The sequence below is a fragment of the Streptomyces sp. NPDC060035 genome, assembly GCF_042736635.1.
In the GTDB taxonomy this organism is placed as follows: Bacteria; Actinomycetota; Actinomycetes; order Streptomycetales; family Streptomycetaceae; genus Streptomyces.
In genome coordinates this window covers 1-87,272 of record NZ_JBHWVO010000028.1, presented here as the reverse complement: position 1 = coordinate 87,272, position 87,272 = coordinate 1, and the positions used below count along the sequence as shown (strand labels likewise).

Genomic DNA, 87,272 nt, shown 5'->3' with positions numbered 1-87,272 from the left:
TTCATCGTGTTCAACAGTGTGGAGAACACCGCCGAGGAGCCCTTCGCGGCTCCCGTCCGCCGACCCGACTTCATCGGGGCACGCGACTTCACGCCGGTGAAGTAGCCACGTACGACGGCCCGGTGGGGTGGGACGCATCACGTGTCCCGCCCCTTCCGGCTTTCTCCACTCACGGCGCTGCCTCGCCGGGTGCATCCGTTGCCGTGATCAGCCAGTCAGGAAAGGGCGCCCCATGACGACCGATCCCTCCCGCTGGATCAAGTCCTCCTGCAGCGACAACGGCGGCGCCTGCGTCGAGGTCTCCGCCGGACTCGCCGTCCCGCACGGCGTGATCCCCGTCCGCGACTCCAAGAACCCGGGCGGCGCCGTCCTGGGCTTCCCCGCCGCCTCCTTCGTGGTCGGCGTCGAGGCAGGGGCGTTCGATACGGCCTCAACGACAGGCTGCCAACGAGGTCATTGCCGGGCTCCAACTACCGATCACGGTCGTGATCGTGCGCGCGGTGGAGAGGTGGGGACCTTGCGCGAGCGATGCGCAGGACGACTGCGGTGACACTGATGTCGTCTGCCGGCCGGGCTCGCGCTCGTCGGGTGCGGGGGCGGTGACGACGGCCCCGCCCGGAAGTCGGCGGCGGGCCTGCTCGACGAGGCCAACGCCAGGATGGGCGAACCGAGTTCCCTCACCATCGAGATCACCAACACGGTCGGCGACGACCATGGCCGAACCCCCAACACGTAGGGTGCCATAACGAAGAGCACCTATTACGCGTGGAGGTTGCGTGGATACGGAGATCGTGCGGGCGTGGGTCGATGGCTGGGCCATCTCGCGCGGGGCAGCGCCTCCGGTGGAAGAACCCTGGGGATTCACCATCGACGTCGGCCTGCCCGAGCAGGTGACCCGACACGTCCTGCCCCGCGCCGACGAGGCGCTCGTCCGCAAGCTCGTGGAGAGTGCCACGGCCCCTGGCACCTGGCTCAAGGTGTTCACGGCTCCGGAGACCATTGCCCCCTGGCTCACACCCACATGGGCTTTTGGCACCCCCGGCTTCCTGATGTCGACAACCCTGCGTCCGTCCGCAACAGATCTCCCTGCCGGCTACCGACTACGCACATGGAGCCGAGGCGACGTCACCCGTGCCCTCATCGTGGGCGCGGACGGTGCTTTCGCCGCCCGTGGCCACGTAGCCGGCCGCTCCCGTGCCGGCTGCGTCGTGTTCGATCAGATAGAGACCGCACCCGCTCACCGTCGCCAGGGCTTGGGGCGCGCGGTCATGCACACCTTGGCGAACGCGGCGTTCGCGGCGGGTGCCCGGACCGGGGTGCTCGGTGCAACGATTGCGGGGCAGGGCCTCTACGCGTCACTTGGCTGGGCCGCACACGCACCACTCACCAGCGTGTTCCTCCCGTCGTCCGACCCCGGGGGGCAAGCGACAACCCGAGTGGCTACGACGGCCGGTCCTGCGACCGAGCGGCCTGGTCCGGTGGGAACGTCGCGGCGATGACGGGCTGGATCTCGGCGTGACGAGCCAGGTCCATGAGGAGGTCGAAGTGCGTGGGCGTGTGCATCGTGGAGCCGATCACCTGCGCGTTGTGCAGGTGGAGACGGCGCACATCAAAGGTCACGTCGTACCCGCCGAGTCCCCACCGGCCACCTTCGCGCAGCAGTGGCAGTCCCTCACTCACCGGATCCCCGACGACGACGTCGAGGGCGACGTCGATGCCCTCCGGGAAAGCACTGCCCTGGCACGAGCCGTATTTCGAGCCGCACCACCCCGCCTATAAGCGGACCGCCGGCCTGAGCGCTCGAGCCCGCCCGGCCGTTCAACTCGCTGGACCTCGGCCCGGGTCAGCGGAGACAGTGGCCTCCATGACTTCTCTCGTACAGCACATCACCATCGACTGCGCCGACCCCTACAAGCTGGCCGGTTTCTGGGCCGAGGTCCTCGGTTCCTCCCTGTCCGACGACGACGAGCCCGGCGACCCCGAGGCACTCGTCGAGACGCCCCGTGCCGCACTGCTCTTCATCTCGGTGCCCGAACCCAAGCGCACCAAGAACCGGATCCACCTGGACCTGCGTCCCGAGGACCGCACCCGTGACGAGGAGGTCGAGCGGCTGCTCGCTCTCGGCGCCACGCTGGTCGCCGACCACCGCAAGCCGAACGGGCGGGGCTGGGCGACCCTGGCCGATCCCGAGGGCAACGAGTTCTGTGTGGAGTGCAGCGCCGCGGAACGAGCGGCACTGCTCGGGGCCCGGCTGCCGGTCACCGCGGACGACGTGGCCCGAGCCGTACACCTCGCGGTCGACGTCCTCAAGGAGTCCCCGGCGGACGACTGGCACGTACCGGCCGGGTCGCTGGAGTGGGACTGCTGGGAGACCGTCGAGCATCTGAGCGACGATCTCTTCGCGTACGCGGTCCAGCTCGGCCCCCGGAAGCCGCCCGTCGACACCGAGGTGCCCTACCGGTGGGCCCGGGAGCGTGAGGGCGGCCCGGCGAACTCGGTCTTCGCCAGCCCGAAGGCCGGGGCCGCCGGGCTGCTGCAGACCCTGGAGGCGAGCGGCGCCCTGCTCACGGCGATGGTGCGGACGACTCCGCCGGACGTCCGCTCGCACCATGTTTTCGGGCTCTCCGACCCTGAGGGCTTCGCCGCGATGGGCATCGTGGAGACCCTCGTGCACACCCACGACGTCGCCGAGGGCCTGTCCCTCTCCTGGACGCCGCCCGCGGATCTGTGCGACCGGGTGCTGGCCCGGCTCTTCCCCGACGCGCCGGACGACGCGGACCGGTGGACCGTCCTGCTCTGGTCCACCGGCCGCGCCGATCTGCCGGGCCACGACCGCGTCACCTCGTGGAAGTGGCACGGCGCACCCCTGTAGCCGCTACCTGTGCGAGAACCAGCTCGCCGCCGGGAGCAGCTTCCCGTCGTAGTCGAACACCGCCTGGTTCTCCCACGCGTTGCCCGAGGCGGGGTCGGCCGGGTCCCAGCCGCTGCCGGTGACGGCGGTCCAGGCCGGCTCCCAGTAGACGGCGCCGAGCCCGCGGCCGTTCGGGACGGCCTCGACGACGTTCATGACGTCCCGGAGGTTGGCCGCCTGACCGGCCGGCGTCGCCGGGTAGCCGGTGACCAGCTGGTCGGCGGTGGCGATGTTGTTCTCCAGGCCGTCGTCGTCCGCGAGTGTGTGGGCGTACGCGGTCTCGGCGACCAGCACCGGCTTCCCGTACCGGGAGGCGGCGTCGTCGAGGTTGGTCTGCAGCTCGGCGAGCGAGCCGTGCCAGTAGCCGTAGTAGGAAAGGGCGATGACGTCGAAGGGGACACCCTGCGACACGGCGTTGTCGAACCACCAGCGGGTGCCCGCGTTGTCGCCGCCCTTGGCCAGGTGCAGCGCCACCTTCGTACCGGAGGAGACCGCCTTCGCGGCGTTGGCTCCGGAGGTCAGGAGGCCGGCCAGCTGGGACCAGTTGTCCGTGGACCCTTCGGGCCAGAGCATTCCGGCGTTGGTCTCGTTGCCGATCTGCACCATGTCGGCGGTGGTGCCCTGGGCCTTCAGCGCGTTCAGCACGTCGTACGTGTGGTTGTACACGTCGGTGCGGAGCTGGCTGTAGCTGTGCCCGGCCCAGGCGGCGGGCTTGATCTGCTTGCCGGGGTCGGCCCAGGCGTCGGAGTAGTGGAAGTCGATGAGCGTCTTCATCCCGAGGGCCTTGGCGCGCTTGGCCATGGCGAGCACGTGGGCCTTGTTGTTGTAGCCGTCGGCCGGGTTCACCCACACCTTGAGGCGGACGTAGTTCATCCCTGAGCTCTTGAGGATGCTCATCGCGTCGCCGGCCGTACCGCTCGCGTTGCGGTACGTCGCGCCGTGCGCCTCGTTCTTCGGGAGGGTGGAGAGGTCACCGCCCCTGACGCTCAGCCCGGTGGTTCCCTGGGTGAAGGTGATGTCGTCGAAGTTGGCCCACTCCCCCGCGTGCGCGTCGGAGTTGAGGCTGATCGTGCAGGCTCCGCCGGTCACCTCGACGGAGGTGACGAGCCGGATCCAGCCGCCGTCGGCGGTCGGCGGCAGGTCGGTGCGCTGCTCGGCGCCGCCGCAGTTGCGCAGGGCCATGTAGGCGGAGTTCTGGCCGCCACCGGAACGGACCCAGGCGCTGAGCGTGTACGTACCGTCGGTGAGGCCGGAGAGGTACTGGAAGGTCTCGACCTTGTACGCCGAGGCGGACCAGTGGCTGAGCCTGGTGCTGCCGGCGTGGCCGCCCGCCTCGGTGAAGGAGGCGGCGGACTGCCCGCCTGCCGAGTAGGTCGACCAGCCGGTGCTGCCCGATTCGAAACCGGGGTTGGTGGGGGTCGTGGCCGCGTGTGCGGCCTGGGCGGGGAGTGCGGCGAACAGGAGGCCGGAGAGTGCGGCCACCGTTCCTGCGGCTCTGCGGGTGTGCGTCGTTCCGTACATCGCCGATGTCCCTTCGACAGTTGTGCGGGGTAACGGGGGATGTGTGCCTTGACTGTTGTGCGGGGGTGACGGGAGTTGCGTCTCTTGGTGCGCCTCAGCCGTCGAGCCGTACGACGCGCACCGCACCCGCCGGGACGGCGAGGGAGTGCGCGGCGGGCTCGCCGGTGAGGAGTTCGGTGCCGGGGGCGTCCAGCGCCACCTCGGTGTCGGTGTCGGTGTGGTTGATCGCGAAGAGGTACGTGCCGCTGTCCCCGGTGCGGGTGACGGCCTCGACATCGCGGGCAAGGCCGGTGCGCGGCGCGATGGCGGCATCGGCGCAGGCACGGTCCAGGACGGCGTCCAGGTGGGGGCCGGAGAGCCGGGTGGAGACGTACCAGGCGGTGCCCTTGCCGAGCCGGTTGCGGGTGACGGCGGGGCGGCCGGCCGGGATGCCGTCGGCGTACGACCAGACGGTCTCGGCTCCGCGCGGGATGACCACGTCCGACCAGAGGTCCCCGGTCAGGACGGGTCCTTCGGGGGCGCCCTCGGGGGTGATCAGACGGACCGTTTCGCCCTCGCCGAGGGGGGAGAACTCCTCGATCGTCAGGCCCAGGACGTCCCGCAGCGCACCCGGGTAGGGACCGGGGTGCACGGCGTCGTGGGTGTCGACGATGCCGGAGAAGTACGAGACGACGAGGGTGCCGCCGTTCTCGACGTAGCGGCGCAGGTTGCGGCCGGTGTCCTCGGTGGCGAGGTAGAGGGCGGGGACGACGACCAGGGGGTAGGCGGAGAGGTCGGCGTCGGGGTGGGCGAAGTCGACGGTGAGGTGGCGGTCGTAGAGCGAGGCGTAGAACGTGTCGGCGCGCTCGCGGGCGTCGTGCTCCTCGCTGGGGCGCCACTCCAGGGCCTGCGCCCACCAGGACTGCCAGTCCCAGAGCATCGCGGCGTCGGCGACGGTACGGGTGCCCCGGATGCCCTCCAGCAGGCCGAGACCGGCGCCGAGCGCGGTCACCTCGCGCCACACGCGGGAGTCGGTGCCGGCGTGCGGGACCATCGCCGAGTGGAACTTCTCGGCGCCGCGCCGGGACTGGCGCCACTGGAAGAACATCGCGCCCTCGGAGCCGCGGGCGACGTGGGCGAGGCTGTTGCGGGCCATTTCACCGGGGCGCTTGGCGGGGTTGCGGGGCTGCCAGTTGACGCCGCTGGTGGAGTGCTCCAGGAGCAGCCAGGGGGCACCGCCGGCCACCGAGCGGGTGAGGTCGGCGGCCATCGCGAGGTTGACGTGGGTCCGTCGGCCGTCGGTGATCAGGTAGTGGTCGTTGGTGACGAGGTCGACCTCGCGGCCCCAGGCCCAGTAGTCGACGGAGTCGCACTGGCTGAGTGCGGTCATGAAGTTGGTGGTGACGGGGACGCCGGGGGCGAGCCGGTGCAGGATGTCGCGCTCGGCGGTGAAGTTCTCGCGCATGGTGGCATCGGCGAAGCGGGCGTAGTCCAGCTGCTGGGCGGGGTTGCCCACCGTGGGGGTGGTGCGGGGCGGGTCGATCTCGTCGAGGGTGCGGTAGTGCTGGCCCCAGAAGGCGGTGCCCCAGGCCTCGTTGACCGCGTCGACCGATCCGTGACGGCCGGTGAGCCAGCGGCGGAAGTGGGCGGCGCAGTTGTCGCAGTAACAGGCGCTGACGGGGACGCCGTACTCGTTGTGGACGTGCCACATCGCGAGGGCCGGGTGGCTCGCGTACCGGCGGGCGAGCTGTTCGGTGATGTTCGCCGCGGCCTCGCGGTACGGGGCCGAGCTGTGGCAGATCGCTCCGCGCGATCCGAAGGCGTAACGGACCCCGTCGCGGCTGACCGGCAGGGCCTCGGGATGGGCGCGGTAGAACCAGGCGGGCGGGGCGACGGTGGGGGTGCCGAGGTCGGCGCGGATGCCGTTGACGTGCAGCAGGTCCAGGAGGCGGTCGAGCCATCCGAAGTCGTGGCTGCCCGGTTCGGGTTCCAGCAGCGCCCAGGAGAAGATCCCGACGCTGACCATGGTGACGCCGGCTTCCCGCATCAGGCGTACGTCCTCGTGCCAGACCTCTTCCGGCCACTGCTCGGGGTTGTAGTCGCCGCCGAACGCAAGCTTCTGCAGACCGAGCGGGGCGGGAGCGGGCGCTGAGTGCGGCATGAACGTCTCCTGGCTCTTTGGAACAATTTCTGGGAACGTGCACACACACTCGTGGCGACGCAGGCCCAACATAACCGCACAGCAACAACCATTGACAAGTGTCGGTTTCGTTTCTCTACTGTGAACGCTCACAGCGTCCTTTCGGCCAGTCAGCCGATGCGCGCGCCCGTCTCGTCAGGGGAGAAACCATGAAATACCGCTCCGTCGCGGTGACCACCGCCGCCGCACTCGCCGCCACCGCCCTGCTCTCGGGCTGCGGCTCCTCGGACGACGGGGGCGACGAGCCGGCCGCCTCCGGACCCGCCTCGCTGACCTACTGGGCCTGGGCGCCCGGCCTGGACAAGGTCGCGGACATCTGGAACAAGGGCCCGGGCAAGGAGGCCGGCATCACGGTCACGGTGAAGAAGCAGGCGTCCGGCGACGACCTCATCACCAAGATCATCACGGCGGCCAAGGCGCACAAGGCCCCTGACCTGGTCCAGGCCGAGTACCAGGCACTCCCCACCCTGGTCTCCAACGACGTCCTCGCCGACATATCCAAGGAGGCGGGCGACGCGAAGGGCGCGTTCGCCGACGGGATCTGGCAGCAGACCACGCTGGGCTCCGACGCCCTGTACGCCCTGCCGCAGGACTCGGGCCCGCTGATGTTCTACTACCGCCAGGACCTCTTCAAGCAGTACGGCCTGACCGTGCCCACCACCTGGGACGAGTTCGCCGAGACCGCCCGCGCGCTGAAGAAGAAGGCGCCGGACAAGGACCTCACGACCTTCTCCTCCAACGACTCGGGCCTCTTCGCGGGCCTCGCCCAGCAGGCCGGGGCGCAGTGGTGGACGACCGGCGGCGACAAGTGGAAGGTCGCGATCGACGACCCCGCCACGCAGAAGGTCGCCGACTTCTGGGGCGGCCTGGTCAAGGAGGGCGCCATCGACAACCAGCCGATGTACACCCCGGCCTGGAACAAGGCGCTCAACACCGGCAAGCAGGTCGCCTGGGTCAGCGCCGTCTGGGCACCGGGCACCCTGACCACCGCGGCGCCGGAGACGAAGGGCAAGTGGGCGATGGCCCCGCTCCCCCAGTGGACGGCCGGCGAGAGCATCACCGGCAGCTGGGGCGGCTCCTCCACCGCGGTCACCAATGACTCCAAGAACAAGAAGGCCGCGGCCACCTTCGCGAAGTGGCTGAACACGGACCCGGCCGCGCTCGCCGCGCTCGTCAAGGAGAGCGGCATCTACCCCGCCGCCACGGCTGCCCAGACCGGTGGGGCACTCTCCCAGGCCCCGGACTACTTCTCCAACCAGCCCGACTTCTACACCGAGGCCGCCAAGATCGCCCAGGGCACCGCCCCGGCCGCCTGGGGCCCGAACGTCAACGTCGCGTACACCGCCTTCAAGGACGGCTTCGCGAAGGCCGCCAAGGACAAGTCGGACTTCGGTGCCGCACTGACCGCGATGCAGGACGCCACCGTCGCCGACCTCAAGAAGCAGGGCTTCGGGGTCTCCGAGTGACACGCGCACCCCGCAGGAGGACGTACGGGGTCAAGAGCGCCCCGTACGCCTTCCTGATCCCCGCAACCCTCCTCTTCCTGCTCTTCTTCGCCCTGCCCATCGGGTACGCGCTCTACCTCAGCTTCCGCAGGACGGAAGTCAAGGGGCTCGGCCTGGGCAAGGGCGCCCGGGACGAAATATGGGCGGGACCGGCCAACTACACCGACGCGCTCTCCGACTCGGAGCTGCTGCACGGAGCACTGCGCATCCTCGGGTACGGCGCGATCGTCGTCCCCGTGATGCTCGGGCTCGCCCTCCTGTTCGCCCTGCTGCTGGACACCGAGCGGGTCCGGCTGCGCGGCTTCACCCGGCTGGCGATCTTCCTGCCGTACGCGATCCCGGGTGTCATCGCCGCACTGATGTGGGGCTTCCTGTACCTGCCCGACGTCAGCCCCTTCCTCTACCTGCTCGACACGGCGGGTCTGCCGCAGCCCGATCTGCTGGACGGCGGCCCGCTGTACCTCTCCCTCGCCAACATCGCGGTGTGGGGAGGCACCGGCTTCAACATGATCGTGATCTACACGTCGCTGCGGGCGATCCCCGTCGAGATCTTCGAGGCCGCGCGTCTCGACGGCTGCTCGCAGCTGCAGATCGCGCTGCGGATCAAGATCCCGATGGTGGCGCCCTCGCTGATCCTGACCTTCTTCTTCTCGATCATCGCGACGCTCCAGGTGTTCAGCGAACCCACCACGCTGAAGCCGCTGACCAACTCGCTCTCCACCACCTGGAGTCCGCTGATGAAGGTCTACCAGGACGCCTTCGTCAACAACGACATCTACGCGGCGGCGGCGCAGGCGGTCATCATCGCCCTGGCCACGCTGGCCCTGTCCTTCGGCTTCCTCAGGGCGGCCAACTCCCGTACGAAGCAGGGAGACTCCCGATGAGTACACAGTCCCTTGCAGGCGGCCCCCGCCGTTTTCCCCTCGTCCCGACCGCCGCGCTGCTCTTCGGCGCGCTGTACTGCCTGCTGCCCGTCGTCTGGGTCCTGGTGGCCTCGACCAAGTCCGGCAGCGAGCTGTTCTCCACCTTCAGCTTCCTGCCCGGCTCCGGCTTCACCGACAACGTCGCCGACCTGACGGCGTACCGGGACGGCGTGTACTGGAAGTGGATGGCCAACTCGGCCTTCTACGCCGGGGTGGGCGCCCTGCTGTCCACGGCGGTGTCCGCGGTGTCGGGGTACGCGCTGGCCGTGTACCGCTTCCGCGGGAAGGAGACCGTCTTCAACATCCTGCTGGCCGGGGTGCTGATGCCGCCGGTGATCCTCGCGGTACCGCAGTACCTGCTGCTGGCCAAGGCCGACATGACCGACTCGTACCTCTCGGTGCTGCTGCCGGTGATCCTCTCCCCGTACGGCGTCTACCTGGCCCGGATCTACGCCTCGGCGGCCGTACCGGCCGATGTGATCGAGGCCGGGCGGATGGACGGCGGCGGCGAGTGGCGGATCTTCCGGACCATCGCGCTGCCGATGATGGTGCCGGGGCTCGTGACGGTGTTCCTGTTCCAGTTCGTGGCGGTCTGGAACAACTTCCTTCTCCCCTACATCATGCTCGGCGACGACGAGAAGTTCCCGGTGACCCTGGGGCTCTACACGCTGCTCCAGCAGGGCTCGAACACCCCGGCGCTCTACACCCTGGTCATCACCGGTGCGCTGCTGGCGATCATTCCGCTGATCGCCCTGTTCCTCGTGATCCAGCGGTTCTGGAGCCTCGACCTGCTCTCCGGCGCCGTAAAGTCCTGACAGCTCCTCAACAGGGCTTCCTTTGATGAAAGATCAAGCACCATGAGCCGCACAGAACAGAACGGCACAGGACGCCGCCGGCCGCCGACGATCCACGATGTCGCGCGGGAGGCCGGAGTCTCCCGGGGCACGGTCTCCCGTGTGCTCAACGGCGGCCACAACGTCAGCCCCGCCGCCCTCGACGCGGTCAACTCCGCCATCCACAAGACCGGTTACACCGTGAACCGGCACGCCCGGTCGCTGATCACCGGCCGTTCCGACTCGGTGGCGTTCCTGCTGACCGAGCCGCAGGAGCGGTTCTTCGAGGACCCGAACTTCAATGTGCTGCTGCGCGGCTGCACCACAGCGCTCGCCGCGCACGACATCCCGCTGCTGCTGATGATCGCGGGGACGGAGGCGGAGCGCCGCAGGAACATGCGGTACATCGCCGGGCATGTGGACGGGGTGCTGCTGGTCTCCAGCCACTCCGGCGACCCGGTCGCCGCCCAGCTGCACGAGGCCGGCGTTCCGCTGGTCGCCTGCGGGAAGCCGCTCGGGCAGGGTTCGAAGGTCAGCTACGTGGCGGCGGACGACCGGGACGGCGCACGGGACATGGTGCGCTACCTGTACGAGTCCGGGCGCCGCCGGATCGCCACGGTCACCGGCCCGCTGGACACCCCGGGCGGCGTGGAGCGGCTGGCGGGCTACCGCGAGACGCTCGCCGACTGCGGACTGCCCTTCGACGAGACGATGGTCGTACCGGGCGACTACAGCCGTGCGGGCGGTGAGGCCGCGGCCTCGCTCCTGCTGGAGCGCGCACCGGACATCGACGCGGTGTTCGTCGCGTCCGACCTGATGGCGCAGGGGGTACTGACCGCACTGGAGCGGGCGGGCCGACGCGTGCCGCAGGACATCGCGGTCGGCGGTTTCGACGACTCGCCCGCGGCGCTCGCGGCCCGTCCCGCGCTGACGACGGTCCGCCAGCCGTGGGACCGGATCAGCTCCGAGATGGTACGGGTGCTGCTGGCGCAGATCGGCGGGGAGGACCCGGCCGCGGTCATCCTGCCCACCGAACTGGTCCGCCGGGACTCGGCGTAACGCCGTCACCGGACGGGCCCGGGCCCCGGGCCCGTCCGGTGACGACAGGCGCTCGTGACGCCACATCGACCGGGTGCGCCGGAACGCCCGGAAGAAGGTCCGTTCCGACGGCGGCTCGGAGACCACGGTGACGGACGGGCCGTTCGCGGAGTCCAAGGAGATGCCGGCCGGGTTCAACGTCTTCGACGTCGAGTCGGAGGCCCGCGCCCTGGAGATCGCCGCCCTGATCTCGGCCGTGCCGGGCCCCGGCCGTGTACCGGCCCGGCAGCCGGTCGAGGGGCGGCAGATCATGACCGACGCCGAGCCCGGCCCGGGTGAGCTGTGACCGGTCGGACTTCGGTGGAGGACCTGCTGCGCACCCTTGATCCGCACCACCAGTACACCGGAGCAGCGCTGTCTGACGGCGAGGGCGGCGCGGTTGCATCAGAATGCGGCCCATACGGGGACGCATACGGAGTGACCGGTGCAGTGCGCGGCGAACACTTGAAACGATCCCAGTACGCGGGTCTGCCGGATCGGAGATCTTTGTTCTCATGAACGACAAGCCGAACGAGCCCGCATGGCCGAGGGGCATCAGTGCCATCACCCTGTTCACCGAAGACCTGGGCGCCACCCGGCGGTTCTACGAGGAGGTCTTCGGGCTGCCGGTGGTGTTCGAGGACGACAACTCGGCCGTGTTCGAGTTCGCGAACACCCTCATCAACCTGCTGAGGACCACGGCGGCGCCCGAGTTGATCGAGCCCGCTGCCGTCGCGGGTCCGGAGGCCGGAGCGCGCCTGCAGCTCACGCTCGGCGTCGACGACGTGGACGCGATGTGCAAGGAGCTGACCGCACGCGGTGTGACCCTGCTGAACGGGCCGATGGACCGTCCGTGGGGAATCCGGACCGCCAGTTTCCGTGACCCGGGTGGCCACATCTGGGAGATCGCGAAGTGACCCCGCAAGCGTCACCGGACAACGAGATCAGGGCGCTCCTCGCCGCCCTGCACGGGCAGCGACGCCATGTCCTGGGCATCCTCGACGGGTTGGACGACGAGGCGTTGCGGCGGGCCGCGCTGCCGTCGGGGTGGTCCTGCCTGGGACTCACCCAGCACCTCGCGCTGGATGTCGAACAGTTCTGGTTCCGTGCAGTCGTCGCCGGGGACAAGGACGTCATCCGCGGCCTGGACGACAGCGAGGACGCCTGGCAGGTGGGTCCGGAGGTGCCGGCCGACGAGGTTCTCGAACGGTATCGCCGGGAGGCGGACCTCGCCGACGCCGTCATCATGGCAACGCCCGCGGACACCGCCCTGGCGTGGTGGCCGCAGCACCTCTTCGGCGACCCGCACCTGCACAACCTCCGCGACGTCCTGCTGCACGTCATCACCGAGACCGCGTGCCATGCCGGGCACCTCGACGCGGCGCGAGAACTCATCGACGGCCGCCGCTGGATGGTCCTGACCTCGTAGGCGTCTGTCACGCGCCGCCCCCTGACGAGCCGTCGGCCGTCAGGCGGGGCGGAGTGCACGCGGTGTGGCAGCCGCTCCGCTACTGGGCCTGCAGCGCCGGGTAGTCGGTGTAACCCTTCGCTTCGCCGCCGAAGAAGGTCGACGGGTCCGGAGTGTTGAACGGCCCGCCGGCCTTCAGCCGGGCCGGCAGGTCCGGGTTGGCGAGGAACAGTGCGCCGTAGGAGATGAGGTCCGCGATCCCGTCGTCGATCACCGTGTGGTGCTCCGGACCGGTCGGCCCGTCGGTGAACACGTTGAGCACCACGGTTCCGGAGAACTGCTTGCGCAGCGCGAGCGTCAGCTCGCGGATCTCGACCTGCTCCAGGATGTGCAGATAGGCGAGCCCGAGCGGTTCGAGCTCCGTGACGAGCGCGGTGTAGACGGCGTCCGGGGCGGGCTCCTCGATGCCGTTGAACGGGTTGCCGGGCGAGATGCGCAGCGCGGTGCGCTCCGCGCCGATCTCGGCGACGACCGCCTTGGCGACCTCGACGGCGAACCGGATACGGCCCTGCTCGGAACCGCCCCACTCGTCGGTGCGCAGGTTGGTGTTGGGCGCGAGGAACTGGTGGATCAGGTAGCCGTTGGCGCCGTGCAGCTCGACGCCGTCGAATCCCGCGTCGACGGCGTTGCGGGCGGCCGTGACGAAGTCCCCGATGGTCGCCCGGACCTCGGCGTCGGTCAGCTCACGCGGCTCCACGAAGTCCTTCCGGCCCACCTGCGTGTAGATCTGGCCGGGCGCCGTGACCGGGGAGGGGGCGACCGGGGTGAGTCCGTCCGGCAGCAGTACGGGGTGGCCGATCCGGCCCGCGTGCATGATCTGGGCGAAGATGCGTCCGCCGGCCTCGTGGACGGAGTCGGTGACCCTGCGCCAGGAGGCGACCTGCTCGGCACTGTGCAGGCCGGGGGTGGCGGGGTAGCCCTGGCCCACCACCGACGGCTGGATGCCCTCGGTGATGATCAGTCCGGCCGAGGCACGCTGGGTGTAGTACTCGACGACGAGATCGGTGGCCGTACCGCCGTCACCGGCCCGGCTACGGGTCATCGGGGCCAGCGCTATGCGGTTGGCGAGCTGTGTACCGGAGAGGTCGATGGGGTCGAACACGGTGGTCATGGAGGCTCCCGGGGGATTTACATGGTCGGCCAAGTAATAAACTCTGCGCCACTGTAACCCATTAATTGGCCGACCAAGGTAAAGTTCATGGAGACGTCACGGACCAGGCGACGTCTCGGACCCGGCAACGGAAACTACCGGGCAGCACAACCGCCCCGAGGAGTCCCGATGAAGGCCGACAGCACGGCCCCCGCAGATCCCGTCTGTACCGAGGCGCTGCCCAGCGCCGCCCGCGGCGGACCCGTCAGCCATGCCGTTTCGCGCATCGCCAGGCTGCACCGGATCGCGGCGGGCAGGCTGCTCAAGGGGCTCGGCCTCTACCCCGGCCAGGAACTCCTGATGATGCACCTGTGGGACGGCGGGGCGGTCCGCCAGTCGGAGCTCATCAAGGCCGTGGACCTCGACCCGTCCACCGTCACCAAGATGCTCCAGCGGCTCGACCAGGCCGGGCACGTGCGCCGCTGCCCCGACCCGGACGACCGGCGGGCCGTCCTGGTCGAGGCCACCGACGACAGCTGCGGGCTCCACGTCTCGGTGCGCGACGCCTGGTCCAGCCTGGAGGAGCACACCCTTGCGGGGCTGGACCCGGCGGAGCGTACGGAGCTGGCTCGGCTGCTGGCCAAGGTCGAGGCGAACCTCTGCCAGGAGACCGAGGGGTGCCCAGGCACCGGGTGATCGGTTCAGCCGGAGAGGTGTGGCCCGGCCCCGAGTGGCCTGCTCAGCCGGAGAGCACGTCCAGTGCACGGTCCACGTCGGCCTCGGTGTTGTACAGATGGAAGGCCGCCCTCATATTCCCGGCCCGGTCCGAGACCATGACCCCCGCCCCGGCCAGCTCGGCCGTGCGGCTGCCGAGTCCGGGCACGGCGACGATCGCCGACTCCCCCGGTACCGCCTCGTGCCCGATCCCGGCCAGCCCACCGCGGAAGCGGGCTGCGAGCCCGGTGGCATGGGCGTACAGTGCATCGACTCCGACCTCCGCCAGCAGCTCCAGGGAGCGCTCGGCCCCGTGGTACGCGAGGAAGGCGGCCGGTTCGTCGAAGCGCCGTGCGGTGACGGCCAGTTGCTCGACCGGCCCGTACGTGCTGTTCCAGCGGTCCTCCGCCGAGACCCAGCCCGCGTACAGCACGGGCAGCGTCTCCTGCGCCTCCTCCGACACGGTCAGGAACGACGCGCCCCGGGGGCACAGAAGGAACTTGAAGCCTCCGGTGACCGTGTAGTCGTACGCCCCGGCGTCCAGCGGCAGCCAGCCCGCGGACTGACTGGCATCGAGCAGGGTCCGCGCGCCGTGCGCGTCGGCGGCCGCCCGCACCGCGTCCAGGTCGGCGACCCTGCCGTCGGCGGACTGGACGGCCGAGAAGGCGACGAGCGCGGTCTCCGGCCGTACGGATTCGGCGAGCTCGTCCAGCGGGACGTACCGCATCTTCAGATCACCGCGGACAGCGAACGGGCTGACGACCGAGCTGAACTCACCCTCCGGGGCCAGGACTTCGGCACCCGGCTCCAGCGAGGCCGCGACGAGCCCCACATGGGCGGCGACGGAGCCGCCGGTGGCGACCCGGTCGGGACCGACACCGGCGAGCCGGGCGAAGCCGGCCCGGGCGGCGTCCACCGACTCGAAGCTGCCCGCACCGGCCCGGCGGCCCGTGGCGTTGTCGTCGGCGAGCGACTTGACGGCCTCGACGGTCCGGCGGGGCAGCAGCCCGCAGCTGGACGTGTTGAGGTACGTGGTCTCCGGTGCGAACTCGGCGGCTGTGACCAGGTGAATCGTAGACGTCTCCATGCTCCCAGCCTGGCCGCCCCTCAACCCCTCGTCAATCACGAAGAGTTAAGGGGTACACCCAAGAAGTGCTTATGCGCGCCGGTCGGACGCACCCTGGGGAACCTCGCAGGCCCCGTCCGCGTCGCAGGCCTCGGCGTCGCCACCGAGTGTGGTGAGCGTGCTGACCGGGCGGTCCTTCCACGCCCGCTCCAGCGCCTGGACGAAGACCTCCGAGGGCTGGCCGCCGGAGATTCCGTAGCGCCGGTCGAACACGAAGAACGGCACCGCGTTCGCGCCCAGCTCGGCCGCCTCGCGCTCATCGGCCCGCACCTCGTCGGCGTACGCCGCGGGGTCGGCGAGCACCGCCAGCGACTCCTCCCGGTCGAGCCCCGCCTCCACGGCGAGGTCGGCCAGCACCGCGTCGTCGAAGACCGAGCGCTCCTCGGCGAAGTTCGCCCGGTAGGCAAGGCTCAACAGCTCGTCCTGGCGGCCGCGCGCCTTGGCCAGGTGCAGCAGGCGGTGGATGTCGAAGGTGCTTCCGTGGTCACGCCCCTCGGCGCGGTAGCCGAGCCCCTCGGACTGCGCGTTCGCCGCGACATTGGCCTCCATGCCCCGGGCCTCCTCGGGGGTGCGCCCGTACTTCTGCGCCAGCATGTCGATCACCTGCGCGGTGTCACCCTTGGCGCGCCCGGGGTCGAGCTCGAAGGAGCGGTGCACCACCTCGACCTCCTCGCGGTGGGCGAACTCGGCCAGGCCCTTCTCGAAGCGCGCCTTCCCGATGTAGCACCAGGGGCAGGCGATGTCGCTCCAGATCTCGACGCGCATGACTCTTCTTCTCTCCAGCTCTGCCGTACGGGTGCGGAGCCACCCTCCGCCGCCCGTTCAACGTTCAATCGGGGCGGCTGATTCCCCGTCGCGCATTAGGCCGCAACCTGACCTGATTCCTTCCTACCGTGTTCGCATGACACCTGAGACCGAGGGCATGCTGACCGCCCTGCGCGAGGCGCGGCGGCTCCTCCTCATCACCATCCTGGACGTCGCGGACGCACAGGTCGCGGAGCGTTCCACCGTGAGCGGGCTGACGCTCGGCGGCATCCTGAACCACCTCACCCAGGCCGAGCGGGTCTGGACGCACATCGTGACCGACACCACCGGCCGGACCCCTGACGGCATGTGGGACATGACCCAGTACCAGGCACCGGAGGGTGCGACGGCCGACCGTCTGCGCACCGCCTACGAGGAGGCCGCGCGCGCCACCGACGACGCGTTCGCCAAGGCGGACCCGGATGCGGACGTACGCCTGCCGGAGGCGCCCTGGGAACCGGGCGTCGTGCACCACTGGTCGGTTCGCCGGAGCTTGCTGCACCTTCTCCAGGAGACGGCCCAGCACGCCGGGCACGCGGACATCATCCGGGAGTCGCTCGACGGCGCGAGCACCACGGCGCGACGGCACTAGCTCATCCGCGGCCGGGCCAAGCCCGGCAGACCCGCCCTCCCTCGATCGCTCCCCTGCCCTCAATTGCGCCGTTCAAGATCCAGCGAAGTTTCCGTTGCCGAGGGCCCAGGCCTCGATGTCGCGGTAGTGGATCGGTCCGCGGCTGCGGCCGACGTTGCTGCCGACCAGGTGGAGACGTTCGGCAGGCCATCGGAGGCCGGTGAATCCGGCGAGCCCTGCGGCGATTTCCCCTGCCGAGGATCGATCGCCCCGGCGGGCACGGGCCAATGTCAGGTGGGGGCGCAGGGGCCGGTCCTCGAAGGCGACACCGCAGCCTTTGACTGCGGTACGCACGTCGGCCGCGAGCATGTACAGCTCATCGAGGTCTCCGTCGATTCCGGTCCACAGCACCCGGTCGTCGAAGTTTCCGCTGCCGCGCAGTGCCAGGCGAGGTGGCTGGTGGTCCGCTGCGAGGTCGGCGAGCGGCGAGCGCAGCAGCGGAACGGTCTCGGCCGGGAGCTCTCCGAGAAACGCCAGGGTGATGTGCCAGTCCTCGATGCGATTCCACCGCATATGGGGGTGTGTGTCATAGGCGGGGCGCAGCTCCCGGGCGAGTTCATCCTTCGCGTGGTCGGGCGGGGCGAGGGCGATGAACACGCGAACGGTCGCGGGCTGAGTCTGTTCGTTCACACCGGACTTCGTACCCTATCCGGATGGTTGAGGCGAAGACCCAGCCCTGCCGCCCGTGATCGCTCCGCACGGTCCCAGCTCCTGGACGGCCGAAGGCGCGCCGCCACCCCTCCCGGCGGCAGCCGAGATTGCGATCACTCGACCTGGGCGGCGATAGTCCGCGCACAGTCCAGGGACTCCGTATGCGTGGTGTCCACCTCCAGGTCGTAGACCACGCCCCGGTGAACCATCTCCGCCTGCAATGCGGCCATTCCCTGGACCCGGTCCCCTCGGGCGACCTCGCGCCCTGCGGCGACCTCACTCGCGCACCTGACGCCGACCCACAGCACATCCAGTCCGCCAAGGGCCTTCTGCCACCGTTCCTGGGACGTCGCTCCGCCGAGGAAGACGTCATCGACGACGACCCGGGCGCCTGCACGGGCCATCGCGGCGACCCCTTCCATCCACGCCGCTTCCAGCTCCCGGAACTGCGAGCCGACATTCACAGCGCCGTCCGAGGCGAATCCGATACCTGCGTCCGATGTCTGCATGGAAGCGGGCATCGCCTCGACCAGCGAGTCCACCGCGGCGGCAAGCCACGGATCCTGCAGTACCGCCTGCAGACACCGGACGATCCCGGACTTGCCCGAGCTGGACCCACCGTTCAGCACGATCACTTGAGTTGTCACCGGGGCACGGTAGCGGCAACCGCCACGGAACCCGAAGCGATTTCCCCGGACGAGGAGAGCGACGGCGCCCGCCTCAGGTGATCTCCAGGCAGTGCCGGCCGGGCTTCACTTCGATCTCGGCCCAGACCGTCTTCCCGGAGGGCGGGAACGGCCTCACGCCCCAGTCCGTGGTGAGCGCATGGACGATGACCAGCCCGCACCCCACGTCGGACCGGACAGGGGCGAGCTCACCACGCGGGTCCGTGACCTCGATGCGCAGCCCCGCATCCGGCAGGAGTACGAGCCCGAGCCGGAAGCCCCGCCCCTCCAGCCGTCCGTGCCGCACGGCGTTGGCCGCCAGTTCGGCGACGACGAGCGCGGCCGCATCGGTCGGTTCACTGTCTCGCGGCCACCCCCATGCGGCGAGCTGCTCCACGGCGAGCAGCCGTGCGAGGCGCGCACCCCGCCGGGTGGCGCTCAGCAGCTGCGTGAACTGTGGTGCGGGTGTTGCCGTTTGACGCATGCCTGTGTGTACGGATTCGCTCTTCACGCCACTCAGCGTGGCCGGGTGACCTTACGCTGACCAGGAGTGACTACGGTACGCAGCGTACGTGTACCGGTGCGCGTGGTGATCTGTACCGGTCGTCCGCCGCGCGGCACGCGGGACGGAACGGGGGCAGCGGTGGAGCTGACGGAGGCGATCGGCGAAAGCGACGACTCGGAGGGTGCGGCGGACCTGTTCCGGGTGATCGGCCGCCAGGTCCGGCTGCTCCGGGAACGGGCGGGGCTCACCCAGCGGGAACTCGGAGAGCAGCTCGGCTACCGGATCCAATGGCAGCGCACCGGGCTTTGGCCCGGTGGTGAGGCGATTCTGAGAAGTGCTCCAACCCGTAAGTCAGAGGGGACGGTTCTGCTGCTCGATGTACTGACGGACGATCGACAACGGAGCACCCCCGGCCGACCCTGCGAAGTAAGAACCGGACCACAGCCGCTGCGCCCGCCAGTAGTGCCGGACCAGTTCGGGGTATTCCTGGCGGAGCCTGCGGGAACTGACGCCCTCCAGGCTGTTGACCAGTCTGGACAGGGCGACCTTCGGGGGAAGTTCACGAGCAGGTGGACGTGGTTGTTCTCACCGTTGAACTCCGCCAGCTTGCACTCGAAGTCCTCGCACACGGCACGCATGATCTCCTCCATGCGTGTCAGGTGGGTGTCCTTGAAGACCTCGTGCCGGTACTTCGGCACGAAAGCCGAATGGGCGTGGAGGATGAAAGCGCAGTGTTTGCCAGCACAAATGTTCTGATACTCGGCCATGAACCAACACGGTACGGTGCTGATCATGCAGCTCAGGTACAGCTTCCGCTTGTACCCGAACCGTCCCCAGCGTTCCGCACTGGCAAGGGCATTCGGGTGCGCCCGGGTGGTCTACAACGATGCGCTTCGCGCTCGTGAGACCGCTCGTGTGGAGGGTGCACCGCTCCCGAAAACCGGGGACCTGTCGAAGCTGCTGATCACCGACGCGAAGAAGACCGACGAGCGTGCCTGGCTCGGCGAGGTGTCGGCCGTGGTGCTGCAACAGTCCCTGCGGGATCTGGATACCGCGTACCGGAACTTCTTCGATGGGCTCAAGGGTAAGCGTCCGCGCACGGGCGCACCCCGGTTCAAGTCCCGCAAGGACAACCGGCAGGCCGTACGGTTCACCTCGAATGCCCGATGGAAGATCACGACCGGCGGTGACCTGTTGCTGCCGAAGATCGGCGACGTGCGGGTGAAGTGGTCCCGTGTGCTGCCGTCCGTGCCGTCTACGGTGACGGTGGTCAAGGACGCTGCCGGCCGGTACTTCGCCTCGTTCGTCGTCGAGACCGAGCCGGACGAGACGCTGCCCGAGGCCGGCCCCGAGGTCGGTATCGATCTCGGGCTGACTCACTTCGCGATCCTCTCGGATGGCACGAAGATCGAATCCCCGCGCTTCCTGCGCCGGGCGGAGAAGAAGCTCAAGCGGGAACAGCGCCGCCTGTCCCGTAAGGCCAAGGGCTCAAACAACCGGACCAAGGCCCGGATCAAGGTCGCCCGCGCTCACGCACAGGTGGCCGACGCACGGCGCGAGTTCCACCACCAGCTCTCAACGAAGATCATCCGCGAGAACCAAGCGGTTGCCGTTGAGGACCTGGCGGTCAAGGGACTCGCCCGCACCCGTACGGCCAAGTCCATCCACGACGCCGGATGGTCCGCGTTCGTCTCGATGCTGGAGTACAAGGCCGCCCGGTACGGGCGCACCTTCGTGCGCATCGGACGCTTCGAGCCGACCTCACAGGTCTGCTGCGTGTGCGACGTCAAGGACGGCCCCAAGCCGCTGCACGTCCGCGTGTGGGAATGCGGGGCATGCGGAACCGTCCTGGACCGGGACATCAACGCGGCGGTCAACGTCGCCAAGGCCGCCGGACTGGCGGTATCAGCCTGCGGAGCGCGGGTAAGACCGGGAGTAATCCCGGCACAGCGCGGAGAAACAGGAACCCGCCGAGACGGCCAGACGACCGTGGTAGGAATCCCCGCCCTTTAGGACGGGGAGCGGAAGTCAAAGCGAGGCCCTGGTCCGCTCGCTGGAGTGCGGACGCCGGACACCACAGCCGGAGTTCCTGGACGCGGCGGACGACGCGCTGGGTGCGGGCGGGCTGCTGCGGGCCGCGACGGAGGACGTTGCCCGGGCGAAGGCCCGGTCGCGGGTGAAGCATCCGGCGTGGTTCCGGGACTATGCGCGGCTGGAGGCGGATGCGGTGGAAATCAACTTCTTCAGCACGCTGACGTTTCCGGGCCTCCTCCAGACGGAGGAGTATGCGCGAACAACCTTCCTGTCACGACAGCCCCTGCTGGACGCAGCAACCATCGAGCAGCGGGTCACCGCGCGGCTCGCACGTCAGGAGACGCTCACCAGGTGGCCATCTCCCATGGTGAGCGCGGTCATTGACGAGTCCGTGCTAGGCAGATCGGTAGGCGGGTACGACGTACGCAACGGCCAGCTCAAGCGCTTGCAGCACCTCGCACGGCTGCGCGGCCCGGCCGAGCACTGGACGTGGACCGGCCTTGGCCCGGGCCCTGGCTTCGATCGTTCATGAGTCCTCGTCGGTGTGCTGACGGGGACTCCCTTGTTTGCGAGGGGCGGCCTTTTCGGGGCTGGGGTTGACGGCCCGGTTGTCGCGTCGGGTGGGCGCCGGGTTCCACTCCCCGTGTGGTGGTGCGGATCGCTGGGTCAGCCGGGGCTCGGCAAGGCTTTTGCTCCGGTCGATTGCCCGGGTGATCTCGTCTTGGAGCCGGCGTTGCCGGGCCGCAGCAGCGCGGCCACCGGCTCTCCGGAACCGGCCTGGCCGTGGTCGACGAACGCGACGAGCGGATGATGGCCGAAGGTCTTCTTCCAGGAGGCGTCCTGCCTCTCGGAGTGCGCAAGGACCAGCGCACCGTCGATGTCCACGATCAGGTGACCGACGGCGGCCGAACCGTTCGCCCCGGCCAGCGCCCAGACCCGCGATCGCCCTCACTCAGATCGCGTGGGGGCGGTGCCGTCCGACGCCGGACAGGGTGTCCGAGAGCGCGGCGCCCGATCGCGATACCGGCGGCATCATGACGGGACAATAGAAGCGACGCACGCCCACCGGGCGGTCGGACGGAACTGTGCCGCGGGCCGTCCGACCAGGTCTTCAGACGAGGATCTTCAGCAGCCGCTCCGCCAGGACCGCCGCGGAGTTGGGATTTTGCCCAGTGACCAGGTTGCGGTCCTCGACCATGTACGGCTCCCAGATCGGTCCACGGCTGTACTGGACGCCGACCTTCTCCTTCAGGTCGGTCTCCAGCAGCCACGTTGCCCTGGAGGCCAGTCCGACGCCCTCTTCCTCCTCATTCGTGAAGCCCGTGACCTTGTAACCCTTGAAAGGCGACACGCCGTGGATCCTGGTAGCCAGCAGCGCGGCGGGAGCGTGGCACACGATGAAGAGCGGGTTGCCCGAAGCGAGCTGCGCTGTCAACAGACGGCCCGCGTCGGCGTCAAACGCGAGGTCCGACATCGGACCATGCCCGCCTGGCAGATAGACCGCGTCGTAGTCCTCGAGGCGAACGTCCGACAGCTTGAGCGGCCGCCGCATCACCTCCGCGTCACGGATGATGGCCTCTAGTTCGAGGGCTCCCTGCTCACCGCCCGCCATGGATGGGCGCAAGCTCATCATGTCGACGTTCGGGGTCGTGCCGCCCGGTGTCGCGACCACGACCTCGTGGCCGGCATCCGTGACCGCCTTGTATGGGTTGGCGAACTCCTCGGCCCAATAGCCGGTCGCGTACCTCGTGCCGTCCTTGAGCACCCAGTACGTCGCTCCGCTCACGATGAATAGGATCTTCGCCATCACGCATGCGCCTCCACTCGAACCTTTCTGGCCCAATTGGCTACTTTTAGCCTAGGTGGATGCTCGATCAGATGCATGTGTTCCGAGAGCCGGCGACGGTGGGACGAGAGCGGTGCCCGGCCGTGGCGGGCGACTGCCTTTACCGCCCGGCGTCCCATCCGCACCCTCCACACGCATCGAGGAGCGCATACACCCACCCCACCACCGGACTCAATCCCAGTCGGAACGACCGCGCTCGACCGGCCGGGCGGGCCCGATGACGTCGCCGACGTCGTCGCGCTCCTGGCCTCCGATGCTGCGTGCTGGATCACCGGTCAGGTCATCGACGCGAGTGGCGGCCTGTTCTTCGGTCCGCGCGCCTGATCGCGAACCGAGGGGTGCGCCGCCCGCGTCCGGACCGCGCACCCCTCACTCACCCGTCGTGGGTCAGATCTTGCCGGCTCCCGCGCCCGCGGTCACCGAGGCCGCGACGGACGAGGCGGGCTCGGCCGTGTAGGAGTACGGCGGCGTGGTGAACGAGCCCGTCCGGGAGATCTCGGTGGCCGCGCCGCCGAGGTCGTTGCCCCGCTGGACCACGTAGCCGTCCTCGTCGCTGCTGCGGCTGGTCGTGATGGCGATCTTCGTGTTGCGGAAGACGTTGTTCTCGACCAGCATCTGCGCGCCCATACGGGAGTGCACGGCGGTGTCCGCGCCCTCGACGTAGTTGTCGTAGAAGTGGCCGGTGCCGAAGCGGAGGCTCGGGATGCGGGAGAAGATGTTCTGGAAGTGGTTGTGGTGGTACGTCACGCGCAGATGGCCCTTGTCCTCACTCTCGTTGCTGTCGCTGTGCCCGACGAGGCTGCCCTTGTAGTGGTTCTTGAAGGTGTTCCAGGACACGGTGACGTTGTCCGAGGCGTGCGTGATGTCCAGCAGGCCGTCGTAGTAGTCCTTGTCGTGGTCACGGTCTGCGAAGAAGGAGTTGTGGTCGATCCAGACCTTGGTGGAGTTCTGGACGGTGATGCCGTCGGAGGGGGCGAGCGGCTTGCTGATGTTCAGGTTGCGGATGACGATGTTCGACTCGCTCTTGAGGCGCAGGCCGCCGCCGGTGAATCCGGAGGACGAACCGACACCGAGCACGGTGGTGTTGGAGCCGATGTCGACCTGACCGCTGAGCGAGATGAGCCCGCTCACCTTGACCGTCTTGGCGGTGTCGCCGGTGACGGCCGTCTTGAACGCGGCGAGGCTGCTGACGGTCGTCGCTGCAGCGCTGCCGCCGCCGGTGGTGCCCGCGCCGAAGCCCACCGGGCTGGACTCGGCGGCGCCTGCGGAGTTGGGGAGCACCGCGACGGCAAGGGCGGCGACGGTGGAGGCGGCGGCCAATGCTGTGATGCGGCTGCGGCGGCTGCGGAGATGGGTGCGCATGGGGGGTCCCTCTCTCGGTACGACGGAGTACGGAGTGCACTCCTGGGTCGCCACCGGTGGCCCGCAGGTTGCTGGGTCGGGACAAAACAATTCACGTACGTGGAGGAAGGCTTGGGTATGTGACCCGCGGCATGGTCCCCGGCGCCGGTCATCGGTCCGGGACGTGCATCCTGGAGCCCCCGGCCGGCTCCCGCGGGCCGTGTGCAGCTGCGTCAGAAGGAGGGCCCATTGTGGAACGGCACGGAAACGTTCTCGCGTTGCTGGACGCCGCAGGCACGTTCTTCGAGCCGGAACGGCTCGCCTTTCCCGGCGCGGCGAGCGTGACTGGGAACGCGCGGCCTCCCTCGATCCCGGCTCTCGGGGGCCGGACGGCACATGGCGGCTGAACTTCTGGTGCTTCGCGATCGAGCGGCCCGGCGGGCGCTGGGTCCTCGTCGACGCGGGCGTCGGGCCGGCCGAGGGGCCCGGCGCTCCGTGGTGCCCGGTACCCGGCCGGCTGCCGGAGGCACTCGCCGAGACCGGGATCGCACCGGTGGATGTGGTGGCTGTCGCCCTGACCCACCTGCACGAGGACCATGTGGGCTGGTCGACGACAGCTGCCGGGGACCCCATGTTCCCCGAGGCCCGTTACGTCGTCCAGCACGCGGAGACGGCTGCCCTGGATCGGTCGGACCCTGTGTGGCAGTGGGTCGTCGAACCGCTTGGCGCCACGGGACAGCTCGACGAGGTGCACGGGGAGCACCGGCTCGGACACGGGGTGACTCTGCTTCCCACGCCCGGGCACACACCGGGCCACCAGTCCGTCCTTGTCGAACAGTCCGGCGGCCGGGACATCGTCGTCACCGGCGACGCACTGGTGCACGCCGTCCAGTTGGCCGACCCTGCCGTCGCCTACGCCCACGAGCGCGACCCGGACACGGCCCGCGCCTCCCGCGAGGCACTGCTGGAGCGGGCTGCGGCACACCGGGCGCTGCTGGCCCCCGCCCATCTGACGCCGGCGTTCATCGAGCCGTAGGACGTCCCCGGGACGCGCTGCGTCGCTCCTGCGCCCGGCAGGCAAGAGCGTGGAAGGCCCTGTCCGTTGTGTTCCTGGCGACGCGACTGCTGTGCGTCCTGACGCCCGTCGGCCTGGTCGGATATTTCTGGCTCGTCCTGTGAAGGAGTGGACTGAGCTGCCCGTCGCAGCTCACCCTCCGGCCGGGGCCGGAGGGTGAGCACTGCTGATCGTCAGCTGCCGTCGCGCAGGTCGCCGAAGCCGGCCGGCCGGTACGCGATCCGGTCGAAGGCCACCGCGCAGCCCTCACCCGTGGGCGACTGGGCCAGGAAGCCGGCCAGTACCGGGGCCCGCTCCGTACCGAGGGCGAAGACGCGGACGAAGGTCCACCTCTCGCCGTCCACCGAGGCGTGGAAGGCGAACGCGTTGCCGGTACGGCTGAGCCGCAGCCAGACGGTGTCGCCGTCCACCACGAAGGAGTTGGCGTCGTCGGAGTGGCCGCGGGTCACGACCGTACAGATGGTGGGGCGGTCCGGGGAGAGTTCGAAGCAGAGCTTCGCCCACTCCCGCTCGCCCACGTGGAGGTAGAGCACTCCCGCGTCGAAGGCCGCCGCGAAGCCCACCTTCACCCGGGCGACCAGCTGGAAGTCGCCCTCCGGCACGGCGCCCAGCAGTCGCGGGGCGTCGGAGGCGGGTTCCAGGGCGTCGCCGCCCGGCGGGACGAAGCGGTCCTGCCGGGCGCCCGCCCTGCCGGTCAGCACACCCTCCTCGTACCCCCAGGAACCCTCCGGACCGAACGGCTCCAGCGGGAAGGGCAGTTCGGGGAGGCGCACGGTCATACGCGGCGCCCGTCGACCCGGCGGGGCAGACCCTGCGGGTTGTCCTCGCGCAGCTCCGGCGGGAGGAGTGCCTCGGGTGTCGACTGGTAACTGACCGGGCGCAGCCAGCGTTCGATCGCCGTTGCGCCGACCGAGGTGGAGGTGGAGGTGGTGGCCGGGTAGGGGCCGCCGTGGTGCTGGGCGGGGGCGACGGCGACACCGGTCGGCCAGCCGTTGACCAGGACGCGTCCGGCCAGCGGGGTGAGCGCCGCGAGCAGGCCTGCGGCGCTGCCGTCGGCCTCCTCGGTGGCGATCTGGAGGGTGGCGGTGAGGTTGCCGGGGAGGCGGGAGAGGACAGCGGTGATCTCGTCCTCGGAGTCGTAGCGTGCGACGACGGTGACCGGGCCGAAGCACTCCTCCAGCAGTGCGTCGTGCGGCCCTTCGGCGGCCAGCCGCCGGGCGGGGACGGTCAGGAAGCCCGCGGAGACGGTGTGCTCGCTTCCGGCGCCGGGGGTGACGGGTGCCTCCACATCGGCGAGTGCTGCCCTCTCGGCCACTCCCGCGACGAAGGCGTCCCGCATCCGGTGGTCGAGCATGACGCCCGCACCGGTGTCACTGACCGCCTCGGTGAGGGACTTCAGCATCCGGTCACCGGCCTCGCCGGACGGGGCGAAGACGAAGCCGGGCTTGGTGCAGAACTGTCCGGCGCCCATGGTCATGGAGCCGCCGAGCCCGGTGCCGATCTGCTCACCGCGTTCGGCGGCGGCCGCCGCCGTGATGACGACGGGGTTGAGGGAGCCGAGCTCGCCGTGGAAGGGGATCGGGGTGGGCCGGGCCGCAGCCGCGTCGAAGAGGGCCCGGCCACCGCGGATCGAGCCGGTGAACCCGGCGGCGGACACGAGGGGGTGCTTGACCAGCTCGACGCCCGCGTCGAAGCCGTGCACCACGCTCACCACGTCCTCGGGCAGCCCGTTCTGTGCGGCCGCCCTGCGCAGGAGCGAGGCGCAGAGTTCGGAGGTGGCGGGGTGGTCGGGGTGCGCCTTGACGACGACCGGGCAGCCGGCCGCGAGCGCGCTCGCGGTGTCGCCACCGGGGACGGAGAAGGCGAGCGGGAAGTTGCTGGCCGCGTAGACGGCGACGACGCCGAGCGGGATCTTGTAGCGGCGCAGGTCCGGCCAGGGCGGGGTCCTGCTGCCGTCCTCGTGGTCGATGTGGATGTCGAGGAAGGACCCCTCCTCGACGACCTCCGCGAAGGCCCGCAACTGGGCCGCTGTACGGGCGAGTTCGCCGGTGAGCCGGGCCGGGCCGAGTGCGGTCTCCGCGTCGGCGGCCTCGATGACGTGCTCCTTGGCCCCGGCGAGCAGATCCGCCGCGGTCCGCAGGAATGCGGCGCGCACCGTGCGGTCGGCCAGCGCGTCGCGTACGGCATGCGCGGCCCGGACCACGCGGTCGACCTCCTCCGCTGTAGCCTCCACCGCAACCTGCTCACGCGGGTTCCCGGTTCGGGGGTCGACACTCCAGACTGGTGCTGCTGCCACCGTGTTTCCTTCCGGTCCACTGCCACACATCAGGAGTTGTTCGGTATTCTGAACAGAGTTCCTGATCGTGAATATGCAGGGGACTCTATTTCCGGGCGTTCCGTGTTGGCAAGAAGTCGCAGCGTTGCGCAGGTTGTACAAGAAGGCTGGAAGGGGCATAGGGCGATGTCGGTTGCCGAGTCCGGTGGGACACAGGTCAAGTCTGCGGTACGGACGGTGGAGCTCCTCGAATACTTCGCGGGGCGCCCCGGTATGCACTCACTGGCCGCCGTGCAGGAGGCCGTCGGTTATCCCAAGTCCAGCCTCTACATGCTGCTGCGCACGCTCGTGGAGCTGGGCTGGGTCGAGACCGACGCGACGGGCACGCGGTACGGGATCGGGGTGCGCGCCCTGCTCGTCGGCACCTCGTACATCGACGGGGACGAGGTCGTCGCCGCCGCCCGTCCGACCCTGGACCGGCTCTCCGACGACACCACGGAGACCATCCACCTGGCCCGTCTGGACGGGACGAACGTGGTGTACCTCGCCACCCGACAGTCCCAGCACTACCTGCGTCCCTTCACCCGCGTCGGCCGCCGGCTGCCCGCCCACTCCACCTCGCTGGGCAAGGCGCTGCTGGCCACCCACAGCGACGAGCAGGTACGCAAGATGCTGCCCGAGACGCTGCCCGCGCTGACGGAGCACACCCTCACCGACCGCGAGAAGCTGATCGAGGAACTGCACCTCATCCGCGAGCAGGGGTACGCGGTGGACCGTGAGGAGAACACGCTGGGACTGCGCTGCTTCGGGGTCGCGATCCCGTACCGCACCCCGGCGCGCGACGCGATCAGCTGCTCGGTGCCGGTCGCCCGGCTCACGCCCGCGCACGAACAGATGGTCAAGGACGCCCTGTTCGACGCCCGCGACCGGCTGACCCTCGCGACCCGGAGGCTCTGACACCGTGCGACTCACACTGCGCGAGGTGCGGGACGGCGACCTTCCGCTGTTCTTCGCGTTCATGAGAGACCCGGAGGCGGTCCGGATGGCAGCCTTCACCAGCGCCGACCCCTCCGACCGCGCCATGTTCGACGCCCATTGGCAGCGCATCCGCGCCTCCGACACGGTGATCATGCGCACGGTGCTCGCGGACGACGTGGTGGTCGGCAGCGTGGGGGTGTACGGGCCGCCGGCCGAGCGTGAGGTGACGTACTGGCTGGACAGGGCTCACTGGGGCAGGGGGCTGGCGACCGCCGCGCTGCGGGCAATGCTCGACGCCGTACCGGAGCGTCCACTCCATGCGCGGGCCGCGGCCGACAACACCGGTTCGGTGCGGGTGCTGCAGAAGTGCGGGTTCACCGTGACCGGCGCGGACCGGGGCTATGCGCACGCCCGGGGCGAAGAGACCGACGAGGTGCTCCTGCGGCTGGACGCCTGACACACCGGCCGCCGCACGGAAGGGCGAGGGCCTCTCCCCCGTGCGGCGGAGGCGGATCGTCGCAGCGCAGGACGTGCGGACGAGCGCCGCACGGAAGCGTGGGTGTCATGACACAGACACCGCTCGCACCCCGCACCCGCAGCGCCCCACCACCCGTCCGTACCGGCCGGGCCCGCGTCCTGCTCCGCATCCTCGCAATCGTCTCCTGCCTGCCCTATCTGTCGCTCAAGGTCGCCTGGATCGCGGGCAGTCACCTCGGCATCCCGGACGGCAGCCCTCTGCTCGACCACCCCACCACGATGGCGGTGGCCAACGGCGGGACGGTGCTGATGGACGGCAGCGTGATCGTCCTCGCCCTGCTGCTCACCCAGACCTGGGGCCGGCGCGTCCGGGCCTGGCTGCTCGTCCTGCCGGTGTGGATCGCGAGCGGGCTGCTCCTGCCGATCATGGCCGGCTTCCCGTTGCAGCTGCTGGTCGGCGCCCTCAGCGGCAGGGGTCCGGGCACCGCCGACTCGCGTTCCTTCCTGGACGACTGGGTGTTCGCGGTCGTCTACCCCGGCTTCATCGTCCAGGGCCTCGCGCTCGGCACCCTGTTCGCCCTGTACGCGCGGGACCGCTGGGGCCACCTCTGGCAGGGCGCCCTGCGCGATCTGCCCCCGAGCCCCACCGGTCCCGCCCTGCGCGTCGGCGCTGTCGCCGCCTCGCTGCTCGCCGTCGTACCCGCCACGATGCATCTGGCCTGGGCCGCGGGTTCGACCGCGGGCCTCGACGGAACCCGGATCGCGGAACGTACCGACGACTTCTACGCGCTCCAGGCGCTCGACGCCCTCTTCGTCGCCGCCGCCGTCGCGGGGGTGCTGCTGCTCGCCTTCCGCCGCATCGGCGGACTCTCCCTCGAGGTGCCGCTCGCGCTTGCCTGGGCCGGCTCCGGGGCGGCGGCCTGCTCGGGCGGCTGGCTGAGCATCGCCTCACTGGCCGGCGTCGAGGAGATGGCCGACCGGCCCACGGCCGGGATGGGCCTGACCTACGCTGTGCAGATGTTGGTCGGGATGCTCGTCGTCACCTTGGGCGCGTACTTCTTCGCGGAGCGCGCGGCGACGGCGAAGACGGCCGGCCCCCGCGCGTGACCCTGCTCCTCGGGCGCCGGGCCCGGCTGCGCTGGCTGCATCTGATCATCGGTGGCGCGCTGCTGATGCCGTACTTCCTGGTCGGCACGGTGATCGTCGGCTCGTACAGTTCCGGAGCCGTCCTCTCCTCGCCCGCCGACCAGTTCACCGCGTTCGCGTTCGCGCTGCCGATGGCCGCGGTCACCAGCCTCTTCCCGCTCGTGCGCCCGCTGTCGGTGGCGGCGGCCCGCGCCCTGTGCGGGATCCCGGCACAGGGGCTCGCCGACGGTCCCGCCAAAACCTGGCAGGCGCGGGCCCGGACCTCGGGCTGGTTCACCCTGCATGTGGCGCTCGGCGGCGTCATCAGCGGGCTGACGCTCGCGCTGACCCCGTTCGCGGTGGGCGTGATGATGCTGCCGTTCTTCCCGAGTGTGCGGGATTCGCCGTCGCTGGGTCTGCCCGAGGTGCTGGACCGGCCCTGGATCCTCGCCCTGGCGCCGCTCGCCGGGCTCGCGATGCTGGTGGCGCAGGCCGGCTGTGCGGCCGCGGCCGGTGCGGTGCTGGCCGGCCGGGCTCCGGTGCTGCTGGGTCCGACGCCCGACGACCGACTGGCCGCCGCGGAGCGCCGGGCGGCCGATCTGGCGGTACGCAACCGGCTCGCCCGGGAGCTGCACGACTCGGTGGGGCATGCGCTGAGCGCGGTCACGCTCCAGGCCGGTGCGGCCCGCAGGGTGCTGGACAGCGATCCCGCGTTCGTACGGGAGGCGCTGACGGCGATCGAGGAGACGACGCGCCGCACGGTCGGCGAACTCGACACCGTACTGGGCCTGTTGCGGCACGGGGAGGACGAGGCGCAGGGCCCTGCGCTCGATGCGCTGGACGGGCTGTTGGCACACTGCGGGATCCCCGTGGCGTACACGGCCGGGGGCAACCCGGAACAGGTTCCGCACGCCGTGTCCAGGGAGGCGTACCGGATCGTGCAGGAGGGCCTGAGCAACGCGCTGCGGCACGGCGGCAGCGGTACGCGGGTCGAGCTCCGGATCGCGGTGGACGCACGCGAACTGGAGATCACCATGGACAATCCGCTGCCCGGCCGGGTGGCGGTGGTACGTCCCGGAGGCGGGCGCGGGCTGCGTGGCATCGCCGAACGGGCCGTGCTGCTGGGCGGCAGCACACGCTCGGGACCGGGCGCCGACGGCGTATGGAGGCTCACCGCCCGCCTCCCCCTGCACAGCCCCGGACGGGAGAACCCATGAGCGGCGGCACGGTCCGTATCGTCGTCGCCGACGACGAGTGCATGGTCCGTACGGCGCTGCGCGTGATCCTCGACGCGGAAGCCGGCCTGGAGGTCGTCGGCGAGGCGGCCACGGGCGCCGAGGCGGTTTCCGTGGTCCGTGAGCTGCGGCCCGATGTGGTGCTCATGGACGTGCGGATGCCGGAGATCGACGGCATCCGGGCAACCGAGCAGATCCTCGGCACGCTGGATGATCCGCCGCGGATCGTCGTCGTCACCACCTTCGAACACGACTCCTACGTGTACGAAGCCCTGCGCGCCGGGGCCGCCGGCTTCCTGCTGAAGCGGGCCGCGGCCGAGGATCTGGTCCAGGCGGTACGGCTGGTGGCCCGCAGCGACTCGCTGCTGTTCCCCGCCGCGGTGCGCGGCCTGGCCGCCGAGTACGGCAGGCGGCAGGCGGCCGCCGCGCCGCCCTGGGTGGCGCGGCTGACCGAGCGGGAGGCGGAGGTGCTGCGGCTGATGGCGGCGGGCCTGACCAACGCGGAGATCGCCGGGCGGCTGACGGTCGGGACGGCAACGGCGAAGACGCATGTGGCGGCGGTGCTCGCGAAGACCGGGGCCCGGGACCGTACGCAGGCGGTGATCGCGGCGTACGAGTCGGGGTTCATCACTCCTGGCCGACCGCTGCGGCCCCGAGGGAACGGCAGCCTGAGAAAAGGGTGAGAAGGGACACGAACGGGAACGTCCCGGGCGCCCCCGCTCGTCCCTCCAGCGGGATGAACAAGACAATCAGGCGCGCTTCGGTCTTCTGTCTGCTGATGGTTCTCGCCCTGCTGGTGCGGGCGACCTGGGTGCAGGCGTACGAGGCCCGGGCGCTCGCAGACGACGAGCACAACCGGCGGAACACGATCGCGCAGTACGCGCAGCCGCTCGGTGACATCATCGTGGCCGGCTCGCCGGTCACCGGTTCGAAGGAGACCAAGGGCGGCGATCTCCGCCACAAGCGGACCTACACCCAGGGTGAGCTGTACGCCGCGGTCACGGGCTACAGCTCGCAGGCCTACGGCGCCACCCAGCTCGAAGGCATCTACAGCGATGTGCTCGACGGCACCGACGACCGGCTGAAGGATCCCGCCGCGGTGCTCACCGGCGAGCAGACGGCCCCGGGCCAGGTGCTGACGACCATCGATCCGGACGTCCAGAAGGCGGCCTTCGAGGCGCTCGGGGACGACCGGGGCGCAGCCGTCGCCATGGATCCGGAGACCGGCCGGATCCTCGGAATGGTCTCCTCCCCGTCGTACGACCCGTCCGGCATCAGCGGGACGACCGACGGCGACACCTGGCAGAAGCTGCTCGACGACAAGGACAAACCCCTGGTCAACCGGGCGCTGCGGCAGCCGCTCCCGCCGGGCTCGACCTTCAAGCTGGTGGTGGCGTCGGCGGCGCTCGAGGACGGCCTGTACGACTCGGTCGACGAGCCCACCGACAGCCCCGACCCGTACACCCTGCCGGGCACGACGACGGTCCTGACGAACGAGAACCCCTCCGCCCCCTGCGAGAACGCCACGCTGCGCACCGCGCTCCAGTACTCCTGCAACAACGTCTTCGCGAAGGTGGCCGCCGACCTCGGCCAGGACGAACTGAAGGCGATGGCGGACGCGTTCGGCTTCGACACCGAGAAGCTGGACGTGCCGGTGCGGGCCGCCGAGAGCGTGTACCCGACGGGCATGGACAAGGCACAGACCGCGCTGACCGGTATCGGCCAGTTCGAGGTGACGGCGACACCGATGCAGATGGCCATGGTCTCGGCGGCCCTCTCCAACGGCGGTGAGCTGGCCGCGCCGCACATGGTCTCCAAGGTGACCGACGCCGGCGGTTCCGCGTTGCAGGAGTTCGAGGACGGCGACACCGAGCGGGTGGTCTCGGAATCGACGGCCGAGCAGCTGCGCAGTGCGATGGTCACCGTCGTGGAGAAGGGCACCGGCACCAACGCCCGGATCGGCGGTGCGGAGGTCGGCGGCAAGACGGGTACGGCGCAGAACGGTGTGGACAACAGCAACACCCCGTACGCCTGGTTCACCTCGTACGCGAAGGACGGGTCCACCGGGAAGCAGGTCGCGGTCGCGGTGGTCGTCGAGGACTCGGGGGCGGCCCGCTCGGAGGTCAGCGGCAACGGGCTGGCGGCGCCGATCGCACAGAAGATGATGAAGGCGGCCCTGGAGAGCTGACAGCCGGTGGGTTCCGGCGGCTGCCGGAACCCACCGGGCCGGTTGCTTCACCCCGAGCAGCTGCTCGATCGGGTCGATGGCGAAGTGCACCGCGAACAGCTCCGAGGTGCCCCGCAGCAGCCGGTGGATCTCCCGGGCCCTGCCGAGAACGGTCTTGATCACGACGCAGGCGAGGAAGCCCGCCCCGATGCCGTTGGTGATCGAGTACGTGAAGGGTGAAGAACCCGCGACGGGTGGCTGGATTGTTCACCTGTCGCAGGGGGTTCTGGTTTTCGCTGTGTTACGCCTTACTGGGTACGCACCCTCGTCGAAGCGCTTCCGGGGTGCGCGTTGGTACGCTCTCGTCCCCGCGGGCTGAAGTGAGAACGTACACAGCGCCTTCGAGCGTGCAGGGATCCGAGTGCAGAGAGAGGTACCCGTGGGCACAGTCGTCGACGATGCTGCTGCTGCCGAGTTCCATGCGTTCTTCGAGGCGCACTACGCCGAACTCGCCCGGCTCGCCCATCTGCTGACCGGTGAGGCCGACGCGGCGGACGACCTGGCGGCCGATGCGCTGATGGCGCTCTGGCACCGCTGGGACCGGGTCAGGGGCGCCGACCACCCCGTCGCGTACGCGCGCGGGGTCGTCGCCAACCTGGCCCGTACGCGCATCCGCAGCGCCGTGCGCGAGCGCCGCAGGATCGCGCTGTTCTGGGCGCCGCGCGGGTCCGGGGACGGATACGCCGTGGACGACCCCGATGTGTCGGCGGTGGTGGACGTGCAGGGGGCCCTGCGCAGGCTGCCGTTCCGCAAGCGGGCGTGCGTGGTGCTGCGGCACGCTTTCGATCTGTCCGAGCGGGACACCTCGCTGGTGCTCGGGATATCGGTCGGTACGGTGAAGAGCCAGACCTCGCGCGGTGTGGCGGAGCTGCAACGGCTGCTGGGACCCGAGGTCCCGGCCGCGCAGGTGCAGGTGGCCGTCGCGGGGCAGCGCAGCGGAGGAAGGCACTGATGGACGACGACCTGCGCGAGCGGCTGCATCACGCCGCCACTTCGCACCGCCCCGACCGGGAGCGGATGCTGGCCCGGATCGAGCGCGGCATGACCGAGGAGCCGCCGGCCGGCCGGTCCCTGCGCGCACCGCACGCCGCGAAACCGTGGCTTCGGGTCGTGGGCGCGACTGCGGCGGTGTGCGGGGTGCTGGCGGTCGGCGCGGTCACCGTCGTATCGGCGGGGCAGGGTGAGCCGGACAAGGGGCGGGCGGGGCAGCAGGTGGCCGCCGATCCCGTGTCACCCGCTCCTGCGTCGCAGGCCCCCTCGCGGGGCGGTGCGCTGCCCGCCGAGAACGGGCCGCTGTGGTCGGACGGTTCGGTCGACCCCCACAGCAACAGGTACTGGGCGCAGAGCAATGTGACGCTCAGGACCACGCGGCCGCTCTCCGCGCTCACCGTCGAGCTCCGGGTCGCACTGAACGGCGGGGTGAACACCACGGGCTCCTGGCGCTCCCTGCCGGAGGAGGACTTCGTGGCCTCCGCACAGGAGGAGGACGGCTTCCTCGTCTACCGGTGGACGCTGAAGCCGGGACGGAACGTGCGGGCAGGTACGTACACCTTCGCGGGGCAGTACAACCACGCGGAGGGCGTCCGCGACGCCGGGCGGGACGACTACACGGCGCGGGCCCGCGCCGCCGGTGAACCGGCCTCGGTGGGCGGCGACTTCTCCGAGTCCCGCTGAGCGCGGAGCCCGGGGGAAATTGATCCGGAGCAGCGGCAACCCTTTCGCGGGGCGGTGGCGACCAAGAGGCGGAACACTCCCCCACCCCCTAGGAACGGAACACCGACTATGAGGGAACGAGCCGCACGCCGGCCCACCCACCGGCGCCGCCCCGGCCGCCGCCGCATGGCCGCCGCGCTGACCGCGGCGCTGGGTCTCACCGGCGCCGCCCTGGCCACCAACGTGATGCTCCAGCCGGCCGGCGCGGCCGCCGCCGCGGTGCCCGCCTGGCCCACGGCCAAGGGCAGCCAGGCCGTCTCGTCGACCATCGAGGTCTCGGGGACGTACGACGGCGGCCTGAAGCGCTTCTACGGGAGCGGCGACCTCGGCGACGGAGGCCAGGACGAGGGCCAGGACCCGATCTTCAAGCTGAAGGACGGGGCGACGCTGAAGAACGTCATCCTGGGCTCGCCCGCCGCCGACGGCATTCACTGCTCCGGCAGTTGTACGCTCCAGAACGTCTGGTGGGAGGACGTCGGCGAGGACGCCGCGTCCTTCAAGGGAACCTCGTCGGGTGCCGTGTACACGGTGAACGGCGGCGGTGCCAGGAAGGCCTCCGACAAGGTCTTCCAGTTCAACGGCGCGGGCAGTTTGACCATCACGAAGTTCCAGGTCTCCGACTTCGGCAAGCTGGTCCGTTCCTGCGGCAACTGCTCCACGCAGTACAAGCGCACCATCACCGTCAACGACGTCGATGTGACCGCGCCGGGCAAGTCCCTGGTCGGCATCAACACCAACTACGGGGACACCGCCACCCTGCGCTCGGTACGCATCCACGGCGACAGCAGCAAGAAGATCAAGCCCTGTGTCCGCTACACGGGCAACAGCACCGGCGCCGAGCCGAAGGAGACCGGCAGCGGCCCGGACGGCACGTACTGCCGCTACTCCTCGTCGGACATCAGTTACGACTAGGGTCTCCGTCGGGATCAGGCACAGGGGCCACGGTCCGCGCGGGCAGCGCCGGACCGTGGCCCTTCGCAGCCTCAGGGGCGATTGCCGAACCAGAACGGTTGCACCACCTGTGAGCACCGCTCGGCGGGGCCGGTCGGCCTCGTCGTCCTCGCCGTCGCCGTCGCCGTCGCCGAAATGTCGGACCTCACGCTCCTCCACTACGCTGCCGACTTCGAAACGATCACGCGCCGCACGGATCTGCGGACCCGTTGGCCCGCCGAACCCGGCACCGCGCAACGGGCCGGGCGGCGACCGGCCCGGTGTCCGGCCAGGCGTACCCGTTCGATGATCCCGACGGTCACACGCCGGGCCGCCAGTCGCCGAGGTAGTGGGCGAGGGTGTGCGAGCGGGCCTCGGACGCGCCGAGCTGGGGGCGGTTGCCGGGGACGGTGATGCGTGCGCCGGGACCGGTGTTGCGGTATTCAGCGAAGCGCTGGTCCTGCCAGGGGAAGCCTGCGGACATGGTGGCGTAGGGCGTGGCGGCGTCGATGCCCGCGCCGAGGTGGCTGTCGCGGACGGTCAGCATCGGCCGTGCGGTGAGGTCGGACGAGGGCACCCAGGGGCGGGCCAGTTTGTAGTACGCGTCGGGGGCGGTGCTGGTGACGCGGGAGCCGAGGACCAGGTAGCCGTGCGGGTTGGCACCGGCGGTGCTGGGCGCGAAGACGAAGCCGTACGGGGCCGATGCGAGGTCGGTACGGGTCAGGGTGCGGAAGTGGCAGCGGTCGTAGACGGCGGTGGCGCGGCCGAACACGAAGTCGACGTCACCCTCCATGAAGCAGTCGCGGTAGTACTGGCGGGCGAACGCGGTCAGGGAGAGCGAGTCGGCGTACAGCGTGTCCTGGTGGCCGAGGAAGCGGCAGCGGTAGAACGCCGAACGGTCGCCCTGGACCTTGATGGCGACGGCCTGGGTGCCGGTGTACTCGGGGTTGTCGGAGCGCAGCCAGTCGTTGGCGAAGGTCAGGTCGCGGGCGGTGAAGTCGGCGGCCTGGACCGTGACCGTGGCCGACCCGCTGGTGCCGTAGGTGCCCGAGCCGTCGGGCTTGGGGGTCCCGGCCGCGTTGTTGTGCACGATGACGGTGTCCCGCGGGTCGCCGCTCGCACCGATGAGGGTGAGACCGGCCCGGTCTGCCGTGACGGTGAGCGTTCCGCGGTAGATGCCGGGGGCGAGCACCAGGGTGTGCCCCGTACCGGTGGCTGCGGCCACGGCCGACCGGACGTCGGTGTGGTCGCCCCGGCCCCGCGGGTCGACGTAGAGCGTGCGGGAGTCCAGGCGGCGGGCCGGTGAGCCGTAGCGGCCGAACGGGCGGTGCCGCGCGGGCCGGGCGTGTGCGGTGGGTACACCGACGACGAGGGCGGCGCCCGCGCCGGCGAGCAGTGACAGCGCGCTGCGTCTGCTGGGCATGGCGGTACTCCTGACGTGGGAGGCGGGGAGTGGGGGCCGGAGCGGCTCTCTCCGGGGTGGTGGAGAGAATGCGGTGCCGCTCCGGCCGGTTCAGGGGTGCGTCCTCAGCGGCCCGATGCCTTGCCCGCTCCGGCCTTGAGGGCGACGAGCACGGGGACGACGAGCGGGTGGTCGACCTTCGTGCGCAGCTCGGGTGTCCAGCCGGCGCCCTCGGTGAGTTGCTCGGCGGGCACGCCCGCGTTGTGCACGGCGATCAGGTCGGTCTTCCGCCCGTTGACGTAGTTGTCGTCCGCGGTGAGCGAGGACTCGGACCACTTCTTGAGGATGGTCGCCTTGTCGAAGTCGCGGGTGACGGAGAACGCGTTGTGCTCGGCGACGAGCTTGGATTCGGCTCCGATGCCGTACGAGTAGCCGTAGGCGGCGCCCTCGGTGGCGACGAAGTGGTTGTTGTACGAGTCGACCTGGCCGAAGCGGACCCGGGGCGCGCGCTCCTTCACGTCCTTGAAGAGGTTGTGGTGCAGCGTGACGCGGAGCTTGCCGCGGTCGCTCGCCCCGGCGCCGTCGCTGTTGCCGATGAGCATGGTCTTGTCGTGGTCCTTGAGGACGTTCCACGAGACGGTGACGAGGTCGGCGCCGCGGACGATGTCGAAGAGCCCGTCGTGCTGCTGGAACACCTGGCCGAAGTAGTGGGGCTGGTCGGCGTCGGGCCGGTCGCCGTCACTGAAGGTGTTGTGGTCGACCCAGACGTGGGTGGAGCCGTAGACGACGAGGTTGTCGTACTCGGAGTTCCAGGCGCCGTTCGCCCCGTCGGTGGGGTCCCACTGGGGGAAGCAGTCGTAGGTGTCCTCGAAGGCGATGTTGCGGATGATGACGTTGGAGACGCCCTTCACCTGCAGGCTGGCGCCGATGATCGTCGCGTCGTTGCCGACACCGACGAGCGTGGTGTTGGACGGGACGTTCACGTTGACCGCGGCCGCCTGCAGCTTCGCGGAGGCCACGCGGGCGTCCTCCAGCGGACCCGACGGGACCTCGGCCGTGCCCCAGACCGCGGGGTCGTAGGCCGCGAGGTAGTTCTCCAGGGTGTAGCCGTCCTGCTCGTACTCCTCGCAGCCGATCGGGGTGCCGTTGACGTCGGAGTTGCCGTGGATGGTGCCGGCGATTCTGATGATCTTGGGGGCGTCGCCCGCGTCCTCGAAGGCCGCGATGAGTTCGGCGCGGTTCGTGACGGTGTAGATGTGATCGGGAGTGGCAGTCGAGCCGCCCGTGGTGGAGCCCTCGGCCGCGGCCCAGCCGTCGCCTGCGGGAAGTACGGCGCGCTCGATCCCCTTGCCGTGGTGGTGCGCGGCCGCCTGGGCGGGGACGCTCACGGCGAGGGCCAGCGAGGCGCAGCCCAGCACCACGGCGGTGGCACGGGCATGAGACATGCGTGCGGGCATGGCGAATCCTTAACTGTCGTACGGGAGAAAGATGATGATGAAGCGGTTCAGGCCTGCGGCCAGGTGATCCACTCGACAGGGACCGGCTCGTCGAGACGGCGCAGGTCCCGCGCGGCGAGCACGCGCTCCTCGCCGAGGGCACGGGCGATCGCCCGGGCCACGTCGATCGCACCCGCAGGCCTGAAGTGGGTGTTGTCCTGCTTGCCGTCCGGGTAGTTCGGGGACTCCCCCGGCTCCAGCCGGTTGAAGAAGGGTTCGGTCCCGTCCGGGCCGAGCTCCTGCCAGCGGGCGAGGGAGAGCGCCTGGAGGTCGAGCAGCGGCACATGCTCCTCGGCCGCCAGGGCGCGCATGGCGGCGGGGTACTCGCCGTGGGTGGGCCGGGCGGTGCCGTCGGCGGCGAAACGGCGTCGCTCCACCGGGGTCAGCAGCACGGGCTCCGCCCGGCGGTCCCGTGCGCCCTTCACGTACTGGCGCAGGTACTCCTGGTACGTGGTGTACGGGTCGGTGCCGCGGGCCGGGTCCTCCGTCTTCTCGTCGTTGTGCCCGAACTGGACAAGGACGAGGTCGCCCGGCCGGACGCCGTCCAGGAGTGCGGTCAGGCGGCCTTCATCGATGAAGCTCTTGGAACTCCGGCCGTTCACCGCGTGGTTGGCGACGGTGAGCGCACGGCCGAGGAAGAAGGGGAGGGCCATGCCCCACCCGGTCTCGGGCGCGGCGTCGGCGTATTTCTGGGCGGCCGTGGAGTCCCCCGCGATATGGAGCGTCCGGGGCCGCGGCCTGCCCCCGCCGCCGTGTGCGAGCGCGGGGGTGGCGGTGAGTGCGAGCGGCAGCGCGAGGAGCGTGGCTGCCGCCTGCCTGCGAGTGAGTGACACAGCGTGACTGCCTCTCTCGTACGCCGCGCGCGTCCGACGTACTCGTACGACGTACCGGACGTGCTCGACGTACCTGACGTACCTGACGTACAAGGGGAGAGGGACCGGCGGCGGGGCGCGACCCGAACCGCCGCCGGTCCCCGGTCACCGGGGTGCCGACCGTGGCGAGACGGTCGGATCAGCCGTTGCCCAGTTCCTTCCACTCCTGCTGGGCGGTGTTCAGCTCGCCGGCCATCTTGTCCAGGAACTCCTTGGCCGTGACCTTGCCGAGCAGCAGCTTCTGGAACTCCGGCTCGTTGTCCGCCTTGCTGATGTTGTTCCAGTCGGGCAGGTAGTACGGCAGCTGAACGATCTTGGTGGAGCCGTCGGTGAGCGCCTTCGCGGCGAGCGCCGTCGGCTCGCTCTTGGTGATCCAGGGGTCCTTGGCCGCCTCGGTGTTGGCCGGGATGGCGCCCGCGGCCTCGTTCCACTTGCTGTTCGACTCGTGCGAGGCGGCGAACTCGATGAACTTCCAGGCCGCCGTCTTGTTGTCGCCCGCCCGGAACAGGCCGAGTCCGTCGACCGGGTTGGAGACCTGGACGCGGGTGTCACCCTCACCGATCGGCGCGGGGATGCCGGCGAACTTCTCCGCCCCCAGAGCCTTCAGGTGGTCCTGGTAGGAACCGAGGTTGTGGCTCAGCATGCCGATGGTGCCGGTGTCCCACTGGGCGACCATCTTGGTGAAGTCGTTGTTGACGTCGGCGGCGGGCGTCGTCTTCTTGAACAGGGCGGCGTACTTCTCCAGCGCGGCGACGTTCTTGGGGTCGTTGAGCGTCGTCTTGTCGCCGGCCCAGAAGTCCGTGATGCCGGACTGACCGTAGACCGCGTCCAGGGCCTGCGCGATGGAGCCGGCGCCGCCGCGGATGGTGTAGCCGAACTTGTTGTTCTTCGCGTCGGTGAGCTTGTCGGCGGCCGCGTAGAAGTTGTCCCACGTGGTGGGCGCCGGAAGGTTCGCCGCCTTGAACAGGTCGGTGCGGTACCAGAGCGCACCGTTGTTCGCGGAGGTCGGCACGCTGTACAGGTCGTCGCCCCGGCCGCCCGCGACCTTGACGCTGTCGACCATGCCCTCGACCAGCTTGCCGTTCAGCGACGACTCCTTGATCCGGTCGGTGACCGGCTCAAGGGCTTCCTGCGACACGATGTTGGCGAGGTATGCGGTTCCGACACCGCCCACGTCGGGCAGGCCTCCGCCCGCGATCGCCGTGTCGTACTTGGACTGGACGTCGGCGATCGGGATCGGGACGTACTTGACCTTGATGTCCGGGTACTTCTTCTCGAAGTCCTTGATGATCTCGGTCCAGATGGCGGTGCGCGGACCGCCGTTGTTGTCCCAGAAGGTGATCTCGCCCGAGCCACTGCCCTCCTTGCCGGAGCCGCTGCCGTCATCACCGCACGCGGTGGCCGTCAGGGCGAGCGCCGCCGTGAGGGACATCGCAGCCATGGCGCGCCCCCGCTGCGTCTTCGAGATAGTCATCGTCGGCTCTTCTCTCTCGGTACTGTCGGTGAAATCGCTGGTGTCGCAGGTGCTGTTCGTTACGTCCGTGGGGGGCGGTCTGTGGTGTGTACGGTCAGCCGCTGGTACGGAATGCGGTGAAGGCAGCCGTTCCGGCGGGGCCCGTCCCGGCCGGTGCGGTGGCGAAGAGGCCGAGCAGCGAGCCCACCCAGCGCCAGGGGGTGGCGGCGAAGACCTGGCCCGAGGGCCGGAATCCGTCGCCGGTGTCGGCGAAGAAGCGGCAGCGGGCCCCCGTGGTGACCTCGATGCTGAGCCGGACCCGCCCCTCGGGTGCCGCGCGGGCATGTGCGGCGTCCCGTTCGTGTTCGGCGACGGACTCGGCGTAGCGGTGCACGAGCCGGGCCGTTCCGTCATCCCCGGCCTCCAGCCCGATCCAGCTGAAGGCGTCGCCCAGCACCGCGAGTCCGGCCTTGGCACCGGGCTCCCGGCTGTTCAGCGTGAGGTCCACCTCGATGCCGAACTCCTCGGCCGGCAGCCGCTGGACCAGGACGTTGGGCAGGACCCGCAGATCGTGTGCGTACGCGGTCCTCACGCAGCTGAGCCGCAGCCCGTCACCGGCGTGCTCGACGGTCCAGCCGGGCCGGGGGGCCGCCGTCCACTGCCACTGTCTGCCGTATCGCCCGCCGGGGAAGTCGTCGCCGGAGGCCGGCGCCTCCACGGGTTGTTCGGGCGCCTCGGGCTTGGTGTGTACGGCGACGGGTTCTCCCCCGTCGCCGATGACCGGCCAGCCGTCGCCGTCGGCGGGCCAGCTCATGGGCTGGAGATGGACCACCCGCCCGTAGGCCCCCCTGGACTGGAAGTGCAGGAACCAGTGGGAGGACGGGGAGGAGGGGCCTTGTGCGGTCTCCACCCAGGCGCCCTGGTGCGGCCCGTTGACGTCGGTACCGCCCTGGGCCAGGACGACCTTCTCCTCGTACGGGCCGAAGAACTCCCGCGACCGGAAGGCACCCTGCCAGCCGGTCTCCACTCCGCCGGCCGGGGCGAAGATCCAGAAGTATCCGTCGTGGCGGTAGAGCTTGGGCCCTTCCAGGGTGAACCAGCCGGGGATCGTATCGGCGTCGACGAGGGTCTTGCCCTCGTCGAGCAGCTCGCGTCCGTCGGGGCTCATCCGGTGGCCGGTGAGCCGGTTCTTGATACCGGAGCGGGACTTGGCCCAGGCGTGCACGAGAAAGGCCTCGCCGGTCTCCTCGTCCCACAGGGGGCAGGCGTCGATGAGCCCCTTTCCCGCCTTCACGAGGTGCGGTGCGCTCCACGGGCCGCGGATGTCCTCGGCGTTGATCTGCTGGATGCCGTGGTCGGGGTCGCCCCAGAAGATCCAGAAGCGTCCGGCGTGGTGCCGCAGCGAGGGGGCCCACACCCCGCAGTCGTGGCGGGGCACGGCGAAGTCGGCGGCCGGTTCGAGGCGTGCGAGCGCATGGCCGATGAGACTCCAGTTGACCAGGTCGCGCGAGTGCAGCAGAGGCAGTCCGGGGACCCGGCCGAAGCTGGACGCGGTGAGGTAGTAGTCGTCACCCACCCGCACGACGTCCGGATCGGACCAGTCGGAGTTCAGGACGGGGTTGCGGTACGTGCCGTTGCCGAGGTCCGCGGTCCAGGGTCTGCTCACGCGGTCACCACCTTGCGGACGTAGCCGGCGGCGGTCTCCCTGTCGAGCGTGCCGTCGGCGATGACGGTGACCACCCGGCGTACGACGGTGGCACCGGCTGCGACGGGGAGCCGCCGGTCCGCAGCGAGGGAGGATCCGACGCCCGGGTACTCGGTGGTCCGTACGAACCATGGATCGCGCCGGGTCTCGTCGGTCGCCCCGGCGAAGACGAGGGTCCAGCCGTCACCGGTCAGGGCCAGCCAGTCGGCGGCCCTTCCGTGCACCGCCTCCTCGCCGTCGAGGGTGCCGCTGAACACGCCGGGCGGGGTGGGCTCCTTGGGGGCGCGCCAGAAGAAGCCGCCGTATCCGGCGCCGGGGCGGCCGTTGGTGGCGGGGCTGCCGATGGAGAGGTCCGTGCTGCCGCGGTTGGCCAGCGAGAAGGAGAAGTCCAGCGCCCAGGCGGTGTCGGAGAGTTCGCTGACGGCGACGGTCCGGTGCTCGCGCAGCAGCTCGGCGCCGTCGGCCTCCCAGCTGAGCTCCTCCACGAAGCCGTCCGGGTCGCGGAGCTTCCAGCCGAGGTGGCGCTGGACCCCGTGGTTGTCGAGCTCGGTGGGGCCCTGGTCGCGGACGAAGGTGCGCCCGCCCCAGAAGTTGTGTCCGGCCACGTCGGGGACGGCGACGGAGGCGCCCAGGTGGTGGATGTGGTCGGCGGGGCGTTCCTCGGTCACGGGGGTGCCCGCCAGGGTGGTGACGGGGTGGAGGTAGGGGCGGCCGTCCGTCCCGGGCCGGTAGCTGTAGCGGCCGACGGGGCGTCCGGCGCAGCTGAGGAGTGCGGTGGTCACGATGTGCTCACCTCGCTGGGTTGCGCCCAGGGGGCGCCGAGTTCGGAGAAGAGGGTGAGGGTGTCGGCCCCTGCGGCGACCATGGCGTCGATGCCGCGCACGATGCGCCGCACCCCGCCACCGGTCTCCGCGGGCCGGGTGTCCCAGGCGCCGGCGGGCAGCGCCGTGGGTTCCGGGGCGGTACGTACCGCTTCGACGACCCGCATGAACGCGCCGGTGCGGTGGGGCGGCACGATCAGATCCGTGCCCCGTACCAGGTGGTCGACGAGGTTCTCCAGGAGGTCGGTCCTCCCGTGCACGGCTTCCTCGGGACCGTGTCCCGCGCGCTGGACGAGGACCCGGTCCTGCTTGTACCAGAAGGTGATGCGCCCCCGGTCGCCGTGGACGATCACATAGGGCTCCCCGGCCTGCTCGGCGCAGAGGGTCACCGCGGCGGTGACCGGCAGCCCGTCGGTGGTGGTGACGCGGACACAGCTGGTGTCGTCCGCCTCGATGTCGTGGGCACGGAACAGCTCGGTCTCGATGGATGCCACGTCCTCGGCGGTGCCCCGGTCGGCGAGTTCGAGCGCCGTGGCGAGTGCGTGGGCCAGGGGGTTGGTCAGCACACCGTCGACCACATCCGTGCCGCCCAGCGTGCGGCGGCCGGCCCAGGGCGCCCGCCGGAAGTAGGCATCGTCGCGGACCCAGGCACCGGCGGCACCGATGCCACGTACGTTCCCGATGGCTCCGGAGCGTACGAGTTCCTTGATGGCGGGCACGGCGTGCGAGCCGAAGGACTGGAAGCCGACCTGGCAGGCGATGCCGGCCTCCCGTACACCGTCGGCCATGCGGGCGTAGTCGGCCCAGGTCGCGGCGGGCGGCTTCTCCAGGAGGAGGTGGACGCCGCGGGCCGCCGCGGTCAGGGCCAGAGCGGTGTGGGTCGGGATGGGGGTGCAGATGATGGCGGCACGGGCCCCGGTGGAGTCCAGGAGCGCCCCGAAGTCGGCGGACTGTTCGGGCATCTCACCGACGAACGCGTCGAGTTCGCCGTCGGTCAGCGGGTTCAGTTCGCAGATCCCGGCCAGCCTGACGAGGCCCTGGTGCTGGAGGCGGCGCATGTTGGCGAGGTGCCAGCGGCCGTGGCCCCGGGCGCCGGCCAGGACGAGGGGCAGCGGTGTCGTGGTCATCCGGCCCTCCCTGCTCCGGCCCCGCGGGCGACGTCGGCGGCGGCGCGTTCGGCGCTGTCGACCGGGCCGTGCAGGGCGGGTGTCCAGCCGGTGTCGGCGGCGAGATCGGTCTCGCTGCCGGAGTTGTAGGCGTTGTAGATGGAGACCAGGTCGACGGGGAAACCGTTGAACACGGTGCCGCGCTGGGTGAGGGCGCTGCCGTTCCAGCTCTTCAGCAGGTCGGCGACCTCGACGTGGCCCGGGCTCTCGAAGGAGTTGTTCTCCGCGACGATCCGGGACTCGGTCGAGACGCCGAGGGAGTAGCGGTAGTCGCCCTCCCCGGGGATGACGTAGCGGTTGTTGTAGAGGTGGACCTGGCCGAAGCGGACGCGGGGTGCGCGCTGCACGACGGAGTGGAACTCGTTGTGGTGCAGGGTGACGCGGAGCTTGCCGCGGTCGGTGGTGACGCCGTCGCCGTTGCCGATGAGGATCGCCTTGTCGTGGTCGGCGAACCGGCTCCAGGAGACGGTGACCAGATCGGAACCGTTGGTGATGTCGAGCAGCCCGTCGTGGCGCAGGTAGTTGCGCCCGAAGTAGGTGGGTTCCCGGTCGTCCGCGTGGCCCTTGTCGCTCGCGGTGACGTGGTCGACCCAGACGTGGGTGGCGCCGCGCAGCCACAGGGTGTCGTACGCGGTCTTCCAGTCGCCGAGTCCGCCGGTGTTGGGCTGCCAGACCGGGAAGCAGTCGTAGGCGTCGCGGAGTTCGAGGTTGCGGACGATGACGTTGTCGGCGTCCCTGACCTGCAGGCTCGCACCCTTGAGCACGGCACTGCGACCGACGCCGACGAGCGTGGTGTGGGAGCCGACGAGCAGCTCGACGCGTTCGGCCTGGCGGGCGGCGGACGCCTTGCGGGCGTCCTCCTGCGGCCCTGCGGGCTTGGCGCCGCCCCAGGTGCGGGGATCGTAGGCGGCGAGGTAGGCGTCGAGGCCGTAGCCGTCGGTGGCGTAGTCGGCGCAGTCCAGCCGCCGTCCCTGGTCGTCCGTGTTGGCGTCGATGGTCCCGGCGACACGGATGATCTTGGGTGCGGAGCTGCCGCCGTCGAGCGCGGCGACGAGCTGGGCCCTGTTGCGCACGGTGAACACGTGCGCGTCGTCGGCTGCCGAGCCACCGGTGGTCCCGGTGCCTTCGGCGGCCCAGCCGTCGTCGGCGGCGAGGACCTCCCGGCCGAGGTCCCGGCCGGCGGCGGGCGACTGCGCCGCCGGGGCCGGGGTGGCGGCCTCGGCGCCCGGCTGGAGGGCCAGGCTGCCGAGGAGCAGGGCGAGCGCGGCGGCGGCGCGGCGCGCAGCGCGGGGGCACAGGCGTGCGGTCATGTCCATCACCCCTTCACTGCGCCGGCGCTGAAGCCGGTGATGAGCCACTTCTGGATGAAGGCGAAGACGATCACCACGGGTACGGCGGCGATGACACCGCCGGCGGCCAGCGCCCCCAGGTCGACGCTGTCGGCGCCGATCAGGGTGTTCAGACCGACCGGGATCGTCTGCTTGTCCTGCTCGCTGAGGAACATCAGGGCGAACAGGAAGTGGTTCCAGCTGTGGACGAAGGCGAAGGAGCCGACGGCGATCAGTCCGGGGCGCAGCAGCGGCAGGACGACCGCACAGAAGGCCCTGAAGCGCGAGCAGCCGTCCACCCAGGCGGCCTCCTCCAGGGAGACCGGCACGTTCTTGATGAAGCCGCTGATCAGGATGATCGACAGGGGCAGCTGGAAGACGGTCTCCGCGATGACGACGCTCCCGAGGGAGTTGATCATCTGGAGGTTCTTGAAGATCTCGAAGAGCGGTACGAGCATCAGCGCGCCCGGGATGAACTGCGAGCAGAGCAGCGCCAGCATGAACGCGCTCTTGATCTTGAAGTTGAACCGGGCCAGGGCGTAGCCGCCGGCCAGCGCGACCAGGGTCGTGGCGATCAGCGTGCAGACACCGACGATCATGCTGTTCTGGAAGAAGAGCGCGAAGCTCCGCTCGTTCCAGACCTTGGAGAAGTGCTCCCCCGTCATCGGCCAGGGCACCAGCGAGGTGGAGCCCGCCGGCCGTACGGCGAACAGGAACATCCAGTAGAAGGGGATGAGCGTGAAGAGCAGGTAGATGCCGAGCGGCACGTAGATCTGCCAGCGCGGTACGTCGTCGAAGGCACGCTCGCGCTTGGTGCGGCGGGGCGAGGAGGGCGGCGGGGCGCTGTGTCGCACAGACCGTCCCGGGGCGCTGTTCTTCTCTGCGAGTGCGGCAGTCACTTGTGGTCGCCTCCGAACTTGCTCAGGCGCAGATAGACGATCGAGCAGAAGAGGAGGATCACGAAGGCGACGGTGGTGAGCGCCGAGGCGTATCCGAAGTCGTGGCCCTCGATGCCGGTATTGGCCACGTAGAGCGGCAGGGTGGTGGTTTCGCCTGCCGGTCCGCCGCCGGTGAGGGTGTAGAGGAGGTCGACGTTGTTGAACTCCCAGACACCGCGCAGCAGCGTGGCGAGGATGATCGCGTCCCGCAGGTGCGGGAGCGTGATGTGGAAGAACTGTCGCAGCCGGCCCGCGCCGTCGACCGATGCCGCCTCGTACAGCTCCTTCGAGACGGACTGCAGGTCGGCGAGGATGAGGATGGCGAAGAAGGGGACACCGCGCCAGAGTTCGGAGACGGTCGCCGCCCAGAAGACGGTCCCGGTGTCGGAGAGCACCGAGGTGCCGTATTCGCCGATTCCGGCGTCCGCGAGATAGCGGCTGAAGCCGGTCGAGGAGTTGTAGAGCAGGATCCAGATGGTGCTGGTCAGCACACCGGAGACGGCCCAGGGCGAGAAGACCATGGCGCGCGAGATGCCGCGGCCGATGAAGCTCTGGTTGACGATCAGGGCGAGCGCGAGACCGAGCGCGAGCTGCAGCGTGACCTGGGTGAAGACCCATTGGGCGCTGAAGCCGAGCGTCGGCCAGAACTGCTCGTCCTCGGTGAAGATACGGGTGAAGTTGTCGAAACCGGCGAAACCGTTCCGCCACGGCTTGGTGACGTTGTAGTTCTGCAGGCTGTAGTAGAAGACGCTGATCACCGGATAGGCGATGAAGCCCAGCATCAGCAGGCCCGCGGGCGCTATCAGCAGATACGGCAGGCGGCGGGGGGTCGCCGAGCGGCGCCGGGGCGCCTTGGGCGGCGGTGTGGCCACGGCTGCGGATTGGGCCATGACACGTCTCCGATCTCTGGGAAGTGCTGGATGTGCCGTGCGTTCATGCGTGTGCCGTGCGTTGGTGCGTGTGCCGTGCAAGCGCTTACCGCATGCCGTTCGGTGTACCGAACGGATCGGCGCGCGGAATTCTCTTCGCCCGGTTCAGCCCGCGTACGGGTCGGGCACATCTCCTTGCCTCGCCAGGAACGCGAAGTCGCATCCGGTGTCGGCCTGGGTGATCTGCTCCTGGTAGAGCGCCCCGTAACCGCGCCCGTACCGTGCGGGCGGCGGTGTCCACCGGGCCCTGCGCAGCTCCAGCTCCTCGTCGGGAACGTCGAGATGGAGCAGGCGCGCCTCGACATCCAGGGTGATCAGGTCACCGGTGCGCACCAGGGCGAGCGGCCCGCCGACGAACGACTCGGGCGCGATGTGCAGCACGCACGCCCCGTAACTGGTGCCGCTCATCCGGGCGTCGGAGATCCGCACCATGTCCCGTACGCCCTGCTTCAGCAGGTAGTCCGGGATCGGCAGCATGCCGTACTCGGGCATGCCGGGACCGCCCTTGGGCCCGGCGTTGCGGAGCACCAGCACGTGGTCCGGGGTGAGGGCGAGAGCCGGGTCGTTGATGGTGCGCTGCATCTCCTTGTAGTCGTCGAAGACGACCGCGGGACCGGTGTGACGCAGCAGGTGGGGCTCGGCGGCGATGTGCTTGATGACTGCACCGTCGGGGCAGAGGTTGCCGCGCAGCACCGCCACGCCGCCCTCCTCGGCCAGGGGGTTGTCCCGCTCCCGGATGACGTCGGCATTGTGCACCAGCGCCCCGTCGAGCTGTTCGCGCAGCGTGGTGTGCGCGACGGTGGGGCGGTCCAGGTGCAGTACGTCGGTGAGCCGCGCCAGGAATCCGGGCAGCCCGCCGGCGAAGTGGAAGTCCTCCATCAGGTACTTGCCGCCCGGGCGGAGGTTGGCGAGCACCGGGACGGTGCGGGCGATGCGGTCGAAGTCGTCCAGGGTGAGCTTCACCCCGGAGCGGCCCGCCATCGCGATCAGGTGGATGACGGCGTTGGTGGAGCCTCCGAGCGCGAGGACGGTGGCGACGGCGTCGTCGTACGCGTCCGCGGTGAGGATCTTCGACAACGTCAGCTGCTGCCACACCATTTCGACGATCCGGAGACCCGACTCCGCGGCCATCCGGTCGTGACCGGAGTCGACGGCCGGGATGGACGAGGCGCCCGGCACCGTGACGCCCAGCGCCTCGGCGGCGGCCGTCAGGGTCGACGCGGTACCCATCGTCATGCAGTGGCCGGGCGAACGGGCGAGCCCGTTCTCCAGCTCGGCCATCTCGCAGTCACCGATGAGCCCGGCCCGCTTGTCGTCCCAGTACTTCCACATGTCCGTACCGGAGCCGAGCACTTCGTTGCGCCAGTGGCCCGGCAGCATCGGCCCGGCGGGCACGAACACGGTCGGCAGGTCGACGGAGGCCGCGCCCATGAGGAGCGCGGGCGTCGACTTGTCGCAGCCGCCCAGCAGCACGGCGCCGTCGACGGGATAGGAGCGCAGCAGCTCCTCCGTCTCCATCGCCAGCATGTTGCGGTAGAGCATCGGGGTCGGCTTCTGGAAGGTCTCCGACAGGGTGGACACCGGGAATTCGAGCGGGAAGCCGCCCGCCTGCCAGACGCCCCGCTTGACCGCCTGCGCGCGGTCGCGCAGGTGGACGTGGCAGGGGTTGATGTCGGACCAGGTGTTGAGGATCGCGATGACCGGCTTGCCCAGGTGCTCCTCGGGGAGGTAACCGAGCTGGCGGGTGCGGGCGCGGTGGCTGAACGAGCGGAGCCCGTCCGTTCCGTACCACTGGTGGCTGCGGAGCTCCTCGGGAGCGATGCGCGTGCCGTCGGTGCCTGTCATATGGACCACCCTGCGACCAGGTCGGCGACCTCGGCGCGCTGCGCCTCGGGCAGGACCCTGCTCGGTGCGCGGACGTCGCGGCGGCAGAGCCCGAGCGCGGCCAGGGCCTCCTTGACGACGGTCACGTTGTTGGCGGACTGCCGGTCGGCGCGCAGGTCCTCGAAGCGGCGGATCTGCTCCCAGACCTTCATCGCCGCGGCGTAGTCGCCGGCCCGCAGCGCCTCCAGCATCGTCAGCGAGACACCGGGGGCGATGTTGACGAGGCCGGAGGTGAATCCGGTGGCGCCGGTGGCGAAGTAGGAGGGTGCGTACAGCTCGGCGAGTCCGGCGACCCAGACGAACCGCTCCAGGCCGGCGTCCCGGGCGAAGGCGCCGAAGCGGGCGGCGTCCGGGACGGCGTACTTCACACCGATGACGTTGGGGCAGCTGTCGGCGAGTTCGGCGAGCCGCTCACCGGCGAGCAGCGGGTTGCGGATATAGGGGACGACACCGAGCTCCGGAACGGCCTCGGCGATGGCCCGGTGGTAGTCGATCCAGCCGTCCTGCGAGACATAGGGGTGCACCGGCTGGTGCACCATCACCATCTCGGCACCGGTGACCCTGGCGTGCTCCGCGGCGGCGACGGCGGTCGGTACGTCATGGCCGACGCCCACGAGGACGGTGGCACGGCCGCCCGCCTCGTCGATGGTGAGCTCGGTGACGGCGCGCCGCTCGTCGGGGGTCAGCGCGTAGAACTCCCCGGTGTTGCCGTTCGGGGTGACGATGCGGACGCCACCGTCGAGCAGCCGTCGCAGCAGGGCGCGGTGCGCCGTGGTGTCGATGCTCCCGTCCGCGGCGAACGGGGTCACCGGGATCGCCACAACGTCTGCGAGGGCCGCCTTCAGCGGGGAGAGGTCCATGCGGACTGGCCTTTCGTCGAGGTGCTGGTGGTTGAGCTCCAGCTGGTTGTTCACGCCGCGTCACCCCCGTCTTCGTCGTCGGGGAAGGCGCGGCGTACGAACGACGCGATGTGGTCGTGCAGAGCCCCGGCCGCCGCAGCCGCGTCGTCCGCGAGGGCGAGCCGCAGGATCTCCCGGTGCTCGGCCGCCTCACGCTCCCAGGACGGGATGGTCGACCAGGCCACGGTCGACACGAGGGCGGCCTGATCGCGGATCTCGTCCAGCATCCGGGAGAGCAGCGGGTTGCCGCAGGGCAGGTAGAGCGCCCGGTGGAAGTCCCGGTTCGCCAGCGACCTGTCGGCCTTGTCGATCGCCGAGTCGGAGCGCTCCAGGGCTTCCTGTGCCGCGTCCAGCGAGGCCTTGCGGGTGATGGAGCGGCGCAGCGCCTCGGGCTCCAGGAGCAGGCGCACGTCGTACACCTCCCGCGCCATGGTCGCGTCGACGAGCCGCACGGTGGCGCCCTTGTACTGGCTCATGACGACGAGCCCCGTACCGGCGAGCGTCTTCAGCGCCTCACGTACAGGAGTCTTCGACACCCCGAACTGCGCGGCGAGCTCTGTCTCGACGAGCGCCTGCCCCGGTCTCAGCTGCGCGGTGAGGATGGCGTGCTTGATCGCCTCCAGCACGTACTGGGTCCGGGAGGGGATCGGGGTGGGCGCAAAGGTCATGAGTGAAGGGCTCTCGCATCTCGCGTATCGCGTCTCATATATGACGTACGAAGTACGACGCGATGAAAGTAGAGCGGCCGTGATGTTTCGTCAACGCTTCTGACAGAAGATGTTTCCGCGCATCTCCAGGGCATCCGACCGATGCCCGAGGTCGTCCTTAGTCGCCAGCATGGCCCTGTTGGCGTGGACCGGAGGCGAGTGCCCAGGTCACGGTGGTGCGAGGGCGGGCGGTGCCGTGGGCAGAGTGGTATGCGATCGGACGGCCCTGCTCGTTCTGGCGGGGGTGCTCGTCTCCGGATTCGGCACGTCCGCGATGTGGCTCACCGCCGGGATCTGGGTCAAGTCGCTCACCGGTTCGGACAGCCTGGCGGCCCTGACCGTGTTCGCGATGTGGGCGCCGGTACTGGCCGGCCCCGCCCTCGGCGCGCTCGCCGATCTGCTGCCCCGCAAACCGCTGCTGATCTGGGTGAATCTGGCCATGGCGGGGCTGATGACCTCGCTGCTCGTCGTCGATTCGGCCCGCCGGGTCTGGGTGCTCTTCGCCGTCCTGTTCGTCTACGGGGTGAGTGGCGTCCTGCTGGACGCGGCCGAGGCCGCACTGGTCGCCCGGGCGGTCGACACACAGCTGCTGGGTGACTTCAACGGGCTGCGGATGATGGCGAACGAGGGCATGAAACTGCTCGCACCGCTGGCGGGTGCGGGGCTGTTCGCGCGGTACGGCGGCGGCCCGGTGGTGCTCCTGGACGCGGTGACGTTCGCCCTGGCCGCGCTGGTGTTCGCGCAGTTGCGGGTACGCGAACCCGAGGGGACGGGGCGGGTGTCACAGCGGGGTGGCACGGCGGCGGGGATACGGCTGCTGCGCAGCTCGCAGACGCTGCGGCCGCTGGTGTACGCCGGGGCGCTGACGATGCTGCTCGCCGGGCTCAACGGTGCTGCGCTCTACGCCGTGATCGACGATGTGCTCGGCCGCTCCCCCGCCTACGCAGGGGTCCTGTACGCGGTCCAGGGCGCCGGTTCCGTGGCGGCCGGGCTGATGGCCGGGCCGCTGCTTCGGCGCATGCCGGAGCGGGTCTTCGCGGCAGCGGGGACCGCTGTGTTCGCGGTGGCGGTGGGGGCGCGGGCACTGCCCTGCGAGGCGGTGGCCCTGGCGGCGAGTGCGGCCATCGGACTCGGCCTGCCGTGTGTACTGATCGCCGCGATGACGGCTGTGCAGCGGGATACCCCGGACGCGGTGCTGGGACGCACTGCCGCTGCGGCCAACTCGCTGATGATGGTGCCGAACGCGGTGGCCCTGGCGCTCGGGGCGGGGCTGGTCGCGATGGTGGACGTCACCCTGCTGCTGCCGCTGACGGCGGTGGCAGGGCTGGTCACCGCGGCATGCCTGTGCACGGGCCGGCGGGGGCGGCTGACGGGCGCCCCCACCGGCCCGCGTCCGTCATCGCCCGACGCGTGAGAGTGCGTCGGCGACGGTCTCGAGATCCGGACCCGAGGCCAGCCCGGCGTGATACAGGCGCAGTTCGGTGGCGCCGAGCGAGAGCGCGTGCGCCGCGTCCCGCTCCAGCGTTCCGGGGCTGCCGCCCATGCCCGTGACCACACCGAAGTTGGCGGCCCGCACTCCGGACAGCCCGGCGAACGGGCCGAGCACCGCCTCGCGTGCCGCGTCGTCACCCGTGCAGGGCAGCACCACGCCGTCCGCGGTGGACAGGATGTGCGCGGCGTCGACTCCGACGTTGGCGCCCGCGCGGTACGAGGCGGGGTCGGCGTGCAGCAGTACCTGGAAGTCCGGGCCGCCTGCCGCCTGCCGCACCGCGGCGACGGCCGACTCCTGGAGCGTCCGGGCCACCTGGCCGCGCCACCGCAGGGTGGCATCGGCGAGGCCGGCCCCCAGCAGCTTCTCGACACCGGACCAGCCGGTCTCCCTGGAGCCGGATCCGGCCCAGACCGGCTCCAGGGCCCGGCGCACCGCCGTACCCAGCTCATCGGCGTCCAGCCCGTGCCCGCCGTAGCCGGCCCGGCACGCCGCGCAGAAGCAGAGCGACATCAGGTACTGCGCGGCGTCACCGAGACCCACCCCCGCGATCTTGTCGTGGGCGTGCAGATGGGCGAAGCCGTACCAGCCGCAGGACTCCAGCTCGGTGCCGCACGCACCGGGGCGTACGGCCGCCTCCGCCGCCAGGTCCACCAGGTAGGTGTGGACGGCGGGCTGCGCGATGCACGGTGCCCAGGGGTAGCGGTCGCCGTAGGCGTTGACCACGGAGGTGTCCGGGTGCTCGGCGCCCAGGCGGGAGTTGTGCGCGAGGACCACCCAGGAGTGCACCTGGAGACCGGCGCCGGTCAGGGCCTCGGCCGCCTCGGCATACGGATCCTCGCCCGTCACCCAGGTCTGCTCGTAGGGCCGCAGCTCGCGTCCGTCCCAGCGCGCCGGGTCCGGCGGGTAGAGCACCGCGGCGTGCTCGGCCGTGACGATCCGGCGGGCCGGGTGACGCGGGGTCAGGGCCCGGGTCGAGTGATACGCGGAGGCCAGAGTGACCTGCTGGACGCCGAGGTCCGCGACCCGGGCAGCCGCGTCCGGGTCCCCGACGACGTCCCAGGGGTAGAGGAAGGCGGAGGTCTTCACCCGCGCTCCTCCTGCCGGACCCCGTGCTTCTCCAGCAGGGCGCGGCCGCTCGCGATGATCGCGGTCAGTTCCTCGATGTGCTCGGCGGGCGGTTCGGTGAGCGGGGTGCGCACCTCGCCGACGTCCAGGCCCTCGAGCCGGACGCCCGCCTTCACGAGCGACACCGCGTAGCCGCGGCCCTTGGCGCGCAGTTCGACGAGCGGCCGGTAGAAGTGGTCGAGCAGCGCATTCACCAGATCGTCGTCGCCGGATTCCATCGCCCGGTAGAAGGCGAGGGCGATGTCGGGTGCGAAGGCGAACACCGCCGAGGAGTAGAGCGTGACGCCGATACCGCGGTAGGCGAGCCCGGTGAGCTCGGCGGTGGGCAGGCCGTTGAAGTACAGGAAGTCCTGCCCGGGCAGGCCGGTGCGTACGGCGCTGACGATGCGCTGCATCAGGTCGAGGTCGCCGCAGCCGTCCTTGAGACCGATGATCCCGGGGGTCTGCGCGAGGGCGAGGACGGTCTCCGGGGTGAAGACGGCGTTGTCGCGCTGGTAGACGATCGTCTCCAGGCCGGTGGCCGCGGCGAGCGCGGTGTAGTGGCCCAGCAGCCCTTCCTGGCCGGCGACGACGAGGTACGGGGGCATGGCGAGGAGTCCGTCCGCGCCCGCCTCCTCGGCGAGCTTCGCGTACTGGATCGCGAGCGCCGTGCCGTAGCCGGCACCCGCGACGACGGGCACCTGTCCGGCGGTCTCCTCGACGGCCGCGGCGACGACGAGCCGGAATTCCTCCGGCGTCAGCGCATGGAACTCGCCGGTGCCGCAGCAGGCGAAGACCGCTGCGGCTCCGGCATCGATGCCGGTGCGCACATGCGTACGGAAGGCGTCGAGGTCGACGGTGCCGTCCGGCCCGTAGGCAGTGACGGGGAAGAAGAGCGGCCCGGCGACATCGGTGAGTCGGGCGGCAAGGGGGGCTGAGGTCACGGGCGCTCCCTGAGCAGATTCAGGCGTGCACAATTCTGATCGGTGTCCATATTTCTGAACGCCGCCACGCTAAGGCAGCCGCGCGGCGCAGGTCAAGACGAGAACACCCAACCTGGAGGCGGAGCAGCTCACTCGGGGCCACACTTGACGTGATCCGCCAGGACTTCTTAGCTTGTCCATGCATGTGAATGTCGTCCATGGATTTGACGCATCGCGCCGATGTGTCATGCCTGCGTGCCACGCGTACCTTGCTGTCCGTACGCACCACCGCACGGCACGTCCGCGTACACCGCGCCCCCGTCCTGTGCCCGCACCGAGGAGATCCCCGTATGCCCGCTCCCCGCACCGTCCTGCTCACCGGCGCCGCCGGCGGCCTCGGCACCCTGATGCGGGGACTGCTGCCCGCGTACGGCTATGAGCTGCGCCTCTTCGACGTCATCCCGATCGAGGGCGAGCCGGACGCGATCACCGCCGACCTCGGTGACAAGGAGGCACTGCGGGAAGCCGTCCGGGGCGTCGACGCGATCATCCATCTCGCGGGCATCTCCCTCGAAGCCTCGTTCGACAAGATTCTGCGCTCCAACATCGAGGGCACCTACAACCTCTACGAGGCCGCACGCGAGGAGGGCATCGGGCGCATCGTGTTCGCCTCCTCCAACCACGCCGTCGGCTACACCCCGCGCCCGCTGCCCGGCGACCCGCTGATCCCGATCGACACCGCACGCCGCCCCGACACCTTCTACGGCCTGTCGAAGTCCTTCGGCGAGGATCTCGCGCAGCTCTACTGGGACAAGTACGGCGTGGAAACCGTCTCGGTGCGCATCGGCTCCTGCTTCATGGAGCCGACATCGGTCCGGATGCTGTCGGTCTGGATGAGCCCCGGTGACGGCGCGCGACTCTTCCACGCCGCGCTCACCGCCGAGGACGTCCGCCACACGGTGATCTACGGCTCCTCCGACAACACGCGCCTGTGGTGGGACCTGACGACGGCCAGGTCCCTCGGGTACGAGCCGAGGGACGACTCCGAGCAGTATGCGGACAAGCTCGTCGCCGAGCACGGTGAGCTGGACCCGGAGAACCCGGACCACGCCCACATCGGCGGCCACTTCGTCACGGACCCGCCGATGTGGCCGTACTAGTCCTTGCCGGGGCCGGTGGGCCGGGGACCGTGGGCCAGGACCGGAAATTCGCGCGACGGCGTACGGCGGGCGCGGGCAGCATGGGGCGCATGCCGAAGCCTTCCGGATTCCAGTACGAACAGCACACCGACGCGAGCGTCACGATCACTCATCACGGCCGCCCTGCGGGAACCCTGCGCGGCGGCCGTGCGGAGAAGTTCCTCGCCGAGGTGGCGTCCGGCGACGCCCAGCTCGTCATGGCCCGCTGGACGGGCACGTACAAGCACGGCAACGAGCGCACCGCCCGTAACCACCCCCGTAACCGGCCCGTGGGCGGGCGCTGAGCCGTACGGTGCATGTACCCGAAGGTAAGGGAACGGCAAAGCCGGGTCGTTCGTTAGCCCGTGCATGACCGTAATGACCCCCGGCTCGAACATTGCTCTCTCCGCCGTCCGCGTGGCGGTGGACGTCGCCGCCCCGGTGCGGCTCGACGTCTCGGGCCTGCTGCTCACCGCCGACGGCAAGGTGCGCTCCGACGACGATTTCATCTTCTACAACCAGCCCTCCGGCCCCGGCGTGACGTACCGCTCGGGCGGCGGCTCCGGGCCCGACGCGATCGTGGTGGACACCTCCGCGGTCCCGCCCGGTATCGAGAAGATCGTCGTCACCGCGAGCCCCGACGCGGCCGGCCAGACCTTCCAGGGTGTCGAGCCCACCGCAACCGTGCGCAACGCGGACGACGGCAGCGCGCTCGCCACCTTCACCCCGCCCCAGCTGGGCGCGGAGACGGCACTGGTGGTCATCGAGATCTATCTGCGCAACGGCGCCTGGAAGGCCCGCGCCGTCGGCCAGGGCTACGCCAACGGCCTGGCGGGCATCGCCACGGACTTCGGCGTGTCGGTCGAGGAGCCCGCCGCGCCCACCCCGGCCGCATCCGTCGCACCGGCCGCACCGGTCGCTCCCCCGGTGGTCGCTCCCGTGGACCCGCGGATCGCTCAGCCTGCTCCGCCCGCTCCGGCGGCACCGCCGGCCGTGGCACCCGCTCCCGCCCCCTCCGGCAAGATCAACCTCGACAAGGGCCGGATCAGCCTCCAGAAGAACCAGACCGTCTCGCTGGTCAAGGGCGGCCGGCCGCTGCTCTCCCAGGTCAAGATGGGCCTCGGCTGGGAGCCCGCGTTCCGTGGCAAGGACATCGACCTCGACGCCTCGGTGATCGCCTTCGGCCCCAACCGCAATCACCTGGAAAGCTGCTACTTCGGCAAGCTCTCCATCCTGAACGGCGCGATCCAGCACTCCGGCGACAACCTCACAGGTGAGGGCGCGGGTGACGACGAGGTGATCGTCGTGGACCTCGGCCGGATCCCCGCCGACGCGACCGGTCTGGTCTTCACGGTCAACTCGTTCACCGGCCAGAAGTTCACCGAGGTCGCCAAGGCCTACTGCCGGCTGATCGACGCGGCCACCGGCGAGGAGCTGGTCCGCTTCGACCTCACGGGTGCGGAGCCGCAGACCGGCGTGATGATGGCCAAGCTGATCAAGCAGTTCACCGGCGAATGGGAGATGACCGGCATGGGCGAGTTCGTGAAGTCGCGGACCGTTCGCGGCATGGTGAAGCCCGCCTCGAAGGCGCTGTAGCCCGAAGCCGCCCGAGCACCTCGCAACGGCTTCCGGGGCACCCGATGGGATTTCTCCTCAGGTGCCCCGGATCCGGAGAGTCTCCGGTCGGACGCTGTAGGTGCTCGTTCTCCCTCTCAGAGCTTGGTCAGCTTGGAGTACGGGCTCAGGATCCTCCCCTGTCGCCCCGAGAAGTCGATGAGCACTGCGTCGTTGTCGCCCTCGACAGCAAGGACTCGGCCGAGTCCGAACTGGTCGTGCGACACCCTGTCGCCCACATCGAAGCATTCGACCGGTGGGGCCGCCTGGGCCGGGCGGTTGAAGGGACTGGAAGGCAGGTGACGCCGGGATCCGGCTGACTGTTTCATTACATTGAGTATGCGCCTTGGGAGCGCCCGACGCCATGCCCGACCGCTCCCGGGGCCGCAGTAGTGCCGGATTCGTAATCAGCCGTTCCACGGCCAGTCGGCGCTCCTGCCCGCTTCCAGCAGGGGCACCATGCGGAATGCCGCATCGGAAAGCCCCCCGAAGGTGTGGCGGTTCTCGCTCCCCGACGGGCCGTGTCCGATCCGGTAGCCCGCGAGGTTCCAGGTGTATACCGGAACGGTCGGCGGGATCCGCGCGGTGGCGTCCCCGTAGTGCGTGAACGATGCCTGCTCATCGGTGACGATCAGCACCCGGTCGTGCTTCCTGTAGTGCCTGCGCACCGCCTCCACGGTGTTGGTGCCGCCCAGGCTGTGGAAGCGCTCCAGGACCTTCAGCACCGACTCGCCCCTGCGGTGGGCCACCGGCGCGCTGCTCGTACCGAACTCCACCAGGTCGGCATCGGCGGCCCGCAGCGCGAGCGCCGTGCCGAAGACGGCCGCGGCGTCGGCGCGGTTCAGCTGCGAGCGGTCCGAGAGAGGCGACCACATGGAGCCCGAGCGGTCGACGAGGATCAGGGTGCGTCCGGGCAGTGCCGGAATGTTCGCCAGCGAGTGCCCGAGCGCCTGCTCCAGCGGGTAGGACCAGCGCAGTGAGGGCGCGTGCCGGTAGGCCGCGAGGTAGCGGAAGGGGAACTGCCGGGAAGCCTCGACCGCCACCGGGTCGGAGATCCTCGCCGCCACGTTGGCCGCGACCGCGTCCGAGACGCCTGCCTCGTCGAAGTTCCGCAGATTGCGTACGAGCGCCATCGCCCCCATGGAGGGAATCACCGCCTCCCAGACCGCGGCGTCCATCGGACCCTGCAGCCAGCCCGCGAGTGCCTCCCAGGTCATGCCGGCGGCGGCCAGCCGGTCCGCTCCACCGGGTCCTGTGACGACGGCGCGACGCTCGGCGACCGGCAGCTCCATCAGTGCCCGGTGGGCGGTCAGGGTGCGGTTCGAGACGGGCGGCACGGCGTCCTCGGGGTGGTGCCTGCGGTCCAGCGCGTACCGGAACAGCTCGCCCTGCCAGGCCTTGGCCGGGTCGGGCGCGGCGTGCACCAGATTGAGGATGTCGCCGAAGCGGTACCCCTTGGACGCGGTGTCGTACTTCAGCAGCGCCCTGCCGCTGTAGAGCCGGCGAACGGCATCGGCGATCCCGCGCTTGACGGGCTTGGGTACGGCGCGGCCGTACTGCGATGTCCAGTAGCCGAGCAGCTCACCGGGCTCGTCCGCACGCAGCAGCACCGAGTCCACGACCTGCCGGTTGGACGGGCCGTCCACCGCGCCCGCGTCGAGCCGGGCCTTCACGTACTCGGCGGCGCCGACGATCGACGCCGTACGCATCTGCCCCTCGCGGCGCAGCCAGCGCAGCAGCCCCGCGGTCCACTCCGGGTCCTCGACGGCGAGCTTCCGCACCAGTGCGGCGAACCGGCTGTCGCGCTCGCCGCCGCCCTCGTGGAAGGTCTGCTGCGACACGAAATTCGAGACCGCGAGGAGGAAGAGTTCGGAGCGGCTGTCCCGGACGTGTCCGACGGCACCCTGATGGTTGCGCGCGGTGCGCCCGGTGGACTGCACGGGTGAGGTGACGCGGGGCCTGAGGAAACGGGTATTGAAGCGTGCCATGTGAATTCCCCCGAATTCATGGGAGAAGGCACAGCGAAAAGGGTGCCCGAGGTCAGGAGTCGGCGACGGGCTCATGTCTGATGCTCTGTCCGATTGAGCTACCGGCCGTGGCCGGACGGGACTCGAACCCGCAACCCTCAGATCCCGGAAGTATCCGTTGCCTGCGCACCGGGCACCCCGGCGCTGGTGCCTCCCGAGGTCAGGACGGCTGCGGCGTGATTTCGTGGAAGGAAGTAGCCGCTGCCTTCGCACCGGGAGGTGCATGGCCCTGACTCTAGGAGAACAACTGCGCGGCATGCGAGGGAATTTCCCTCGCATGCCGTGCACGGCCGGGTGTCAGTGCCGGTTCGGCTGGCGCTTCCACGGGCCCGTGATGGCGAGCATGATGCCGGGCGTCTGGATATTGGCGAACAGCGTCTTCCCGTCCGGCGAGAAGGTGACACCGGTGAATTCGCTGTACGAGGGGTCGTCCTCGGTGCCCGCGTTCAGCTCGTTGCGCGCGATCGGATACGTGCGGCCGCTGTCCGTCGCACCGAAGAGGTGCTGGATGCCTTCGCCGTCCTCGGAGATGACCAGGCCGCCGTACGGCGACACGGTGATGTTGTCCGGGCCGTCGAGGGCGCCGTCCTTGGACGGGTCGGGGTTGACGCCGAGGAGCACCTTCAGGGTGAGCGTGCGGCGCTTGGGGTCGTAGAACCAGACCTGGCCGTCGTGCGGCACGGGGCTCTCGCTCCGGGCGAACGAGGAGACGAGGTAGGCGCCGCCGTCTCCCCACCACATGCCCTCGAGCTTGCGGGCACGGGTGACCTGGGTGTTGTCGAACTGCTTGCGCACGGAGACGGTCCTGGCGTCGCGGTCGGGTACGTCGACCCAGTCCACGCCGTAGACCGTGCCGATCTCCGTGGCGCGGGACAGGTCGTCGACGAACGCGCCCTTCTTGTCGAAGCACTTGGTGGCCTGCAGGACACCGGCGTCGTCGGCGAGGGTGCGCAGCTTGCCGCGGCCGTGCGTGAAGCCGTGCGGCGGGACCCAGCGGTAGAGCAGGCCGTTGGGGCCCGACGCGTCCTCGGTCAGATAGGCATGGCCGCGCTTGGGGTCGATGACGACGGCCTCGTGGGCGTACCGGCCGAACGCCTTGATCGGGCGCGGGTCCCGGTTGGCGCGCTTGTCGTAGGGGTCGACCTCGAAGACGTACCCGTGGTCCTTGAGCAGACCGTTCTTGCCGGCCTTGTCCTCTGTTTCCTCACAGGTGAGCCAGGTGCCCCAGGAGGTGCTGCCGCCCGCGCAGTTGGTGGACGTACCGGCTATGCCGACCCACTCGGCGGTACGACCGTCGCGCCGGGTCTCCACGACGGTGCAGCCACCGGCCGCGACCGGGTCGTAGACCAAGCCCTCGGTGAGCGGGACGGGGTGCTCCCAGCCGGCCCTGGTGCCGCTCAGCTCGTGGTTGTTGACGAGGAGGGTGACGCCGCGGGGGCCCTCGAACGCGGCGGTGCCGTCGTGGTTGGAGGGAGTGGATTCGCCGGTCTCCAGCGTGGTGACACCGCTGTGCGTGACGATGCGGTACGAGAATCCGGCGGGCAGCGCGAGGATGCCCTTCGGGTCGGGGAGCAGCGGGCCGTAGCCCAGCTCCTTGCCGTGCCCGTGGCCGTCGTGGTCGTCGTGGTCGTTTCCGTGGCCGTGCCGCGCGTCCTCGGCGGCCAGGGCGCCGGGTGCGGTGGCCAGCGTGCCGACGGCGCCGGTGAGAGCGATACCGGCACCGGTGAGGGCGGACTGTCTGGTGAATTCCCTGCGCGTGAACGACATCACGGACTCCTGCTGCAGCGTGGCCGGTTGGTTGGCGCGATCACGTTCCCTCCCCCGCACCAACACCAGTTGAACGCCGCACGACTTCGAGCGGTCCCGGACACCAAGCCCGTCCGGCCTTTGAGGACGAACCAGGCATCCGGCCGCATCCCGGCCGTTCTCCACTGGCCGAAAAGGCTCGGGTCCCGCTCAGCTCTTCTTGCGCGACCGCGCCTTGAAGGCGGCCTTACGGGCGGCCTTCGCCGTCTTCCTGTCGCGGTGCAGCCGCCCGACCGCCTCGAGCACATCGGCCGTCGCCGGGTGTTCCACCCGCCACGCCTCGTCGAAGAAACCGCTGTGCTGACCCGAGAGTCCCTCGACCAGCTCCTGGAGTTCGTCCAGGTCACCGTCGGCGTCCAGTTGCGCGGCGATCGTGTCGATGGCGAGCCAGAAGACCATCGACTCCGGCGGCGCGGGCACGTCGGCCGCGCCGCGTTCGGCGAGCCAGACCCGGGCCAGTCCGCCGAGCTCGGGGTCGCCGAGCACCGCACGCACCGCGGGTTCGGCCTCCGGGCCGGCCAGGGCAAGGGCCTGCTGGCAGCGGAGCCTGCGCAGCGGGCCGCCCTGGTCCGCGCCGCGCGCCGCCACCAGCAGCTCGGCCGCGGCGGCCACCGCTCCGTCCGCTCCGCGCCGCCCGAGCCACAGCTCGACCTCGGTCCGGGCGGCGTCCTCGGGGTAGTACGCGATGCCGTCGAGGAGCACGTCGGCGCCCTTGTCCGCGAGGTCACCGACCGCGGGGGCGTCCACTCCGGCCTCCAGCATCCGCTCCCGGATGCCGTAGAAGCCGAGCGGCGTCAGCTTCACCAGCCCGTACCGGGTGACGTCCTCGTCGTCGGCGGGCGGCACCGCCTCCTCACCCTCCTCCGTCAGCAACGCCTCGTCCACCGGCCGGTATTCGACGATCCCGATGGGCTCGAGCAGCCGGAACTGGTCGTCCAGCCGCATCATCGCCTCCGACACCTGTTCCAGGACGTCGTCGGTGGGCTCATCCATGTCTTCGGGCACGACCATGGACGCGGCGAGGGCGGGCAGCGGCACGGGGCCCTCGCCCGGTCCGTCCTCGGAGAGGCTCAGCAGATACAGGTTGCCGAGCACCCCGTCGAGGAATTCGGCCTCCGTCTCCGGGTCCCAGTCCAGAGCATCGAAGTCGACGCTGCCGTCCTCACGGATGAGATCGGCGAAGTCGTCGAACGCCGGCGCGATGGCGTCCGCGTGCACGGCCTCCAGACCGTCGAGCCAGATGGCGAGGACGTCCTGCGGGGATCCGGCGGTCAGCAGCGCCAGGTTCTCCCCGGCGGTGGCGGTGCCCTCCGCCTCGTCGTCCGGCTTGCCGTCCTCGTCCTGCGGGTCCTCGACGTCCACGAGCCCGGCGTCGACAGCGAGGCGCCATGCCTCGCTGGCGTGCGCGGCTCCGTCCTCGTCGTCACTGAGACCGAGGTGCTCCGCCGCTGCGGGCAGCTGCGCTTCGACGAGCTCGCCGCCTGCGCCGACCCGGGTCGCGGGTCCGGCCCAGCGGGCGAGCCGGACGGCGCGGGCGAGCAGCGGAGCGGCCAGCGCGTCCCGTGCCAGCTCGGCCTCGGTGTGCAGCCGCACCGGCGGCAGGGAGGGGCGCTCTGCGGACATCAGGGGGTTCTCCTCGGGCGAGCTCGGGGTGTGTGCGGGGCCGAACCGTTGCGCGGTGGCGGACCCCGTGCGCACGGGCGGACCCCGTTGCGCACGGCGCGGGCCCTTGCGTACGGGCCGGGCGCCGCAGCCCCAGCGTAGACGCATTTCGTCCCGAGCCGCCCGGTTCTGTCACAGGCCCGCTCCGAGGCTGAGCGCGGGGGTGTAGCGGTGCACGCCGCCGCCGGACACACCCGGGTAGTTCTGAAGCCGCTTCCACTGCGGTGTCGGGGATCCGACGCCCTCGCCCGCCGAGGCGAGGGCGTCGGCATGGGCCTGGGCCGTTTCCCACTCGGCGTAGTTGAGTACGCGGTCGCCCCGGGTACCGACGTGGAAGTGCGCCGAAATGCCGCCGGGCGCCGGTGCCGGATCGGCGCCCAGCGCCTCGAACACCGCGTCCACCCAGTCCCGTTGGCGGGCAGGGTCCGGCCCGTCGAACTCGACGTCGACGATCACGACGCAGCCCGGCTCACGGGTGTCGCCCTCCCGGAGCCCCGAGCGGTACAGCTCGAACGTGTGCAGCCCGAGCCGCTCGATGCCGGGAACGGCCGCGTCGATCTCGGCATCGCGCGCGTCCCGGCCGCTGTTCACGAAGTCCTGGTACGCCTCCTCACCGGTCCACTGCGCGTAGTGGAGCAGCGTCCTGCCGCCCTCCCCGGTATGCACGGTGTACGAGAGCAGCCCCGGGTGCGGCCAGTCACGGCCGCCCCATGCCGCGCGCACCGCCTCGACCGTCTGCCGCTGCCGCTTCGGTGAACCGGCGTCCCAGGTGCTGACCTTGACGATGCCCGAGTCGGAACGCGTGATCTCGGGAAGGGAGTTGAACTGTACGGACGGCATGACGAGGGTCCTCTCCGGGCGCACACCCGCGGTGCGCCGCCGATCACCACCGTCACACCTCAAGCACGCTTGAGGTCAACTGCGTTCATTCCGGCAGTTCGGTGCTCCACGCGGTGGTGTTCAGCTCGTCCATCAGCCGCAGGTCGTGGCCCTCCAGCGGGAAGACCCGGGCGCCCGTGTCGGGGGCGGGAGCGATCTCCAGGGCGTCCCCCTCGATGAGGTCGCCGCCCTCCTTGGTGGAGACCCAGGCCAGGATCGCCTTTGCGGTTCCGCCCGGCTTCAACGTGACGCCTTTCGGTCCCTGGTCGTTGCCGAACATCGAGCCGTCCGCGTTCACGGGGACGGGGATCCGCTCGCCGTCCTCACCCAGCGCCCGGACGGACGGATAGCCGTTCACGCGGTAGGGCTTCGTACCGCAGTTCACGAGCGTGAGCACGACGGCGCGGTGGAACATCGCGGCTTGCACCTGGCCCATCTCGACACGGGCGCCCGAGGCGGGGCAGTCCGCCGTCGAGGCGTCGGGGCTCGGAGCGCCCTGGGCAGGTGCGTCCGCCGAGACGGAAGGCGCGGGAAGCGGCTCGGCACGGACCCCGCCGGTCTGCGCACGTTCGGTGCTCGCCGCGCTCGGCGCCGGAACGGGCTCCCCCTCGCCCGCGGGGACGAGAAAGCCGGAACAGCCCGAGAGTGTCAGCGCGCCGGCCATGAACACGGCGGCCGACATCGTTTTCCGTACCCGCATACCCGTGTACCCCACCCCTGGAACGGTCTGCCGCTTACATGTTCGATCATGCCAGAAGGTGAGTTCAGCGTGATCTGCTCCCGTCACCGGGATGGCCACCGGGCTGAGTGGTTGGGCTTGCTGGTGAGGGTGACTTGACCGGTTCTGCCACCAACACGACTCCACACGCTGGATGAGATGTCGGCCCTCATCCAGCCGGCCCCACCCTCAGCACGGGCAGGAACCCGGTGAACCAACGCGGTCAGAACGCTGGCGAAGGAGCCCGGGGCTTCAGCCCCGGGAGGAATCGCTTGTCTGGGTTGCTCTGAAAAGCGGGTCACGGCGGATGTTTCTGCTGCTCGATGTATTCCTTGTATTTCTTGATGCCGGTCAGCAGTTCGCCGCCACAGCTCGCCGCGAAGTACGAGGGTGACCAGAAGTGCGTACCCCACAGATATGTGCGGATGCGGTCGGGGTATTCCTGGAGCCTGCGGGGGAGACGCCCTTGAGAGATCCCACCAGTTCGGAGAGGGCGACTTCGGTGGGTAGCGCACGAGAAGGTGGACGTGGTCACGCTCGCCGTTGAACTCGACCAGCTCGGTTTCGAAGTCCGCACAGACGGACCGCATGACCTCCTCGCAGCGCCGAAGAATCTCGTTGGTGAAACGTCCGCCCGGAACCTCGGAGTGAGGACCAAATGGGCGTGGAGGGTAGGCAACCGTACGACGCCTACGAATGTTCGAGTTCGGTTCCCAGCGTGATGGCATAGACCAACTGTATTAACATGTCCCGCATGAAAATCGTCGTGCAGGTGAAGCTGATGCCGGATGCCGTGCAGGCACCGGCCATCAGCGCGACCCTGCGCACCGTCAACGACCGGGCCAACTGGGTTTCCACGGTGGCGTTCGAGCACGGCGTGCCGCGTGAGTACGAACTGCGGAAGCACACCTACGCCGAGTTGAAAGCATCCGGACTCGGTGCGCAGGCAGCCCAGCACACGATCAGGAAGGTCTGTGACGGCTACACCACCCTGCGGGCCAACATCCGGGCGGGCAACCTGGGCAGAGCTGGATCGAAGCGTCGGGTCAAAGCGGAGTCGAAGCCGGTCGTGTTCCGTCCGCAGGCCGCGCACCCGTTTGACGACCGGTGCCTGTCCTGGCAGTACGACGCGCAGACCGTCAGCATCTGGACCACGTCGGGGCGGCTGAAGAACGTCCGCTTCGTCTGCTCCGCCGGCGCGCTCAAAACGCTCCGCGAGTACCGCAGGGGCGAATCGGACCTGATCGAACGCGACGGCGTGCTCTACCTGATCGCGGTGTGCGAGGTACCCGAGGCCCCGGCCAACGAGAACCCGTCCGGGTTCATCGGCGTGGACCTCGGGATCGTCAACGTCGCCACCACCTCCACCGGCTACCGGGCCGCCGGGCGCGGGCTGAACCGGTACCGCAAACGGCAGATCGAACTGCGCCGTAAGCTCCAGACCAAGGGCACCAAATCAGCCAGGCGCCTGTTGAAACAGCGTGCCCGCAAGGAAGCGCGGCATGCCGCGAACATCAACCACATCATCTCGAAGAAGATCGTCACGACCGCTGAACGCACCGGTCGCGGTATCGCCCTGGAAGACCTCACGGGCATCCGCGACCGGGTACGGCTCCGCAAGGACCAGCGGACACCACTGCACTCATGGAGCTTCCACCAGCTCGGCTCCTTCATCGAATACAAGGCACGCCGGGCCGGGGTGCCTTTGGTATACGTCGATCCGGCGTACACCAGCCGGCAATGCTCCGCCTGCGGGTACACCGACCGAAAGAACCGGGTCGATCAAGCAACGTTCGCGTGCCGCGCCTGCGGCGTCACCATGCACGCTGACGACAACGCGTCCCACAACATCGACCGCAAGGGCGAAGCTGCGTGGACAGCGGGGCGTGAGTCACGCGTCCCAGCCACCCCAGAGGTGGCCAAGACGGAGGAGGCCATACCACAGCCAGTGGCGCCCTATCTCCAAGCCCGGTCCTTCAGGACCGGGCAAAGTTGACCGTCTCTTCACCGTCACCCCAAGCAGATCTAAGTGGACCTGTACGGTCCACCGCGCCGACACTTCGGGCATGACAGCCAACCCGGCCGGGCCCTTCGGCCGCGCCCTCTGCGCCATGATCACTCCGTTCACCGCCGCCGGTGATCTGGACCTGGTCGCCGCCCGCGAGCACGCCCTGACCCTGGTCGCGGAAGGCTGCGACGGTCTCGTGCTGAGCGGCACCACGGGTGAGTCCCCGACCACCACCGACGAGGAGAAGACCGCCCTGCTGCGGGCGGTCCGTGAAGCGGTCGGCGACGGCGTCCCGCTCCTCGCGGGTGTCGGGAGCTCCGACACCCGGCACACGGTCCGCCTGGCCGAGGAGGCGGAGGCGGCCGGCGCGGACGGGCTGCTGGTGGTCACCCCGTACTACAGCCGTCCCCCGCAGGCCGCCGTGGAGGCGCACTTCGTCAGGGTCGCGGAGGCCACGGGCATTCCCCTGATGCTGTACGACATCCCGGGCCGCACCGGCACGAGGATCGAACCGCAGACCCTGCTGCGGCTGGCGGAGCACCCCCGCATCGTGGCGGTCAAGGACTGCGCGTACGACCTGCTCGGGGCGACGAAGGTGATGGCGCGCACCCGGCTGGCCTACTACTCGGGCTGCGAGGAGCTGAACCTTCCGCTGTACGCGGTCGGCGGCGCCGGTTACGTGAGCACGGTCGCCAATGTAGCCCCACGCCGGATGCGGGCGGTGCTGGACGCGTTCGACGCCGGCGACACGGCGGAGGCCGCCCGCCTGAACGGGCTCGTCGTCCACCTGGTCGAGGCCATGATGTCCTCCGGCCTGCCCGGCACGGTCACGGCGAAGGCGCTGCTGGACGCGGGCCCGGTCCGCGAACCGCTGCAGCCCGCCGGCCGCGAGGCGACCGACGGGCTGCGCAGGGTGTATCAGGAACTGCTCGCCGCTACGGGCTAGTTGTGGCTGTGCAGTACCTCGTTGAGTCCGCCCCAGACCGCGTTGTTCGGGCGGGCCTCGACGGTGCCGGAGACCGAGTTGCGGCGGAAGAGGATGTTCGAGGCGCCGGAGAGCTCCCGGGCCTTGACGACCTGTCCGTCCGGCAGCGTGACGCGGGTCCCGGCCGTGACGTACAGCCCGGCCTCGACGACGCACTCGTCGCCGAGCGCGATCCCGACGCCGGCCTCGGCGCCGATGAGGCAGCGCTGTCCGATGACGATGCGCTCCTTGCCGCCGCCGGACAGGGTGCCCATGGTGGACGCACCGCCGCCGATGTCGGAGCCGTCGCCGATGACGACACCCGCGGAGATGCGGCCCTCGACCATGGAGGTACCGAGCGTGCCCGCGTTGAAGTTGACGAAGCCCTCGTGCATCACGGTCGTACCGGCGGCCAGGTGCGCCCCGAGCCGGACCCGGTCGGCGTCGGCGATCCGTACACCCTTGGGTGCGACGTAGTCCGTCATCCGGGGGAACTTGTCCACCGAGGTGACCTGGAGGTGCAGGCCCTCCGCGCGGGCGTTGAGCCGGACCTTCTCCAGGTCGTCGACGGCCACCGGGCCGAGCGAGGTCCAGGCGACGTTGGCAAGGAAGCCGAAGATGCCGTCGAGGTTCTGGCCGTGGGGCTGGACGAGACGGTGCGAGAGCAGGTGCAGCCGCAGGTAGGTGTCGTGGGCGTCGAGCGGCTTGTCGTCGAGCGAGGAGATGACCGTGGACACGGCGACGACCTCCACCCCTCGACGTGCGTCCACACCGATGGCCCTGGCCGCGCCCTCGCCGAGCCGGTTCACCGCCTCGTCGGCGCCGAGGCGCTGCGTACCGGCCGGTCCGGGGTCTGCGACGAGCTCGGGGGCGGGGAACCATGTGTCGAGGACGGTGCCGTCACCGGCGAGGGTGGCGAGGCCGGCGGCGACGGCGCCGGTGGTGCGGGCGGAGCCCTGGGAAGTCGTGTCGGTCATGAACAGAACCTAACGGGCGGAGCGCTTCGCGGGCGAACCGGTCTCAGCTGCCGGAGCGTGTTCGTCTCCCTCCGCCTCGATGATTCTGCTGTTCTTCGTCCTGGTGCAGGAGCGGCTTGACGTGCTCACCGCCGGCGCCGGCCTGCCGAGGCCGTCCCTGACCGGCCGGGTGCCGACCGTGGCCCCGGGAACCCGAACGGGGTTCACTCAGCCGCCGTGCCGCCAGCACGGCCGCGCCCGCGCCGCAGGCCACGGCTGCGCAGACCGGCCAGAGCAGGGCGGGCGAGGCGACGTAGAGCGCACCGCCGAGGGGTGGCGCCAGGACCTGGCCGCTGATGGACGCACCCGCGTACAGGCTCTGGAAGCGCCCCTGTGCATGGGCGGGTGCCTGGTCGGCCACGTAGGCCGTGGCCGTGGTCTTGTAGAGGATCTCGCCCGCCGTCAGCGACAGCATCATCGTCACAGCGAACAGCACCCCGGCCCCGGGGATCAGCACCGCGTAGCCGAGGCCCACCAGAAGCAGTCCGGTGCCGACGATGCTCAGCGGTGCCCGCCTGCGCAGCACGTGCGCGGCGGGCAGTTCGAGGCAGAGGATGACGCCGCCGTTGATGGCGAGCAGCCAGCCGTAGAACTGGGCGTCGAAGCCGTGGTCGGCGAGGAAGACGGGCAGCGTGGAGTACTGCTGCCGGTATACGAGGTCGACGCAGACGATCGCGGCGAGCAGGACCGGCACCGCCGGTCTGGCGCGCAGCTCGTGCCGGAGGCCCGGCGCACCGGGGTCGTGCGCGGGCTTGCTGTGCGCGGTGCCACGGGCCGGCAGGATGGCGGCAGCGTAGGCGGCGAAGAGCAGGGTGCCCAGGCCGTCGGCGAGGAACAGCCAGTCGTACGAGTAGTGGGCAGCGATCAGCGCACCGAGCGGCGGGCCCACGGTGAAGCCGCCGTTCGACGCGAAGCGGGTGAGGGCGAAGCTCTGGCGCCGCCCGCCCTCGGGCACGGAGACCGCGACGAGTGCGGCGTCGGCGGCACGCACGACGCCCGACGCGTACTGGGCGAGCGGCAGCACCGCGTACAGCGCGGCGACGGGCAGCGCGGGCAGGGTGACGAGCGCGGCGCCACTCACACAGGCGCCGGCCAGGAGCATCCTCCGATGGCCGTACCGGTCCCCGAGCGAGCCGCCGGTGAAGTTCCCCGCGACCAGCCCGATACCACCGATGCCGCTGATCACCCCGGCCTGGGCGACGGACAGGCCGCGCGGTCCGGTGAGGTACACGAAGAGGTACACGAAGGTGAAGCTGACGACGGAGTTGACGAAGGCGCCGAACGCCAGGAGCCGTACCGTCCTCGGTACGCCGCGCAGCATGCCCATCCCGTTCCCCCAGGGTGAGTTCCTTTTGGGAACGGACTATGGCAGCATGATGTGCCCGGGTCAACCGAGCAGGAAGGGGCAGCCATGCCTCAGCGCACCAGCCTGGCCGACGCCGACTGCGCGATCGCCCAGGCGCTCGACGTCGTGGGCGACTGGTGGACCCTGCTGATCGTGCGCGACGCAGCACGCGGGGTGCACCGCTTCGACGCGCTCCAGCAGGAGCTGGGCGTGTCCCGCAAGGTGCTCACCGAGCGGCTCCGCCTGCTGACGGAGGCCGGGGTCCTGGCCCGGGAGCCGTACCAGGACCGGCCGGTCCGCTACGAATACCGGCTCACCCCGCGCGGGCGGGCACTGCTGCCCGTACTGATCGCACTCCAGGACTGGGGCGACGCGTGGGTACTGGGGGAAGGGGAGACGATGGCGACGACCGCGGAGAACTCGAAGGAGGCGGCGCGGGTGCAGTCACTGGTGGGCACCCGGCTGCCCGAGCTGGAACTACTGGATTACGACGGCGAGTTGCGCGACCCCGTCGCCGGCACCCCGTACACCGTCCTGTACTGCTTCCCCAGCGCGTACGCCCGAAAGGACGCCTACCCGCCGGGCTGGTCCGGGATTCCGGGCGCGACGGGCTGCACCCTCGAATCGTGCACCTACCGGGACCAGTTGGCCGAGTTCACCGCAGCCGGCGCGACCATTCACGGGGTGTCCACCCAACGCCCGGACGAACAGCGGGCATTCGCCGACAAGGAGGGGCTGCGCTTCCCACTGCTCTCCGATGCCGCGCTGACACTGACGGCAGCCCTGCGACTGCCGACCTTCCGCGCGTCGGGCGTCAGCAGACTGAAGCGGCTGACGCTGGTGGTGGACAGGGACCGGACGGTCGTCGAGGCGCTCTACCCGATCACCGACATCGAGGCGAGCGTGCAGGCCGCACTGGCCACCGTCCGGCGACAGTGATCAGCGCGCGGCCCCGTCCACGATCCTGGCCAGCATCTCCCGGGCGTACTCCGCGTCGAAGTCACCCCCGGTGAGCAGCACCTGAAGGCTGATCCCGTCCAGCAGCGCCACCAGCGCCCGCGCGGTGGCCGGGTCGGTGCGGTCGGCCAGCAGGCGGCCCACACCGTCGGTCCACTCCGCGGCCACGGGCCGCAGGGCGGGCCGGCGCAGAGCTGCGAGGTACAGCTCGTACTCCAGCTCCAAAGGGCCGCGCCCGCCCTCGAAGCACTCCGTCAGCAGCCGTGTCAGCTCGTCGGCGAGATCGGCCGCCGGATCCGCGAGGTACGCGCTCTCCCGCACGACCCGGGCGAAGTTGTCGTTGCACCGGCGCAGCGCGGCGATCAGCAGTTCGTCCAGCGAGGCGAAGTGGTACGTCGTCGAGCCGAGCGGCACATCGGCCTCGGCGGCCACCGACCGGTGACTGAGACCCGCGATGCCCCGGTCCGCGACGACACGGATCGCCGCGTCGATGATGCGGTCGCGCCGCTCGGGGTCGTAACGGCGCACCATCAGTGGGCACCGCCGAGGTTGAGCACCACGACCCCTGCGATGACCAGCGCGATGCCGGCCAGCTTGACCGGGCCCGCGGACTCGCCCATCCACAGGATCCCGATGGCGGCGACGGCTGCCGTGCCCGCCCCCGCCCAGATGGCATAGGCCGTTCCGACGGAGAGCGTCTTGAGGGTCTGGGCGAGCAGCGCGAACGCCAGCACATAGCCCACAACCGTGAAGAGCGAGGGCCACAGCCGGGTGAATCCCTCGCTGTACTTCATGGCCGTCGTCCCGGCCACCTCCGCCGCTATCGCCACGGCAAGCAGTCCGTATCCCATGCGTACGAGTGTACACAGCGTTGCGTACGACCGTACGCAACGCCTGGACGCGCCCGCACGGGATGCACCGCCGTCACGGGGCGCTACGGTGTCCCGACCGGTCGTACCGGATGATGAATGCACGACACAACAACACAACGGAGTAGCAGTGGCGCAGGACGCAGGGTGGGGCGGCGGCGCATACGGGGGCGCACCGTACGGCGGAATTCCGTACGGGGGACCTCCGGGACCGCCGGGATGGGGCGGCTGGGTTCCGCCGCCGAAGCCAGGGGTGATACCCCTCGCGCCTCTCAGGCTCGGGGATCTGCTCAACGGTGCCTTCTCGACGATGGGCAAGTACTGGAAACAGCTGTTCGGCATGGGCGCCGCCCTGTACGGCGGCGCGGCACTGCTGATGGCGGCGGCGGTGGCCATCGCCTATTCCGCCGTCGCCGATCCGCTGGACAGGCTGGTCTCGCTCAGTTACGAGGAGGAGCCCGCTCCGGCGGACATCGTTTCGCTCGTGACCGCGGTGGGCGTCCTCGCCGTGCTGGGGATCATCGCGATGATGATCGTCTCGGGCCTGATGTACGCGGCGGTCCCTGTGGTGCTGCAGGAGGCGGTGCTGGGCAGGCCCGTCGACTTCTCCACCGTGTGGCGCCGGGCCTGGTCGAATGTCGCCCCGGTGATCGGCACGCTGATCCTCACGGCACTGATCGTGGTCGTACCCATGCTGCTGATCATGATGGCCTTCGTCGGGGTGATCATCGCGCTCATCACCCTGGACGGCAGTTCGGGCGGCGCCGCCACGGCCATGACGGTCGGCGTCCTCGGCGCCCTGGCGACCGGACCGCTGGCCGCCTGGCTCTGGGTCAAGTTCTGCCTGGCACCGGCGGTCGTCGTCTTCGAGGGCCAGCGCCCGGTGGCCGCGCTGCGCCGCTCCTCCCAGCTGGTACGCGGCGACTGGTGGCGGATCTTCGGCATCACGCTGCTGGTCTACGTCATGGCTGCGACGGCCGGTTACTTCATCCAGATGCCGTTCTCGGTCCTCGGTATGTTCCCCGGCATCATCGGCACCTCTTCCCTGGGCAGCGACCCGAGCCCCACGGCGATCATGGTCGCGATGGGCGGCTATTTCGTCGCGATGATGCTGGGGCAGATGGTGAGCCAGATCATCTCGACGACGTTCCCGCAGCTGGTGACCGGTCTGCTGTACGTCGACCGGCGGATGCGGACGGAGAACCTGGGCCCGGTGCTGGCCGAGGCAGCCGGCGTACCGCAGCAGGGCGGAGTTCCGTACGGGGGACAGCCGGGCGGAGCCCCGTACGGAGACCAGTCCGGCGGAGCCCCCCACGGTCCGCCGCCGCAGTAGCGGACGGGCTCAGTCCACGAGCGAGTTCTTCGGGCTCAGTACGCAGAACTCGTTGCCCTCGGGGTCGGCCAGCACGACCCAGGTCGCATCCTCGCCCTGTCCCACGTCCAGCCGCCGGGCACCGAGCGCGATGATCCGCTCGACCTCGGCGGCCTGGTCGTCGGGGGCCAGATCGATGTGCAGCCGGTTCTTGACCGTCTTCCCCTCCGGTACGGGGAGGAAGCACATGCCCGGCATCGCGAACGCGTCGGCGCCGATGACGATCTCGTCCTCGGCCTCGAACAGCACCTGCCAGTCCAGCACGCGGCACCAGAAGCGGGCCAGTAGCGGCAGATCATGGGCATCGACGGCGAGATGGTAAAAGCGAACGGCCATGCCCGCCAGTCTGCCTGGCGTGCATGGCCGTTCGTCGCCCCGAAACGGGAAACGACGTGAATCAGACGTTGAAGCCCAGCGCGCGCAGCTGCTCGCGACCGTCGTCGGTGATCTTGTCCGGGCCCCACGGCGGCATCCAGACCCAGTTGATGCGCAACTCGCTGACGATGCCGTCCGTCGCGGACTTCGCCTGGTCCTCGATGACATCGGTCAGCGGGCAGGCCGCGGACGTCAGGGTCATGTCGAGGGTGGCGATGTTGGCGTCATCGACGTGGATGCCGTAGATCAGGCCGAGGTTGACGACGTCGATGCCCAGCTCGGGGTCGACCACGTCGTACAGCGCCTCGCGGACCTCCTCCTCGGAGGCCGGCTTCGTGGTAAGAGTCTCGTTCTCGCTCATGCCGTCTTCCCTTCGGACAGCGCCTGCGCCGTCGCATCCTTCCACGCCATCCAGCTCAGCAGCGCGCACTTGACCCGGGCCGGGTACTTGGAGACACCGGCGAACGCGACCGCGTCCTCCAGCACCTCCTCCATCGCATCGTCCGGCTCCAGCTGACCCTTGGACTGCATCAGTTCCAGGAAGGTCTCCTGGATCTTCTGCGCCTCGCCGAGCTGCTTTCCGACGAGCAGCTCGTTGAGTACCGAGGCACTGGCCTGGCTGATGGAGCAGCCCTGGCCCTCGTAACTGACGTCGGCGATGGTCTCGCCGTCGTACTTCACGCGGAGCGTGATCTCGTCGCCGCACGTCGGGTTGACGTGGTGCACCTCGGCGTCGCCCTCCCGCAGGCCACGCCCGTGGGGGTGCTTGTAGTGGTCCAGGATCACTTCCTGGTACATGGAGTCAAGCTTCACCAGTCAACCCTCGCCATTAACCGAAAAAGTTCCGCACGTGTTCCAGACCGTCCACCAGGGCGTCGACCTCGGAAGGCGTGGAGTACAGATAGAACGACGCCCGCGTCGTCGCAGGAATTCCGTACCGCAGGCAGACCGGCCGTGCGCAGTGGTGTCCGACCCGGACCGCGATGCCCTGCTCGTCGAGTACCTGGCCCACGTCGTGGGGGTGGATGTCGCCGAGCGTGAAGGAGATCGTCGCGCCGCGGTCCTCGGCCGTCGCCGGACCGATGATCCGGAGATCCGGGACCTCCAGGAGCCGCTTCACCGCGTACTCGGTGATCGCCTGCTCATGGCGGTGGATGTTCTCCATGCCGATGGCCGAGAGGTAGTCCACAGCCGCGCCGAGGCCGACGGCCTGCGCGATCGGGGGCGTACCGGCCTCGAACTTGTGCGGCGCGGGAGCATACGTCGACGAGTGCATCGACACGGTCTCGATCATCTCGCCGCCGCCGAGGAACGGCGGCAGGTCCTCCAGGAGCTCCTGCCGTCCCCAGAGCACACCGATGCCCGTCGGGCCGACCATCTTGTGGCCGGTGAAGGCCACGAAGTCGGCCTGCAGCGCCTGCACGTCGAGCACCATGTGCGGGGCCGCCTGGGAGGCGTCGATGCAGACCAGCGCGCCGACCTGCTGGGCTCGACGGATGATCTTCTCGACCGGGTTGATCGTGCCCATGATGTTGGAGACCAGGGTGAAGGTGACGATCTTCGTCTTCTCCGTGATGATCTCGTCGATGTTGGACAGGTCGAGCCGGCCGTCGTCCGTGATGCCGAACCACTTCAGCTTCGCGCCCGTGCGCTGCGAGAGCAGCTGCCACGGCACGATGTTGGAGTGGTGCTCCATCTCCGTGGTGACGATCTCGGTGTCGCTGTCGACCCGGTAGGGCTCGTCCGCCCAGCCGAGCATGTTGGCGACGAGGTTGAGCGACTCCGAGGCGTTCTTGGTGAAGATCACCTCGTTGCGACTGGGTGCGTTGATGAAGGCCGCGACCTTGTCGCGAGCGCCTTCGTACAGCGCGGTGGCCTCCTCCGCGATCGTGTACACACCGCGGTGGACGTTGGCGTTGTGCCGCTCGTAGTACTCGTTGAGCGCGTCGAGGACCTGGCGCGGCTTCTGCGAGGTCGCCGCACTGTCCAGGTAAACGATCTTCTTACCGTCGTGGACCGTGCGGTCCAGGATCGGGAAGTCCTTGCGGATCGCCTCGGTGTCGAGGAGGCCGGAGAGCCCCTGTCGGGCGTCAGTCACGCGGAAGCGCCACCCTTCGTGTAGGCCTCGTAGCCCTCGTTCTCCAGCGTGTCTGCGAGCTCGGCACCGCCGGAAGCGGCGATCCGGCCGTTGGCGAAGACATGCACGTAGTCGGGCTTGATGTACTTGAGGATGCGTGTGTAGTGCGTGATGAGCAGGGTGCCGACCTCACCGGTCTCGCGCACCCGGTTGACGCCTTCGGAGACGGTCTTGAGCGCGTCGACGTCCAGGCCGGAGTCGGTCTCGTCGAGGATCGCGATCTTCGGCTTGAGGAGCTCCAGCTGGAGGATCTCGTGGCGCTTCTTCTCACCGCCGGAGAAGCCCTCGTTGACGTTGCGCTCGGCGAAGGCGGGGTCCATCTGGAGCCCGGCCATCGTCTCCTTGACCTCCTTCACCCACGTACGCAGCTTCGGCGCCTCGCCGCGGACGGCGGTGGCGGAGGTGCGCAGGAAGTTGGAGACCGAGACACCGGGGATCTCGACCGGGTACTGCATGGCGAGGAACAGGCCCGCGCGGGCGCGCTCGTCGACGGACATCGCAAGGACGTCCTCGCCGTCCAGGGTCACCGTGCCACTCGTGATCGTGTACTTGGGGTGACCCGCGAGCGAGTAGGCGAGGGTCGACTTGCCGGACCCGTTCGGGCCCATGATGGCGTGGGTCTCGCCCTGCTTCACGGTCAGGTCGACGCCCTTGAGGATCTCCTTCGTGGCGTTGTCGGCCTCGACGGAAACGTGCAGGTCGCGGATTTCAAGCGTTGCCATGGGTGACTCAGGACTCCTGGGTGACGGAGACGAGCACATCGTCCCCTTGGATCTTTACGGGGTATACGGGGACGGGGCGCGTCGCGGGAAGACCGGACGGCTTGCCGGTGCGGAGGTCGAAGCTCGATCCGTGCAGCCAGCACTCGATCGAACAGTCCTCGACCTCGCCCTCCGACAGCGAGACGTTCGCGTGCGAGCAGATGTCGTTGATCGCGAACACCTCGCCCTCGGTGCGGACGACGGACACCGGCGTGCCGTCGAGCTCCACCCGCTTGGGGGTGTCGTCCTCCAGCTCGCTCAGCGCACAGGCTTTGACGAAGGCCATCAGACCGACGCCTTCAGCTCGGTCTCGATCTTGTCGAGGAGACGGGCTTCGACGTCCGGAAGGCCGATCTGCTGGACGAGCTCGGCGAAGAAGCCGCGCACGACGAGCCGACGGGCCTCCTCGGCCGGGATACCCCGGGACTGCAGGTAGAACAGCTGCTCGTCGTCGAAGCGGCCGGTCGCCGAGGCGTGTCCGGCGCCGACGATCTCGCCGGTCTCGATCTCCAGGTTCGGTACGGAGTCGACCCGGGCACCGTCGGTGAGAACCAGGTTGCGGTTCATCTCGTACGTGTCGGTGCCCTCGGCGGCGGCCTGGATGAGAACGTCACCGATCCACACGGCGTGTGCGCCGTCGCCCTGGAGCGCGCCCTTGTACGCCACGTTGGACTTGCAGTGCGGGGCGTTGTGGTCGACCAGGAGGCGGTGCTCCTGGTGCTGGCCCTTGTCCGTGAAGTACAGACCGAAGAGCTCGGCCTCGCCGCCGGTGGCCGCGTAGGCGACCCGCGGGTGGATACGGACCACGTCGCCGCCGAAGGTGACGACGATGGACTTGAAGGAGGCGTCGCGGCCGATCAGCGCGTTGTGCTGACCGACGTGGACGGCCTTCTCGTCCCAGTCCTGGACGGAGACGACGGTGAGCTTCGCTCCGTCGCCCAGGACGTAGTCGACGTTGGCGGCGAGCACCGCGTCGCCGGTGTGGTCGATGACGACGACGGCCTCGGCGAAGGCGCCCAGCTCGATGACCTGGTGGCCGTAGGCCACCCCGCCCTCGCCGTGCACGGCGATCCGGACCGGCTCGGTGAGCACGGCCTCCTTGGCGACCGTGACGACCGAGGCCTGCTCGAAGGACGAGTACGCCTGGGCGGCGACGCGGTCCACCGGGGTGCCGGCCCTGCCGAGCCGCGCGTCGTCGCGGCCGACGGTCTCGACCGTGACGCCTGCGGGCGCCTCGATCACGACCTTGACACCGCCACCGGTGGCGACGGCGGTGCCGTCGTGCAGTCCGCGCAGCCGCTCCAGCGGCGTGAACCGCCACTCCTCCTCGCGGCCGTGCGGGACCGGGAAGTCCGCGACGTCGAAGGACGGGGGCGCGCTCATGCGCGTGGCGACGGTGGACTCGGCGGCCACCGCGATGGACCCGGCGGTGGTGGACCCCGCCGGAATGTTCTGAGCCTCAGCCATGGCTGTCGTAGTGCTCACTTTCTCAGTCAAGAACTCTTCGGGACGCGGTCGGCAGGCGTACTAGCCGACCGAGCCCTCCATCTGCAGCTCGATCAGCCGGTTGAGCTCCAGGGCGTACTCCATGGGCAGCTCCTTGGCGATCGGCTCGACGAAGCCGCGCACGATCATCGCCATGGCCTCGAACTCGGTCATGCCGCGGCTCATCAGGTAGAAGAGCTGGTCCTCGGAGACCTTGGAGACGGTCGCCTCGTGACCCATCGACACGTCGTCCTCGCGGACGTCGACGTACGGGTAGGTGTCGGAGCGCGAGATGGTGTCGACGAGCAGCGCGTCGCACAGCACGTTCGACTTGGCGCCCGGCGCACCCTCACCGATCTCGATCAGACCGCGGTAGGAGGTGCGGCCGCCGCCTCGTGCGACCGACTTGGAGACGATGTTGGAGGAGGTGTTCGGGGCCATGTGGACCATCTTGGCGCCGGCGTCCTGGTGCTGGCCCTCGCCCGCGAAGGCGATGGACAGGGTCTCGCCCTTGGCGTGCTCGCCCATCAGGTAGACGGCGGGGTACTTCATGGTGACCTTGGAGCCGATGTTGCCGTCGACCCACTCCATGGTTGCGCCCTCGTACGCCACGGCGCGCTTGGTGACGAGGTTGTAGACGTTGTTCGACCAGTTCTGGATGGTCGTGTAGCGGCAGCGGCCGCCCTTCTTCACGATGATCTCGACGACCGCGGAGTGCAGGGAGTCCGAGGAGTAGATCGGCGCCGTACAGCCCTCGACGTAGTGGACGTAGGCGTCCTCGTCGACGATGATCAGCGTCCGCTCGAACTGGCCCATGTTCTCCGTGTTGATACGGAAGTAGGCCTGGAGCGGGATCTCGACGTGCACGCCCTTCGGCACGTAGATGAAGGAGCCGCCGGACCACACGGCCGAGTTCAGCGAGGCGAACTTGTTGTCACCGACGGGGATGATGGTGCCGAAGTACTCCTTGAAGAGCTCCGGGTGCTCCTTCAGCGCGGTGTCGGTGTCCATGAAGATGACACCCTGCGCCTCGAGCTCCTCGTTGATCTGGTGGTAGACCACCTCGGACTCGTACTGCGCGGCGACACCGGCGACCAGGCGCTGCTTCTCCGCCTCCGGGATGCCGAGCTTGTCGTACGTGTTCTTGATGTCCTCGGGCAGGTCCTCCCAGGACTCCGCCTGCTTCTCCGTGGACCGCACGAAGTACTTGATGTTGTCGAAGTCGATACCCGACAGGTCCGAGCCCCAGTTCGGCATGGGCTTCTTGCCGAACAGCTTCAGGCCCTTGAGACGGAGCTTCAGCATCCACTCCGGCTCGTTCTTCTTCTCCGAGATGTCGCGGACGACAGCTTCGGACAGGCCGCGCTTCGCCGCTGCGCCTGCCGCGTCGGAGTCGGCCCAGCCGAATTCGTACGTGCCCAGGCCATCGAGCTCAGGGTGGGCAGTCTCCGTAGGGAGCGTCATGCGGGGTTCCTCCCGGCCGTACTTGCAGATGCTGATTCGGTCGTCTGTTGAACTGTGTGCGCTGCGGGGCTGCTGCGCGGAACGAACGTCGTGCACACCCCGTCGCCGTGGGCGAGGGTGGCAAGACGCTGTACATGCGTCCCGAGCAGACTGGAGAAGAATTCCGTCTCCGCCTCGCACAGCTGCGGGAACTGCTCGGCGACATGCGCGACCGGGCAGTGGTGCTGGCACAGCTGCTCGCCCTGCTGCGGACCCGGTGCGCTGCGCGCCGTAGCAGCGTACCCGTCGGCCGACAAGGCCTTGGCCAGCGCCTCGGTGCGTGCCTCGGGGGCCGCGGAGTCGACCGCGGCGCGGTACGTCTCCCACTGGGAAGCCATCCGGGCGCGGGCGAAGGCGACGAGCGCCTCGTCCCCGCCCGTTTCGGCGATCCAGCGCAGGGCGTCGGCGGCGAGCTCGTCGTAGGACTGGTCGAAGGCGTCCCGGCCGCAGTCGGTCAGGGCGAACACCTTGGCCGGACGGCCACGGGTCCGTGCCCCGTACACCCGCTGCTCGCGGGCCTCGACGACGTCGTCGGAGACGAGGGCGTCGAGATGACGGCGTACCGCGGCCTGGGTCAGGCCGACGCGCTTCGCCAGATCGGCGGCGGTGGACGGGCCGTGATCCAGGATGGAGCGCGCGACCCGGTTGCGCGTCGAGCGCTCACCGGTCGCGAGTTCCTCCTGAGGAGCCTCGCCAACGTATTTCACAACGCCATTGTTGCGTAATTCATCCGGGCCTGACAACCCACCCCCGGACCGGGCACGGTGCGGTTCATCACTTAGGTGAACCTAAGTTGACCTGCAAAAATGATGATCACCGGCAAGCCTTCGCAGGTGAGCGACCCACGGCGCGGACAGGGGCCGGGCCTGCGAAAACGTGGGGCCGGCCCCCGGCGGAGGTAGCTCCGCCGGGGGCCGACCGAGTGACTGCGGGCCGGTCAGCCCGCCGCGAGGTCGGACCGCTCGGTCACTCTGATCGAGTTCACCAGCGTCCTGCCCTCATTGGCCACGAACCGGAGGTTCAGTTGGCCGTCGGTGACCGTGACGGTGAACGCACGGTCGTGCGCGGTGTACCGCCCGGCCTCCAGTGCCAGGTCGAGGTTGGGCACGAACTGCGTCCCCTCGGCCATCACATCGAAGACCCGGTCGGTCGGATCGTTGGAACCGAGCTCCGCGAAGCCCAGCTCGATCCGGTACGTGCCCGAGGGCAGCCCGTCGAAGCGGTACTCGTACATGCCCTGCCGGGCCGTCGCATAGCGTGCCGGGTCATCGGTCGCCGAGATGGTCCTCGACGTGGTGACCCGCGTGGCGCTCCCGAGGTACCCGTACGCGCCCGCGGAGTAGGCCGGGTCGACGATCCAGGTGTCACCGAGCGCGTCGACGGCCGCCTTCTTGGCGCCGCTGTCCAGCGCCGTCTGGTACGCCGGGACGACGACACTCACCGGGATCTCGAGCACCGGCGCGCGGCCGCTGTCGCTGGTGAGCACCAGGGTCGCGGTGAGGACCGTGCCGGGCGTGGCGCCCGTGGTGTCGAAGGCGAGCGGAACGGATGCCTTCGCACCCTGGTCGAGTGTGCCCGCGGCCAAGGGCAGCCCGAGCCAGCCCACGTCCTGCTTCTCGGTCACGGTGTAGGCCGACGCCGTACCGGCGTTCGACAGGTCCAGCGCGCGGGTACGGGACTGCCCGGCCGGAACCACCAGTTTGAAGGCGTCGTGCGCGGGCTGCACCAGCGGTGTGCCGAGTGCCGTCGTGGTGTACGCGATGTCGCCCGCCTTCGCGTCGACCGATGCGGAGGCCGTCGCGTAGCGGTCGGCCGAGACCTCCACGGTGTACTCCCCCGCGGCCGGCTGCAGCGCGTACGTGCCGTTGCCCGCCGTGGTCACGCTCTCCCCGCCGACGGTGACCGTGGCGCCGGCCAGCGGCTCCTTGTCGTTGGCGTCGACGACCTTGCCGGCCACGACGCCGCGGGCCTTGGCACCGAAGGACAGGCTGGTGCCGTCCGCGATGACCGGGGCGTTGTAGGAGTAGAGAAGCGCGTCCGTGCCCGTGGCGTTCTCCAGGCCCACCGTCGCGCCGGCGCCCTTGGCCGGCACGGTCTTGTAGTGGTACGAGACGGAGCCGTCCTCACCGATCACGGCGGAGAAGGTGGTGCGTGCGCTGCCGGTGACGACCAGGGCGTCCCGCCACTCGACGACGGCCTTGCGGTGCGGCGCGGTGCCGGTGACCGCCCAGTACACGCCTCCCGACGCGTCGACCGTCATGTTGTCCCACAGCGGGTAGAGCGCCCCGTTGGGGGTCCCGGTGGTGGGCAGCGTGGCGTTGGTGCTGCTGGTGGACGAGGTACCGAACGCCAGCACACCCTCGAGAGTCGCGGTCGCCGTCGTGTAGCCCTTGCCGTACAGCGTGAAGGTGAACGGCAGGCTGAAGGAGGCCGCACCCGAGGTGGTGGAGGTGTAGGTCAGTTTCTCGGTGCCTGCCGGGAAGTCGGCGGCGCTCTCGGTGCTGCAGGAGTAGCCGAAGGTATCGGTCCGGTCGTCCAGGGCGATGTCCTGGGTGCGGTCGGCGGCGATCTCGACCGTGAGCGAGGTCGCAGCCGCGCAGGCGCCTGCCGGGGTGACCGCCAGGGTGTACGAGCCCTGCGGGAGCGTGAGGCTGTACGAGCCGTCCGCCGCGGCGGTCGTGGTGACCGGGGTCCCCTGGGCCGCGACGACGGCGCCCGCCTCGGCGCCCGCGGAGCTGGTGACCTTGCCCGACAGGGTGGCCTCGGGCGCCGGGGCCAGCGGGAAGTCCTTGACCGCCGCGCCGTTCTCGACGACGGTCACCGCACCCTTGGTGCTGACGTATCCGAACTTGGCGACGGAGACCTCGTAGTCGCCGACCATCAGTTTGGGCAGGGCGTAGCCGCCGTCCGTTCCCGTCGTCGCGGTCGCGCTCATCGGCCCCTCGAAGGTGACGACGGCGTCGGCGACAGCGTTGTCGCCGGACGTGACGTTGCCGCTGACGGAGCCGAGCGCTCCGCGCGGGGTGGCGGTGACGGCCTCGAAGGCGTCGAGCCTGCCCTCGCCGAAGACGTTGTTGCGGGCGGCGGTGCCACCGCACTGGTCGGCGGCGGTGTCGATGGCGGAGGAGTCCAGCAGCGCCTCGGTGGCCGCGACGTCACCGGCGATGGCGGGCGAGGCCGCCCACATCAGGGCGACGGTCGCCGCGGTGTGGGGTGAGGCCATCGACGTACCGGAGATCGTGTTGTAGCCGCCGCCTGCCCAGGAGGAGCGGACGTTCACTCCCGGTGCCGCGAGGTCGGGCTTGATCTCGCCGTTCTCGCCCGTTCCGCGGGCGGAGAAGGAGGCGATGGCGTTGTCGATGTCGAATGCGCCCGAGGAATAGGAGTTGGTGTACGAGCCGGGGCTGCCCGAGGTGGTGCAGCCGGGACCGTTGTTGCCGTTGGAGAAGGCCGGGAAGATGCCGGCGTCCCGCCACGACTGCACGGTGTCCCGGTACCAGGCGTCGTAGACGTTGGCGCCCCAGGAATTGTTCACCACGTCGGGTGCCAGGTCCGGGCGCGGGTTGGCGCCGGCGGAGTCGGTGGGGGCAACGACCCACTGGCCGGAGGCGAGCAGGGTGTCCCGCGCGCAGGAGCTGGTCGCGCAGCCCTTCGCGGCGATCCACTTGGCGCCCGGTGCCACGCCGATGCCGTCGGCACCCACCATGGTGCCCATGGTGTGCGTGCCGTGGCCGTTGTTGTCGCACGGTGCGGCTGTGGCACAGACGGAAGCCGGATCGAACCAGTTGTAGTCGTGGCTGTACGTGCCGTCGGCCTTGGTGCCGCGGTAGGCGGCCTGGAGGGCGGGGTGGTCGTACTGGACGCCGGAGTCGATGTTGGCGACGACGATGCCCTCACCCTTGACGCCCAAGCTGCTCCACACCTTGGGCGCGTTGATCCGGTCGATGTTCCACTCGACGGCGTCGGTGCCCGTCTCGTCCTCGCCGGGCAGCGGGTCGGGGATCTCGATCGGGTCGTCGGCCTCGATCGACTCGACGTCGTCACGGGCGGCGATCTTCTCCGCGAGCGCCTTGCCGACGCCGGTGGCCTTGATCGTGTTGCTGATCCAGAACGTCTTGTAGGAGACACCGGCCCCGGTCAGCAGTTCGCGCAGACCGGCCTGCGACTGCTTGGCGTGCGCGGTCTTGGCCGCGTACAGCTTCCGCGCCCGGTCGTCCTTCTTGTCGGCCACGCGGGCTGCTTCGGTGTCGGCCTCGGAATCCAGATTGATCCAGAGCGTCGCACTGCCCTTCTCCGCCAGTGTGTTCAGGACCGAGGACTCGGTCTTCTGCTGGGAGAAGGTCGGACCGCCGGGAGCCGGCCGGGCGTGCGCGGGTGCCGCCGAGAGCGCCAGCGGCAGCGCCGTCAGAGCCGCTGTGAGTACCGCAAGAGGTCTTATGCGGGTGAACCTGAGAGCCACGAGCTGTTCTCCTTCTCTGTGGAGTGGAGGTAGCGCGGGTACCTGGCACCGTCCGCCGCCTGATCGGCAACAAACCGGGCCGCGTGAGATGTTGAAGGTCCAACAAAAGAAACGGAAGACAGCATCGGGGCGTGAGCGCGCCCGTGTGGCCGGATGTGTTCCTGGGCCCTCCGGGGTATCCGATCCCGGACTCGCCCGATGGGCTCCAACTTGACCAAGACATGACATCGAGAGGAAATGCTCCCGTCATTTCGCTCTCCGCGGGAAAATGGCCGGATCCCTGCGCCGCACCCCCGGGGAACCCTCCGCGCAGGACCCCGGAGCACCCCGCCTAGACTTGCCCGCCATGAGCAGCGAGTCCGTCGTACAGGTCAAGGCCCTGGTAAAGCGGTACGGCACCAAAACCGCAGTGGACGGCCTCGATCTGGAGGTCGGCGCGGGCGCGGTGACCGCGGTCCTCGGCCCCAACGGCGCCGGCAAGACCACCACCATCGAAACCTGCGAGGGCTACCGCCGGCCGGACGACGGGACCGTGCGGGTCCTCGGCCTCGACCCGGTCGCCGACGCGGCCGAGCTCCGTCCCCGCATCGGCGTGATGCTGCAGTCCGGCGGTGTCTACTCCGGTGCGCGCGCCGACGAGATGCTCGCCCATATGGCGAAGCTGCACGCCCATCCGCTGGACGTCGGCATGCTCATCGAACGCCTCGGACTCGGCAGCTGCGGACGCACCACCTACCGTCGGCTCTCCGGCGGCCAGCAGCAGCGCCTCGCCCTGGCGATGGCCGTCGTCGGCCGGCCCGAGCTGGTCTTCCTGGACGAGCCGACGGCCGGGCTCGACCCGCAGGCCCGCCGCTCCACCTGGGATCTGGTCCGGGAACTGCGCGCCGACGGCGTGTCGGTCGTCCTCACCACGCACTTCATGGACGAGGCCGAGGAGCTCGCCGACGACATCGCCGTCATCGACGCGGGCCGGGTCATCGCCCAGGGCAGCCCGGAACAGCTGTGCCGCGGCGGCGCCGAGAACACCCTGCGCTTCACCGGCCGCCCCGGGCTGGATCTCGCCTCACTCCTGAAGGCGCTGCCCGACGGCACCGACGCGGCCGAGCTCACCACGGGCGCGTACCGCATCACCGGGAAGATCGACCCGGAGCTGCTCGCCACCGTCACCTCCTGGTGCGCCCAGCACGGCGTGATGCCGGACGGCATCGCGGTGGAGCGGCACACCCTGGAGGACGTCTTCCTCGAACTGACCGGCAAGGAGCTGCGCGCATGAGCGCCGGTACGTACACCCCCCGTCCCGGCGCCGCCCCGCTGCCGCGCATGATCGCCGCACAGGCCGCACTGGAGACGCGGATGCTGCTGCGCAACGGCGAGCAGCTGCTGCTGACGGTGGTCATTCCGACACTGCTGCTGGTGCTGTTCAGCGCGGTGGACATCGTCGACACGGGCGCGGGCGAGCCGGTCGACTTCCTGGCTCCCGGCATTCTCGCGCTCGCGGTGATGTCCACGGCCTTCACCGGCCAGGCCATCGCGACGGGGTTCGAGCGGCGCTACGGGGTACTCAAGCGACTGGGCGCCTCACCGCTGCCACGCTGGGGCCTGATGACGGCGAAGACCCTCTCGGTGCTGGTCACCGAGGTGCTGCAGATCATCCTGCTCACGGTGATCGCCTTCGCGCTGGGCTGGTCGCCCGAAGGCAACCCGTTCGCCGTGCTGCTGCTCCTGGTGCTGGGCACCGTGGCCTTCTCCGGCCTCGGGCTGCTGATGGCGGGGACGCTGAAGGCCGAGGCAACCCTCGCGGCGGCCAACCTGGTGTTCCTGCTGCTGCTGGTCGGCGGCGGGGTCATCGTGCCGCTGGACAGGTTCCCGGACCCGGCGCAGTCGGTCCTGGGGCTGCTGCCGATCTCGGCGCTCTCGGACGGCCTCAGGGACGTCCTCCAGCACGGTGCGTCCATACCGTGGGGCAACCTGGGAATCCTCGCGGCGTGGGCCGTGCTCGGGCTGGGTGCGGCGGCGAAGTTCTTCCGCTGGGAGTGACTATGCGGTGACATACCGCTGATGTCGCGAGTCATCCGGGAATGACTCCACCCCTCGTGAAAACGTGCACAAGCCGTTGCCTACGATGGTGCGCGTGGAAACCCCCCTCTCCTACATCGCCAAGCGCTGGACACCGTCCCTGAGGACAGCCCGGCGTGCCGCACTGACCGCCATCGCGATGACCGTCTTCATCATCGTCACCGGCGGTGCTGTGCGGCTGACCGGTTCCGGCCTGGGCTGCGACACCTGGCCCAAGTGCACCGACGACAGCCTTTTCGCCACGCCGGAACAGGGCCTGCACGGCGCCATCGAATTCGGCAACCGGATGCTCACCTACGTCCTGTCGGCCGCGGTCGGCTGGGCCATCATCGCGGCGCGCTCCGTGAAGCCCCGCCGACGCGGTCTGACGCGGCTGGCCTGGTCGCAGTTCTGGCTCGTGATGGGGAACGCCGTCATCGGCGGTATCACGGTCTGGGCGGGCCTCAACCCGTGGTCGGTGGCCGGGCACTTCCTGCTCGCCAACTGCCTGCTCACGGTGGCCGTCCTCACCTGGGTACGGATCGGCGAGGGAGACGGCCCGCCGCGCCCGCGCGCCCCGAAGCCGGTGCGCACCCTGTCCTGGGCGCTCGTGGTGACCTCGGTGGTCCTGATCGCGCTCGGCACCACGGTGACCGGCTCGGGCAAGCATGCCGGGGACAACAGCGACGTACCGCGCATGCCGTGGGACTGGTCCGCCGCGGCCCATGTGCACGCCATCGCCGCCTGGGTCGTCTGCGCCCTGGCCGTCGCGATGTGGCTGGCCCTGCGGATGGTGGACGCGCCCGCCGACACCCGGGCGCGCTCCCGGGACCTGCTGATCGTCCTGGTGGCGCAGGGCGCCATCGGGTACGTGCAGTACTTCAGCGACGTCCCCGAGATCCTGGTGGGGCTCCACATGCTCGGCTCGGCCCTGATGTGGATCGCGGTCCTGCGGTTGCTGCTGTCGTTGCGCGAGCGCCCGGTGGCGGGGGCCACCGTTCCCGCCCCGGCGGCCGGACAGCAGCCGGAGCACGCGCCCGTGGCCTGATCCACACGAACGGCCTCCGCCGTCGTACCCGAGCGGGTACGACCTGTCTCTTATAC

The 87,272-nt window shown here is 70.0% G+C and carries 81 protein-coding genes and 8 pseudogenes; 37 read left to right on the top strand and 52 right to left on the bottom strand.

Annotated features, from left to right (window positions below):
• The 3 genes and pseudogenes from ACFWBQ_RS32195 to ACFWBQ_RS32185 form a co-directional block, all read left to right on the top strand.
• Positions 1–105, top strand: a pseudogene (locus ACFWBQ_RS32195) (ectoine hydroxylase); the annotation flags it as partial.
• Between the two features lie 127 nt (positions 106–232).
• Positions 233–427, top strand: a pseudogene (locus tag ACFWBQ_RS32190) (DUF397 domain-containing protein); the annotation flags it as partial.
• Between the two features lie 622 nt (positions 428–1,049).
• Positions 1,050–1,499, top strand: a complete 450-nt coding sequence (locus tag ACFWBQ_RS32185) for a GNAT family N-acetyltransferase (RefSeq protein ID WP_385504967.1) — start codon at positions 1,050–1,052, stop codon at positions 1,497–1,499.
• Here ACFWBQ_RS32185 and ACFWBQ_RS32180 read toward each other — a convergent pair.
• Positions 1,441–1,734: pseudogene (locus ACFWBQ_RS32180) on the bottom strand (Zn-dependent oxidoreductase); the annotation flags it as partial. The gene ACFWBQ_RS32185 and the pseudogene ACFWBQ_RS32180 overlap by 59 nt on opposite strands.
• A gap of 130 nt (positions 1,735–1,864) precedes the next feature.
• On the opposite strand from ACFWBQ_RS32180, the gene ACFWBQ_RS32175 reads away from it, so the two are divergent.
• Positions 1,865–2,872 (top strand): VOC family protein, encoded by a 1,008-nt coding sequence (locus tag ACFWBQ_RS32175; protein WP_385504948.1) that lies wholly within the window; start codon positions 1,865–1,867, stop codon positions 2,870–2,872.
• Positions 2,873–2,875: 3 nt separating this feature from the next.
• Here the strand turns inward: ACFWBQ_RS32175 and ACFWBQ_RS32170 are convergent, their stop codons facing one another.
• Positions 2,876–4,432: an arabinogalactan endo-beta-1,4-galactanase gene (locus ACFWBQ_RS32170; protein WP_385504946.1), complete on the bottom strand. Its 1,557-nt coding sequence runs from the start codon at positions 4,430–4,432 to the stop codon at positions 2,876–2,878.
• Between the two features lie 94 nt (positions 4,433–4,526).
• Positions 4,527–6,572, bottom strand: coding sequence for a beta-galactosidase (locus ACFWBQ_RS32165; RefSeq protein ID WP_385504940.1), 2,046 nt, complete (start codon positions 6,570–6,572; stop codon positions 4,527–4,529).
• 188 nt (positions 6,573–6,760) lie between these two features.
• Between ACFWBQ_RS32165 and ACFWBQ_RS32160 the strand changes: the two genes are divergently transcribed.
• The 7 genes from ACFWBQ_RS32160 (at position 6,761) to ACFWBQ_RS32130 (ending at position 12,378) form a co-directional block, all read left to right on the top strand.
• Complete coding sequence (locus ACFWBQ_RS32160; protein WP_385504937.1) at positions 6,761–8,077, top strand: extracellular solute-binding protein; 1,317 nt, start codon at positions 6,761–6,763, stop codon at positions 8,075–8,077.
• Positions 8,074–9,000, top strand: coding sequence for a carbohydrate ABC transporter permease (locus ACFWBQ_RS32155; RefSeq protein ID WP_385504930.1), 927 nt, complete (start codon positions 8,074–8,076; stop codon positions 8,998–9,000). The genes ACFWBQ_RS32160 and ACFWBQ_RS32155 overlap by 4 nt, the downstream gene beginning before the upstream one ends.
• The gene (locus ACFWBQ_RS32150) at positions 8,997–9,854 is read left to right on the top strand and encodes a carbohydrate ABC transporter permease (RefSeq protein WP_385504925.1); all 858 of its coding nucleotides are present in this window, start codon (positions 8,997–8,999) and stop codon (positions 9,852–9,854) included. The genes ACFWBQ_RS32155 and ACFWBQ_RS32150 overlap by 4 nt, the downstream gene beginning before the upstream one ends.
• A gap of 42 nt (positions 9,855–9,896) precedes the next feature.
• Positions 9,897–10,931: a LacI family DNA-binding transcriptional regulator gene (locus ACFWBQ_RS32145; RefSeq protein WP_385504919.1), complete on the top strand. Its 1,035-nt coding sequence runs from the start codon at positions 9,897–9,899 to the stop codon at positions 10,929–10,931.
• 73 nt (positions 10,932–11,004) lie between these two features.
• Positions 11,005–11,256: a YciI family protein gene (locus ACFWBQ_RS32140; RefSeq protein ID WP_385504917.1), complete on the top strand. Its 252-nt coding sequence runs from the start codon at positions 11,005–11,007 to the stop codon at positions 11,254–11,256.
• A 208-nt stretch (positions 11,257–11,464) separates the two neighbouring features.
• Complete coding sequence (locus ACFWBQ_RS32135) at positions 11,465–11,866, top strand: VOC family protein (protein ID WP_385504913.1); 402 nt, start codon at positions 11,465–11,467, stop codon at positions 11,864–11,866.
• Positions 11,863–12,378 carry a DinB family protein gene (locus tag ACFWBQ_RS32130; RefSeq protein WP_385504909.1) on the top strand — a complete coding sequence of 172 codons (516 nt, stop codon included), beginning with the start codon at positions 11,863–11,865 and terminating at the stop codon, positions 12,376–12,378. The genes ACFWBQ_RS32135 and ACFWBQ_RS32130 overlap by 4 nt, the downstream gene beginning before the upstream one ends.
• A gap of 79 nt (positions 12,379–12,457) precedes the next feature.
• Here the strand turns inward: ACFWBQ_RS32130 and ACFWBQ_RS32125 are convergent, their stop codons facing one another.
• Entirely contained in the window at positions 12,458–13,528 is a 1,071-nt protein-coding gene (locus tag ACFWBQ_RS32125; RefSeq protein ID WP_385504904.1) for an alkene reductase, read from the bottom strand.
• 168 nt (positions 13,529–13,696) lie between these two features.
• On the opposite strand from ACFWBQ_RS32125, the gene ACFWBQ_RS32120 reads away from it, so the two are divergent.
• The gene (locus tag ACFWBQ_RS32120) at positions 13,697–14,203 is read left to right on the top strand and encodes a MarR family winged helix-turn-helix transcriptional regulator (RefSeq protein WP_385504895.1); all 507 of its coding nucleotides are present in this window, start codon (positions 13,697–13,699) and stop codon (positions 14,201–14,203) included.
• A gap of 43 nt (positions 14,204–14,246) precedes the next feature.
• Here the strand turns inward: ACFWBQ_RS32120 and ACFWBQ_RS32115 are convergent, their stop codons facing one another.
• Together ACFWBQ_RS32115 and ACFWBQ_RS32110 are read right to left on the bottom strand one after the other, a co-directional pair.
• Positions 14,247–15,308: an aminotransferase class V-fold PLP-dependent enzyme gene (locus ACFWBQ_RS32115; RefSeq protein ID WP_385504888.1), complete on the bottom strand. Its 1,062-nt coding sequence runs from the start codon at positions 15,306–15,308 to the stop codon at positions 14,247–14,249.
• A 69-nt stretch (positions 15,309–15,377) separates the two neighbouring features.
• Complete coding sequence (locus ACFWBQ_RS32110; RefSeq protein WP_385504885.1) at positions 15,378–16,112, bottom strand: DsbA family oxidoreductase; 735 nt, start codon at positions 16,110–16,112, stop codon at positions 15,378–15,380.
• 136 nt (positions 16,113–16,248) lie between these two features.
• On the opposite strand from ACFWBQ_RS32110, the gene ACFWBQ_RS32105 reads away from it, so the two are divergent.
• The gene (locus tag ACFWBQ_RS32105; RefSeq protein ID WP_385504881.1) at positions 16,249–16,743 is read left to right on the top strand and encodes a DUF664 domain-containing protein; all 495 of its coding nucleotides are present in this window, start codon (positions 16,249–16,251) and stop codon (positions 16,741–16,743) included.
• A 72-nt stretch (positions 16,744–16,815) separates the two neighbouring features.
• On the opposite strand, the gene thpR is transcribed toward ACFWBQ_RS32105, so the two are convergent.
• The 4 genes and pseudogenes from thpR to tnpA (ACFWBQ_RS32085) form a co-directional block, all read right to left on the bottom strand.
• Positions 16,816–17,412: an RNA 2',3'-cyclic phosphodiesterase gene (gene thpR, locus ACFWBQ_RS32100; RefSeq protein WP_385504876.1), complete on the bottom strand. Its 597-nt coding sequence runs from the start codon at positions 17,410–17,412 to the stop codon at positions 16,816–16,818.
• Positions 17,413–17,546: 134 nt separating this feature from the next.
• Complete coding sequence (gene cpt / locus ACFWBQ_RS32095) at positions 17,547–18,080, bottom strand: chloramphenicol phosphotransferase CPT (RefSeq protein ID WP_385504868.1); 534 nt, start codon at positions 18,078–18,080, stop codon at positions 17,547–17,549.
• Positions 18,081–18,153: 73 nt separating this feature from the next.
• Positions 18,154–18,582: an ATP-binding protein gene (locus tag ACFWBQ_RS32090; protein WP_385504863.1), complete on the bottom strand. Its 429-nt coding sequence runs from the start codon at positions 18,580–18,582 to the stop codon at positions 18,154–18,156.
• Between the two features lie 372 nt (positions 18,583–18,954).
• Positions 18,955–19,370: pseudogene (gene tnpA, locus ACFWBQ_RS32085) on the bottom strand (IS200/IS605 family transposase).
• A gap of 25 nt (positions 19,371–19,395) precedes the next feature.
• Here tnpA (ACFWBQ_RS32085) and ACFWBQ_RS32080 point away from each other — a divergent pair.
• Positions 19,396–20,616 carry an RNA-guided endonuclease InsQ/TnpB family protein gene (locus ACFWBQ_RS32080; protein WP_385504859.1) on the top strand — a complete coding sequence of 407 codons (1,221 nt, stop codon included), beginning with the start codon at positions 19,396–19,398 and terminating at the stop codon, positions 20,614–20,616.
• A 163-nt stretch (positions 20,617–20,779) separates the two neighbouring features.
• On the top strand, positions 20,780–21,169 hold the full coding sequence (locus tag ACFWBQ_RS32075) for a DUF5753 domain-containing protein (protein ID WP_385504855.1): 390 nt from the start codon (positions 20,780–20,782) through the stop codon (positions 21,167–21,169).
• 149 nt (positions 21,170–21,318) lie between these two features.
• Here the strand turns inward: ACFWBQ_RS32075 and ACFWBQ_RS32070 are convergent.
• Positions 21,319–21,582, bottom strand: a pseudogene (locus tag ACFWBQ_RS32070) (transposase); the annotation flags it as partial.
• 166 nt (positions 21,583–21,748) lie between these two features.
• Positions 21,749–22,444, bottom strand: a complete 696-nt coding sequence (locus ACFWBQ_RS32065; protein WP_385504962.1) for a type 1 glutamine amidotransferase domain-containing protein — start codon at positions 22,442–22,444, stop codon at positions 21,749–21,751.
• 222 nt (positions 22,445–22,666) lie between these two features.
• Between ACFWBQ_RS32065 and ACFWBQ_RS32060 the strand changes: the two are divergent.
• A pseudogene (locus tag ACFWBQ_RS32060) lies at positions 22,667–22,807 on the top strand (SDR family oxidoreductase); the annotation flags it as partial.
• Positions 22,808–22,870: 63 nt separating this feature from the next.
• Here ACFWBQ_RS32060 and ACFWBQ_RS32055 read toward each other — a convergent pair.
• On the bottom strand, positions 22,871–23,845 hold the full coding sequence (locus ACFWBQ_RS32055; RefSeq protein ID WP_385504851.1) for a polysaccharide lyase family 1 protein: 975 nt from the start codon (positions 23,843–23,845) through the stop codon (positions 22,871–22,873).
• On the opposite strand from ACFWBQ_RS32055, the gene ACFWBQ_RS32050 reads away from it, so the two are divergent.
• The gene (locus tag ACFWBQ_RS32050; RefSeq protein ID WP_385504847.1) at positions 23,811–24,860 is read left to right on the top strand and encodes an MBL fold metallo-hydrolase; all 1,050 of its coding nucleotides are present in this window, start codon (positions 23,811–23,813) and stop codon (positions 24,858–24,860) included. The genes ACFWBQ_RS32055 and ACFWBQ_RS32050 overlap by 35 nt on opposite strands.
• A 212-nt stretch (positions 24,861–25,072) precedes the next feature.
• Here ACFWBQ_RS32050 and ACFWBQ_RS32045 read toward each other — a convergent pair whose 3' ends face one another.
• Together ACFWBQ_RS32045 and ACFWBQ_RS32040 are read right to left on the bottom strand one after the other, a co-directional pair.
• Positions 25,073–25,678, bottom strand: coding sequence for a DUF1349 domain-containing protein (locus ACFWBQ_RS32045; RefSeq protein ID WP_385504845.1), 606 nt, complete (start codon positions 25,676–25,678; stop codon positions 25,073–25,075).
• A complete protein-coding gene (locus ACFWBQ_RS32040; RefSeq protein WP_385504841.1) occupies positions 25,675–27,195 on the bottom strand; it encodes an aldehyde dehydrogenase (NADP(+)) in 1,521 nt (506 codons plus the stop codon). The genes ACFWBQ_RS32045 and ACFWBQ_RS32040 overlap by 4 nt, the downstream gene beginning before the upstream one ends.
• Before the next feature lie 165 nt (positions 27,196–27,360).
• On the opposite strand from ACFWBQ_RS32040, the gene ACFWBQ_RS32035 reads away from it, so the two are divergent.
• The 6 genes from ACFWBQ_RS32035 to ACFWBQ_RS32010 all read left to right on the top strand — a co-directional run bounded on the left by ACFWBQ_RS32035 (position 27,361) and on the right by ACFWBQ_RS32010 (position 33,177).
• Positions 27,361–28,131 carry an IclR family transcriptional regulator gene (locus ACFWBQ_RS32035; protein ID WP_385504838.1) on the top strand — a complete coding sequence of 257 codons (771 nt, stop codon included), beginning with the start codon at positions 27,361–27,363 and terminating at the stop codon, positions 28,129–28,131.
• Positions 28,132–28,135: 4 nt separating this feature from the next.
• A complete protein-coding gene (locus tag ACFWBQ_RS32030) occupies positions 28,136–28,609 on the top strand; it encodes a GNAT family N-acetyltransferase (RefSeq protein ID WP_385504808.1) in 474 nt (157 codons plus the stop codon).
• Between the two features lie 107 nt (positions 28,610–28,716).
• Positions 28,717–29,736, top strand: coding sequence for a hypothetical protein (locus ACFWBQ_RS32025; protein WP_385504793.1), 1,020 nt, complete (start codon positions 28,717–28,719; stop codon positions 29,734–29,736).
• Positions 29,733–30,971 carry a sensor histidine kinase gene (locus ACFWBQ_RS32020; protein ID WP_385504761.1) on the top strand — a complete coding sequence of 413 codons (1,239 nt, stop codon included), beginning with the start codon at positions 29,733–29,735 and terminating at the stop codon, positions 30,969–30,971. The genes ACFWBQ_RS32025 and ACFWBQ_RS32020 overlap by 4 nt, the downstream gene beginning before the upstream one ends.
• Positions 30,968–31,672 (top strand): response regulator, encoded by a 705-nt coding sequence (locus ACFWBQ_RS32015; RefSeq protein WP_385504749.1) that lies wholly within the window; start codon positions 30,968–30,970, stop codon positions 31,670–31,672. The genes ACFWBQ_RS32020 and ACFWBQ_RS32015 overlap by 4 nt, the downstream gene beginning before the upstream one ends.
• 53 nt (positions 31,673–31,725) lie before the next feature.
• The gene (locus ACFWBQ_RS32010; RefSeq protein WP_385504743.1) at positions 31,726–33,177 is read left to right on the top strand and encodes a peptidoglycan D,D-transpeptidase FtsI family protein; all 1,452 of its coding nucleotides are present in this window, start codon (positions 31,726–31,728) and stop codon (positions 33,175–33,177) included.
• A gap of 45 nt (positions 33,178–33,222) precedes the next feature.
• On the opposite strand, the pseudogene ACFWBQ_RS32005 reads toward ACFWBQ_RS32010, so the two are convergent.
• Positions 33,223–33,393: pseudogene (locus ACFWBQ_RS32005) on the bottom strand (NCS2 family permease); the annotation flags it as partial.
• A 202-nt stretch (positions 33,394–33,595) separates the two neighbouring features.
• Here ACFWBQ_RS32005 and ACFWBQ_RS32000 point away from each other — a divergent pair.
• From ACFWBQ_RS32000 to ACFWBQ_RS31990, 3 genes are all read left to right on the top strand, one after another.
• Positions 33,596–34,168, top strand: a complete 573-nt coding sequence (locus tag ACFWBQ_RS32000) for a SigE family RNA polymerase sigma factor (RefSeq protein WP_385504733.1) — start codon at positions 33,596–33,598, stop codon at positions 34,166–34,168.
• The gene (locus ACFWBQ_RS31995; RefSeq protein WP_385504725.1) at positions 34,168–34,890 is read left to right on the top strand and encodes a hypothetical protein; all 723 of its coding nucleotides are present in this window, start codon (positions 34,168–34,170) and stop codon (positions 34,888–34,890) included. Before ACFWBQ_RS32000 ends, ACFWBQ_RS31995 begins: the two co-directional genes overlap by 1 nt.
• 108 nt (positions 34,891–34,998) lie before the next feature.
• The gene (locus ACFWBQ_RS31990) at positions 34,999–35,841 is read left to right on the top strand and encodes a pectate lyase (protein ID WP_385504719.1); all 843 of its coding nucleotides are present in this window, start codon (positions 34,999–35,001) and stop codon (positions 35,839–35,841) included.
• Positions 35,842–36,178: 337 nt separating this feature from the next.
• On the opposite strand, the gene ACFWBQ_RS31985 is transcribed toward ACFWBQ_RS31990, so the two are convergent.
• From ACFWBQ_RS31985 to ACFWBQ_RS31925, 13 genes are all read right to left on the bottom strand, one after another.
• Entirely contained in the window at positions 36,179–37,282 is a 1,104-nt protein-coding gene (locus ACFWBQ_RS31985) for a pectinesterase family protein (RefSeq protein ID WP_385504708.1), read from the bottom strand.
• A gap of 104 nt (positions 37,283–37,386) precedes the next feature.
• Positions 37,387–38,718 carry a polysaccharide lyase family 1 protein gene (locus ACFWBQ_RS31980; protein WP_385504688.1) on the bottom strand — a complete coding sequence of 444 codons (1,332 nt, stop codon included), beginning with the start codon at positions 38,716–38,718 and terminating at the stop codon, positions 37,387–37,389.
• A gap of 47 nt (positions 38,719–38,765) precedes the next feature.
• On the bottom strand, positions 38,766–39,590 hold the full coding sequence (locus ACFWBQ_RS31975) for a rhamnogalacturonan acetylesterase (protein ID WP_385504670.1): 825 nt from the start codon (positions 39,588–39,590) through the stop codon (positions 38,766–38,768).
• Between the two features lie 178 nt (positions 39,591–39,768).
• A complete protein-coding gene (locus ACFWBQ_RS31970) occupies positions 39,769–41,103 on the bottom strand; it encodes an ABC transporter substrate-binding protein (RefSeq protein WP_385504663.1) in 1,335 nt (444 codons plus the stop codon).
• A 94-nt stretch (positions 41,104–41,197) separates the two neighbouring features.
• On the bottom strand, positions 41,198–42,748 hold the full coding sequence (locus ACFWBQ_RS31965; RefSeq protein ID WP_385504660.1) for a family 43 glycosylhydrolase: 1,551 nt from the start codon (positions 42,746–42,748) through the stop codon (positions 41,198–41,200).
• Entirely contained in the window at positions 42,745–43,572 is an 828-nt protein-coding gene (locus ACFWBQ_RS31960) for a PmoA family protein (RefSeq protein ID WP_385504959.1), read from the bottom strand. The genes ACFWBQ_RS31965 and ACFWBQ_RS31960 overlap by 4 nt, the downstream gene beginning before the upstream one ends.
• A complete protein-coding gene (locus ACFWBQ_RS31955; RefSeq protein WP_385504655.1) occupies positions 43,566–44,735 on the bottom strand; it encodes a Gfo/Idh/MocA family protein in 1,170 nt (389 codons plus the stop codon). The genes ACFWBQ_RS31960 and ACFWBQ_RS31955 overlap by 7 nt, the downstream gene beginning before the upstream one ends.
• Entirely contained in the window at positions 44,732–46,084 is a 1,353-nt protein-coding gene (locus tag ACFWBQ_RS31950) for a polysaccharide lyase family 1 protein (protein WP_385504651.1), read from the bottom strand. Before ACFWBQ_RS31950 ends, ACFWBQ_RS31955 begins: the two co-directional genes overlap by 4 nt.
• A 5-nt stretch (positions 46,085–46,089) precedes the next feature.
• Positions 46,090–47,001: a carbohydrate ABC transporter permease gene (locus tag ACFWBQ_RS31945; RefSeq protein WP_385504646.1), complete on the bottom strand. Its 912-nt coding sequence runs from the start codon at positions 46,999–47,001 to the stop codon at positions 46,090–46,092.
• On the bottom strand, positions 46,998–47,930 hold the full coding sequence (locus tag ACFWBQ_RS31940; protein ID WP_385504642.1) for a carbohydrate ABC transporter permease: 933 nt from the start codon (positions 47,928–47,930) through the stop codon (positions 46,998–47,000). The genes ACFWBQ_RS31945 and ACFWBQ_RS31940 overlap by 4 nt, the downstream gene beginning before the upstream one ends.
• Positions 47,931–48,074: 144 nt before the next feature.
• Positions 48,075–49,814: an L-arabinonate dehydratase gene (gene araD, locus ACFWBQ_RS31935; protein ID WP_385504634.1), complete on the bottom strand. Its 1,740-nt coding sequence runs from the start codon at positions 49,812–49,814 to the stop codon at positions 48,075–48,077.
• Positions 49,811–50,713, bottom strand: coding sequence for a dihydrodipicolinate synthase family protein (locus ACFWBQ_RS31930; protein ID WP_385504955.1), 903 nt, complete (start codon positions 50,711–50,713; stop codon positions 49,811–49,813). The genes araD and ACFWBQ_RS31930 overlap by 4 nt, the downstream gene beginning before the upstream one ends.
• A 50-nt stretch (positions 50,714–50,763) precedes the next feature.
• Entirely contained in the window at positions 50,764–51,420 is a 657-nt protein-coding gene (locus ACFWBQ_RS31925) for a GntR family transcriptional regulator (protein ID WP_385504630.1), read from the bottom strand.
• A 235-nt stretch (positions 51,421–51,655) separates the two neighbouring features.
• On the opposite strand from ACFWBQ_RS31925, the gene ACFWBQ_RS31920 reads away from it, so the two are divergent.
• Complete coding sequence (locus ACFWBQ_RS31920; protein ID WP_385504624.1) at positions 51,656–52,873, top strand: MFS transporter; 1,218 nt, start codon at positions 51,656–51,658, stop codon at positions 52,871–52,873.
• Here the strand turns inward: ACFWBQ_RS31920 and ACFWBQ_RS31915 are convergent.
• On the bottom strand, positions 52,856–54,037 hold the full coding sequence (locus ACFWBQ_RS31915) for a hypothetical protein (RefSeq protein ID WP_385504620.1): 1,182 nt from the start codon (positions 54,035–54,037) through the stop codon (positions 52,856–52,858). The two genes, ACFWBQ_RS31920 and ACFWBQ_RS31915, sit on opposite strands and share 18 nt — an antisense overlap.
• On the bottom strand, positions 54,034–54,999 hold the full coding sequence (locus ACFWBQ_RS31910) for a 5-dehydro-4-deoxyglucarate dehydratase (RefSeq protein WP_385504618.1): 966 nt from the start codon (positions 54,997–54,999) through the stop codon (positions 54,034–54,036). Before ACFWBQ_RS31910 ends, ACFWBQ_RS31915 begins: the two co-directional genes overlap by 4 nt.
• A gap of 329 nt (positions 55,000–55,328) precedes the next feature.
• Between ACFWBQ_RS31910 and ACFWBQ_RS31905 the strand changes: the two genes are divergently transcribed.
• The 3 genes from ACFWBQ_RS31905 (at position 55,329) to ACFWBQ_RS31895 (ending at position 57,752) form a co-directional block, all read left to right on the top strand.
• On the top strand, positions 55,329–56,138 hold the full coding sequence (locus ACFWBQ_RS31905; RefSeq protein WP_385504611.1) for an NAD-dependent epimerase/dehydratase family protein: 810 nt from the start codon (positions 55,329–55,331) through the stop codon (positions 56,136–56,138).
• 89 nt (positions 56,139–56,227) lie between these two features.
• Entirely contained in the window at positions 56,228–56,461 is a 234-nt protein-coding gene (locus ACFWBQ_RS31900; protein ID WP_385504608.1) for a hypothetical protein, read from the top strand.
• Between the two features lie 64 nt (positions 56,462–56,525).
• A complete protein-coding gene (locus ACFWBQ_RS31895; RefSeq protein WP_385504605.1) occupies positions 56,526–57,752 on the top strand; it encodes a TerD family protein in 1,227 nt (408 codons plus the stop codon).
• 116 nt (positions 57,753–57,868) lie between these two features.
• Here the strand turns inward: ACFWBQ_RS31895 and ACFWBQ_RS31890 are convergent, their stop codons facing one another.
• The 7 genes and pseudogenes from ACFWBQ_RS31890 to tnpA (ACFWBQ_RS31860) form a co-directional block, all read right to left on the bottom strand.
• Positions 57,869–58,099 (bottom strand): hypothetical protein, encoded by a 231-nt coding sequence (locus ACFWBQ_RS31890; protein WP_014156926.1) that lies wholly within the window; start codon positions 58,097–58,099, stop codon positions 57,869–57,871.
• Positions 58,100–58,177: 78 nt separating this feature from the next.
• Complete coding sequence (locus ACFWBQ_RS31885) at positions 58,178–59,758, bottom strand: TROVE domain-containing protein (RefSeq protein WP_385504601.1); 1,581 nt, start codon at positions 59,756–59,758, stop codon at positions 58,178–58,180.
• 336 nt (positions 59,759–60,094) lie between these two features.
• Positions 60,095–61,564 carry an alkaline phosphatase PhoX gene (locus ACFWBQ_RS31880; RefSeq protein WP_385504598.1) on the bottom strand — a complete coding sequence of 490 codons (1,470 nt, stop codon included), beginning with the start codon at positions 61,562–61,564 and terminating at the stop codon, positions 60,095–60,097.
• 189 nt (positions 61,565–61,753) lie between these two features.
• On the bottom strand, positions 61,754–63,226 hold the full coding sequence (locus ACFWBQ_RS31875; RefSeq protein ID WP_385504593.1) for a hypothetical protein: 1,473 nt from the start codon (positions 63,224–63,226) through the stop codon (positions 61,754–61,756).
• Positions 63,227–63,397: 171 nt separating this feature from the next.
• The gene (locus ACFWBQ_RS31870) at positions 63,398–64,105 is read right to left on the bottom strand and encodes an antibiotic biosynthesis monooxygenase (RefSeq protein WP_385504589.1); all 708 of its coding nucleotides are present in this window, start codon (positions 64,103–64,105) and stop codon (positions 63,398–63,400) included.
• Between the two features lie 85 nt (positions 64,106–64,190).
• Positions 64,191–64,844 carry a DUF4232 domain-containing protein gene (locus tag ACFWBQ_RS31865; RefSeq protein ID WP_385504585.1) on the bottom strand — a complete coding sequence of 218 codons (654 nt, stop codon included), beginning with the start codon at positions 64,842–64,844 and terminating at the stop codon, positions 64,191–64,193.
• 316 nt (positions 64,845–65,160) lie between these two features.
• A pseudogene (gene tnpA / locus ACFWBQ_RS31860) lies at positions 65,161–65,590 on the bottom strand (IS200/IS605 family transposase).
• 26 nt (positions 65,591–65,616) lie between these two features.
• On the opposite strand from tnpA (ACFWBQ_RS31860), the gene ACFWBQ_RS31855 reads away from it, so the two are divergent.
• Together ACFWBQ_RS31855 and dapA are read left to right on the top strand one after the other, a co-directional pair.
• Positions 65,617–66,858, top strand: a complete 1,242-nt coding sequence (locus tag ACFWBQ_RS31855; RefSeq protein ID WP_385504581.1) for an RNA-guided endonuclease InsQ/TnpB family protein — start codon at positions 65,617–65,619, stop codon at positions 66,856–66,858.
• Between the two features lie 70 nt (positions 66,859–66,928).
• Positions 66,929–67,816 (top strand): 4-hydroxy-tetrahydrodipicolinate synthase, encoded by an 888-nt coding sequence (dapA, locus tag ACFWBQ_RS31850; RefSeq protein WP_385504578.1) that lies wholly within the window; start codon positions 66,929–66,931, stop codon positions 67,814–67,816.
• Here the strand turns inward: dapA and dapD are convergent.
• Together dapD and ACFWBQ_RS31840 are read right to left on the bottom strand one after the other, a co-directional pair.
• Complete coding sequence (dapD, locus tag ACFWBQ_RS31845) at positions 67,813–68,811, bottom strand: 2,3,4,5-tetrahydropyridine-2,6-dicarboxylate N-succinyltransferase (protein WP_385504574.1); 999 nt, start codon at positions 68,809–68,811, stop codon at positions 67,813–67,815. The two genes, dapA and dapD, sit on opposite strands and share 4 nt — an antisense overlap.
• A gap of 43 nt (positions 68,812–68,854) precedes the next feature.
• On the bottom strand, positions 68,855–70,177 hold the full coding sequence (locus tag ACFWBQ_RS31840; RefSeq protein WP_385504570.1) for an MFS transporter: 1,323 nt from the start codon (positions 70,175–70,177) through the stop codon (positions 68,855–68,857).
• A gap of 84 nt (positions 70,178–70,261) precedes the next feature.
• On the opposite strand from ACFWBQ_RS31840, the gene ACFWBQ_RS31835 reads away from it, so the two are divergent.
• Complete coding sequence (locus ACFWBQ_RS31835; protein WP_385504567.1) at positions 70,262–71,134, top strand: winged helix-turn-helix transcriptional regulator; 873 nt, start codon at positions 70,262–70,264, stop codon at positions 71,132–71,134.
• Here the strand turns inward: ACFWBQ_RS31835 and ACFWBQ_RS31830 are convergent, their stop codons facing one another.
• Positions 71,135–71,683 (bottom strand): TetR/AcrR family transcriptional regulator, encoded by a 549-nt coding sequence (locus ACFWBQ_RS31830; protein WP_385504561.1) that lies wholly within the window; start codon positions 71,681–71,683, stop codon positions 71,135–71,137.
• Positions 71,683–72,003 (bottom strand): DMT family transporter, encoded by a 321-nt coding sequence (locus ACFWBQ_RS31825; RefSeq protein ID WP_385504557.1) that lies wholly within the window; start codon positions 72,001–72,003, stop codon positions 71,683–71,685. Before ACFWBQ_RS31825 ends, ACFWBQ_RS31830 begins: the two co-directional genes overlap by 1 nt.
• 271 nt (positions 72,004–72,274) lie before the next feature.
• Here ACFWBQ_RS31825 and ACFWBQ_RS31820 point away from each other — a divergent pair, with 271 nt between their 5' ends.
• Positions 72,275–73,354: a hypothetical protein gene (locus tag ACFWBQ_RS31820; protein ID WP_385504554.1), complete on the top strand. Its 1,080-nt coding sequence runs from the start codon at positions 72,275–72,277 to the stop codon at positions 73,352–73,354.
• A 9-nt stretch (positions 73,355–73,363) separates the two neighbouring features.
• On the opposite strand, the gene ACFWBQ_RS31815 is transcribed toward ACFWBQ_RS31820, so the two are convergent.
• The 10 genes from ACFWBQ_RS31815 to ACFWBQ_RS31770 all read right to left on the bottom strand — a co-directional run bounded on the left by ACFWBQ_RS31815 (position 73,364) and on the right by ACFWBQ_RS31770 (position 84,113).
• The gene (locus ACFWBQ_RS31815; RefSeq protein ID WP_385504550.1) at positions 73,364–73,729 is read right to left on the bottom strand and encodes a VOC family protein; all 366 of its coding nucleotides are present in this window, start codon (positions 73,727–73,729) and stop codon (positions 73,364–73,366) included.
• A gap of 61 nt (positions 73,730–73,790) precedes the next feature.
• On the bottom strand, positions 73,791–74,129 hold the full coding sequence (locus ACFWBQ_RS31810) for a metal-sulfur cluster assembly factor (protein WP_014045248.1): 339 nt from the start codon (positions 74,127–74,129) through the stop codon (positions 73,791–73,793).
• Positions 74,126–74,581 (bottom strand): Fe-S cluster assembly sulfur transfer protein SufU, encoded by a 456-nt coding sequence (gene sufU, locus ACFWBQ_RS31805; RefSeq protein WP_356419811.1) that lies wholly within the window; start codon positions 74,579–74,581, stop codon positions 74,126–74,128. Before sufU ends, ACFWBQ_RS31810 begins: the two co-directional genes overlap by 4 nt.
• Before the next feature lie 16 nt (positions 74,582–74,597).
• Positions 74,598–75,866 carry a cysteine desulfurase gene (locus ACFWBQ_RS31800; protein ID WP_385504502.1) on the bottom strand — a complete coding sequence of 423 codons (1,269 nt, stop codon included), beginning with the start codon at positions 75,864–75,866 and terminating at the stop codon, positions 74,598–74,600.
• On the bottom strand, positions 75,863–76,627 hold the full coding sequence (gene sufC / locus ACFWBQ_RS31795; RefSeq protein ID WP_385504498.1) for a Fe-S cluster assembly ATPase SufC: 765 nt from the start codon (positions 76,625–76,627) through the stop codon (positions 75,863–75,865). The genes ACFWBQ_RS31800 and sufC overlap by 4 nt, the downstream gene beginning before the upstream one ends.
• A gap of 7 nt (positions 76,628–76,634) precedes the next feature.
• Positions 76,635–76,952 (bottom strand): bifunctional 3-phenylpropionate/cinnamic acid dioxygenase ferredoxin subunit, encoded by a 318-nt coding sequence (locus ACFWBQ_RS31790; protein ID WP_329212268.1) that lies wholly within the window; start codon positions 76,950–76,952, stop codon positions 76,635–76,637.
• Positions 76,952–78,133: a Fe-S cluster assembly protein SufD gene (sufD, locus tag ACFWBQ_RS31785; RefSeq protein ID WP_385504951.1), complete on the bottom strand. Its 1,182-nt coding sequence runs from the start codon at positions 78,131–78,133 to the stop codon at positions 76,952–76,954. The genes ACFWBQ_RS31790 and sufD overlap by 1 nt, the downstream gene beginning before the upstream one ends.
• 60 nt (positions 78,134–78,193) lie before the next feature.
• Complete coding sequence (sufB, locus tag ACFWBQ_RS31780; RefSeq protein WP_385504493.1) at positions 78,194–79,615, bottom strand: Fe-S cluster assembly protein SufB; 1,422 nt, start codon at positions 79,613–79,615, stop codon at positions 78,194–78,196.
• Entirely contained in the window at positions 79,612–80,361 is a 750-nt protein-coding gene (locus ACFWBQ_RS31775; protein WP_385504484.1) for a helix-turn-helix transcriptional regulator, read from the bottom strand. Before ACFWBQ_RS31775 ends, sufB begins: the two co-directional genes overlap by 4 nt.
• A 230-nt stretch (positions 80,362–80,591) precedes the next feature.
• Complete coding sequence (locus ACFWBQ_RS31770; protein ID WP_385504476.1) at positions 80,592–84,113, bottom strand: S8 family serine peptidase; 3,522 nt, start codon at positions 84,111–84,113, stop codon at positions 80,592–80,594.
• 346 nt (positions 84,114–84,459) lie between these two features.
• Between ACFWBQ_RS31770 and ACFWBQ_RS31765 the strand changes: the two genes are divergently transcribed.
• From ACFWBQ_RS31765 to ACFWBQ_RS31755, 3 genes are all read left to right on the top strand, one after another.
• A complete protein-coding gene (locus ACFWBQ_RS31765) occupies positions 84,460–85,386 on the top strand; it encodes an ABC transporter ATP-binding protein (RefSeq protein ID WP_385504471.1) in 927 nt (308 codons plus the stop codon).
• Positions 85,383–86,150: an ABC transporter permease gene (locus ACFWBQ_RS31760; protein WP_385504462.1), complete on the top strand. Its 768-nt coding sequence runs from the start codon at positions 85,383–85,385 to the stop codon at positions 86,148–86,150. The genes ACFWBQ_RS31765 and ACFWBQ_RS31760 overlap by 4 nt, the downstream gene beginning before the upstream one ends.
• An 85-nt stretch (positions 86,151–86,235) precedes the next feature.
• The gene (locus ACFWBQ_RS31755) at positions 86,236–87,216 is read left to right on the top strand and encodes a heme A synthase (RefSeq protein ID WP_385504456.1); all 981 of its coding nucleotides are present in this window, start codon (positions 86,236–86,238) and stop codon (positions 87,214–87,216) included.
• The last annotated feature ends 56 nt before the right edge of the window (positions 87,217–87,272 follow it).

Excerpts from the sequence above, each read along its gene's own strand:
- ACFWBQ_RS32135 (WP_385504913.1), top strand. The coding sequence starts at position 11,465 with ATGAACGACAAGCCGAACGAGCCCGCATGGCCGAGGGGCATCAGTGCC.
- ACFWBQ_RS32110 (WP_385504885.1), bottom strand. The coding sequence starts at position 16,112 with ATGCGCGTCGAGATCTGGAGCGACATCGCCTGCCCCTGGTGCTACATC.
- ACFWBQ_RS31885 (WP_385504601.1), bottom strand. The coding sequence starts at position 59,758 with ATGGCACGCTTCAATACCCGTTTCCTCAGGCCCCGCGTCACCTCACCC.
- ACFWBQ_RS31810 (WP_014045248.1), bottom strand. The coding sequence starts at position 74,129 with ATGAGCGAGAACGAGACTCTTACCACGAAGCCGGCCTCCGAGGAGGAG.
- ACFWBQ_RS32145 (WP_385504919.1), top strand. The coding sequence starts at position 9,897 with ATGAGCCGCACAGAACAGAACGGCACAGGACGCCGCCGGCCGCCGACG.
- ACFWBQ_RS31760 (WP_385504462.1), top strand. The coding sequence starts at position 85,383 with ATGAGCGCCGGTACGTACACCCCCCGTCCCGGCGCCGCCCCGCTGCCG.
- ACFWBQ_RS31925 (WP_385504630.1), bottom strand. The coding sequence starts at position 51,420 with ATGACCTTTGCGCCCACCCCGATCCCCTCCCGGACCCAGTACGTGCTG.
- ACFWBQ_RS32090 (WP_385504863.1), bottom strand. The coding sequence starts at position 18,582 with ATGCGTCAAACGGCAACACCCGCACCACAGTTCACGCAGCTGCTGAGC.
- ACFWBQ_RS32170 (WP_385504946.1), bottom strand. The coding sequence starts at position 4,432 with ATGTACGGAACGACGCACACCCGCAGAGCCGCAGGAACGGTGGCCGCA.
- ACFWBQ_RS32080 (WP_385504859.1), top strand. The coding sequence starts at position 19,396 with ATGCAGCTCAGGTACAGCTTCCGCTTGTACCCGAACCGTCCCCAGCGT.
- ACFWBQ_RS32175 (WP_385504948.1), top strand. The coding sequence starts at position 1,865 with ATGACTTCTCTCGTACAGCACATCACCATCGACTGCGCCGACCCCTAC.
- ACFWBQ_RS31875 (WP_385504593.1), bottom strand. The coding sequence starts at position 63,226 with ATGTCCGCAGAGCGCCCCTCCCTGCCGCCGGTGCGGCTGCACACCGAG.
- ACFWBQ_RS31900 (WP_385504608.1), top strand. The coding sequence starts at position 56,228 with ATGCCGAAGCCTTCCGGATTCCAGTACGAACAGCACACCGACGCGAGC.
- ACFWBQ_RS32105 (WP_385504881.1), top strand. The coding sequence starts at position 16,249 with ATGACACCTGAGACCGAGGGCATGCTGACCGCCCTGCGCGAGGCGCGG.
- ACFWBQ_RS32120 (WP_385504895.1), top strand. The coding sequence starts at position 13,697 with ATGAAGGCCGACAGCACGGCCCCCGCAGATCCCGTCTGTACCGAGGCG.
- ACFWBQ_RS31835 (WP_385504567.1), top strand. The coding sequence starts at position 70,262 with ATGCCTCAGCGCACCAGCCTGGCCGACGCCGACTGCGCGATCGCCCAG.
- ACFWBQ_RS31790 (WP_329212268.1), bottom strand. The coding sequence starts at position 76,952 with ATGGCCTTCGTCAAAGCCTGTGCGCTGAGCGAGCTGGAGGACGACACC.
- ACFWBQ_RS31990 (WP_385504719.1), top strand. The coding sequence starts at position 34,999 with ATGAGGGAACGAGCCGCACGCCGGCCCACCCACCGGCGCCGCCCCGGC.
- ACFWBQ_RS32115 (WP_385504888.1), bottom strand. The coding sequence starts at position 15,308 with ATGGAGACGTCTACGATTCACCTGGTCACAGCCGCCGAGTTCGCACCG.
- araD (WP_385504634.1), bottom strand. The coding sequence starts at position 49,814 with ATGACAGGCACCGACGGCACGCGCATCGCTCCCGAGGAGCTCCGCAGC.
- ACFWBQ_RS31905 (WP_385504611.1), top strand. The coding sequence starts at position 55,329 with ATGCCCGCTCCCCGCACCGTCCTGCTCACCGGCGCCGCCGGCGGCCTC.
- ACFWBQ_RS32125 (WP_385504904.1), bottom strand. The coding sequence starts at position 13,528 with ATGACCACCGTGTTCGACCCCATCGACCTCTCCGGTACACAGCTCGCC.
- ACFWBQ_RS31930 (WP_385504955.1), bottom strand. The coding sequence starts at position 50,713 with ATGGACCTCTCCCCGCTGAAGGCGGCCCTCGCAGACGTTGTGGCGATC.
- ACFWBQ_RS31995 (WP_385504725.1), top strand. The coding sequence starts at position 34,168 with ATGGACGACGACCTGCGCGAGCGGCTGCATCACGCCGCCACTTCGCAC.
- ACFWBQ_RS32010 (WP_385504743.1), top strand. The coding sequence starts at position 31,726 with ATGAACAAGACAATCAGGCGCGCTTCGGTCTTCTGTCTGCTGATGGTT.
- ACFWBQ_RS31985 (WP_385504708.1), bottom strand. The coding sequence starts at position 37,282 with ATGCCCAGCAGACGCAGCGCGCTGTCACTGCTCGCCGGCGCGGGCGCC.
- ACFWBQ_RS31890 (WP_014156926.1), bottom strand. The coding sequence starts at position 58,099 with ATGAAACAGTCAGCCGGATCCCGGCGTCACCTGCCTTCCAGTCCCTTC.
- ACFWBQ_RS31815 (WP_385504550.1), bottom strand. The coding sequence starts at position 73,729 with ATGGCCGTTCGCTTTTACCATCTCGCCGTCGATGCCCATGATCTGCCG.
- ACFWBQ_RS32165 (WP_385504940.1), bottom strand. The coding sequence starts at position 6,572 with ATGCCGCACTCAGCGCCCGCTCCCGCCCCGCTCGGTCTGCAGAAGCTT.
- ACFWBQ_RS32050 (WP_385504847.1), top strand. The coding sequence starts at position 23,811 with ATGCGGCTGCGGCGGCTGCGGAGATGGGTGCGCATGGGGGGTCCCTCT.
- sufD (WP_385504951.1), bottom strand. The coding sequence starts at position 78,133 with ATGGCTGAGGCTCAGAACATTCCGGCGGGGTCCACCACCGCCGGGTCC.
- dapA (WP_385504578.1), top strand. The coding sequence starts at position 66,929 with ATGACAGCCAACCCGGCCGGGCCCTTCGGCCGCGCCCTCTGCGCCATG.
- ACFWBQ_RS31980 (WP_385504688.1), bottom strand. The coding sequence starts at position 38,718 with ATGCCCGCACGCATGTCTCATGCCCGTGCCACCGCCGTGGTGCTGGGC.
- ACFWBQ_RS32150 (WP_385504925.1), top strand. The coding sequence starts at position 8,997 with ATGAGTACACAGTCCCTTGCAGGCGGCCCCCGCCGTTTTCCCCTCGTC.
- ACFWBQ_RS31825 (WP_385504557.1), bottom strand. The coding sequence starts at position 72,003 with ATGGGATACGGACTGCTTGCCGTGGCGATAGCGGCGGAGGTGGCCGGG.
- ACFWBQ_RS31755 (WP_385504456.1), top strand. The coding sequence starts at position 86,236 with ATGGTGCGCGTGGAAACCCCCCTCTCCTACATCGCCAAGCGCTGGACA.
- ACFWBQ_RS31895 (WP_385504605.1), top strand. The coding sequence starts at position 56,526 with ATGACCGTAATGACCCCCGGCTCGAACATTGCTCTCTCCGCCGTCCGC.
- ACFWBQ_RS31940 (WP_385504642.1), bottom strand. The coding sequence starts at position 47,930 with ATGGCCCAATCCGCAGCCGTGGCCACACCGCCGCCCAAGGCGCCCCGG.
- ACFWBQ_RS31870 (WP_385504589.1), bottom strand. The coding sequence starts at position 64,105 with ATGCCGTCCGTACAGTTCAACTCCCTTCCCGAGATCACGCGTTCCGAC.
- ACFWBQ_RS31950 (WP_385504651.1), bottom strand. The coding sequence starts at position 46,084 with ATGACCGCACGCCTGTGCCCCCGCGCTGCGCGCCGCGCCGCCGCCGCG.
- ACFWBQ_RS32185 (WP_385504967.1), top strand. The coding sequence starts at position 1,050 with ATGTCGACAACCCTGCGTCCGTCCGCAACAGATCTCCCTGCCGGCTAC.
- ACFWBQ_RS32045 (WP_385504845.1), bottom strand. The coding sequence starts at position 25,678 with ATGACCGTGCGCCTCCCCGAACTGCCCTTCCCGCTGGAGCCGTTCGGT.
- ACFWBQ_RS31880 (WP_385504598.1), bottom strand. The coding sequence starts at position 61,564 with ATGTCGTTCACGCGCAGGGAATTCACCAGACAGTCCGCCCTCACCGGT.
- ACFWBQ_RS31865 (WP_385504585.1), bottom strand. The coding sequence starts at position 64,844 with ATGCGGGTACGGAAAACGATGTCGGCCGCCGTGTTCATGGCCGGCGCG.
- ACFWBQ_RS31855 (WP_385504581.1), top strand. The coding sequence starts at position 65,617 with ATGAAAATCGTCGTGCAGGTGAAGCTGATGCCGGATGCCGTGCAGGCA.
- ACFWBQ_RS32160 (WP_385504937.1), top strand. The coding sequence starts at position 6,761 with ATGAAATACCGCTCCGTCGCGGTGACCACCGCCGCCGCACTCGCCGCC.
- ACFWBQ_RS32055 (WP_385504851.1), bottom strand. The coding sequence starts at position 23,845 with ATGCGCACCCATCTCCGCAGCCGCCGCAGCCGCATCACAGCATTGGCC.
- ACFWBQ_RS32015 (WP_385504749.1), top strand. The coding sequence starts at position 30,968 with ATGAGCGGCGGCACGGTCCGTATCGTCGTCGCCGACGACGAGTGCATG.
- dapD (WP_385504574.1), bottom strand. The coding sequence starts at position 68,811 with ATGACCGACACGACTTCCCAGGGCTCCGCCCGCACCACCGGCGCCGTC.
- ACFWBQ_RS32035 (WP_385504838.1), top strand. The coding sequence starts at position 27,361 with ATGTCGGTTGCCGAGTCCGGTGGGACACAGGTCAAGTCTGCGGTACGG.
- ACFWBQ_RS31955 (WP_385504655.1), bottom strand. The coding sequence starts at position 44,735 with ATGACCACGACACCGCTGCCCCTCGTCCTGGCCGGCGCCCGGGGCCAC.
- ACFWBQ_RS31765 (WP_385504471.1), top strand. The coding sequence starts at position 84,460 with ATGAGCAGCGAGTCCGTCGTACAGGTCAAGGCCCTGGTAAAGCGGTAC.
- ACFWBQ_RS31970 (WP_385504663.1), bottom strand. The coding sequence starts at position 41,103 with ATGACTATCTCGAAGACGCAGCGGGGGCGCGCCATGGCTGCGATGTCC.
- ACFWBQ_RS32025 (WP_385504793.1), top strand. The coding sequence starts at position 28,717 with ATGACACAGACACCGCTCGCACCCCGCACCCGCAGCGCCCCACCACCC.
- ACFWBQ_RS32065 (WP_385504962.1), bottom strand. The coding sequence starts at position 22,444 with ATGGCGAAGATCCTATTCATCGTGAGCGGAGCGACGTACTGGGTGCTC.
- ACFWBQ_RS31840 (WP_385504570.1), bottom strand. The coding sequence starts at position 70,177 with ATGGGCATGCTGCGCGGCGTACCGAGGACGGTACGGCTCCTGGCGTTC.
- sufB (WP_385504493.1), bottom strand. The coding sequence starts at position 79,615 with ATGACGCTCCCTACGGAGACTGCCCACCCTGAGCTCGATGGCCTGGGC.
- ACFWBQ_RS31830 (WP_385504561.1), bottom strand. The coding sequence starts at position 71,683 with ATGGTGCGCCGTTACGACCCCGAGCGGCGCGACCGCATCATCGACGCG.
- sufC (WP_385504498.1), bottom strand. The coding sequence starts at position 76,627 with ATGGCAACGCTTGAAATCCGCGACCTGCACGTTTCCGTCGAGGCCGAC.